Here is a 114,772-nt window from a genome sequence, read left to right as displayed (position 1 = left end):
CGCCGACCTGCCCGGCCCTCCGTGGCGGCGAGGACGGCGCGGGGAGCGCCCGCGAGCGGTTCTGTGCCGCTCGGCGAGCACGGAAGGGGCGTATCCGGTCTCCGGATACGCCCCTTCATTCACGATGCGTGACGTGCGGTGCTACGCGCCCCGCAGCACCGCGCCCGTCCGCTCGGCGGCCAGCGCCACCGCGGCGTCACGGGCGGCCGTGGCCTCGTCGACGGTCAGCGTGCGGTCGGCGGCGCGGAAGCGCAGCGCGTACGCCAGGGACTTGCGGCCCGCACCGATCTGCTCGCCGGTGAAGACGTCGAACAGCCGCAGCGATTCGAGGAGTTCACCCGCGCCCGCGCGCAACGCCCGCTCCACCTCGGCGGCGGGGACGCTCTCCGCGACGATCAGCGCGACGTCCTGGGTCGCCACCGGGAAGGCGGAGATCCGGGGCGCCTGGAGCACGCCGTCGACGGCCTGCTCCAGGACGTCGAGCTCGACCTCCATGGCGCAGGTGCGCTCCGGCAGGTGGAGCTCCTTGATGACGCGCGGGTGCAGCTCGCCGGCGTGCCCGAAGAGGGTCTCCTCGCCGTTCACCGTCACGTACAGCGCGGCGCAGCGGCCCGGGTGCCACGGTGCGTGCTGGTCGCTCCGGACGATCACCTCGACACCGGCCTCGCGGGCGATGGTGCGGGCGGCCTCGATGGAGTCCGCCCAGTCGGCCGGGCGGCCCTTGCCCCACCAGCCGGCCTGCTCGCGGGCGCCCGCGAGGACGGCCGCGGCGCGGCGCGGCTGGCGCGGCAACGTGGCGTCGAGTCCGGCGATCTCCTCGTCGGTGGGACGCCGGTCGACCGGCAGCCGCACGGCCTTCTTCTCGGTGCCACTCGGCCTGAAGACCAGGCCGGTCTCGAAGAGCGCGAGGTCGTGGCTGCCACGGCCGTCGTTGCGTCGCAGTGCCCCGAGCAGGCCCGGCAGCAGCGTGGTGCGCAGCGCCGGCTCCTCGTCGGAGAGCGGGTTGACGAGCTCGACCGTACGGCGACGGCCGTCGTCGGCGTCGATTCCGAGCTGGTCGAGGACCGCGTCACCGATGAACGGGTAGTTCAGCGCCTCGACGTAGCCGGCCCCGGCGAGCGCCCGGCCGACCCTGCGGTGCAGCCGCTGGTGGTCGGTGAGCCCGCGGCCGGAGGGCGGCGTCGGGAGGGTGGACGGGAGGTTCTCGTAGCCTTCGAGCCGGATGACCTCTTCGGCGAGGTCGTTGGGCTCGCCGAGGTCGGGGCGCCAGGACGGCACGGTGACGAGCAGCTCGTCCTGACCGTAGACGTCGCAGCCGACCTCCTGGAGACGCCGTACGACGGTCTCGCGGCCGTAGCCGACACCGGCCACCCGGTCGGGGTGGTCGGCGGGCATCGTGATGGTGCGGGGCGCGGACGGGGCGCAGACCTCGGTGACCCCGGCCTCGGCGGTACCTCCGGCGAGCAGCACCAGGAGGTCGACGGTGCGCTGTGCGGCGGCGGCAGCGGCCTGCGGGTCGGCGCCGCGCTCGAAGCGCTTGGACGCCTCGGAGGACAGCTTGTGGCGGCGCGCGGTCCGGGCGATCGAGATCGGGTCGAAGTGCGCGGCCTCGATGACGACCTCGGTGGTGCTGTGCGCACCGTCCTGGACGTCCGCGATCTCGGTGTTGGCACCGCCCATGACGCCCGCGAGGCCGATCGGCCCGCGGTCGTCGGTGATGACCAGGTCCTCGGCGTCCAGGACGCGGACCGTGCCGTCGAGGGTGGTGAGCTTCTCGCCCTGCTGGGCGCGGCGCACCCCGATCGGCCCGTCGAGGCGGGAGCGGTCGTAGGCGTGCAGCGGCTGGCCGAGCTCCAGCATCACGTAGTTGGTGACGTCGACGGCGAGCGAGATCGGACGCATCCCCGCCTTCTGCAGCCTGCGCTGCAGCCAGATCGGGGAGCGTGCCTCGGGCTGGAGACCGACGACGGTGCGTGCGGTGAACCTGTCGCAGCCGATCGGGTCGGCGATCTTGACCGGGTGGCCGAAGGCGTTCGGCGCGGGCACGTCGAGGAGGGCCGGGTCGCGCAGCGGCAGCCCGTACGCGATGGCGGTCTCGCGGGCGACGCCGCGCATGGAGAGGCAGTAGCCGCGGTCCGGTGTGACGGCGATGTCGAGGACCTCGTCGACCAGCTGGAGCAGCTCGATGGCGTCGCTGCCGACCTCGTGCTCCGGCGGCAGCACGATGATGCCGTGCGTGCCGTCGTCGCCCATGCCGAGCTCGTCGGTGGAGCAGATCATGCCGTGCGAGGTCTTGCCGTACGTCTTGCGCGCGGCGATCGCGAAGTCGCCGGGCAGGACGGCGCCCGGGAGGACCACGACGACCTTGTCGCCGACGGAGAAGTTACGGGCTCCGCAGACGATCTCCTGCGGCTCGCCGGTGCCGTTGGCGTCGCCGACGTCGACCGTGCAGAAGCGGATGGGCTTCTTGAAGCCCTCCAGCTCCTCGATGGTCAGTACCTGTCCGACGACCAGCGGGCCCTTGAGGCCGGCGCCGATCTGCTCGACCCTCTCGACCTCCAGACCCACGGCGACGAGTTTGGCCTGTACGTCACGGCCGGTCTCCGTCGCCGGCAGGTCGACGTACTCCCGCAGCCAGGAAAGCGGGACACGCATCAGATCTCCATCCCGAACGGCCGGGTGAACCGGACGTCACCCTCGACCATGTCTCGCATGTCTTCGACGTTGTGGCGGAACATCAGCATCCGTTCGATGCCGAACCCGAAGGCGAATCCGCTGTACTTCTGGGGGTCGACCCCGCAGGCGATGAGCACCTTGGGGTTGACCATGCCGCAGCCGCCGAGCTCGATCCAGCCCTCGCTGCCACAGGTGCGGCAGGGACGGTCCGGGTTGCCGACGGACGCGCCGCGGCAGACGTAGCAGACCATGTCCATCTCGGCGGACGGCTCGGTGAACGGGAAGAAGTTCGGCCGGAGCCGGGTCTTCATGTCCGGGCCGAAGAGCGCCTGGACCATGTGGTCGAGGGTGCCCTTGAGATCGGCCATGGTGAGGCCCTCGTCGACGGCGAGCAGCTCGATCTGGTGGAAGACCGGGGTGTGCGTCGCGTCGAGCTCGTCGGTGCGGTAGACGCGGCCGGGGCAGACGACGTAGACGGGGGGCTCGCGGTCGAGCAGCGTACGGGCCTGGACCGGCGAGGTGTGCGTGCGCAGCACGACTCCGGACTCGTCGTTGTCGCCGCCGTCGGCGCCGCGGACGAAGAAGGTGTCCTGCATCTGTCGGGCCGGGTGGTCGGGCACGAAGTTCAGCGCGTCGAAGTTGAACCACTCCGCCTCGACCTCGGGGCCCTCCGCGACCTCGTAGCCCATGGCCACGAAGACGTCGGCGACGCGCTCCATGAGGGTCGTCAGCGGGTGGCGGGCTCCGGCCGGGGTGCGGTCGTGGGGCAGCGTGACATCCACCGCCTCCTCGACCAGCACGCGGGCGTCCCGCTCGGCCTCCAGCTCCGCCTGACGGGCGGCGAGCGCCTTGCCCACGGCGCCGCGGGCCTGGCCCACGCGCTTGCCCGCCTCGGCCTTGGCCTGCGGCGGCAGCGCGCCGATCTCCCGGTTGGCGAGCGAGAGGGGCGAGGTACCACCGGTGTGCGCGGTCTTCGCCTGGGCGAGCGCGTCGAGGTCACCGGCGGCGGCGAAGGCGGCGAACGCCTCGTCCCGCATGCGCTCGATCTCTTCCGGTTTCAGTGCCTCGACCTCGACTGGGTCGTACGACTTGTTCGGTGCCGACATCTCTTCCCGTGCTTCCGATTGGCTGATACTGCTCTGAACCGGGGACACCCCGGACCCCGCGGCCCCGCTCGACGGCTGGAGGACGCAAAGGTGCCAAGGGTCGAGTCTACGGGTCACAGGATGTGTAGGAGGCCCGTGGGCTGCTCAGGCCAGGTAGGCCGGCGCGCTCACGGGCAGAATAAATCGGAATTCGGCGCCGCCGCCGGGGCCGCGACCGACCGTGATCGTGCCGCCGTGCGCCTCGACGATGCCCTTGACGATGTAGAGGCCCAGGCCCGTACCGCCGCGCTTGCTCCCCCGCCAGAAGCGGGTGAAGACACGGCCCATCGATTCCTCGGGGATGCCGGGGCCTTCGTCGCTCACGGTGACGGCCGTTCCCTTCTCGTCGCTCTTCGCGGGTGCGGGTGCGACTTCGATGGTGACGGTTCCCTCGCCGTGGCGCACCGCGTTTTCCAGCAGGTTGCCGAGCACCTGGTCGACCTTGTCCGGATCGGCCCAGACCACGGGCAGCGGCTGGCAGGTGCGGACGAGGAAGCGGTCGGGGGTCTGGCCGTTCGCGGTGAGGGTCTGGATGTGGCGTTCGACGGCCGCGGAGAGGTCCACGGGCTGGCGTCGCAGCTCCAGCCTCCCGGAGTCGATCCGGGAGATGTCGAGCAGCTCCGCGATGAGCCGGGTGACACGGCCCGCGTCGGCGTCGACGGTCTCCAGCATCAGGCGCTTCTGGTCGTCGGTGAACCTCTCCCACTTGGCGAGGAGGGTCGCGGTGAAGCCCTTGACGGAGGTCAGCGGCGAGCGCAGCTCGTGGGCGACCGTCGCGATCAGCTCGGCGTGGCTGCGTTCGTTGCGGCGACGGGCCTCGGTGCCGCGCAGCGAGACCACCAGGCGGCGTACGGGACCGGTCGGGTGCTCGCGTACGTACCGTGCGGAGACCAGGACCTCCCGGCCGCCCGGCAGCAGCAGATTGCGCTCGGGCTGGCCGACCCGGGTGGCGAGTCCGCCGTACGGGTCGGTCAGGGCCCACCAGCGGCGGCCCTTGAGGTCCTCCAGCGGCAGCACGCGCTCCAAGGGGCGGCCGAGAGCGGCGGCCCGGGGCACGGCGGTGATCCGGGCGGCGGCGGCATTGAAACAGATGACCCGGCCGGTCTCGTCGGCGACGACCAGACCGTCGGGAAGGTCGTCGGGGTCGACGGCCGCGTCGAAGGGGCCCGCATCCGGGCAGTCGGCCGGGCCGGGGCCCTCGCGGGGGCGCACGACGGCCGTGCGTGTGTCGCGCGGCCTGCTCATGCCGACAGCCATATCCCGTACCCCACCTCTCGAACCGGTGCAGTGGGCCCCCGAGTTCGTCACCCTACTAGTCGTCGGTGACGGAGCGACACCCTGCGGGGGCGCACTGCCGCGGTCCGCCGTCGGGGCGGGGTACGGGGCTCGGCGTCGGTCAGACGGCTGCCTCGACGCAGCCCTCGGCCGGCCGGGTCGCCCGCTCCCGACCCGTGAGCGATCCGGAGGCGAACGATCCGGCGGCCGTGCAGGCCGCGATCACCATCAGGAGCAGGGCCGCGCCCCACGAGGCACCGTTCGCCGCGCCGGTCAGCGAGGTGGCGAGCAGGGGTACGAATCCGGCCACGACGCCCGCGAGGTTGTACGACATCGCCACGGCGCTGTAGCGGAACGCCTCGGGGAACATGCCGGAGACCACGGCGCCGATGGGGGCGTACGGGATGGAGAGCGCCCCGATCCCGAGCCCCACGCCCAGGTAGACCAGTGCGGGCCTGCCGGTGTCGACGAGCCAGAAGGCCGGGAAGGCGACTGCCATCGAGGCGAGGCCGCCGATGGCACAGACCTTCCAGGAGCCGATCCGGTCGGCGATCCGGCCGGCCACGACGAGCACGACGATCTCGACGACCGAGCCGATCAGGGTGGCGTTCAGCATCACGGACTTGTCGATGCCGAGCTCGTCGGTGCCGTACGAGATGATGAACGTGGTCATCAGGAAGAAGCCCCCGACGCCGAGCAGGGCCGCGCCGACGCCGACGATCATGCGGCCCCAGGTGCGGCGGAACGCCTCGATGAGCGGTGCGGGCTTCGGGCCGTTCTTCTCGGCGTCGGCCAGCATCGCGTGGAAGACCGGCGACTCCTCGATCCGCAGTCGCATGTAGAGCGCGAAGCCGAGGAGCGGGAACGCGGCGAGGAACGGCAGACGCCAGCCCCAGGAGTAGAACGCGTCGTCGGGCAGCATCCCGACGAGCGCGAACGCGCCGGAGGAGATCAGGGTGCCGACGGGCGAGCCGAGCTGCGGGATCGAGGAGTAGCTGCCGTGCTTCTCCTTCGGGGTGTGCTCCAGCGTGAGCAGCATGGCGCCGCTCCACTCACCGCCGACCGAGATGCCCTGCAGGAAGCGGAGGAGGGCGAGGAGGACGGGGGCCCAGATGCCGATGGTGGCGTAGCTGGGCAGCAGGCCGATGCAGCCGGTGGTGACGCCCATCATCACCACCGTGATGATCAGGGCGACCTTGCGACCGTACCGGTCACCGATGTGGCCGAAAACGGCCGCGCCGATGGGGCGGGCGACGAAGCCCACGGCGAAGGTGACGAAGGACGCGATGGTGCCCACGGCGGGGTCCAGCTCGGGGAAGAAGAGCCGGTTGAAGACCAGGGCGGCGGCGGTGCCGTAGAGGAAGTAGTCGTACCACTCCAGGGCGGTGCCGGTGAAGGCGGCGATCAGCAGCCGCCGGATGTCCTTGATGTCGGGCGAGCTCACACGTTCTCCTGGGGACGGAGGGCCTGGTGGCCTTGGGGGGACGGGGGAACGGGCTGTGCGGGGGTGCGGGTGGCGGCCTGGGCCGCGAGGCCGTGCGGGTCGTGGACGGGATCGCCGTCGACGACGGTCGCGAGGACCTGGAGCGAGCCGATCCGGTCGGGATCGGTGCGGAGCGGGTTCGCGTCGAGGATCGTGAGGTCGGCGAGGTGTCCGGGGACGAGACGTCCCTTGCGGTCGCCGAAGCCGGTGGCACGGGCGGAACCCTCGGTCCAGGCGCGCAGCGCGTCGAGGACCGGGACGCGCTCGTCGGGCCCGTAGACGGCGCCCGAGCCGGTGCGCCGCTGGACCATGGCCTGGATGGCGGGCAGCGGGGCGCCGGGGGCGACGGGCCGGTCGGAGCTGCCGGGTACCGGCAGGCCGAGGTCGAGCAGCGAGCGCAGCCGATAGGACCAGGCGGTCCGCCGGGCACCGAGCGACTCGGCCATGGCATCGCCGAACGGCGGCAGGAAGTTGTGCTGCGGCACGGGGACCACTCCCAGTTCGGCGAACCGGCCGAGCTGGTCGGGGCGGACCACCCCGGCATGTTCGATGCGGTGATGCACGCCGGGGCGCGGGAGTTCACGCTGGGCGCGGGCGAATGCGTCGAGTGCGAGGTCGACGGCCCGGTCGCCGATGGCGTGGGCGGCGACGGTCCAGCCGGATCGGTGCGCGGCGACGACGATCCCGGTCATGGCGTCGGCGTCGTTCTGGAGGTATCCGGTGGGATTCGCCGCCTCCGCCTCGTTGTGCGGGCAGCCGCAGAAGGGTTCGGTGACGGCGGCGGTGCGGCCGAGCAGGGACCCGTCGAGGAAGATCTTGACCGGTCCGAGGGAGAGCCGGTCGTCGCCGAAGCCGGTGCGCATCCCCAGGTCGAGTCCGAGGTCGATGCCGTCGTCGGCGTGCGAGACCAACGGGTGCAGGACGTCGGAGGCGGCCATCAGCTGGGCACGGGTGTGGAGCCTGCCGGTGTCGCGGGCGAGCTGGTACGCCGCGAGTTCGACGGGGGTGTGGCCGATCCAGCCACCGCCGATGCCCGCCTCGGTGAAGCTGGTGATGCCTTCGGCGAGGTAGTGGCGGGTGGCGGCGCCGACGGCATCGGCGACGGTCTCCACGGGGTACGGGAGCACGTGCCGCTGCACGAGGCGCTGGGCGGTCTCCTCCAGGAGCCCGTCGGGCCGGCCGTCCTCGTCCCGGGAGACGACGCCGCCGTCCGGGTCGGTGAAGCCGTCGGCCAGGATGCCGGCGAGCCGCAGCACCGGGGTGTTGACGACGCAGGCGTGGCCGGACGTGTGTTTCAGCCACACCCGCCGGCCGCCCGCGGCCCGGTCGAGGGCATCGCGGTGCGGGTAGCGCCCGCCGGTCCGGTTGTGGTCGAGGCCGGCGCCGATCACCCAGGCGTCCTGGGGCAGCCCCGCGGCGTGGGCGGCCACGGCGTCGTACACCTCGTCGACGGTCCGCGCCCCGGAGACGTCCAGCTGCGTGAGGGTGAGACCGAACCACGCGGTGTGGCAGTGCGCGTCGTTGAAGCCGGGCACGACAGTGGCGCCGCCCGCGTCGAGGATCCGTACGGCGGGGAGGTGCTCGACCTCCTCGTCGAGCCCGACGACACGGCCGTGCAGGGCGCCGAGGGCGCGGGCGGTGGGCCGGGCGTCGTCGAGGGTCAGGATGTGCGCGTTGCGGACCAGCAGATCGAGTTTCACGGGCGGGGGTCTTTCGGGTTCGAGGCCTTCGGGCTCGGGCGGGTCGGGTGCGCGTCCCCCGGGCCGGGGCCCTTCCGGTCCGGGCCTGCGAGGAACGCGGCTTTCGGGAACGCGTCCTTCGGGGTCACGCGAGATGGTGGAGCTGGGCCAGGGGCACGGCGTCGGCGGCGGGGGTGCCGGTGGGCACGCCGTCGACCAGGACGGGCGCCGGTTCGTGGGGCACCACGACGTGCGGGGTCGCGGTGTTGTGGAGCATGTCGGCGCGGGTGAGGCCGCGGGAGCCGCGGATCGGCGCGTAGGTGAGTCCCTCCGGCAACGCCGCGCGGGCGGCCCGGTCCGCCAGCGCGGCCTCGGCGACGAAGATCCGGGAGAGCCGCGCGGGCGCCTGGCCGAGGGCGCCGAAGTAGGGCCGGTACGTACGGGGCTGGGTCAGCCGGGTCGATCCCGAGCCGGACCCCGTGTTGCCCCAGGCCACGAATCCGGCCTTGATGACCAGCTCCGGCTTCGACCCGAAGTACGCCGGGTGCCAGAGCACCAGGTCCGCGAGGCGCCCCACCTGAGCGGTGCCGACCTCGTGCGCGAGGCCGTGGGCGATCGCCGGGTTGAGGGTGATCTTGGCGAGATAGCGCAGGGCCCGCTCGTTGGCGCGGTGCTCCACGCCGCCCTCGCCGGCCGCCAGGGCCTGGAGATGGGCGAGCTGCCAGGTGCGGCGGACGGTCTCGGCTATGCGGCCCATGCCCATGGAGTCGGAATTGACGATGGAGATCGCACCGAGGTCGTGCAGGGCGTTCTCGGCGGCGATGGCATGGGCACGGATACGGCCCCTGGAGATCTCGATGTCGCTCGCGGAGTGGTGGTTCTGCCGGTGCACGGTCATCGTCATCGGGAAGAGCTCCCCGACGGTGTTCGGGGTGTACGGGACGGTCGGCGTGGTGGAGGACGGCAGGATGTTCGGCTCGGAGAGGATCTCCAGCAGATCGGGGTGCCCCCCGCCACCCTCCACGTGGTACGCGTGCACGGTCCGGCCCCGGGTGGAGCCGATGGTGTCGCGCAGATAGCCGGACTCGTTCATGGAGTCGGTGTGCAGGGCGACCGGCAGATCGGCGGCCTCGGCGGTGTCGAGGCAGTTGTCGATGATGCGCGGGGTGGCCCCGAAGTCCTCATGGATCTTGAAGCCGCCGGCCCCGGCGAGCACGGACTCGTCGAGCAGGGTGCGCGAGCTGGACGAACCGCGGGCCAGGAAGGCGATGTTGAGCGGGGTGCCCTGCCAGGAGCTCATGAGGGTGTGCAGATTGTGGGCCGGATTGCAGCCGATCTCCCAGACCCCGCCGAGACCCATGCCGACGAGCGTGGTGACTCCGGCCGCGAGCGCCGCGGGCGCCACGTCGGGCGAGGAGAGATGGACGTGGCTGTCCACGATGCCGGGGGTGGCGATCAGCCCCTCGCCGGGGACGACCGAGGTGTGCGAGTCGATGGCGTACTCGACCGGCATCACGTCCGGGTTGCCGACGCCGCCGACGGAGACGATCCGGCCGTCCTTGATGCCGATGTCGGTCTTGCGCACGCCGAGAACCGGGTCCATGAGGACGACTCCGGCGACCACCATGTCCAGGGCGGAGTCCCGGTCGGAGCGCGGGGAGGCGAGCAGCCCGTCGCGCACGGTCTTGCCGCAGCCGCCGAGCAGCTCGTCGCCGGGGGTGCCGTCGTCGGCCTCCACCTCGACCCAGAGGGAGGTGTCACCGAGCCGGATGCGGTCACCGGTGGTCGGCCCGTACAGGGCGTTGTACGTACGGCGGTCGATGCTGGTCATGCGCGCGGCTCCTCGGACTGGGCGTGCTGCGGGTGGCGGGAGAGAGGGATCAGCGAGACCTCCCGGGACTCCCCCGGTTCGAAGGCCAGCGCGGTGCCGGCCGCGATGTCCAGCCGCAGCCCCCGGGCCGCTTCCCGGTCCAGCTCCAGGGCCTCGTTCACCTCGTGCAGCGGATAGTGCGAGGAGACGAACACCGTGCGGTCGCCGGTGTTGCGCAGCGTGAGGACGGTGCGTGGGCGCCCCTCGTTGATCCGCACCGGGTCGGGGGCGGTCCTGACGGCGCCCGGCGCGGTGTCCGGGCTCCCGGGACCGATCGGCCGGTCGACGGCGACGAGGGCGGTGCCGCTGGGGAAGAGCGCCTCGACCTGCACGGTGGTGACGATGTCGGCCACGCCGTCCATCACCTCGGCCTCGGTGAGCACGGAGCGGCCCACCTCGATCACCTCGTCCAGACCGAGCCCGTCCCAGGCGGCTTCCAGCACCTCGTCGCAGATCAGGGCGATGGCCTCCGGCGTGTTCAGCCGCCTGCCGCGTGCCCTGCGGCGGCGGGCCAGCTCGGCGACGGTGAACAGCTGGAGACGCTCCTGCTCGCGAGGCGTCAGATGCACTGCCAGGACCTCCCTGAATGCGGCGGGTCCCGGAAGGGGATTCCGGGTTGCCTCAGCTTCGAGGGCAACGAGCACAAATCCAACGTCGAAACATCACCCGTACAGCCCCTTACATTGGTCATATGCACACCCCGGTTTCCGAATTCCCAGCCCCGTCACGTCGGATCGCGGAGCTCGCGGGCCAGTGTCTGGACAACATCGACGGGCTGATCGGCCAGTGGATGGAGATGATCAACCCGGTCCGCAGCGCCTATGCGGACCGGGTGCCGGACGCCGACTTCCGCAGCTCCGCCTGGCAGGCGTTCGAACTGTTGCTGCGGACGGTGGCGCAGCTGCCGGTGCCCGCGCACATCGCGGGGGTGTCGCAGCGCGTGGGTGAGCAGCGGGCCCGTCAGGGTGTCCCGCTGGACTCGCTGCTGGAAGCGGCCCGGCTGGACTTCCGGGTGGTGTGGGCGGCCCTGGTCCAGCGGGCGGACGAGTCCGACATGGCGGAGCTGGTGACGAGCGCGTACCACGTGTGGGAGGCCGTCGAGTCCCATGTCACGGGCATCATGACGGCGTATCAGCGCACGGTTCTGGAGATGGGCCGGCGTCAGGAGGACGAGCGGCGGATGTGGTTCTCCCGGCTGCTGGAGAGCGAGGGCCACAACCCCACCGTGGTACGGAACGCGGCGCTGGCCCTCGGCTTCGACGGCGCGGGCACCTTTCTGTGCGCGGCGGCGCCGGCGGCGGAGGGCTCGGGGCTGCACCTGGCCGCGACGGCGCTGCGCGCGGCGGGTGCTCCGGTGCAGTACCAGGCGGTCGGCGGGGACGCGGTACTGGTGGTGGAGCTGGGCCGGCGCACCACGTGGCAGTCGGTGCTGGTCCGGCTCGCGTCCACGCCGTGCGGTGTCTCGCCGCAGACGAGCGGACTCGCGGCGGTCCCCAGGGCGGCCGTGCTGGCCATCGCGACGGCGCAGATGCTGCCGCCGGGCGCCGGTTCGCCGAGGCTGCTGGAGGACAGCTGGCTGGATGTGCTGGTGCGGCGGGCGGGGGACTTCGGCACGGATCTGGCCGCCGATGTCCTGGGCGGTCTCGACGCTCCCGAGGTGTCCGCCTCGGAGGCGGCACGCCTGCTGGAGACCGTCACCGAGCATCTGCGCGGCAGCGGCTCCATCGCGGACACCGCGGCGGCGCTGTACTGCCACCGCAACACGGTTCAGCACCGCTTCGCCCGCTTCCACGAGCTGACCGGCCGAGACGTCCGCCGCCCCGACGACGCGGCACTGGTCGCGGTGGCCCTGCGAGCCAGGACCGCGGCCGCCGACTGAGGGCTGTCCCGGCAACGGGGGATTGCGTCCCGGGAGGCTGTGGACGGGTGAGGCAGGTACCGGCCGAGGGATCTCGGACGGGCGGGCCGGACGTCCCCTGCGTCCGCCGGACGAGAGGCCCTAGCGGCGCGGGCGCTGGGCGCGTGCGGAGGCGTACAGGCACACGGCCGCCGCCGTCGCCAGATTGAGGCTCTCCGCCTTGCCGTGGATCGGCACCCGCACCACGGCGTCGGCCAGCGCCCGGGTCTCCTCCGGCAGGCCCCAGGCCTCGTTGCCGAAGACCCAGGCGGTCGGCCCGCCCATGGTCCCCGCGTCGAGCTCGTCGTCGAGGTCGTCGTCACCCGCGCCGTCGGCGGCGAGAATCCGGACGCCCGCCTCCCTCAGCCCCCGGACGGCCTGCTCGACCGGGACGCCGACGGCGACCGGCAGATGGAAGAGCGAGCCGACCGAGGCCCGGACGGACTTGGGGTTGTAGAGATCGACCGAGGCGTCCGTGAGCACGACGGCGTCGGCTCCCGCGGCGTCGGCGCAGCGCAGCACCGTACCGGCGTTCCCGGGATCGCGTACGTGGGCGAGGACGGCGACCAGTTTCGGCTTCGCGGCGAGCACGGCCTCGAACGGCGAGTCGAGGAAGTGGCAGACACCGATCAGGCCCTGCGGGGTGACGGTCTGCGACACATCGGCGAGCACGTCCGTGTCCGCCAGGTGCACCCGGGCACCGGCCGCGTGGGCGGCTTCGACGATGTCGGCGTACCGCTCGGCCGCCTCGACGGTGGCGAACAGCTCGATCAGCGTCGCCCGGCCGTCGTTGCCGCGGTGCTCGGCGGCCTCGCGCACGGCCTGCGGCCCCTCGGCGATGAACCTGCGCTCCTTGCCGCGGAAATTGCGCTTGGCCAGCCGCCGGGCGGCGGTGACGCGCGGCGATCGCGGGGAGATCAGTTCGGGGGTGCCCATGGTCGGCGGCGAGCCTCTCTGCGTACGGGGGTGGTGACGGGTACGGAGGTGTCGGACGTACGGAACACGTCCTGCAACGCACCGGACCCGCAGACGACGAGCGCCTGCGGGTCCGGCTCAGAAGCCAAGAAGTGCGACCTGGATCAGGCGGCCTTCGGGGCGTTGACGTCGCTCGGGAGGGCCTTCTGGGCGACCTCGACGAGGGCGGCGAACGCGTTGGCGTCGTTGACCGCGAGCTCGGCCAGGATCTTGCGGTCCACCTCGATGTTGGCGGCCTTCAGACCCTGGATGAGGCGGTTGTACGTCATGCCGTTCTGGCGGGCAGCGGCGTTGATGCGCTGGATCCACAGCTGACGGAAGTCGCCCTTGCGCTTCTTGCGGTCGTTGTAGTTGTAGACGAGGGAGTGGGTGACCTGCTCCTTCGCCTTGCGGTACAGGCGGGAGCGCTGGCCCCGGTAACCGCTGGCCTGCTCGAGGATTGCCCGGCGCTTCTTGTGAGCGTTTACTGCCCGCTTGACGCGTGCCACTTTTTAACTCCTTGTAGCGGGGCCGTGGTTGGACTCACACGGCCCGGAAACGAATTGGTCCCGGTCTGGTCGAGGTCGCCGCCCCCGGATTCACCGGGGGCTTCGGCCTCACTTGCCGAGAAGCTTCTTGACCTTCTTGGCGTCGGCCGGGGCCAGCTCGACCGTGCCGGTCAGCGAGCGGGTCTTCTTGGACGACTTGTGCTCAAGAAGGTGGCGCTTGCCGGCGCGCTCACGGAGCACCTTGCCGGAGCCGGTGATCTTGAAGCGCTTGCTGGCACCGCTGTGCGTCTTGTTCTTCGGCATCGCGCCGTTCTCTCCTCGTCAGTGGCGCCCCTCTCGGTGCGGGCACCGGACAGCAGGGGCGTCAGATCTTGGTGGGGATTCCGGGGGGACCCGGGGCCGCCTGGATGGCGGCCCCCTGAGGTCACGCCTCGGAAGGTGTCTCGGCCGAAGCCTCGGGCTGCGGGGCAGCCCCACCCGCGGCCTCGGCGTCCGGGGTGGATCCCTGACGCCCCGCCTTGCGGGCGGCCTGGGCCTCGCGGGCCTCGGCCATGGCTTCGGTCTTCTTCTTGTGCGGGCCCAGAACCATGATCATGTTCCGGCCGTCCTGCTTCGGGTTGGACTCGATGAAGCCGAGTTCCTCCACGTCCGAAGCGAGACGCTGGAGCAGTCGGAAGCCCAGCTCGGGGCGGGACTGCTCACGACCACGGAACATGATCGTGATCTTGACCTTGTCGCCCTGCTTGAGGAACCGGACGACGTGACCCTTCTTGGTGTCATAGTCGTGCGGGTCGATCTTCGGCCGGAGCTTCATCTCCTTGATGACCGTGTGCGCCTGGTTCTTGCGCGCCTCACGGGCCTTCATGGCCGACTCGTACTTGAACTTCCCGTAGTCCATGAGCTTGCACACGGGCGGACGGGCGGTCGCCGCCACCTCGACCAGGTCGAGGTCGTACTCCTGCGCGAGTTCCAGGGCCTTGGCAAGCGGAACAATCCCGACCTGCTCGCCGCTGGGACCGACAAGTCGCACCTCGGGCACGCGAATCCGGTCGTTGATGCGGGGCTCGGCGCTGATGGATCCTCCTCGGTAGCACCACGCGGCCGCCTGGCGGACAGCCACGTAACGTCTGTTTCGTCAGACCAACCGCACCAGGCCAAGAAAAATGCCCCGGACGGGACACAGGCGGGGCTCCTGGAACAACCGGAACACCGCCGCGGTCAACCGCGGGGCGCATCGGGCGGCTCCATCGTCCGTACGGAACGATGGGCGCCACCTGACCGGTGACCCGCTGTCCGATGAGGACAGCCAGGTGGGAGATCGGAGCCTCCACTTGTGGGCCGGACACATAGCTGTCCAGCCGGTCGTTACACAAGGTTAGCAGCTCCCCGGGGCGGGCGCTAACCGGCTGCCGCTCGCGGCTCCCGCAGACAGGGGGGCGCCGCAGGGGGCCTATCGTATGGCTCATGAGTGACGCGACCCCCACCACCGATTCCCCCGGCTTCGACGACATGGCCCGCGACATCGCGGAGGTGCCCGCGGTCGAGGTGATCGTGACGGTCGCGGTCAATCTGATGAGCGCCGCAGCCGTGAAGCTCGGACTGACCGAGGACGGCGACGAGCACAAGGACCTCGACGAGGCCCGCAAGCTGGTGCACGCGCTGGCCGGCCTGCTGGACGCCAGCACCACCGAGATCAGCTCGTTCCACGCGGCTCCGCTGCGTGACGGCCTGAAGTCCCTGCAGCTCGCGTTCCGCGAGGCCTCGCTCGTTCCCGACGAGCCCGGCCAGGGGCCCGGGGAGAAGTACACGGGTCCCGTCTTCGGCTGAGCCCACCCGCTCCACGACGTTCCACGGCCGTGGCCCCTGCCCGTCCCGGGTCCGGGTCCACGGCCGTCGTCATCCGCCGGGGCCGAAGAATCCTCCGGCAGGAGACCGCCGTCCGTGCGCCGGTCCCGCGTGCATCCGTACACGCGGGACGGACCGGGCGGTCAGCGCGTGAACAGGGCCTCGCCGGGCGCGGCCGCATCGGCCGGGAGCAGCGCCAGGTCCAGGCCGCGCACGAGGCGCGCGCGCAGGACCTCATCGGCCGCCAGCCGTTCCGCGACCCGCCGGGCGGCGTCCGCGGGGTCCGCGTCGGGTGCGAGCACGAGCGCGAGGGTGCCGTCCGCCCGCCCGGGGCCGAGGTGGGCGCGGCGCACCGCGGGTTCCGCGGCGACCGCCCGCCGTACCGCCGAGGTGACCGCGGGGTCGTCCAGCGGATCGGCGCTGGTGCGGCCCTCGGCGAGGGCGAGCAGGGCGGAGCCGGTCAGCTCGAACGCCACCGGACCGGCGAGATCGAGGACGACCGTGTCCGCCTTCTCGTGCGCGGCGGCCTGCAGGGCCTGGTGCAGGGGCACGGCGACGGGACGGGCCTGCGGATCCCAGCGGGCCAGCGAGTCGGTCGAGGTGAAGGCGGGCAGGGCCCGGCGGTCTCCCGCCTGGAGGGTGGGGACGGCCATGTCACTGGTCTTCTCGCGACGCAGCCCGTTCTCGTCCTCCTCCACCTCCCCCAGCACGGCGACGACGGGGACCAGGAGCCGGGTGCCCTTGAGTGCCTCGAGGACCGGGCCGACGAGCTTCCGGTCCTCGGCCCATGCGGCCAGCGCCGCGCTCAGGGCCGGATCGGCCGTGCCGTCGTCGTCGGAGTAACCGGGGTCCGGAATGTTCTTCTGCGCCACAGGGCGAGCGTAGTGCCTGGGGTTTCCTACGCTGTCGACAGGTCGGACCCAGCCGGTTCCCAGGTGCCGTTCCTAGCGTCCGGACCATGTCCCGCATCGGATTCCGCCGTGTCGCCCTGCCCTCGTCCGTGACGGCCACGATCCTGATCGCGGCCGTGGCCGCGGGCGGCATCCGGCAGCTCGGCCGGCCGTCGGAGCACGCGTCCCGCGCCGCGGCCTCCGTATCGTCCGTACCCGCCGCCGGGACCACCTCGGCCCCGGCATCGACGAGTGAGGAGCCGACGGTGGATCTCGACACGGCGCTGGCCGCGGTGGTGGAGCCGCTGCTGGCCGACGCGGGGGAGGCGAAGGTGTCCGTCGCGGTGCTGGACACCGGGAGCGGGGCGCGGGCGGTCTACGGGGACGGGACGTACGACACCGCCAGCATCGTCAAGGTCGACATACTCGCGGCGCTGCTGCTCCGGGCCCAGGACGAGGGGCGCGTGCTCACCTCCGACGAAAGGGATCTCGCGGCCGCCATGATCGAGCGGAGCGACAACACCGCCGCCACCACGTTGCTCCGGGCGATCGGCGGGTCGGAAGCACTCGACGCGGCCAACGCCCGCCTGGGCCTGACCGGGACGACCGCCGCGCACGCATGGGGTCTGACCCGTACCACCGCGGCGGATCAACTGACCCTGCTGAAAGCGGTGTTCGGTACGGAATCGGAACTGAGCGCGGCCTCCCGCGGCTATCTGCGGCGACTGATGGGGCAGGTCGACGCCGACCAGCGATGGGGCGTGTCGGCGGCGGGCAGCGACTGGGCCCTGAAGAACGGCTGGCTGCCCCGGACGACGACCGGGCTGTGGGACATCAACAGCATCGGACAGGTGCGGGCGGACGGCCGCACGTATCTGGTGGCGGTGCTCTCGGGCGGGCAACGGACGAAGGAGACGGGCATCGCGCTCGTCGAGTCGGTGGCGAAAGCGGCGGTGGGTGTGCTCGACGCCGCTCGGTGAGCAGGTGACGGGCGGTCGCCGCGTTCAGCGCCGCACGGTGGCCGGTCTCCCGCCCCTGCCGCGCCACAGCACCACGGCCAGTGCCAGCAGGACCGCCCCGAGACCGCCCGCGGTGGGGGCGAGCCAGCCCGCGGGGCCGCTGTCCCGGCGCCCGGGGGTGGGGCCGCTGCCGAAGTAACGCTTCCGGTATCCGGCCTCGGCGGACTCGGCGCGCAGGCCGGCCGGCCGGAGCGCGGCCCCGGCCCTGATCGCCGCGGCGGGGTCGACCGTGCCGTATCCCCGGGCGTCGTCCCGGCCGGACGCGGGGGCACTGCGGGCCGTGTCCGTGAGCAGGCGCTTGACCTGGGCGGGGGTCAGTCCCGGGTGCGCGGCGCGGACCAGCGCGACCGCGCCCGAGACGAATGCCGCGGCGGCGGAGGTGCCCCACTCCACGTAGTACTGGCGGTCGGGGGCGGCGACGACGATGTCGACCCCGGGGGCGCTGACGGTCGCGTACCAGCGGCGGGTGGAGAACGCGGCATGGGTGCCGTACCGGTCGACGGCGGCGACCGCTATCACACCGGGATAGGCGGCGGGGTACGAGATGTGGTCGCCCTTCTCGCCCCCGTTGCCCGACGAGGCGACGACGACGGCGCCCTTCTTCAGCGCGTACTGGATGGCGGCGTCCTCGCCCGGTTCGGGGTGGGCCGACTCGCTGTCGTCGCCGAGCGAGAGGTTGATGACGTCGGCACCGTGGTCGGCGGCCCAGCGGATGCCGTCGGCAAGGGCCGTGCCCCGGGATTCCCGGGCCTTGGCGCGGGACGGGTCGGAGGCTTCGAGGATCACCCGGACCGGGAGGATCTTCGCCTCCGGCGCGATGCCCAGGACTCCGTCGTCGCGTCCGTCACCATGGCCGTGCCCTGCGATGATCCCCGCCATCGCGGTGCCGTGCCGGGCCCAGGAGCGGTCGCCCCGGCCGGCGCCGAAGCCGATCATGTCCTTGCCGGGCAGCACCTGGCCCGCCAGGTCGGGGAGGCTGCCGTCGACCCCGGTGTCGACGACGGCGACGGTGATTCCCCTGCCCTTGGTGGTCCGCCAGGCCTGATCTGTGTGGAGTGCCTGAAGGCCCCACTGCTGGTCCCGGATGGCATCGGCCCTGGCCGGCACCGCGGGCAGGAGCGCGAACGCGGTGGCGGCACAGACGGCGCCCAGGACCCGGCGGCGTGCGCGGCGGCTCATTCCGGCTTCTCCGTGAGGTCGGTGACGGTCCGGCGCAGGCCGCGCTCGATCCGGTCGGCGATTCCCTTGGCCTCGTGACCGAGTCCGGCCTGGGCGGCGGCCGTGGTGGCGTTCGCGGCCATGGCCCTGGCGGCGGGTTGCGGATCGGGGACCGTGCGGCCGTCGGCGAACCCGGAGACGGCGAACACGACGACGGGGACCTCGGTCAGGACGTGGATGGTCCAGCTGGCGCGCTGCCGGTCGCCGAATCCGGCGGCGACCGTGTCCTCGACGGGGTACGCACGGGGCATCAGATCCGCTCGCCGGTCGAGGTGCTGGTCGGTGAAGCGGGTGCTCAGCGCCCGCATGGCCTCGGTGTCACCCTCGGTGAAGATCACCCCCACCGTGGTGACGCTGCTGCTGGTGGCGTCGGTGTAGGTGGCCCGGAGCATGCGCTCGCACCCGACGGGGGCGAGGGTCCTGGCCAACAGCGGGTCCAGGGCCGGGGCGCAGCCGCCGTCCGGGGCGACGGCGACCCGGGTCCAGACCCGGTCGGCACCGCCCGGCCCCGCTCCGTCACCGGCCAGCGTGCGCGGGAAGAGCGTGTCCACGGGGACGCTGTGCCAGGCCGAGCGGCCCACGGTGTAGGCGCTGTGGGCGGCGGGGTCGGCCGAGGAATCGCTGATCAGCCAGGCGCCGGTGGCCGCGCCGCCGATCAGTCCGAGCCCGAGCACCACACAGGCGGCGGCGGTCGCGGTCCTGAGGGGGTGGCGGGTTCGGATCGGGCGCAGCCGGGTCGTGGTCTCGGCGGGGGTCTCGGGCGGCGGGTGACCGTACGGGTGCTGCCGAGGCTGCTGGTAGGCGTACGGGAGGTGCGCGGGCCCGGTGGGTGGCGCCCCCGCACCCGGGTGCGGGGTGAGGTCCACGGCACCGACGGGCCGCCGACGGGTCGGGGCGGGCGGCTGCCCGGGACGGGGCGGGGCGGCGGGGGGAACGGCGGGTGAGGGGGCCGGGGGCACGGGCCGGAGCCTGGTCGTCGTCTCCACGGGCGGCGGCGGGGGCGTCACCATCGGCCGCGGCCCCTGGGGCGGCATCGGCCGATCCGGCCGTTGCTCCGGCCGCGGTGGCCGAGGCGCCGAGTGCGGTGCCGGAGTGGCCGGGACCACGGGCACCGCCGGACCGGGGTTCGACGTAGGCGCTCCGGGCGGCGGGGTCCCGGGATGCGGCGTCAGGGCAGCGGCGGCCGAGGTGTCGGCAGGAGGCGGCGCCGGGTCCGCGGTCATCGGTGGCGGCGGAGTCGTGGGGCGGGGCGGGACGGGAGCACGTTGCGCCTCGGTACTCATCCGCCCCCCTGATCCTGTTCCGTACCGTGCGCGGATCGACGTCACAGGCAGGCCTGTTGGTTGCCGCGTGCCCGTCACTCTACGGGGTGGGACGGCCCCTGCGGGAGCAGGACGCCGCGGCCTCGGACGATCTGCGCAGATCATCCCCCTACCCAGCGGTACGGACGTCTGGCAAGCTGCGGCCATGACTGCCCGCGCCGCTGACCGGACCCGCTACGACCGGGCCACCGCCCATCTGGACGCCCCGATCGCCATCGTCGATCTGGACGCGTTCGACGCCAACGCCGACGATCTGGTGCGCCGGGCCGCCGGGAAGCCGATCCGGGTGGCGAGCAAATCGGTCCGCTGCCGGGCCCTGCTGGAGCGGGTGCTGGCGCGGCCGGGCTTCGCGGGGATCATGTCGTTCACGCTCGCCGAGTCGCTGTGGCTGGCGCGGGCCGGTTTCGAGGACGTGCTGCTGGCCTATCCGTCGGCCGACCGGGCCGCCTTCGCGGAGCTCGCCGCCGACCCGAAGCTGGCCGCCGCCGTGACGGTGATGGTGGACGACCACGCACAGTTGGAGCTGATCGACGCGGCGCGGGCCGGTGGCCGCGAGGAGATCCGGGTCTGCTTGGAGCTGGACACCTCGCTGCGGCTGCTCGGCGGCCGGGTCAGGATCGGCGCCCTGCGTTCACCGCTGCGCTCCCCCGCCCAACTGGCCGAGCTGGCACGCTCGGTGGCGCGCAGGCCCGGCTTCCGGCTGGTGGGTCTGATGGCGTACGAGGGCCACATCGCCGGGGTCGGCGACTCGGTCGCGGGCCGGCCGCTGCGCTCCCGGGCGATCCGGCTGATGCAGGCCACGGGTCGCAGGGAGCTGGCCGTCCGGCGGGCCGAGGTGGTGCGGGCGGTGCGGGCGGTGGCACCGGACCTGGAGTTCGTGAACGGCGGTGGCACCGGCAGCGTCCAGCACACGGCGGCGGAGCGCGCGGTGACCGAGATCGCGGCCGGCTCCGGGCTCTACGTACCGCGGCTGTTCGACAACTACACGTCGTTCGCGGCACGTCCGGCGGCGCTGTTCGCCCAGCCGGTGGTGCGCCGGCCGGGTGTGGGGGTGGTGACGGTCCTCGGGGGCGGCTATCCGGCGTCGGGGCCCGCGGGGGCGGACCGGCTGCCCGTCCCGTATCTGCCGGAGGGGCTGCGCTACGACGGGCAGGAGGGGCCGGGCGAGGTGCAGACCCCGCTGCTCGGCGCCCCGGCCGACGATCTGCTGATCGGTGACAAGGTGTGGTTCCGGCATGCGAAGGCCGGTGAACTGTGCGAGCGCTTCGACGAGTTGCAGCTGATCGAGGGCGACCGTGTGACGGCGGCCGTGCCGACGTACCGGGGCGAGGGCCGTACGTTCCTCTGAGCCGGGAGCCCGGCCGGGGTCAGGGCGCCGCGGAGCTGCCCACGGCGCCGCTCGTCCGGCCTCGTCGATCGGCCGGATCGCCTCGGTGGGGGCTGTCCGTGGAGAGAGCTGCGGGCCGTCCGGTCCCGCGTCGAAGACGCGCACGACGACCGGCGCTTCGCCGCCGTCGCCCCGCCGGGCAGGACGGCCCCGGTGGCGGCCGCGCCGACGACGACCGGCCCGGCCACGACGAGCACGGCGATCCGCTCCCGTGCCGCCCCACGCCCGTCAGGCCGTCCAGCGTCGCGGCTTGCGGATACCGGCCGGGCGGTGTCGCGCCGCCGATCCCGCGCCCCGGGGTTTTCCCTCGTCGACAGGGGCCCTTGAAGCCCCTGTCGACCTGCTGCGGCCGCTTCGCGCGGAAGGGTCTAGAGGGGTGTGACGTACGCGCCGGAGATACCCCCGTCGACGAGGAAGTCGGTGGCGTTCACGAACGAGGAGTCGTCGCTCGCGAGGAAGGCGACCGCCGCGGCGATCTCCGTCGCCTCGGCGAAGCGGCCGACCGGGATGTGCACCAGCCTGCGGGCTGCGCGTTCCGGATCCTTGGCGAACAGTTCCTGGAGCAGCGGCGTGTTGACCGGTCCCGGGCACAGCGCGTTGACCCGGATGCCCTCGCGGGCGAACTGCACGCCGAGTTCGCGGGACATGGCGAGGACGCCGCCCTTGGACGCGGTGTACGAGATCTGGCTGGTGGCGGCCCCCATGATCGCGACGAAGGACGCGGTGTTGATGATCGACCCGCGGCCCTGGCGGCGCATGTAGGGCAGGGCCGCCTTGCAGCAGAGGTAGACGGAGGTGAGGTTGACCTCCTGGACGCGCTTCCACGCCTCCAGGCCGGTGGTGAGGATGGAGTCGTCGTCGGGCGGGGAGATGCCCGCGTTGTTGAAGGCGATGTCGACGGAGCCGTAGGTGTCGAACGCGGTCCTGAAGAGCGCCTCGACCTGTTCCGGGTCGGTGACGTCCACGCGTACGAAGGTGCCGCCGACCTCCTCGGCCGCGGCCTTGCCCGCGTTCTCGTCGATGTCCCCGCAGACGATGTTCGCACCCTCCGACGCCAGGCGGCGTGCGGTGGCGAGACCGATGCCACTGGCGGCTCCGGTGATGACGGCGGTGCGGCCGACCAGGCGGCGGCAGATGTTCTCGCTGTCGGTGGTGGTCATGCGGGTTCAGGCCTCCGTGCTGAAGAAGACGTTCTTGGTCTCGGTGAATGCGGCGAGCGCGTCGGGGCCGAGTTCGCGGCCGAGTCCGGATTGCCCGTAGCCGCCGAACGGGGTCCAGTAGCGGACGCTGGAGTGGGAGTTGACGGAGAGGTTTCCGGCCCGGACCGCCTGCGAGACGCGCAGCGCCCGGCCCACGTCACGGGTCCAGACCGAGCCGGCCAGGCCGTACTCCGTGGCGTTGGCGAGCCGGACGGCGTCGGCCTCGTCGTCGAAGGGAAGAACGACGGCGACCGGTCCGAAGACCTCTTCGGTGGCGACGGGCGAGTCCGGGCGGGCGTCGGTGAGGACGGTCGGCGGGAACCAGAACCCGGGGCCTTCGGGCGCCTTGCCGCTGAGGGCGGTCGCGTCCTCGGGGACGTAACCGCGGACCCGTTCCAGCTGCGCACGGGAGATCAGCGGGCCCATCTGGGTGCTCTCGTCGAACGGGTCGCCCACGGCGACCGATTCGATCGCGGGAGCCAGGAGTTCCAGGAAGCGGTCGTACGCGGATCGCTGGACCAGGATGCGGGTGCGGGCACAGCAGTCCTGCCCCGCGTTGTCCAGGAACGCCATGGGTGCGGTGGCCGCGGCGGCCTCGATGTCGGCGTCGGCGAAGACGATGTTGGGGCTCTTGCCGCCGAGTTCGAGGGTGAGCCGCTTCACCCGCGCGGCACACTTGGCCATGATCCGCCTGCCCACCCGGGTGGAGCCGGTGAAGACGATCTTGGCGATGCCGGGATGCTCGACCATGGCATCGCCCGTCACGTCGCCCGCGCCCGGCAGCACCTGGAGCAGGTGTTCCGGAAGCCCTGCGTCCAGGGCGATCCCGGCCAGTCGCAGGGCGGTGAGCGGGGTGGTCTCGGCGGGTTTGAGGAGTACGGCGTTGCCTGCGGCGAGGGCCGGGGCGATGCCCCAGGCGGCGATCGGCAGAGGGAAGTTCCACGGTGCGATGACGCCGATGACGCCGAGGGGTTCGAGGAGCGTGATGTCGAGTCCGCCGGGCACCGGGATCTGCCGGCCGGTGAGCCGTTCCACTCCCCCGGCCGCGTAGTCGAGCAGATCACGGACGTTGGCCGCTTCCCAGCGGGCGTTGCCGAGCGTGTGGCCGGCCTCCTGGACCTCCAGTCGGGCCAGTTGCTCGGCCTCGCCGTCGACGGCGAGGGCGAAGCGGCGCAGCAGCCGGGCGCGGTCGGCGGGCGCGAGGGCGGCCCAGGTGCGCTGGGCGGCCGCGGCCCGGACGACCGCCGCGTCGACCTCGGCGACGGTGGTGGACGCGACGGTGGCGAGGAGTTCTTCCGTCGCCGGGTTGAGTACGTGGTGTTCCACCGGGTGGTCGGGTGTGGTCACTCAGTGCCTCACAGGCGTTCGAAGGAGCGGCGGAGCTCCCAGTCGGTCACTGCGGCGTCGAAGGCTTCGAGTTCGACGCGGGCCATGTTGTGGTAGTGCGCGACGACGTCGTCGCCGAAGGCCGCCCCGGCGATCTCGCTCCTCTCCCAGAGTTCGGCGGCCTCGCGCAGCGTGGTGGGAACGTGGTCGTATGCGGCGGTGTAGGCGTTGCTCCCGCACGGCTCGGGGAGTTCGAGTCCCTTCTCGATGCCGTGGATGCCCGCCGCGACCATGCCGGCGACGGCGAGGTACGGGTTGACGTCACCGCCGGGCAGCCGGTTCTCGAAGCGCGCCGAGCGGCCGTGGCCGACGACGCGCAGCGCACAGGTGCGGTTGTCGTGCCCCCAGGCGACGGCGGTCGGGGCGAAGGAGCCCGGCTGGAAGCGTTTGTAGGAGTTGATGTTGGGTGCGTAGAGGAGGGAGAAGTCGCGCAGGGCGGCCAGTTGTCCGGCGAGGAAGTGCCGCATCACCGGGGACATGCCGCCGTCCTCGTCCGCCATGGCGTTGTGCCCGGCCTCGTCGACGGGCTGGAGCGAGAGGTGGATGTGGCAGGAGTTGCCCTCGCGCTCGTTGAACTTGGCCATGAAGGTGAGCGCGACGCCCTCCTGGGCGGCGATCTCCTTGGCGCCGGTCTTGTAGACGGAGTGCTGGTCGCAGGTGACCATGGCCTCGTCGTAGCGGAACACGATCTCGTGCTGGCCGGGGTTGCACTCGCCCTTGGCGGACTCGACGGTCAGACCCGCGGCGGTCATGTCGTTGCGGATGCGGCGCAGCAGCGGCTCGACGCGGCCGGTACCGAGGACGGAGTAGTCGATGTTGTACTGGTTGGCCGGGGTCAGGTCACGGTAGTTGCGGTCCCATGCCTGCTCGTAGGTGTCCTTGAAGACGATGAATTCGAGTTCGGTGCCGACGTGGGCCGTGTAGCCGAGTTCCGCCAGCCGTTCGAGCTGGCGGCCCAGGATCCGCCGGGGCGCGGCGGCCACGGGGGAACCGTCCTCCTGGGCGAGGTCGGCCATGACCATGGCCGTTCCCTCGTTCCAGGGTGCCGGGCGCAGGGTGGAGAGGTCGGCGTGCATGGCGAAGTCGCCGTAGCCGCGGTCCCAGGAGGACATCGCGTATCCGTCGACGGTGTTCATGTCCGTGTCGACGGCGAGCAGGTAGTTGCATCCCTCGGTGCCGTGCTCCACGACCTCGTCGAGGAAGAAACGGGCGGCGAACCGTTTGCCCTGCAACCGTCCCTGCATGTCGGGGAAGGCGAGGACGACAGTGTCGATCTCACCGCTCGCGACGAGGGCGCGCAGCTCCTCGATCCCGAGCGGTGGGGTTCGGTCTGCCACGGGACATTCCTCCTTCGGTCAGCCGGAACGCTTAAGGTATGCGAGAGAACCATTAATTGTGAAGGGAGTACGGGACGTGGCCGAGGAAAGCGAGTTCACCGACCGTCCGATGCCCGTACTGCGGCCCGTCCGGGCGGGGAACGGCTTCGAGGAAGCGCTGGAGCAGATCCTCCAGGTGGTCAGGCTCGGCCTGGTGCCGGGCGGCGGGCGGCTGCCGGCCGAGCGGGAGCTGGCCGAGCTGCTGGGGATCAGCCGGGTCACGCTGCGCGAGGTGCTGAAGGTCCTGCAGGACCAGGGCCTGGTGGAGAGCAGGCGGGGGCGGTACGGCGGGACGTTCGTGCTGCCCCGCACCGGCAGTCCGGGCGAGGACGAACTGCGCCGGAAGGTCGAGTCCGTCGACATCGAGGACGTGCTGCGCTTCCGCGAGGTGCTGGAGGCCGGGGCCGCCGGGCTGTGCGCCGCGCAGGGGCTGACGGACGAGGGCGCGGACCGGCTGCGTGCGGCTCTGACGGCGACTCACGAAGCACCTCTGCCCGAGTACCGCAGGATCGACACCCTGTTCCATCTCACCCTGGCCGAACTCTCCGGCTCCGCAACGCTGACCGCGCAGTACGCGGCCGTCCGGGCCACGCTCAACGACCTGCTCGACTGCATACCGCTGCTGGTGCGGAACCTGGAGCATTCGCAGCATCAGCACGCGAGTCTGGTCGAGGCGGTTCTCGACGGGGACGCGGAGGCGGCGCGTGCGGTGATGCGTGAACACTGTGCGGGCACGGCCGCGTTGCTGCGCGGGTTCCTGGCCTGAGCCGCTACAGACCGCCGGATGCGCCGCCGCCGCAGCTGTACCGACCCTCGGAATCGTAAAGGTATCCTCTGCCACCATTGACACCATCGAACCGAGTCCGCCCGCACAGGCGGCCGACCGGAGGGACCACCCCGTGTCCGAACCTCTCATCGGCGTCTCCACTTATCTGGAGCCCGTGGCGCGCTGGGGTGTCTGGGAGCTGCCCGCCACCCTCCTCCCGGCCGCCTACCCACGCATGGTCCAACGGTCCGGCGGCCTCGCCGCGCTGCTCCCCCCGGACACCCCCGACCGGGCGGCGGCCGCGGTGGCCCGGCTGGACGGTCTCGTGATCGCGGGCGGTGCCGATGTGGAACCGGAACGGTACGGCGCGGAGCGCGACTTCCGGACCGGTCCGCCGGCCCGGGAGCGCGACGCCTGGGAGCTGGCCCTGATCAGGGCCGCACTGGAGTCCGGCACACCGGTGCTCGGCATCTGCCGCGGTATGCAACTGCTCAACGTGGCGCTCGGCGGCACCCTGATCCAGCACCTCGACGGGCACGCCGGCCCACTGGGCGCGACCGGAGTCCTCGGCACCCACGCCGTGACCCCCGTTCGGGACACCCTCTACGCGTCGATCGTGCCCGAGGAGACCGACGTCCCCACCTACCACCACCAGTGCGTGGAGCGGCTCGCACCGGGACTGGTGGCGTCCGCGCACGCGACGGACGGCACGGTCGAGGCGGTCGAGCTGCCGGGAGAGCAGTGGGTGCTCGGGGTCCAGTGGCATCCGGAGATGGGCGACGACCCACGGCTGACGCAGGCACTGGTGACGGCCTCCACGACCCGGCCGGTCCAGGCCCGTACGCCGTTCGCGGACCTCACGCCACCGCGGACGGCGGGAGCCTGAGGGCACGCCGCCCGCGGGCGCCCGCCGTCGGCCCGTCGCCCGGGCCGCTACAGGTCGCGGCCCGTGAGCGACAGCAGATCCCGGGCCGGGCCGGTCGGGCGGTGACCCGAGGGCCATACCGCGCGGAGCTGACGGCGGAGCCGTACTCCGGCGATCGGGATCTTGACCAACCGTCTGGCGGACAGCTCCTCGCCCAGCGCCAGTTCGCTCAGCACGCACGGTCCCGCGCCGCTCTCCGCCGCCCCCTTCACCGCGGTGGTCGAGGAGAGTTCGAGCAGGGGCTGGGCGAGGCCGCCGTGCACGGCCAGGGCGGCGTCGAGGACCTGGCGGGTGCCGGAGCCGTGCTCGCGCAGGATCAGCGGGGTCGCCGCCAGTTCCTGCGGGGTCAGGGCGGTGCGGCGGCGGGCCCACGCGTGCGACGGGGCCACCACGACGACGAGACGGTCGTGGGCGATGACCGTACCGTCGAGCCCTTCCGGCACGGAGAGGCCCTCCACGAAACCGAGGTCGGCCTCACCGACGAGAAGCCGCCCCGCGACCGCCGCCGAATTTCCGGCGAGCAGCGAGACCGCGGTGTCCGGCCGTTCGGCGCGCAGCGCTATCAGCCAGCCGGGCAGCAGGTATTCGGCGATGGTCATCGAGGCGGCGACCCGCAACCGGGAGTCCCGCCGGTCGCGCAGCGCCTGAGCTCCGGCGTCGAACGCCTCGGCCGCCTCGACGATCCTGCGTGCCCAGTCGGTGACCAGCGCGCCCGCGTCGGTGAGCCGGGAGCCGCGCGGTGAACGGTCCAGCAGCGCCAGGCCGAGCTGCCGCTCCATCGACCGGATGCGGCTGCTGGCCGCAGGCTGGGTGACGCCCACGTCCCGTGCCGCGCGCCCCAGACTGCCGTGCCGGGCGACGGCGAGGAGCAGCTCCAGCGCGCCGAGGTCGGGAACCCGGTGCGCGAGCGGAATGTGTTGTTCACCGGACATAAGACCAGCTTATGACCTCATAGAGACGAGATCCCTGGTGGGGGCCGGGCCCGCCCGCCGAAAATCGTGGCATGGCCATCTTTCCGCAGACCCAGCAGCCCCCAGCCACGTATGCGCCCGCTCCACGGCTCCCGCACCTGCGGCACATCGGCCCCAACTGGTACGCGACCGTCATGGGCACCGCCATCGTCGCCAGCGCGGGTGCGACCCTGCCCGTGCACGTCCCGGGGCTCCGGGGTGTCTGCACGGTGGTCTGGGCGCTCGCGACCGTCATGCTCGTCGCCGTGCTCACGGCCCGCACCGGCCACTGGATCGCCCATCGCGACCAGGCCCGTACCCATCTGCTCGACCCGGCCGTCGCGCCCTTCTACGGCTGTCTCGCGATGGCGCTGCTGGCGGTCGGCGGCTCGACGATGGTGGTCGGCCGGGACGTCATCGGACATCCGGCGGCCCTGGCCCTCGATGTCGTGCTGTACACGGCGGGCACGATCGTCGGGCTGGCCTGCGCGGTCGCGATTCCGTATCTGATGGTCGTGCGCCACCGGGTCGAGCCCGGCACCGCGTCGCCGGTGTGGCTGCTGCCGGTGGTCGCCCCGATGGTCTCCGCGGCACTCGGCCCGCTGCTGGTGCCGGAGCTGCCCGCCGGTCAGTGGCGGGAGGCGATGCTGCTCGCCTGCTACGCGATGTTCGGGCTGAGCCTGCTGGCCACGCTGGTGATGCTGCCGCTCGTCTTCGCCCGCCTCGTCCACCAGGGCCCGCTGCCGCTCGCGCTGACGCCCACGCTGTTCCTGGTCCTCGGTCCGCTGGGCCAGTCGACGACCGCGGTCAACCAGCTCGCCGACGTGGCGCCGGGAGCGATCGGGGCCCCCTACGCCTCGGGCCTCGGGGTGTTCGCCGTGCTGTACGGGGTACCGGTGATGGGTTTCGCGCTGCTGTGGCTGGCGCTGGCCGTCGCCCTGGTGGTGCGGGCCGCACGGAACGGCATGACCTTCAGCATGACGTGGTGGGGCTTCACCTTCCCGGTCGGTACGTGTGTCACGGGCGCCACGGCTCTGGCCCGGCACACCGGGCTGACGGCGTTCACCTGGCTGGCCGTCGCGCTGTACGTGCTGCTGGTGACGGCATGGGCGGTGGCCGGGCTCCGGACGCTGCGCGGGCTGTTCAGCGGAGCGCTGCTCGCAGCGCCGAAGGCGCCTGCGCCAGTGACGGCCCGTACCAGGTGAGGAATCGCCCGTCGACGAGTGCGGCGGGCAGTGCGGGGAACGCCTCCGGACCGTCGTCCGCGGTGAAGCGGTACGGCTCGTCGGGCAGGACGACCAGATCGGCACCCGCCGTGTTGAGCGCGTCGAGCGGGATGCGGGGATACCGCTCGGCGTGGTCGGCGTAGACGTTCTCGACACCGAGCCTGGCCAGCAGGTCCCCGGCGAAGGTCTCACGCCCCAGCACCATCCAGGGCCTGCGCCAGACGGGCACGACCGCACGGCGCGGGGCCCGGGGCGTCGGGAGCGCGGCCCAGGCGGCCTCGGCCTCGTCCAGCCAGCGCGGCCTGGTCCGTCCGCAGGCGGTGACCAGGACCCTTTCCAGTTCCTCGAACGCCTGGTCGAGGGTGCGGACCTCGGTGACGAGCACCTCGATCCCGGCGTCCCCGAGCGCCGCGAGATCGCTCGCGCGGTTCTCCTCCTCGTTGGCGACGACGAGATCGGGCCGTAGCGCGACGACGGCGGCCACGTCGGGGTTCTTGGTGCCGCCGATCCGGGCGGCGGTCAGGCCCGGCGGGTGGGTGCACCAGTCGGTGACGCCGACCAGCAGGCCCGGGGCGGTGACGGCGACGGCCTCGGTCAGCGAGGGGACCAGGGAGACGACTCGCACGGTGGCTGCTCCTCCCTCAGCGACGTGGCTCGAAAGTGGCGTCGATGTGCTCGGCGACCGCGACGACCAGCAGCCGCGTACCGGGCATCGTGGCCCGCCAGCGGTGCCGCACCCCGCCGGACAGGAACAGCGTGTCGCCCTCCTCCAGCCGGTGCGCCCGCCCCTCCGCCTCCACCTCCGCGGCGCCCCGCACCACGTACATCACCTCGTCGTTGCGGTGCTGGAACTCGCGTCCGAGGTCGAGTTCGCCGGTGAACTCCAGGGCGCTGAGCTGGTGGCGTCCGCGCACCACCCTGCGCACCCCGTCGCCCTCGCCCGCCCGTACGACGTCGACGGCGCGCGCCGAGTCCGCGGCGGCGCGCAGCCGCGCCGTGGTGGTCTCCAGGGCTTCGGCGACCCGGTCCAGGGACCGGGCGCTGGGCCTGGCCCGCTCGTTCTCGATCTGGCTGAGGAACGGAACGGACAGGCCGCTGCGGCCGGCGACCGCGGCCAGGGTGAGCCCGAGGGATCTGCGCCGTCGGCGGACCGCGGCGCCCACGCGGAGTGCTTCCTTGTCGTCCATGTCCGGCTCCCTCCCGACTGGCCATCCTTCCGGCTTCGGGCACATTGCGCACACGGTTGCGCAAGGTCGGCCGGTTCACGAGCATCCGGACAGCCCGAAGGGGTGGGCCCGCCGACGGCGGCGCCCACCCCTTTCCGGTGCTCCGGGCCCTACTGCGGAGCCATCTTGTCCGCGATGCCCGGGTTCTTCTCCATCCAGGCCTTCACGGCTTCCTCCTCATGGCCCGTGCCGCGCTTCTGGATCTCGTTCTCCAGGCCGGCGAGCTGGTCCTCGCTCAGCTTGAAGTTCTTGAACCACTTCGTCAGCTGCGGGTACTGCTTCGGGAAGTCCTTGCTGGCGATGGTGTGCAGCCGGTCCCCGTCGCCGAAGGCCTTCTCCGGGTCCTTCAGCTTGGTCATGCCGAACTCGTTGTACGCCCAGTGCGGCGTCCAGAGCAGCACCGCGACGGGCTCCTTCTTGGCATACGCGCGCTTCAGCTCGGCGAGCATGCCGGGCGTCGAGGAGTCGACGACCTTGTACTCCTTGTCCAGGCCGTAGGTCGGCAGGACGTTCTTCTTGAGGTTCTCCATCGTGGCGGTGCCCGGTTCGATGCCGATGATCCGGCCCTTGAACTGCGAGGACTTGCCCTTGAGGTCGGCGAGGGACGTGACGTCCTTGACGTAGTCGGGCACCGCGACCTCGATCGACGTCGGGCCGTACCAGGACCCGATGTCGGTCAGCCGGGAGCCGTACTTCTCCCAGTAGTTCTTCTGGGTGTACGGGAGCCAGCCGTCGAACTGCACGTCGACCTGGCCGCGGGACATCGCGGTGTACATCGGACCGACCTCGAACTGCTTGAGGTTGATCTTGTAGCCGCGCTCCTCCAGGACCGCCTTCCACAGGTACGTGGCGGCGATGTCCTCCTCCCAGGGGAACCAGGCCATCTCGACGGCACGGTCGCGCTCGTCCTTGCCGTTCGCGCTCTTGGACGCGCCGGCCTTGGCGACGGGGGTCCACTTGTCGGCGACACCGGGGTTGGCCTTCAGCCAGGTGCGGACGGCCTCCTGCTCCTTGCCGGAGCCGGCCTTCTGGATCTCCGCCTCCAGGCTGGTGAGCTGGTCCTCGCTCATCTTGAAGTTCTTGAGCCAGGTGCCGACCTCGGGGTTGTCGGACGAGAAGCCCTTGCGGGCCAGGGTGTGGATGCCGTCGCCCTTGCCCCAGAGGTTCTTGGGGTCCTTGAGCTTCGTCAGTTCGAACTGGTTGTACGCCCAGTGCGGCGACCACAGCGGAACGACGATCGGTTCCTTCTTGGCGTAGGCGCGCTTCAGCTCGGCCAGCATCGACGGTGTGGAGCCGTCGACGACCTTGTACTCCTTGTCCAGGCCGTAACCCGGCAGGATCTTGTCCTTGAGCAGGCCCATCTCGCCGGCGCTCGGCTCGATGCCCACGATCCGGCCCTTGAACTGCGAGGACTTGCCCTTGAGGTCGTCCAGCGACCGGACGTCCTTCAGGTACGAGGGAACGGCCAGCTCCAGCGAGGTGGGGCCGTACCAGGAGCCCATGTCCTCCAGGCGGTCCTGGTACTTCTTCCAGTAGCTGGCGTGGGTGACCGGGAGCCACGAGTCGGTCTCGAAGTCGATCTGGCCGTTGGCCATACCGGTGTAGAGCGCACCGGCCTCGTACTGCTTGACGTCGACCTGGAAGCCGCGCCGCTCCAGCATCTCCTTCCACAGGAAGGTGGAGGCGATGCCCTCGTCCCACGGGATGTAGCCCATGCTGATCTTCTTGCCCGCACCGATGTCCGAGGCGCCGGCGGCGGTGGCCTTGTCCGAGCGGGAGGAGCCGAAGAGGCCCATGCCGCCCGCGACGAGTGCGAGGACGACGATGCCGACGACCGCGACGACGGGCTGCGGGCGGTGGTTCCAGATCTTCAGCCCGCCGGCCATCGCCTGCGCCTTGGCGAGCGCACGCCGGGCGAGCGGGGAGACCTCGCGGCCGAGCGCGCCGGTCATCCGGTCCAGGTACATCGCCACGATGACGATGGAGATGCCCGCCTCGAAGCCGAGGCCGACATCGACGTTGCCGATGGCGCGGTAGACGGCGCCGCCGAGGCCGCCGCCGCCGACCATGCCGGCGATGACCACCATGGACAGGCCCAGCATGATGACCTGGTTGATGCCGGCCATGAGCGTGGGAAGGGCCAGCGGCAGCTGCACCCGCAGCAGGGTGTTGCGCCGTGTGGTGCCGAACGCCTCGGCCGCCTCGACGAGTTCGGCGTCGACCTGGCGGATGCCGAGTTCGGTCATCCGGACGCCCGGGGGCAGCGAGAAGATGATCGTGGCGATGATGCCGGGCACCACACCCACGCCGAAGAAGATGACGCCGGGGATCAGATAGACCATGGCGGGCATGGTCTGCATGAAGTCCAGGACCGGCCGGATCACCGCGCTGACCGTCTTGGAGCGGGACGCCCAGATGCCCACCGGCACGGCCAGCACCAGCGCGATGATGGTGGCGACGAGGACCAGCGTGAGGGTGTCCATCGCTTCGTCCCACAGCTCGACGGAGTCGATGACGGCGAAGCCGACGAAGGCGAGCACCCCCGCGAGCAGACCGCGCAGCCACCAGGCGATGACGGCGACGATGCCCGCGAAGAGGAGCGGTGCGGGGGCGGACAGGACGGCGGCTATGCCGTCGAACATGCCACTGACGACGGAGCTGATCGCGTCGAACAGCCAGGACAGGTGGGTCTGCAGCCAGTTGACCGCGGAGTCGACCCAGTCACCCAGATGGAGCCTAAACACCGGCCACCTTCTTCGCGGTGGTCGTGACGTCCTCGGGGACCTCGGTGGGGGTCATCGGCTCGCCGAGGACGGCGAGCAGCCGGGCCCGCGGCACGACGCCGACGAGCTTGCCCGCCGCGTCGGTCACGGCGACCGCGACTCCGCTCCGCGAGCAGGGCGTGAAGAGCTCGATGATCGGCGTGGACTCGGTGACGGTGGCCGGGGCCGCCCTGAGAACGTCCTCGGCGGTACGCAGTTCCCCGCCGTCGTCCGCACCGGTGCCCATGACGGTGTGCGGCTCCGCCATGATCGCGCCCGCGGTCAGCACCCGGGTGCGGTCGACGTCCTGGGTGAAGGAGGCGACGTAGTCGTTGGCCGGGGTGACGAGGATGTCCTCGGCGGTGCCGAGCTGGACGATCCTGCCGTCGCGCATCACGGCGATACGGTCCCCGAGGCGCATGGCCTCGTTGAGGTCGTGGGTGATGAAGACGATGGTCTTCTTCAGGCGCTTCTGGAGTTCGAGCAACTGGTCCTGCATGTCACGGCGGATCAGCGGGTCGAGCGCGCTGAAGGACTCGTCCATCAGCAGCAGGTCGGCGTCGGTGGCCAGGGCGCGGGCCAGGCCGACACGCTGCTGCATACCGCCGGACAGCTCGTCGGGCCAGGACTTCTCCCAGCCGGCGAGACCGGTCAGCTCCAGCGCCTCGGCGGCGCGCTTCTCGCGCTCGGCACGCGGCACGCCCTGCACTTCGAGTCCGTACGCGGCGTTCTCCAGCACGCTCCGGTGGGGGAAGAGCGCGAAGTGCTGGAACACCATGCTGATCTTGGAGGACCGGACGTGGCGCAGTTCGGCGGGGCTCAGGGCGGTCAGGTCCTGGCCGTCGAACAGCACGCGTCCGGCTGTGGGGTCCAGAAGTCCGTTGAGCATGCGCAGCAACGTGGACTTCCCGGACCCGGACAGACCCATCACGACGAAGATCTGTCCCGGGTCGACGGTGAACGAGGCGTCGATCACCGCTGCGGTGGTTCCGTCGGCGCGCAGCTCGTCGCGGTCGGCGCCGCTCTCGAGCTTCTGCACAGCTTGATCGGGTCGTCTGCCGAACACTTTGTACAAGTGCTCAGCTTGCAGCCTTGACACATACACCTCGCGCGTTGAACCGAAAAACGGTCCGCCACCCCCTCCGGCAGACCGTGGAGCGGCACGGATTCGGCCCGCATGGCACGTGCATTAGTTGAAATTGCTACGTGATCCGCTCCGATGGCGCGCCTGCCCCCACTTACACGAGCCAAACACAAGAGTGATCCGAGTCACACAGAAATGACCCCCGAGGGACCGCGCCCCTCTTGACCTCGAAGCCCACCGGTGTGCGGGGCGGCCGCTGTCAGCGGGGTGCGGCATCATCGGTGTGTGACGCGACGCCTGATGCTCCTCGACACCGCCTCCCTCTACTACCGCGCCTACTTCGGGGTTCCCGATTCGGTACGCGCTCCGGACGGAACGCCGGTCAACGCCGTGCGCGGACTGCTCGACTTCATCGGGCGCCTGGTCCAGGACCACCGGCCGGGCGAGCTGGTCGCCTGCATGGATGCCGACTGGCGGCCGCACTGGCGGGTGGAGCTGATCCCCTCCTACAAGGCGCACCGGGTGGCGGTGGAGACGGCCGAGGGACTGCCCGACGAGGAGGAGACCCCCGACACCCTGGCCCCGCAGGTGCCGGTCATCGAGGCCGTGCTCGACGCGCTCGGCATCGCCCGCGTCGGTGTCGCCGGCTACGAGGCGGACGACGTGATCGGCACGCTCACCGGCCTGGCCACCGGCCCCGTGGACATCGTCACCGGCGACCGGGACCTCTATCAGCTGGTCGACGACGCCCGCGGGGTGCGGGTCCTCTACCCGTTGAAGGGGGTCGGCTCGCTCCAGCTGACCGACGAGGCCTGGCTGAGGGAGAAGTACGGGGTGGACGGTTCCGGCTACGCCGACCTGGCCCTGCTGCGCGGCGATCCGAGCGACGGACTCCCGGGCGTCCCCGGCATCGGCGAGAAGACGGCGGCGAAGCTGCTGGACGCGTTCGGCGATCTGGACGGGATCATGGCGGCGGTCGACGACCCGGCCGCCAAGCTGACACCCTCGCAGCGCAAGCGGCTCGACGAGGCCCGGGACTATGTGGCCGTCGCGCCGAGGGTGGTCCGCGTCGCCGGTGACGTGCCCCTGCCCGAGTTCGACCCCGCGCTGCCCGCCGAGCCGCGCGATCCCGACGCCCTCGAAGCCCTCGCGAAGCGGTGGGGACTGGGCGGTGCGCTGCAGCGCCTGCGCTCCACACTGCGCGAATGAGGTGCTAGCTTAGGTAAGCCTAAGCAATCGGAACAGGGAGAACCTCGTGGCAGAACGACCGGCGCGGCAGGCACCCGAGGCGCAGGGCGCCCGCGTTGTGCGCACCGAGCGGATCACCCCGCACATGGTGCGTGTCGTGCTCGGCGGCGAAGGTCTCGCCGGTTTCGGGCTCTCCGGGTTCACCGACCATTACGTCAAGCTCTGCTTCGCCCCCGAGGGCGCCGACTACGCACACCCGTTCGACATGGCCCGCATCCGCGAGGAGCAGCCGCGCGAGCTGTGGCCGACCACCCGCACCTACACCGTGCGCTCCTGGGACCCGGTCGCCCGTGAGCTGGCGATCGACTTCGTGGTCCACGGCGACGAGGGTCTCGCCGGGCCCTGGGCGATGCGGGCGGCCCCGGGCGATCAGGTGACCTTCCTGGGCCCCGGCGGGGGCTACGGTCCGGACGCGTCGGCGGACTGGCACCTCCTGGTGGGTGACGAGAGCGCCCTGCCCGCCATCGCCGCGGCCCTGGAGCAGATGCCGGCGGGCGCGGTGGTGCACGCGTTCGTCGAGGTGTCGGACGCGGCGGAGGAGCAGAAGATCGTAACGCCCGGCGGGGTCGAGGTGACCTGGCTGCACCGCGGGGAGCGCCGGGTCGGCGAGGCGCTGACGGCCGCGGTGAAGGAGCTGGAGTTCCCGGCGGGCGACGTCCAGGCGTTCGTCCACGGCGAGGCGGGCTTCGTGAAGGAGATCCGCCGCCATCTGCGCCTGGACCGCCGGATCCCGCTCCCCCAGCTGTCGATCTCCGGCTACTGGCGGCTCGGCCAGAACGACGACGCCTGGCGCTCGGTCAAGCGCGAGTGGAACGCGCAGGTGGAGCGCGAGCAGGAGAACGCGGCCTGACCGACACGCACGCCCGTGCGCCCGGCGCCCCACGTGGTCGAGGTCGGTCCGCGCGACCGGTTCGGCGACGGCCGTTCGCACGGTCGGCCTTCCTCGCGCCACGGGCGGCACCGGGGCCGAGGGCCCGGACCGGGGAGGAGCTCCCGGTCCGGGCCTGCCACGCGTCGCCGCAGCAGCGGTGCCCGTCAGACGGACTTCTGGTAGGAACGGAAGGTGCGGGTCGACAGCCCGACCGCCACTGCCGCGAGTATCAGCAGGGCTCCCCCGCGGCTGAGCACGACATCCCATTCGGGCTCGGCGGTCAGCGCCGAACGGCCGGCGACCATCGCCCAGTTGACCGGATTGAAGTCGGCGATGTGCCGCATCCAGGACGGCATCTGGCTCGGGGCCATGAAGGACGAGGAGAGGAATGTCAGCGGCAACAGCAGAAACGTGTTGATGCCGATGATCGACTCACGCTCGCGGACCAGCATGCCCAGGGTGTTGGAGAGTGCGCCGAAGACCGTACCGAGCAGGATCGACGCCACGACCAGGATCAGCAGCCCGCCCGCGCCACCCGGATAGGTGGCCCCGGCGGCCCGGCCGAGCAACACGATGACGACGGACTGCACGGCGGTGCTGATGCCGTTCTGCACGACGTTGGCGTTCATCAGCGCGCTGCGGCTGACCGGGGTGGTCAGGAAGCGGTTGAGCGTGCCCCGCTCGATCTCCTCCAGGGTGCCCATGCCGGCCCACATGCTGGATCCGAGAGCACTCATCACCACGATGCCCGGGATCAGGTAGTCCAGATAGGACGTGGTGCCGAAGCCGCCCAGTTCGACGACCTTCCTGAAGAGGTTGCCGAACAGGAACAGCCAGATCACCGGCTGGACCAGGGAGATCGCCAGGAAGATCGGCTGCCGGACGATCGCCATGAGCTGGCGTTGCGTCATGTACCACGTCTGCGCGAGGACCTGACTGTTCATCGGACTCCTCCCGCGGGGGTGAGGGCAGGGGCCTGCCGGGCGTCCGCGGCCTCGGCCTCGGAGAAACGGCGTCCGGCGTAGCGCAGATAGACGTCGTCGAGGGAGGGGCGGGCCACGGTGGCGGCGGCGACCGCAGCACCGGCCCGCTCCAGGGCGGCAAGCAGGACGGGGACCGCCGCGGCACCGTCCTCGGCACGGACGCTCACGCGGCGGCCGTCGACCAGCACCTCGTACACCCCGGGCAGTCCGGTGAGCGCGGCGCTGATCACCCTCGCGTCGCCGTCCGCACGCAGTTCCAGGTGGACGGCATCACCCCGGAGTTCACCCTTGAGGTCGTCGGGGGCTCCCTCGACGACGACCCGGCCGCGGTCGACGATCGCGATGCGTTCGGCGAGCCGGTCGGCCTCCTCCAGATAGTGCGTCGTGAGGACGATGGTCAGCCCCTCGTCGCCGGCCAGCCGGGAGATCTCGTCCCACATGGCCGTGCGGGCCTCGGGGTCGAGTCCGGTGGTGGGTTCGTCGAGAAAGAGCACCTCGGGTCGGTGGACCAGGCCGAGCGCCACGTCGAGGCGTCGCTGCATTCCGCCGGAATACCCCTTGACCTGGCGATTCGCCGCGTCGGCGAGAGCGAAGCGGTCCAGCAGCTCATCGGCGCGGCGCTGTACGGCGGCGCCCCGCATTCCGTAGAGCCTGCCCTGGAGCAGGAGGTTCTCGCGGCCGGTGGCGACCGGGTCGGCGCCGGACTTCTGGGCGACGACGCCGATCGCGCGGCGGACCCGGTCGGGGTGGCGCAGCACGTCGTGTCCGGCGACGCTCGCGGTGCCCGAGTCGGGGCGGGCCAGGGTGGTGAGGATCTTGACGGTGGTGGACTTCCCGGCGCCGTTGGGGCCGAGGAGTCCGAAGACCGTGCCGGCATCGACGTCGAGGTCCATGCCGGCCAGCGCGGTGACGTCGCCGGGATAGGTTTTGATCAGGTGTCGCGCCGCGACTGCGGGCGCACGGGTGCTCATGACAGAGCTCTCCTGTGGTCAGCGGGGTGCTCGGGTGCACCGAGCACTCGGGCATGCCGAGCCGATCCGCGTGAAGAGCGCCGGGCTATCCTGGGTGTGCCGCACCTCGATCGCCCGGCTCGCCTTCACGGCGTGGCCGGTCCGGGGTTCGAGACCCCGGCGGTCGCTGCTCCAACAGCCTCCACCGGGGTCCTTCTCTTTCTTCGGTCCTGTGTCAGGCCTTCCGCTCCGGGTCCAGGACGATTTCCTGCTCGTCCAGGTCCTGCCATTTCTGCGGGACTTCACCGGTTTCGTGGAAGGACTTCCACTCGTCGATGCCATCGATCGTGCCCTCGGTGAGTTCCGTGTGGAAGTTCTTGATCCACTCCAGCTGGGCGTCGATCATGTGGAGCTGGTACTCGGTCTCGACGACGAAGACGCGGGGCAGCTTCTCCCCCAGTTGACCGAGCACTCCCCGGAGCGCCGCGGCATGGACCGCAAGCGCCGCCTCCCGGGTCTCCATCAGCTCCGCCACGTCCTCCGGCGGCAGCACCGGAAGAAGTGAGAGCGCCGTCTCGAAGACCGGATACTCGGCGGCCGGCACGGCGAGCAGATCGGAGAGCCAGTCGAGCATCTCCGCCCGCCCGGCCTCGGTGATCCCGTAGAGCGTGCGCTCGGGGCGGTTGCCCTGTCGCTGGACGCCCGCGACCTCGACGTATCCGTGTTTCTCCAGGTTCTGGACGACGGTGTACAGCGAGCCGAAATTGATCTTGACGCTGTGTTCCTTGCCGCGTCGGCGCAGCGTCTGGGCGATCTCGTACGGATGCATGGAGCGCTCGGAGAGCAGCACCATGACCGTGAGCGCCAGTGGATTGCTGAGCTTGCGCCGCCTGGCCACCCGACCCTCACCATCCTTCACCTCGTCATCGAATACTCGTGAGCGAACATATCGCGTTCACTCGAACGCGTCAACCGCGATGTATCGCGAAATGGACGGGGCGTGGAAGGATTTCGCGCACCGACCAATCCGCGCCGCCGTCGGCTCCGGATCACCCGGAGAGCAGACGCGCAATCAGGGAGGAAACCCGCGTGAAAGAAGCCGTGCACATCGGCGGGGCACCTCCGGCGGGGCCCGATCTCCAGGAGCTTCTGGGGATGGTCGCCCGAGGTGACCAGGACGCCTTCGCCGAGGTGTACGCCACGGTCAGCGGGCCGGTCCTCGGACTGGTGCGGAGCGTGCTGCGCGACCCCGCCCAGTCGGAGGAGGTCGCGCAGGAGGTGCTGGTCGAGGTGTGGCGCACGGCCCCTCGGTTCCGGGCCGCCCGCGGGAGCGCGATGAACTGGGTGCTGACACTGGCGCACCGCCGGGCCGTGGACCGGGTTCGCTCGGCCGAGGCATCGGCGGCCCGCGAGCACAGGGCCGCGCTGCTGGACCGTACGCCGGCCTTCGACGAGGTCACCGAGCAGGTCGAGGGCCGACTGGAGCGCGAGCAGGTCCGCTGCTGCATGCGGGCCCTCTCGGAACTGCAACGGCAGTCCGTGACCCTCGCCTACTACCGGGGGCTGACGTATCGCGAGGTGTCGGAGTTGCTCTGCGTACCGCTCGGGACGGTCAAGACACGCCTGCGCGACGGACTGATCCGGCTGCGCGACTGCCTCGGGGTGAGCACATGAGCAACGCCGAACCGCACACGCTGACGGGGGCGTACGCCCTGCACGCGCTGCCGGACCCCGAGCGCGACGGGTTCGAACGGCATCTCGCCGACTGCCGTCCCTGCGCCGTCGAGGTGCGCGAGCTGTCCGGGACCGCTGTTCGGCTCGGGCTCGCGGTGGCCGGGGTCCCACCTCGCGACCTGCGCGAACGGGTGCTGCGGGAGATCGCGACCGTACGGCAGGAGTCGCCGTCGGACACCCGGCGGTCGCGCACCGGGAGCAGTACGAACCGGACGGGGCGGTGGCCCGGGTTCGCCCTCGCCGCATGTCTGGCGGCCGCCGGATTCGGCGGGATCGCCGTGTGGCAGCATCAGGAGGCCCGCACCGCCCGGCAGGACGCCCGCACCGCACAGCGGCAGAACGAGCAGCTGACCCAGGTCCTGGCAGCACCGGACGCCCGTACCGGGACCCGCACGCTCGGGGGCGGGGCGAGGGGCACCGTGGTCGTCTCCGAGAAGGAGAACCACGCCGTCCTCCTGGCGTCGGGCATGCCGGAACCACCCGACGACAAGGTGTACCAGCTGTGGTTCGACGACGCCGGCACGATGCGCCCCGCCGGCCTCATGAAGGCGGCGAACACCTCGACGACGCAGTACGCGACGCTGCTGGACGGCCCGGTCGACCGGGCCTCCGGCATAGGCATCACCGTGGAGCCGGCCGGTGGGTCCACTCGACCGACATCCGCGCCGGTGGCCCTGCTGATCTTCCCGACCGCCCGACCCGCCCTTCGCTGAGAGGTGCTCGACCATGACCGTCTCGGTGGCACTGTTCACCTCGGATCTACGGCTGCACGACAACCCCGTACTGCATGCCGCGCTGCGCGACGCGGACCGTGTCGTCCCCCTCTTCGTGCGGGACGCGGGCATTCGCCGGACCGCCTTCGACGCACCGAACCGGCGGGCGTTCCTCGCCGACTGCCTGGCCGATCTCGACGCGGAGCTGCGCCGGCGCGGCGGCCGGCTGATCGTCCGCGACGCGGAGGCCGTGGCCGGCGTCGTCGACGTGGTCACGGAGACCGGCGCGCGCAGTGTGCACGTCGCGGGCGGCGTGAGCGGGTACGCGATGCGGCGTGAGGAGCGTCTGCGCGCGGCTCTGACCGACGTCGGCTGCACGCTGCACGTCCATGACGCGGTGGTCACCGCGCTCCCGCCGGGCCGGGTGGTCCCGGCGGGCCGTGATCACTACGCGGTGTTCACCCCGTACTTCCGCCGTTGGGAGGCGGAGGGGGTGCGGGGCGCACTGGCCGCCCCGCCCACGGTGCGGCTGCCCGACGGCATGAGGTCCGAGCCGTTGCCGGAACGGGCCGCAGTGGCCGGGGTCTCCCCCGGGCTCGCCAGGGGCGGTGAGAGGGCCGGACGTCGGCTGCTGTCCTCCTGGCTGAACGGCCCCGTGACCGACTACGAGAGCGGCCACGACGATCTGGCCGGCGACGCGACCTCCAGGCTCTCCCCCCATCTCCACTTCGGCACTCTCTCGGCGGTGGAAGTGATCGACCGGGCGCGGCAGCGGGGCGGGCCGGGCGCCGACGCGTTCGTGCGGCAGCTGGCGTGGCGGGACTTCCATCACCAGGTGCTCGCCGCCCGGCCGGAGGCCGCCCGGGACGACTACCGTCCACGGCAGGACCGTTGGCGGTCCGACGTGGACGAGATCGAGGCCTGGCGCACGGGACGCACCGGCTACCCGGTGGTCGACGCGGCGATGCGGCAACTGGCGCACGAGGGCTGGATGCACAACCGGGGGCGCATGCTGGTGGCGAGCTTCCTCACCAAGACGCTGTACGTGGACTGGCGGGTCGGCGCCCGGCACTTCCTGGACCTGCTGGTCGACGGGGACCTGGCGAACAACCAGCTCAACTGGCAGTGGATGGCCGGTACCGGCACCGACACCCGCCCCAACCGGATCCTGAACCCGGTGGTCCAGGGGAAGCGGTTCGATCCGCGCGGGGCCTATGTGCGCCGGTGGGTGCCGGAGCTCGCCGAGCTGACGGACGGCGAGATCCATGAGCCGTGGAAACTGACCGGTCCGCGCCGGTCCGCGATCGACTACCCGGATCCGCTCATCGACCTGGCGGAGGCCCGGGCCCGGTTCGAACGGGCGCGGGGCCTGGACTGACGGGGCGGCAGGTCGGTGGTCCGTCACAGGCGCCCGCCGGATCGGCCGGATGGAACTCACACCCGTTCGGGTGATGGACCAATCCGCCCGGCTTCCGGCGACGAATCCCGGTCGTGAGTGGAGACCGAGACGATGCGCAGCAGGCCGGGGTCGCACGGTTGGGGCGGTCCCGCCGGGCACCCGCGGCTCTCGCCGCGCTCAGCGGTCTGATCGCCGGGTTCTGCGCGCTGGCCGTCGCCGAACTGGTCGCAGCCGTCGTACGTCCCGAGGCAGGACCGGTCACGGCGGTGGGCGGTGCGGTGATCGACCGCACTCCCCCGGCCGTGAAGGACTTCGCGGTGAGGAACTTCGGCACCGACGACAAGCTGGTGCTCCAGCTCGGCATTCTGGTTCTCCTGGCGCTGTTCGCCGCGGGAATCGGGATGCTGGCGCTGCGGCACCGGCGGCTCGGTTCCGCTGCCGTCCTGGTCTTCGGTCTGGTCGGGGCGGTGTCGGCGGTGGGACGTCCGGAAGGCGCACCGGCCGACGCCCTGCCGTCGGTGGTGGGTGCCCTGGTGGCTGCGGGAGTACTGCATCTCCTGGTCGGACGGCTCGAACCGGTTCCGCGTCCCTCTCCCGCGGCTGGGGAGAGGGACGCGGAACCGCGAGGCACCTTCGACCGGCGCGGCTTCGTGGTCGCGGCGACCGCGGCGGCGGCGGCCTCGGCGGGCGCGGGACTCCTGGGTCGGCGGCTCACGTCATCCGTCCAGGCCGGGGCCGCCGCCTCACGTCACGACCTGGTCCTCCCGGTGCCCGATTCCGCCGCTCCGGCCGTCCCGCCGGGCGCCGATCTCGGCATCCGGGGGCTGAGCTCCTTCATCACCCCGAACAAGGACTTCTACCGGGTGGACACGGCTCTGGTCGTACCCCGGCTCGACGCCGGCCAATGGCGTCTGAAGATCCACGGAACGGGTGTCGCGCGGCCGTTGGAGATCGGCTTCCAGGATGTGCTGCGCCGCGAGATCATCGAGCGGGACATCACGCTCGCGTGCGTGTCCAACGAAGTCGGCGGACCCTTGGTCGGCAACGCCCGGTGGATCGGTGTACGGCTGGCCGATCTGTTGCGCGAGGCCGGCGTGCGCCCCCCGTCGCAGGGCGGTCCGGCCGACCAGATCGTCGCGCGTTCCGTCGACGGCATGACGATCGGCACACCGGTCGAGACGGTCATGGACGGGCGCGACGCGATGCTCGCCCTCGGCATGAACGGCGAGCCGTTGCCCTTCGAACACGGCTTTCCGGTCCGGATGATCGTTCCCGGCCTCTACGGATACGTGTCGGCCTGCAAATGGATCAAGGACATCGAACTCACCACGTTCGCCGCCTACGACGCCTACTGGGTCGAACGGTCCTGGTCGCAGCAGGCGCCGATCAAGACCGAGTCACGGATCGACACCCCCCGCCCGTTCGCCTCCCCGAAGGCCGGCGTCGTGCCGGTGGCCGGGGTCGCCTGGGCCCAGCACCGGGGCATCTCCCGGGTCGAGGTCCGGGTGGACGGCGGGGACTGGCACACGGCCCGGCTGGCCGCCGCGGACAGCCGTGACACCTGGCGTCAGTGGGTGTGGGAGTGGCCCGCCACCTCCGGTCGGCACACCCTGGAGGTCCGCGCCACCGACGGGACCGGCGCCACCCAGACCGGCGAGCGCGTCGGCACCGTGCCCGATGGTGCGACCGGCTGGCACTCCGTGGTGGTCGACGTGCCCTGAGCCGGGGCACGCGCCGACGGACCGGTCGCCCCTCGCAGCACCGTTCACCCGCCCCCGGAACGGTCGCTCCACGCAATCCGTCGGTCACCGACGATCCACGGGAGACCGCCGGGAGGGCCCTTCACGCCCGCCGCGCCGCAGGAGCGCTGGTCGCACTGCCGCCGGCCCCGACGGCCCGGTCCGGCGACCGCGAGGAATCCGTACGCTGGCCGGATGGAGCATCCAGGTGCGGTCGACCGGCGGGATCGGGCGGTGGGCGCCGTCGTCGGGTCCGCGGTGGGGGACGCGCTGGGCGCGCCCTTCGAGTTCGGCCCCGCGGGCGTGTACACGACCCGCTTCCCCGACGGCGCCGGCGCCATGTGCGGAGGCGGCGGCTGGGATCCGGGCGAGGCCACGGACGACACCCAGATGGCCGTTCTGGCCGCCGAGTCCCTGCTGGAACGGGGCGGCCTCGACCTCCCCGACATGTTCGACCGGTTCCGCCGATGGGCGGCGGGTGAGCCGAAGGACATCGGCCTGCAGACCGAGTCCGTCCTGACGAGCGGTGATCCGTGGGACATCGCGGCAGCGTTGCACTTCCAGACCGGCGGGCGGGCGGCGGGCAACGGTTCGCTGATGCGGGCCGCCGCACCGGCGGTGTACTTCGCGCGGGCGGGCCGGGTGGCGACGATGGACGCCGCCCGCCGGATCGCCGCGCTGACACATGGCGACCGGGCCGCCTGGGAGGGCACCGCCGTGCTGCACGAGCTGATCCGGGTGGCGCTGGACGGCGGCGATCCGCTCGCCGCCGTGCCGGGTGCCCTGGACCTCGTGCACGAGGATCACCATGAGCGCTGGGCCGCCGTCCTCGCGCCCGGCTGGCACCCCGACGCCGCGACGGAGTTCAACGGTGCGGTGTGGCCGTGTCTGGGCACCGCGCTGTGGGCGCTGCGCACGACACGTGGATTCGAGAACGCCCTGGCGGCGGCGGTCGATGTCGGTGGCGACACGGACACGGTCGCGGCGGTGACCGGTGGGCTGGCGGGGGCGGTGTACGGCTTCGCCGCGATTCCGGTGCGCTGGACCGGCCCCCTGCATGTACCGCTTCCGGGACACGGGGACCGCGTGCTGCGGACCGCCGATCTGGCGACCCTCGCCCGACGGCTGGACGCGGGCCCGCCCGTTGCGGATTCGACGGTCATCCGCACACCGTGAATCTACACATAAGGGTGAGATAAGCGCAGAATGGACATGCAGGCCACTCGGCGCACGGAACGGAAGTCGGGTCTGCACGAGCGAAGGAGACGAACCCCATGTCGAACCTCTCGCACACCGGCCGTGACATGGCCAGTCACCCCGATGTTTCCGAAATGCGCGACCGCTACGCCCGAATGCTCGGCGGCCGTGACGTGGCCCTCGTGGACGCACCGGTGTTCCTCATCGGTCTGTACTGCGCCATCTCGCCCTGGGTGCTCCACTTCACGGCAACTCAGCCCACGCTCGTGGCGCACAACCTGATCATGGGCATCGCGATCGCGGCTCTGGGCCTCGGGTTCACCGTCATGCCGGAGCGGATGTATGGCCTGAGCTGGGCCATCTGCGCGATCGGTGCCTGGATGATCATCTCGACGTGGGTCGTCGGCAGCGGTCCGAGCCTCGGCGTCATCCTCAACAACGTCATCATCGGCGGGCTGACCGTGCTGCTGGGTCTGGTCTGCGTGGGCGCTTCGATGAAGAGCGGCAGGAAGACGGTCTGACACGAGGCGTCCCGGCCGGTCCGCGTGCAGCGGACCGGCCGTCGACGGCCGGGAACGGCGACGCCGGTCCGCTGCCCGGGTCCGTGGGTGGTCAGGCCTGCCGGAACGGGAGGTAGTCCACGTCGTACCCGAAGTACCGCGGCCCGGCGAGGGCCAGACCGCCCGGGGTGGTCCAGCGCGGGTCGCAGGGGGCCGCGAGGACGCTGACACGCAGGCCGTAGCGCAGGCCCTCCGTCGTCACCGGGTCACCGGTGTCGGTGTCCAGCACGCAGATGAGGTCGGGCGTGGTGGCGACCGTCTCGCCGTCGCGGGTGGCGAGCAGGTGCTCGTTCTGGAAACCGAGTTCCAGGACCCGGCCCGCATCGTCGCCGATGCCCTCGATCCGGGCGCCACCACGGGCGAAACCGCCCTGGGTGCGGCGGCTGACGTCGACGACCTTGCCGGTCAGCAGATGGGTTCCGAAGAGCATGGCACGGGCCGCGCCCACCGGGTCGGCGTGTGCCGCACGCGCCTCGCGGACGGCCGCGCCGAGACGTTCGGCGAGCGTCATCGTGGCGGGGACGAGTCCGTCGGCGAGCTGGTCCCCCCGCATCACGGTGTCGGCGCTGGAGATCTGACAGCCGAGCTCCACGCAGACGGCTCGGGCGATGCGCTCGGCGGCGTGGTTGGAGACGGCGTCGACGATGATGCTGTTGCCCTTGTCGTCGGCGAGCGCCATCGGCGTGTTGGCCACTCCGATCAGGCCGGGCAGCACCATCTGCGCCTCGGGAAACGCGCGGCCCATGGCGTCGCCGTCGACCAGCGGCAGCCCCGCCTCGGCGGCGCAGGCGATGGGCAGCATGGAGTTGACGCCGCCGACCTCGATCGGGGCGATGTGGGTGGCGGGGCGGCCGATGTGCTTCTCCAGGGCCCGCAGCGCCGCGACTTCCTCGCCGCCGGCCGGGACGCGTTCCAGCAGCACCGTCGGCGCACCCATGCCCGAGACGGGTACGACGGTCGCATCGGCCGGCACCTCGTCGAAGGAGACGAGCCGGACCGGGCCATGGGCACGGATGGCCTCCCGGGCCAGCAGCTTGCCGATGTACGGGTCGCCGCCCCCGCCGGTACCGAGGATGCCCGCGCCGCGCGCGATGTCGTCCAGGTTGTCGAGGTTGATCTCACGCATGTGACGCTGCTCCATGGGTGTCGCGCGCCCCGGCCGGGGCGTGGGTGCTGCCGATGCCGTTCAGGTCGAGGTCCCCGACCGCCTTGACCCGGATACGGGTCGCGCCGCCCGGCAGATAGGCGAGCGGCACCTCCTCCACGTCGACGATGCGGACCGTGCCGGGCCTGGCGCCCGCGCTCTCGGCCCGCGCCACGGCCTCCTCGCGGGCCTCGGCGAGTACGGAGTCCCGACGCCCCTCGGGGACCTGGAAGACCCGGTCCACCTCTCCGCCGACCTGGGCGATGGCGGCGCCCACGGCGTTGGCGACGCCGAAGTGGCCGGGGCGGCGCACGTCGTCGAAGCCGGGCAGCGACGACGGCACCAGTACGCTGCCGCCGCCCACCGCGACGACCGGCAGCGGGCCCGCCGATGTGCGCATCCGGTCGACGGTCTCGGCCAGCCGCTCGGCGATCCGGTCGAGGGCGCGCGCGGTGAACTCACGGTCCAGGTGGGCGACCCGGGAGCAGTCGCCGATGTCGGCGCGGCCCGCCGCGACCGCGAGATCGGTCGCGGTCAGGGTGCTGCCGCCGAAGACCAGCGCCTCCTCGGTGAGCCGGAAGCCGACCGATCGGGGGCCCGTCTCGCCGTCGGCCGCCACCAGGGATCCGCCGCCGATGCCGAGCGAGAGCACGTCGGGGATACGGAAGTTGGTGCGGATGCCCGCGGCCTCGCTCTCGCCCGCCGCCTCGCGCGGGAAGCCGCCGGCCAGTATGCCGACGTCCGCCGTCGTACCGCCGACGTCCACGACCGCGCAGTCGCCGAGACCGGAGAGGAACGCGGCGCCGCGCATCGAGTTGGTGGGCCCGGAGGCGAAGGTCGCCACCGGGTAGGCACGGGCGAAGTCCACGTCCATCAGGGTGCCGTCGTTCTGCGACAGGAAGAACGGGGCGGTCAGCGAGACCTCGGCGAGCGACTTGGCGAAGGACTCCACGATCGCGGTCGCCAGGTCCCGCAGGGCCGCGTTGATGATCGTGGCGTTCTCCCGGGCCAGCAGCCCGACCCTGCCCAGTTCGTGCGAGAGCGAGAAGTGGACGCCGGGTCCCAGCTCCGCGCCGAGGATCTCGGCGGCCCGGCGCTCGTCGTCCTCGGCGACCGGAGAGAACACGGACGAGACGGCCACCGAGGTCAGTCCGCGCGCGGCGATGTCGGCGGCGGTGCGCTTCAGTTCCTCCGGGTCGAGCGGCGACAACGGCCGTCCGTCGAACTCCCGTCCCCCGTGGCAGAGGTAGCCGTGTCCACCGACGGCCGCCCGCTGGCGCTCGGGCCAGTCGGTCATCGGCGGCAGAGCGGCCGTCGCGGGCAGGCCGAGGCGTACGGCGGCGACGGGTGCGAGCCGGGCGCCCTCGATCAGGGCGTTGAGGAAGTGGGTGGTGCCGATCATGACGGCGTCGACGGAGTCCATCGGCGGGTCGAGTGCCCGGATCGCCGCGGTGACGCCGGAGGTGATGTCGGAGGTGGTGGGCGTCTTCGCGGTCGCGATGATCCGGTCGTCGTCCCCCAGGAGGGCGGCGTCGGTGTTGGTGCCTCCGACGTCGATTCCGATGCGCATGGTGTGTCCGTCTTTCGTAGGGGGGTGGGGTTTCGGGCGGGGCGTACGGGTCAGGCGCCGGCCTTCGACGACCAGGCCGTGCCCGCTTCCGCCTCGATCGCCGCGGCAGGGTGTGCGGGCTGGTCGAAGGGCAGTTCCCGGGCGCCGCGCACCAGGCCGAGCTTGCCGAGGACGACATAGCCGAGCCCGGCCAGCAGCAGGGAGTCCAGTGCCGGGATCCCCCACCACTGGTAGTGGTCCCCGAGCCAGCCGAACAGGGATGCGGCGGCCCACAGGACGATCGTGGCCGGAACCCAGCCGGGTTCCGTCTCGGGGAGCCGGCCGAGGGAGCGGGACGCGTCGAGCTGCGGGCGCCACTTCTTCACCACGAAGTACTCGGCGACCATGATCCCGGCGACCGGCGGGGTGAGGACGCCGAGCAGCGTCAGGAAGTCGGTGAAGCGGTCGAGGATTCCGGCCGCGGCGGCGAGGCTGCCGAGCACACCGATCGTGACGGTCGTACCGACCCGGTTCAGCCGGACCTTGAAGAGCGCCTCGACGGCGCCGATCAGGCCGAGCGACGAGGAGTACAGATTCCAGTTGTTGATCTTCACGGTGGCGGAGACCAGGACGATGACGCCGATGACGCCGGAGGAGGACGTGATGATGGCGATCAGGTCGGAGGACTTCACCGCGTAGGCGAGCAGCACCCCGCCGAGGCCCAGGACGTACTCGCCGAGGCTGATGCCCACGACGGTCTGCTTGACGACATCGCCGGTGTTGCGGTTGAAGCGGGTCATGTCGGGGGTGGTGACGGCACCGACGATGTACGAGCCGGCGACTATCGTCGCGCCGGTGGCGATGGACATGTGGGCGCCGAACGGCGCGGACGCCACCAGATCGCCGACGTCGTGCCGGGAGAACTCGACCATCATCGCCCAGCCCGCGAGGCCCAGGAAGGCGGGGACGGTGACGAACGCGGTCCAGCCCATGGCGCGGAAGCCGCGCAGCACGAGCGCGGTGACCCCCAGTCCGCAGATCAGGCACCACGCCCAGACGGGCAGCGCGGGGACGATGGAGTGCAGCCCGGCCGCGAACACGGCGGTCTGCACTCCGAACCAGCCGAACAGGCTGACCGCGATGACGAGTCCGATGAGGGTGGAGCCGTAACGTCCGAAGCCGGTCCAGCGGACCAGCATCGAGGTGGACAGTCCCTCCCGCATACCGGCGATGCCGACGAAGATGCAGACGATCTCAAGGATCACCGAGCCGAGCGTGAACGCCCAGAACGCGCCCCAGAAGGAGAGCCCGGCGCCGAGCGCGGCGCCCAGCAGGAACTGGGTCAGGTCGGAGAGCTGGCCGAAGCGCTGCACGGCGACGTTGAACCAGGAGTAGCGGGCCGCGCGCGGCACTCGCTCCAGCGGGTAATCGTCGTCCGCCTGCGACTCCTGTCGCTCCGGCTGTCGGCGCACGGATGGCTGTGGTTGCACATCGAACTGCTGGGTCATGGGGACGGTCCTCGGGTGGGCGGGGCGGGCAGGAGGGCGCAGCAGCACGGCACCGGGCTGCTCCGAAGGGGAGAAATCGGGGGTGGGGAGCGGGGTTCAGAGCGGGAGTGGCGGTCCAGCGGCTCGTGCGCGAAGGAGCACCGCACCCGGCAGATAGGGCACCGGCAGGTCCGGTTCCGCATGGGTGTGCACGCGCCGGGGATCGGCCCCGGCCCGTACGGCGCCGGCTCGGGCCAGGTCCCGCACCTCGTCGCGTACGGCGTCGAGGCGGCGGCCCGGTCCCCGGCGGACGATGCGGTCGTACTGCCCGCCGACCGGGCTGGCCGCCGCGCCGAACGCCCCGGCGACGCCGCCGTGTTCGGGCCGTACGACGTCGAATCCGGTCAGGACGCGGCCGGGCACGCCGTCCGCGCCGCCGCCGACCAGGATCAGCGGGAGCAGTCCGGCCGCGGGGCGCATCCGGTCAGCCGCCTCGGCCAGTTCGCGGTGTGCGCCGGCGCCCACGGTGATCAGGTCGGGGAAGCGCAGGGCGACCGGGACGCCGCCGATGCGCTCGCCGGGACCGGCTTCCTGCGGGTAGCCGCCGGTCAGGGCGCCGACCCGGGCTCGGAGTTCACCGATGTCCGCGACCACGGCGTCGCGGAGTCCGGCCAGGAGCCCGGCGCCTCGGATGGTGCAGGCCGGGCCGCTGCCCAGGCTGAGTCCGGGCTGGCGGCGCAGATACTCCAGGCTCATCAGCGTGCCGTCGCTGCGGGTGACGAGGACGGCGGCGCCGGGGGCGAGGCCGAGGCCGGGCAGGGTGGCGGTCAGTTCGTCGGCGACCCGCGCCACGAGCACGGACAGCGCCGCGTCGAGGACCGTGGCGTTCTCGCGGGCCAGCAGGTCGAGGGTGCCGACGTCGCTGGAGAGCAGAACGGTCGTGTCCGGGCCCGTCTCGGCGCGCAGGATCTCCGCCGCCTCCCGCTCCTGGCTGCCGTCGACGGGCGAGAACACGGCGGTGACGGCGAAGGCCTCGGCCCGGCCCGCGAGCGCGGCGCCGAACCGGGCGACGGCGTCCCGGTCGAGCGGTGTGGTGTCACGCGGTGCGAGGCCCCCGCCGCCCGCGACGTTCGCGGTGCCCGCGCACACGGCGTCGCGCAGCGCCTCGGGCCAGCCGAACAACGGCCGCACGGCGTCGGCGGCGGCGCCCCCGACGCGCAGCACTCCGACCCGGGCCAGTCCGTCCCGCTCCCGCACCGCGCGGGCGGCGACCCGCAGACCCACCGCGAGCTGGGTGGCCCGGCGGCGCGGCTCGGCGGGCAGCGCACCGACGGCGGCGGCGAGCGACCCGACGGCGTCACCGGGGATCGAGGGCACCTTGACGGCCCGTACGGCCCGGTCGCCGTCGAGGAGGACGGCATCGGTGTTGGTGGGTCCGACATCCACTCCGAGGATCACGGGGTGCCTCCCCGCGACGGGCGGCCGTCGGTGCTCGAAGAACCGTCCCGCACACGTCCACGGGGTCCCGGGGAACCGTCGGCTCCTCCGTCGGCTCCTCCGTCGGCTCCGATTCCTGCGAGGCCGAAGGCGGACGGGCCCGCCAGACGCAGGCCGTTCGGCGTGTACCAGGCCGGGGCGGAGGGCATCGTGACGAGATGGACGCGCAGACCGTAGCGGACCTCCTCGACCGGGACGGCCCAACCCGTCCGCACGTCGACCAGGGCGATCACGTCCGGCACGACGGCGAGCGGTGTGCCGTCCTCCAGGGCCGCGACGAATTCGCTGCGGGCCTCGACGAGCACCAGCCGTCCCGCGTCGGGGCCCGCGCCCTCCAGCAGGACGCCCGTCGCGTCGTCGCCGTCGGCGGTCTCGGTGGCGTATCTGCGGACCGAGGAGACCTTGCCGGTGAGCAGCGGTGCGGGTCCCTCACCGCGGCCGAGGACGAGCGCGCGCGTGACCGATCCGGCGACGGCGTACCGGGCCGCCTGCCCGGCGGTGAGGGGGTAGTCGGTGGAGGCGGCACGCCCGCCGAAGGCGACGACGGCGGCGCGGGCGAACTGTTCGAGGTGCGCGCCGTCCACCTCGTCGATGACGACGGTGTGGCCGTGTTCGTCGGCGAGAACGGCCGGCCCCGGGCGCAGCCCGGCGAGCTCCAGGACGTTCTGGTCCATGCGGGGAAAGGCGCGCCCCATCGAGTCGGCGTCGAGCAGCGGCAGACCCAGCCGGGCCGCCCAGGCGACGGCCACACAGCCGTTGAGGCCCCCGATCTCGCTGCTCATCACCGCGGCCACCGGTGCACCGTGCAGCGCCTCGAAGCGGGCCCGCAGGCGTGCGGGTTCGTCGCTGCCGCCGATCCGCTCGGCGGCGACCGCGGGCGACCCCACCAGCCCGACGGGCATGACGAGCGCGTCCGCGGGCAGCGCGGCCGGGTCGACGACCGGCACCGGACCGCACTCCTCGATCGCCTGTCCGGCGACAGGAAGGGTCACGTCGGCGGGTCCGCCGCCCCCTGATCCCAGGACGGCACAGCCCCGCGCGAAGTCGGCGAGTGCTCCGGCGTCCACGTTCATGAATCCAGCGTAGGGAGACGGAACGCGCCCCGAATGGGCCGAGGGCCCATGATTGAACGGGCCGATGTGCTTGCGGCACACTCGACGCATGCCGCGCATTCTGGAACTCCTCTCCTCTCCCGGACTCGACGAGGTCCGCCCGCTGGTGGGTCCGCTCGACGCGATGGAGGTCACGGGGGTGCGTCTGGAGCAGCGCCCGGACCGGCTCGCCGCCATGCCGACCGGGACGATCGCCGTGCTGCTGACGCCGGTGCCGGGACATCTGCTGGACGTGGCGGTGCGGGACGCGGCGGCGGCCGGGGCCGCCGCGCTGGTCCTGACCGGCCTGACGGAGACACCCCACGGGCTGCCCGCCGAGGTGACGGCCACGGCACGGGCGCTCGCCGAGCGGGGCCGCGTCGCGGTGCTGTACGCGGAGGGGGATCTCGCCGCGCTCGTGGTCGCCGTGGAACGGGCGGTGGCCGGTTCCGCGGCCGACGCGCTGGCCCGGGTCGCCGCCGCGGCGCGGGAGGTGACGACGGTCGCGGGCGACCCGGACCGGGTGGCCGCGGCGGCGGCCCGCGCCCTCGGCGTACCGGTGGAGCTGCGGACAGCGGGTCCGGGCGAGGAGGGTGCCGCCGCCGCGGGCCCCGACGGCGAGATCCGGCTCGCGGCCCCGGCCCGCCCCGGTCACGCGGGAGCGGCGGTGCGGTCCGTGCTCGCGCTGGCGGCTCTCGCCGCGGCGGGCGGCGGCCACGGCGACGTCCCCGTGCGTTCCCGTGGCCGGCTGCTGGCCGAGCTGCTCGTGGCGCCGCAGGACCAGGCCGCCCGGCTGGCCGCGCGGGGCCGGGCGCTCGCGCTGCCGGTGGACGGCTGGCACATCGCCCTGCGGGTGGAGGCGGGCGGTCTCGACGCGACGGACCGGCCGAGGACCCTGGACGCGGTGATGTCCCAGGCGCTGACCCTGCTGCGGACCTGGGACCGCCCGATGCCGCTTCCCGGCGCTCCCGCGTCCCCGCCCACGGACACCGTTCAGTGGAACGCCGCCCTGGTCGACGACGCCCTCGTCCTGCTGAGCACCTGGCCCGCCGACCCGGGGACGGACGGGCGGCATGCCACTCTGGCCCGTGCCCGACGCGTGGTGGACCGGCTGGCGGGACTGCGCCCGGAGGCCGGGCTGAGATGCGGTGTGGGCTCACCGCACCGGGGCCCCCTGGGGATCCGTACCACCGCTCGTGAGGCCCGCGCGGTCGTACCGCGCGGCGCGGGACCCATGGTGGCCGCGCATGACGCGGTGGGCCTCGACCGGATGCTGCTGGAGTGGTACGCCTCGGACACGGCGCGCGAGGCGGTGGCCGAACTCCTCGCCCCGGTACTGGCGTTGGGTCCGGAGCGTGCCGAGCCACTGCTGCGCACGCTCCAGGGGTACCTGGACCACAACAACTCTCCCGCCCGCGCGGCACAGGCCCTGCATCTGCACCGGAACGCGGTGGGCGCCCGCATCCGCAGGATCGTCCAGCTCACGGGCGCCGATCTGAACGAGCCGGATGTCCGCCTCGCGCTCCAACTGGCCTGTCGCGCGGGCCTGTCCACGCGCCCCGCCGAACCGTCCGCACCACCGGCCGCCGGGCCCTGACTCCCGCGAGGCCCCGAACGCCGACGGGCGTGGCAGGGGCCGTCGATGCCAGAAACGGTTGACGCGGCACCAACACGCCTGTTCCACTGGGCAGATGCGCCCTCAGCTGCGGCTGGTCACCCGTGACCACATCGACTTCGGTCGAGTGTGGTCCGCCTCGTGTTGTTCCTGACAGCTCCGACGTCAGCACTTCACACGACCGGTTTCCCGCAGCACGAGATGAGGCTTTGCCATGCCCGTCGAGTTTCTCGGCATCGCAGCAACCAACGAAGGTTCCGAGGTGACCCCCCGCTCCGGGGCGTCCTTCGACAAGAAGTACACGCGCGAACTGGCCCGCGCGCACGAGGACCACGGCTGGGACCGGGTCCTGTTCGCCTACGGGTCCGGCTCCCCGGACCCGTCCCCGGCCGCGGCCTACGTCGCGGCGCACACCGAGACGCTCCAGATCCTGGTCGCGCACCGCCCCAACGTCTCGTACCCGACCTTCGCGGCCAAGACCTTCGCGACCCTGGACCGGATCAGCGACGGCCGCCTCGCCGTGCACTTCATCACCGGCGGCAACGACCACGAGCAGCAGCGCGAGGGCGACTTCCTCACCAAGGACGAGCGGTACGCGCGCACCCGTGAGGCCATCCGGATCATCAAGAAGGCATGGACCTCGCACGAACCCTTCGACCACGAGGGCACGCACTACCGCTTCAACGACTTCGTGAGCGACACCTTCCCCGTGCAGCAGCCCCGTCCGCGCGTCTCGTTCGGGGGTTCCTCACCGGCGGCGTACGCGGCCGGGGGCGCCGAAGCCGACATCTACTGCCTGTGGGGCGAGCCACTGGCCCGGACCGCGGAGCAGATCGCTTCGGTGAAGGCGGCGGCGCAGGCGGCGGGCCGTACGGACACACCGAGGATCCAGGTCGCCTTCCGGCCGATCATCGCTCCGACCGAGGAACTCGCCTGGGAGAAGGCCCACCGGACGCTGGCACGGATCAAGGCCCGCAGGGCCGCTGCGCCGGCGAGCCGCCGCCACCCGCTGAACAACCCGGAGAACGCCGGCTCCCGACGGCTCCTGGCGGTGGCCGCCGAAGGGGAGCGCCACGACCGGGCGCTGTGGACGCCGACCGCGGCGGAAACAGGCGGGGCCGGCAATTCGACGGCCCTGGTGGGCACCCCGGAGACGGTCGCGCAGGCGCTGCTCGACTACTACGACCTGGGCGTGGAGATCCTGTCCGCCCGTGGCTACGACCTGCTGGACGACGCGATCGACTTCGGGCGGCATGTCATCCCGATCGTCCGTGAGGAAGTGGCGAAGCGCGACGCGGCCCGTACCGCCGCGTAGTACCGGCGGTGCCGGGCGGCCCGGTGAAGTCCGTCCCCGCCCGGCACCTCCCGGCCCCTGCTCGCCCCGGGGGACGGACAGGACCGCCGCAGGTTCACCCCCGCGTCCGGCTCCGCCCGCAACACCGCGCCCTCACCCCACGGAGCTGTAGGCCACGACCCCCCGCAACACCGCGTCCACCGCCTTGCGCGCACTCCGCGCCACGGAACTCCCCTCCCGCGGGGCCGCGGCCGCGATCTGCCCCAGCACGTCGATCACCTGCTTGCACCACCGCACGAAGTCCCCGGCCGGCATGTCCGCCTCGCCCAGCACCTCGTCCAGCGTCCGTCCCGACGCCCACATGTGGACGGCCCAGGCGAACCCCAGATCGGGTTCGCGCTGCCCGACCCCCTCGGCCTGATTGATCTTGAAGTCCTCCTCCAGGGCGTCGAGCCGACCCCAGATCCGGACCATCTCGCCCAACGCCGTTCTCGCGGGCCCGGACGGCAGCTTGGGCGCCACCGCGTCATCGGCCTGCCGCGCCTCGTACACCAACGCAGAGACGCACGCCGCGAGTTCGGCGGGGTTCAGGCCCTCCCACACCCCGGCCCGCAGGCACTCGCTCGCCAGCAGGTCCAGCTCGCCGTAGAGCCGCGCGAGCCGCTGCCCGTGCTCGGTGACCTCATTGCCGCGCAGGTAGTCGAGCTCGGTGAGCAGCGCGACGATCCGGTCGAAGGTGCGGGCGATCGTGTTCGTCCGCCCTTCGATCCGCCGCTCCAGCTGCCTGGTGTCGCGCTGCAGCCGGTGGTAGCGCTCGGCCCATCGCGCATGGTCCTCGCGCTCGTCGCAGCCGTGACAGGGGTGTGCGCGCAACTCCGCCCGGTAGCGGGCGATCTCACGGTCGTCGGCCGCGACGGAGCGCCCCTTGCGGTGCCGCTCGGGCGCTATGTGCCCGGCCTTGGTCCGCAGCGCGGAGGCGAGATCACGGCGTGACTGCGGTGAGCGCGGATTGAACGACTTCGGCACCCGCATCCGCTCCAGGGCCGTCACCGGAACGGGGAAGTCGATCGAGGCGAGCCGCTTGACCTGACGCTCCGCGGTCAGCACCAACGGCCGCGGTCCGTCGTGGTATTCGAGCCCGCGGTGCCCGTGCCCGTTGGTGCGTCCCGCGGAGAGCCCCGGGTCGAGGACCAGCGCCAGTCCGGCGAACTTTCCGGTGGGCACGTGGATGACGTCGCCGGGCTTGAGCTTCTCCAGGGAGGCCGCGGCGGCGGCCCGCCGCTGCGACGCGCCCTGCTTGGCGAGCTCGTTCTCCCGCTCCTTGAGGTCGCGGCGCAGTCGCGCGTACTCCTCGAAGTCACCGAGGTGGCAGGTCATGCCCTCCCGGTACCCCTCCAGCCCCTCTTCGTTCCGCTGGACCTGCCGGGAGATCCCGACCACCGACCGGTCGGCCTGGAACTGCGCGAAGGAGGTCTCCAGCAGCTCGCGCGAGCGGTGCCGCCCGAACTGATGCACCAGATTGACGGCCATGTTGTACGAGGGCCGGAAGCTGGAGCGCAGCGGGTACGTGCGCGTGCCCGCGAGTCCGGCCAGGGCCCCGGGGTCCATGCCGCGCTGCCAGAGCACCACCGCATGGCCTTCGACGTCGATGCCGCGCCGGCCGGCCCGGCCGGTCAGCTGCGTGTACTCGCCGGGAGTGATGTCGGCGTGCTGCTCGCCGTTCCACTTGACGAGCTTCTCCAGGACGACCGAACGCGCGGGCATGTTGATGCCGAGGGCGAGGGTCTCCGTCGCGAAGACGGCCTTGACGAGACCTCGTACGAACAGCTCCTCGACGACTTCCTTGAAGGTGGGCAGCATGCCCGCATGGTGAGCGGCGATGCCCCGCTCCAGCCCTTCGAGCCATTCGTAGTAGCCCAGGACGTGGAGGTCCTCGCCGGGGATGGACGCGGTCCGCTCCTCGACTATCTCTCGGACCAGGCGGCGCTTGTCCTCGTCGTTGAGCCGCAGTCCGGCGTGCAGGCACTGCTGCACGGCGGCCTCGCAGCCGGCCCGGCTGAAGATGAAGGTGATGGCGGGGAGCAGCCCCTCGGCGTCCAGCCGGTCGATGACCTCGGGCCTGGCCGGGGTCCAGATCCGGCTGCGCTGGCGCCGCTCGCGCTCACGGTCGGCCTCACGGACCATCTTGCCGCGTCGGCGTTCACGCGGGTTGTATCCCCGCTGGTTCTCCATCCGGACGAGCCGCACGAGGTCGGGGTTGACCTCACGGCGCCCCGTGCCCCGGCCGCCGTGATCGGTCTCCTCCTCGAAGAGGTCGTACATCCGGCGGCCCGCGAGCACGTGCTGCCAGAGCGGCACGGGGCGGTGCTCGGAGACGATGACCTGGGTGTCACCGCGGACCGTGTCGAGCCAGTCGCCGAACTCCTCGGCATTGGACACGGTCGCCGACAGCGACACCAGGGTCACGGAGTCCGGGAGGTGGATGATCACTTCCTCCCAGACGGCGCCCCGGAACCGGTCGGAGAGGTAGTGCACCTCGTCCATCACCACATAGCCGAGCCCGCGCAGCGCCTGCGAACCCGCGTACAGCATGTTCCGCAGCACCTCGGTGGTCATCACGACCACGGGGGCATCGCCGTTGACGCTGTTGTCCCCGGTCAGCAGACCGACCTTGTCGGGCCCGTAGCGCTTGACCAGATCGGTGAACTTCTGGTTGGACAGGGCCTTGATGGGGGTGGTGTAGAAACACTTGCGGCCCTGTTCGAGGGCGAGGTGCACCGCGAATTCGCCGACGATCGTCTTGCCCGAGCCGGTGGGGGCGGCGACGAGCACCCCCTTGCCGGCCTCCAACGCCTCGCAGGCCTCGATCTGGTAGGGGTCCAGATCGAACTCGTACAGCTCGCGGAAGGGCGCGAGTGCGGTGGCCAGCTCGGCGGCGCGGATCCGAGAAGCCTGGTATCGCTCAGCTGGTGAGAGGTCCTCTGTCATCTTGCTTACGAGCCTACCCGCCGCCTCCGACAGTGACGCGATCTTTAAATTCCGGGGGCGGACCCCGGTGCGAGCACCCGCACCGCGCCCGGCACACAGGTCGCGGTCAGCGGCAGTGCCCCGAGCGGTTCACCGTCCGCGTACGCGGTGACACCGGCCGCCGCCAGCTCGATCGAGGAGACCCGGTGCACGGTGACCTCGGGGTGGTCGAGGTGCGTGCCCTTGTAGACGCGGGGGAAGACCTTGAGCAGGGTGGTGCGGCTGCAGTCCCCGACCACGGTCACGTCGAAGAGCCCGTCGTCCATGACGGCCCCGGCGCAGATCCGCATGCCGCCGCCGTACGTGGTCCCGTTGCCGACGGCGACGAGTGCGGCCTCGATCTCCCGGACCGGACCGCCGTCCAGCCTGATGCGGTACGGAATGGGCTTGAACGCGGCGAGTTCGGCGAGGATCGCGAGGTCGTACTTGAACCGTCCGCCGACCCAGCGCATCCGGTTGCCCCGGTCGTTGACCCGGGAGTCGAAGCCGGAGGCGAGCACGGAGCCGAACCACCGCTCACCGACCCTGCCGAGGTCGACCTCGCGGACGGCACCGCCCTTGAGCGCCTCCGCGGCCAGCCGTCCGGCAGCGGCCGGATCCCGTATCGGCATCCCGAGCGCGCGGGCGAAGTCGTTCCCGGTCCCCACGGCGACGACCCCGAGCGGCGTCGTCGTCCCGGCAACGGCCTGCAGGGCGAGGGACATCATGCCGTCCCCGCCCACGGCTATCAGTGCTCCGGTCCCGCCGGCGACGGCCTCACGGGCCCGTCGCAGCGCGTCGTCGGCGTCCTCGCCGAGAACCGTGCGCACGGAGAATCCGGCGTCCCGCAACGCGGAAGCGGCCGGCTGCGCGGCACGCGCGCCCCGGCCGCTTCCTGCGGTGGGATTGACGAAGAGGGTGATCTCGCTGGTCACCCGGGGACCCTACAAGGTCAGGTGATGTCGTCGTAACCGTTGACCCGGTCGTGGTTCGAGTTCGCCTGGTCGGGCAATGAACGGCCGGACGAGACCGGTTCGATCTCACCGATGTCCTCGGGGGTGAGGTCCAGCTCCGACGCCTCGTCGTCGGCGGGCCCCGACGCCGCGCGCTCTGCCTTGCGTCGGTCGTTGAGCAGCGAGATCGCCGTGGCGACGAAGTAGAGCAACCAGATCGGTCCGGCGAGCATCAGCATGGTCATCGGGTCGGTGCTGGGCGTGGCCACCGCGGCGAAGACCGTGATGCCCATGATCATGCCCCGCCACCAGCCGAGCATCCGCTTGCCGGTGATGATCCCGCCGAAGTTCAGCATGACGAGCAGCAGCGGCAGCTCGAAGGAGAGCCCGAAGACCACCACCATGCGCGTGATCAGATCGAGCAGTTCATCCAGCGGCAACTGGTTGTCGACGCCGCCCGGCGAGAAGTCCAGGAGCACCCGCGCCATCGTGGGCAGGGTCTTGTACGCGAAGAATCCGCCGGCGAGGAAGAGCGGGAAGCCCGCGCCGACGAAAGCGAGCGAATACTTCTTCTCGTGCTTGTGCAGTCCCGGCGCGACGAACGCCCACAGCTGGTAGAGCCAGACAGGCGAGGCAAGGACGATGCCTGCCATCAAGGAGACCTTGAGGGCGAGGGTGAACGGGGTGAGGAGGCCGTTCAGGACGATACGGGCACACGTACCGTCCTCCTTCTTGGCGAGCTCGGCGAAGCTGGACTCGCAACCGACCGACTTCAGCACCGGGTCGGTGAAGAACTCGATGATGTCCTTGTAGAAGAACGCGGCCACGATCGTGACGACGACGATCCCGAGCAGTCCCTTGGCCAAGCGGTTACGCAGCTCACGCAGGTGCTCCACCAGGGGCATGCGGCCCTCTGGGTCCGTCTCCTGCTTGCGGGCAGACTTGAGCAACCCACGTCCTCATCTCGTGCAGCAGGCCCTTGCCGATCAGAGCGCCTGCGTCGGCCCGTTTCTTGTCAGCGCTTGGTGGAGTCGGTCGGCTCTGCGACCGGACGCGAGCTGGTCACGTCACCCGGCGCCGCCTTGATGGTGCGCGGGGCCGCCTGGTCCTGGGCGGTGTCGTTCGCCGGCTCGGCCGGGGTGGCCGACGGGCTGCCCTCGGACTTCATGGCCTTGGCCTCGCTCTTGAGGATGCGGGCCGACTTGCCGAGCGAGCGAGCCATGTCAGGAAGCTTCTTCGCGCCGAACAGCAGAACAATGACGACGAGGATCAGGATGATCTCGGGAGCGCCGAGCCTTCCGAACATATGCGTGTACCTTCTCACCGAGGCAGCAGGGGTGGGGCGGACCGAACGTCGGACGGCGTCCGATCGTCGTACTGTCAGCGATCGTATCCCGCAGGAGTAAACGCAGGGCAATACCCATGCATCCTTGCGATTACGGCCCATGCCTCGCTCTCAGGGCCGCGTTCAGCAGCGTACCCCCCGAACCCGGGAAACAGGAGGTCGCGCCCGCACCGATCCATCGGCCCAGCTCACGGCCTCACACGAACGTGGGGTCGGTGGATCCGGGTGCGTTCGCCGGCACGCGAGCCCGGCAGCATCCGAAGGGGAGACTCCGGGGCTGTCCGTGCCCCCTGGCGGGCGCCAAGGGCACGGACAGCCCTCAGCGCAGCGATTCACCCGTGGCGGCAAGATCCGTCGCGGCCCGCTCGAGGTCCTCGGCCGCCCGGTTGATGCGCTGGGTGGTCCGGGTCACCTGACGCCCCAGGCGCTGGGCCTCGACGAAGACCTTGACGGCCAGCACCCCGAGGACGGCGATCCCGAGAAACCCCAGGGCGATGGCGAGCATGGGCCAGAACATGCGCAGAGCCTCAATGTGTCTAGGTGTCCGAAGTTCCGAGGCCGACCGGTGCGCCGGTCGGCCTAAAGGCTGGTGTGGAGACGCAACGTCCGTACTCCGCCGACGGTGAGGAGTTCGACGATCCGTTCCCCGGCGGGCTTGCGGACGGCCGTGCCGCACGCCGGGCAGGTGAACGAGTAGAACGTCGTCCGGCGGCTGGCACCCACGGCGAGGCGGATGGCACCGGCGGACAGTTCAAACCGTTCGCGACAATCCGGGCATGAGGCCTTGAATCGCACAGATTCGGGCACCACCACGGTCGGGACGCCTGACACCACAGGCATATTGCTCATATCTCCCTCAGGTATCCGCTCAGGCCGGGTCGTCATAGGCGGCGAGCGCCGCACGGGCCGCTCCCCGCGCACTCTGTGCCAGTTCCGGCGGGGAGACGATGCGGCCCTCTCCGCCGAGCCGCAGCGCGAGTCTGCGCAGCGAGGCCGGGTCGGGGGTGCGCAGAGTGATCCGCAGCCCTCCGTCGGACAGTTCCTGGGCGCTGTCGTGCGGATAGTACTCGGCGACCCACCGCCCGCCGGGCCCCACCTCGACCACGACCTCCGGGTCCTCGGCCGCCGGCTGGACGAGTCCTTCGGACAGATCCCGCAGTTCCAGCTCGGGCGGTGCGGCCGGCTCGTCCAGCAGCCGGATCTCGGCCACCCGGTCGAGCCGGAACGTACGCCGGTCCTCCGAGGACCGGCACCAGGCCTCCATGTACGTGTGCCCCACGGCGAACAGCCGGATCGGGTCCACCTCGCGCTCGGTGAGTTCGTCGCGCGCGGGCGAGTAGTAGCGCAGCCAGAGCCGGCGCCGCTCGGAGATCGCCCGGTCGACGTCGGCGAAGACACCGCCCTCGGACTCGAAGGTGACCGAGAGCCGTGAGCTCGCCGCTCCGACCTCGCCGGCGGCGGTCTCCAGCTTCGCGGTGGCCCGCAGCAGCGCCTGCCGGTCGCTCTCGCGCAGCCCCGGCAGCGTGGCCACGGCGCGGGCGGCGACCAGGAGCGCCGTCGCCTCGTCGGCCGCGAGCCGCAGCGGCTCCGCGACGTCGTCCGGGTTGTGCCACCAGATCCGGTCGCCGTCGGTGTCGATGTCCAGCAGGTCCCCGCCGCGGAAGCTCGTCCCGCACATGGGCAGCACATCGAGGTCCGAGATCAGTTCGTCCTCGCTGATCCCGAAGGCGCGGGCGACGTCCTGGACGTGGGCACCGGGGCGCTCGCGCAGATAGGTCACCAGGGAGAGCATCCGGCGGGTCTGGTCGATCGCGTTCGTGGCCATGATCGGGCCCCCTCAGTCCTTGGCCACGGCGCGCAGCCGGTCCACCACATCGGCCCGCAGATCAGCGGGTTCCCGTACGACGACGTCCGGACCGAACTCGACGAGCCAGGCGTCCAGACCGTGCCCGTACGGAATCTCCAACTCGTCCCACCCGTCCCCGAGTTCCCGGACCGATACGGCGCGCGAGCGCAGCGGGTATCCGGCACCGGTCCGCAGCCTGATCAGCGCGGTCCGGGTCGCCGTCTCCCCCGCCCAGCTCTCCACCGTCTCGCGGACGGTCACGACGTCGGGCACCTCGGCGACGAAGGTGCCGGCCCGGGAGCGGACCCGGCCGGTGATCCGGGAGAGGCGGAAGACCCGTTCGGCGCCGCGGTCCCGGTCCCAGCCGGCCAGGTACCAGTGGCCGCGCCAGCACTCCAGCGTCCACGGCTCGACCTGGCGCTGTTCGGGCCGGGCGGCGTTGGCCTTGCGGTAGTCGAAGGTCACCGGGCGGCGGTTCCGGCAGGCCAGCATCAACGGCTCGAACGCGGCCTCGTGAACGGGGATGCGGGGTTCGAGGGCGCTGTGCACCTCGTAGGCGTCCTCGGCCTCCGGCATGCCCGCGGCCCGCAGCTTCTGCAGCGCACCGCTGGCGGCACCGGCCAGCCGCGCCTGCTGCCAGACCTTGGCGGCCAGTCCCAGCGCGGCGGCCTCCTCGGCGTCCAGCGTGATCGGGGGCAGCCGGTTGCTGTCGCGGCGGGCGAGATAGCCCGTGTCGCCGTCCAGGCTCTCCACGGTCTCGATGACCAGACCGAGCTCGCGCAGGTCGTCCTTGTCGCGCTCGAACATCCGGTTGAAGGCGTCGTCGGAACCCGCTTCCAGATAGGCCTCGATGGAGCCGCGCAGTTCGCGCTTGCTCAGCGGGCGCCGGGTCCCCAGCAGGCACAGGGCCAGGTTCATCAGCCGCTCGGCCTTGGCAATCGCCATCGACGCCCTTTCTGTTTTGCTCTACGACCGTCGACCGTACCGCTACGCGGTGTCCGGGCAAAAGCGAGGGCCCGTGCCTTGCGGCACGGGCCCTGGCTGCGTATGGCCGCGGATCAGACGGCGACCAGGTCGCAGACGAAGATCAGCGTCTCGCCGGGGGCGATACGGCCGCCACCGGCGCCGCGGTCGCCGTACGCGAGGTGCGCGGGGATGGTCAGCTGGCGGCGGCCACCGACCTTCATGCCCTGCACGCCCTTGTCCCAGCCGGAGATGACCTGGCCGGCACCGAGCTGGAACTGCAGCGGGGCGCCGCGGTTCCAGGACGCGTCGAACTCCTCGCCGGTGGAGAAGGCCACGCCCACGTAGTGGACGGAGACGGTGGCGCCCGCCTCGGCCACCGCGCCGTCGCCTTCCCAGATGTCCTTGATCTCCAGGTCGGCCGGCGGCTCGCCACCCGGGAAGTCGATCTCGGGCTTCTCGATGCTCACTGACTTGCTCCTCTTAATGATGAACTGGGCAACCGGGACAGTCTTACATCTTCGCCAGGATGTCCACGGCGAAGACCAGCGTGGACTTCGCCGGAATGGTCTGCTGGGCCTTGTCGCCGAAACCCTGGTCCGGCGGAATGACGAGGAGCACCCGGCTGCCGATCTTCTTGCCGACGAGCCCGTTCTTGAGCCCCTTGAGGGTGACCTGGGCGAGCGGGAAGGTCTGTGTCTTGCCGGTGGCGTAGGTGCTGTCGAACGTCTTGCCGTCCTTCCACAGCAGACCCACGTAGTTCACGACGACGCTGTCGGTGTCCTTCACGACGTCGCCCTTGGACTCCAGGATGTAATTGGAGACGAGCTTCGTCGGCGGGGCGGTCTTGGTGGGGATGGTGACCTTCGGGGCCTTGCCGTCCGTGTTGGTGCCGACCTTCGGCAGGTCGGCATTGTCCTGGGCCACCTCGGTGCCCTTGGCGGACGCCGGGATCTGTGTCGCCTTCAGAATGTCGACGACGAACACGAGCGTGGCGTTCGGCTTGATGTCGCCCTGGCCCTGCGCCCCGTAGCCGAGGTCCGGCGGAATGACCAGCTCGACCCGGCTGCCGACCTTCTGGCCGACGAGGCCCTTGTCCCAGCCCTGGATGACCATGCCGGCGCCGAGGGTCAGATCGAACGGCTGCTTGCGGTCGAAGCTGTTGTCGAACGGCTTGTCGGAGTCCCAGGCCTGCCCGAGGTAGTTGACCTGGATCGCGTCGCCGTTCTTGAGCGTGGCCCCGTCACCCTGGCTGACGACTCTGGTCTTCAGCTCCTTGGGCGGGTTTCCGGTCCCTTTGGACAGCGTGGGCTTCTCGCCGAACTTCGCGCCCGCGGTGATGGCGGGGAACCCGTTCTCGGACGCGGCGGAAGCAGAAGCGGAAGCTGAAGCGGAGCCCTTCTCGTTGCCACAGGCCGCTGCCAGCAGCAACAGGGGGACGACGAGAAGGCCGGCAAGTCGGCGCACTTGTTCCTCAGATCTCAGACGGCACGTTTGGTTGAGTCCCCGACACTCTAGGGCGTACGCAGGGCCCCGTACGAGGAACGCACGGGGCCCGCGTCGCGCCGCAGGCCGAGGTCGACCTGTCACCGGCTCACATACCCGCGATCAGCTTCTCCACCCGGTCGTCCACCGAACGGAACGGGTCCTTGCACAACACCGTGCGCTGCGCCTGGTCGTTGAGCTTGAGATGGACCCAGTCGACGGTGAAGTCCCGCCGCTGCTCCTGGGCCCGGCGGATGAAGTCCCCGCGCAGCCGCGCCCTGGTCGTCTGCGGGGGCACGGACTTCCCCTCGAAGATCTTCAGGTCGTTGCAGACGCGAGCGGCCTGTCCCTTGCGCTCCAACAGGTAGTACAGCCCGCGACGACGATGGATGTCGTGGTAGGCGAGGTCTATCTGGGCGACCCGCGGATGCGACATGGTCATGTTGTGCTTGGCCCGGTACCGCTCGATGAGCTTGTACTTCATGACCCAGTCGATCTCGGTCTCGATCCGGTCGAGATCCTCGGCCTCGATCGCGTCGAGCGTACGGCCCCACAGCTCCAGGACCCGCGCGACGGTGCCGGTACGGATGCCGCGCCGGTCGACGAAGTCGACGGCCTTCTCGTAGTACTCGCGCTGCACCTCGATGGCGGACGCCTCACGGCCACTGGCCAGACGCACCTTGCGCTGCCCCGTGGTGTCGTGGCTGACCTCCCGGATCGCCCGGATCGGGTTCTCCAGCGTCAGATCCCGCATCACGGTGCCCGCCTCGATCATCCGGAGCACCAGGTCCGTCGCCCCGACCTTGAGCAGCATGGTCGTCTCGGACATGTTGGAGTCACCGACGATGACGTGGAGGCGGCGGTACCGCTCCGCGTCCGCGTGCGGTTCGTCGCGCGTGTTGATGATCGGGCGGGAACGCGTCGTGGCGGAGCTGACGCCCTCCCAGATGTGCTCGGCACGCTGACTGACGCAGTAGACGGCGCCCCGCGGTGTCTGCAGCACCTTGCCCGCGCCGCAGATCAGCTGCCTCGTGACGAGGAAGGGAATGAGGATGTCCGCGAGCCGGGAGAATTCCCCGTGCCGCGCCACGAGATAGTTCTCGTGGCAGCCGTAGGAGTTTCCCGCCGAGTCGGTGTTGTTCTTGAAGAGATAGACGTCGCCCGCGATTCCCTCCTCGTGCAGGCGGCGTTCGGCATCGACGAGCAGGCCTTCGAGAATGCGCTCGCCGGCCTTGTCGTGCGTGACCAATTCGGTCAGGTTGTCGCATTCGGGGGTTGCATATTCCGGATGCGATCCCACGTCGAGGTAGAGGCGGGCGCCGTTCCGCAGAAAGACGTTGCTGCTGCGGCCCCATGACACAACACGGCGGAAGAGGTAGCGCGCCACTTCATCAGGGGACAGTCGGCGCTGTCCCCTGAACGTGCACGTGACGCCGTACTCGTTCTCCAGCCCGAAAATGCGGCGGTCCATGACTGAACATTACGCCTGATGGCCTGAGCTGAAACCGGGTTCGACAGCACCGTTTCGATCATTTTCCGATCCCTGTGCGGCAACAGACGTATGTCCGGGAACTGCGAGGAACCTTCCCGTGGCCAGCAGAACCACCAGTGCCGCCACCCCACCGGCCCCCGCGACGGCGAAACTCCACGTCGTGCCGCCCAGTTCGACGGCCGGGCCCGCCACGGCCGTTCCCGCCGCCGCGCCCACCCCGAACGTCGTCACCAGCCACGAGAACGCCTCGGTCACCGTGCCCCGCGGAGCGTGCCGGTCGACCACGATGAACGAGCAGGCGATCGCAGGCGCCAGAAAGACTCCGGAGACCGCCGCCAGGACGGTCATGGCGACCACTCCGGGGGTCAGCGTCAGCGGCAGATAGCCCAGTGCCAGCAGCGCGACGATGACCCGCAGCCGGCGTTCCGGCGCCCCGGCCCACCGGCGTGCCCCGTACACCGCACCACCGATCAGCGCACCCAGTCCGAGCGCGGCCATCAGCCAGCCGTACACCGACTCCCGACCGTGGTCGTCGGCGTACGCCACCCCGGCCACGGTGATGGAACCGAGCGCGAGCCCGACGAAGAAGAACGAGCCGAGCAGCGCCAGCAGCCCCGGCGAGCGCAGCGCGCCCAGCCAGTGCGCCTCGCGGGGCGCGGAACGCCAGGTGCGCGAGGGTTCGGAGAGGACGACCGAGAGCGCCCCCAGGACGCCGATCACGTTGATGACGAGCAGAGCGGCGGCGGGTGACCAGAAGGAGACGAGCACCGTCACCAGCAGCGGACCCACGGTGAACATGACCTCCTGGGCGACGGCGTCCATCGCGTACGCCCGGTGCACCCGGTCCTCGCTGCCGAGGACGGACGGCCACAAGGCCCGCAGACCGCCCTCCAGCGGCGGGGTGAACACGCCGGCCACCATCACCGCGCCGTAGGCCAGGGGCAGCGATTCCAGGCCCACCAGGGCCAGCACGATCATGCCGAGCGCCGACGCCAGGGAGGCCGGGAGCTGGACGCGCGGCTGGCCGTACAGGTCCACCGCGCGGCCCAGCAGCGGCTGCCCGACCGCGGTGGCGAGCCCGTACACGGCCGCGAGCGCGCCTGCGAGCGTGTAGCTGCCGCCCTCGGCACGGGTGAACAGCACGATCGCGACCGGCGCGGTGCCGTTCGGCAGCCGCCCCACCAGGGTCCCCGCCAGCAGCCGGGCGGCATGCCGCGCCCGGAGGATGTCCAGATATCCCGCGGCCATGTCCCGCCCTCTCCTTCGGGCACGCACCGGCACCCCTGGGGTTTTACGTATAACGTCGAGGTCCATACGTACCATGTGCCCAGTCCGCAGGTCCACCGCACGGCGCCTGCCCCGATCGGCCCGGAGGCCCGAGTGACCAGCGCACCACAGCCCGCCCCGGCCCGGCCCACCAGCCGCGACGTCGCGCGGGCCGCAGGCGTCTCGCAGGCCACCGTCTCCCTCGTGCTCGGCGACAAATGGCGTGGAAGAGTCTCCGAGGCGACTGCCGAACGCGTACGGGGCGCCGCCCTCGGCCTCGGCTACCAGCCCAATCTCGCCGCCCGCAATCTCCGGCTCGGCCGCACCAGGACCGCACTCCTGGTCGTCCCCGCGCTCACCAACGAGTTCTTCGCGCGCGTCTACACCGGCGCCGCCGCGGTCGCCGCCGAGCACGGCTTCGGGGTCGTCCTCTACCCGTCCCCCGAGGGCACCGGGCCGGCCAGGGACCCCTTCGCCTCGGCGCGTGCCTCCCTCGACGGGGTGATCGCCTCGTCCATGGCCGCGGGCGCGCTCGACGCGCTGCGCGGCGCCGGTCTGCCACTGGTCATGCTCGACAGCGACCCGGCCGACACCGGGGTCGCGGCCCGGGTCAACCTGGACATCGCCGACGGCATGCGGCAGACGGTGGACCATCTGCTCGCGCTCGGCCACCGCCGCTTCGTCCACCTCGCGTCGGCGGTCGATTCCTGGACCTTCGCCGTCCGGGCCCGCGCCCTCCACGACGCCCTGGCGGCAGCCCAGGGCACCTGTGTGCGGACCGTGGCGGCGGCACTCGACGTCCACGCGGGCCGGGAGGCGACGGAGCGGGCACTCGCCGCCCCCGGTCCCTGGCCCACGGCCATCGTCTGTGACGACGACATCCTCGCCGCGGGCGCCTGCAAGGCCGCTCGCAGGCTCGGACTCCGCGTCCCCGACGACCTCTCCGTCACCGGCTTCGACGATCTGGCCCTGGCCACGGCCGTCGAACCGGAGCTCACCACCGTGCGGCTGCCCGCCGAGCAGGTCGGCGAACGGGGCATGGCGGCCCTGCTGGCGGTCCTGGACGGCCGCCCCGCAGAGCCCGGCAGCCTGCCGGTGCGCCTGGTGGCCCGTGGCTCCTCCGCGCCCCCACCGGCGGACGGCCCGCGCTCATGACGGTGCCCCGGCCCGCCGGGCAAGGGCGGAACGGGGCACCGGCGCAGTGCTCGACTACTCCTCGGAGGACTCCACGTCCCCACCGGAATCGGTGGACTTGGTGACATCCGTCGTGCCCGCGGAGGACTCCGTCCCGGAGGACTCGGCCCCCTCGTCGTCCTCGATGTCCGAGGGCGCGTCCGTCGGTGCGGAGCCGCCGTCCGCCTCCAGCAACCGTGCCAGCTGGCGGCCGACGATCCGCTTGAACTTGCGCTGCTGCGGCCTCGTACGGTCCAGGACCGCGACCTCCAGCCGCTCCGCGGGGATCTCCCGCTCACTGCCGTTGGGATCGCGGGACAGGGCCTGCACCGCCAGCTTGAGCGCCTCGGCGAGCGTCATCCCGTCCCGGTGCCGCTGGTCCAGGAAGGTGCTGATCTGCTCGGCGTTCCCACCGACCGCGACCGAGCCGTGCTCGTCGACGATCGAGCCGTCGTGCGGCAGCCGGTAGATCTGGTCGCCCTCGGGTTCGACCCCCACCTCGGCGACCACCAGCTCCACCTCGTACGGCTTCTCGGCCGCGCTGGAGAAGATGGTGCCCAGCGTCTGCGCGTAGACGTTGGCCAGCCCACGGGCCGTCACGTCGTCTCGGTCGTAGGTGTATCCGCGCAGATCCGCGTAGCGCACACCGCCGATGCGGAGGTTCTCGTACTCGTTGTACTTCCCGGCGGCGGCGAAACCGATCCGGTCGTAGATCTCGCTGAACTTGTGCAACGCGCGGGACGGGTTCTCGCCGACGAACACAATGCCGTCGGCGTACTGCAGCACAACCAGACTGCGACCGCGGGCGATGCCCTTCCGGGCGTATTCCGCCCGGTCGGCCATGGCCTGCTGGGGTGAGACATAGAACGGCGTCGACACCGGTTATCCGTCCCTTTCTGTCAGTGACTGGAGCATCGGAGAAGCAGCGGAACGGCGGTCAGAGCAGCGCGGCGCGCGGGCCGTCGGGCTGTTCCATCCGGTGCTCCAGGATCGAGCGGGCGATCTGGGACGACTCCGCCTCCTCCAGCCTCCGGAAGCCTTCGTCGGTGATGACGGTGACGATCGGGTAGATCCGCCGGGCCACATCGGGGCCGCCGGTCGCCGAATCGTCGTCCGCGGCGTCGTACAGAGCCTGCACGACCAGGGTGAGCGCCTGCTGCTCCGTCAGGTCCTCGCGGTAGAGCTTCTTCATCGACCCGCGGGCGAAGACCGACCCGGAGCCGGTGGCCGCGTACCCGTGCTCCTCGGAACGGCCGCCGGTGACGTCGTACGAGAAGATCCGGCCCTTCTCGCGGTCGAGGTCAAAACCGGCGAAGAGCGGCACGACGGCGAGGCCCTGCATGGCCATCCCCAGATTGCTGCGGATCATCGTGGAGAGCCGGTTGGCCTTGCCCTCCAGGGAGAGCTGGGCGCCCTCGACCTTCTCGAAGTGCTCCAGCTCCAGCTGGAAGAGCTTGACCATCTCCACGGCCAGCCCGGCCGTGCCGGCGATGCCGACCGCCGAGTACTCGTCGGCCGGGAAGACCTTCTCGATGTCACGCTGCGCGATCACATTGCCCATGGTCGCTCGCCGGTCCCCGGCGAGGACCACTCCGCCGGGGAACGTCGCCGCGACGATGGTCGTCCCGTGCGGCGCCTCGATCGCCCCCTGCAGGGGCGGCAGGGTGCGGTTGCCCGGGAGCATCCCGGGAGCATGGCCGGACAGGAAATCCATGAACGAAGAGGATCCCGGCGTCAGGAAGGCAGCTGGTAGACGCCCGGTGCTACGAGTGTTGGCTTCCACGCGTTTCCCTCCAGGTAAGCGACGGCCCTGCGCAGGGTGTCAGGAGCGTCTCCCGACGTACCGATGGCCGAATTGCAGTCGATGCGGTTACGCCACGGACCCTACCCGTCCCGTGGCGGTGATCCACATGAACTGCGGGGGCGGCTCCGCACGGCCTGCGGCCCCGCCCGTGCCCGCGCGGTACGGGCCGACCTCGCCCGTACCGCACGCACGTTCCACTCCCCCAGTAGTTCACGTTCGTGAACTACTGTCCACCCTTTTGAACGAAGGAACGCACGAAGTCCTCCGCGTTCTCTTCGAGTACGTCGTCGATCTCGTCCAGAACCGAGTCGACATCGTCGCTCAGCTTCTCCTGGCGCTCCTTGAGGTCGTCGGACGCCTGCGCGTCCTGCGCCTGCTCCTCGACCTCCTCGGTGGAGCGCGTCGCCTTCTGCTGTCCGCCGCCGGTGTCCTTGGTCGCCATCTAGCTCACCCCGCTCGGTTCGAAGCACTTGATCAGACCCTACCCACGGGGTCCGACATTGGCCCGGTACTTGTCCAGACGTCCGGGGGTCATCCCGATGATTCCCCGATCGCGGCCGTTTCAGCCTCCCGACAGCACCTGGACCAGCTCTTCCGCCGTGCGGCAGCGGTCCAGGAGCTCCTTGACGTGGTTACGGGTGCCGCGGAGCGGTTCCAGGGTGGGCACCCGTTGCAGCGAGTCATGACCCGGCAGATCGAAGATGACCGAGTCCCAGGACGCCGCGGCCACGTCGTCTGCGTACTGGTCCAGGCAGCGGCCCCGGAAATAGGCCCTGGTGTCCTCCGGAGGGGCCGTACGGGCCTTCTCGACGTCGTCCTCGTCCAGCAGGCGCTTCATCTTCCCGCGAGCCGCCAGACGGTTGTACAGACCCTTCTCGGCCCTCACGTCGGCGTACTGGAGATCGACCAGGTGCAGACGCGCCGCGTCCCAGTCCAGGCTGTCCCGGCGGCGGTAGCCCTCCATGAGCTCCCGCTTGGCGATCCAGTCGAGCTCGCCGGACAGGCTCATGGGATCGTTCTCCAGCCGGTTGAGGGTGTCCTCCCAGCGGATCAGGACGTCCTTGGTCTGCTCGTCGGCGTCCGCCCCGTACCGTTCCTCGACGTATTTGCGGCCCAGCTCGAAGTACTCCATCTGGAGCTGCACCGCGGTGAGGGTACGGCCGCTGCGCAGCGTGATCAGGTGCTTCAGCGTCGGGTCGTGGGAGACGTGGTGCAGGGTGCGCACCGGCTGGTCGACCGCGAGATCGACGTTGATGAAACCGTCCTCGATCATGGAGAGGACCAGTGCCGTGGTGCCGAGCTTGAGATAGGTGGAGATCTCCGAGAGGTTCGCGTCGCCGATGATCACATGGAGCCGACGGTACTTCTCGGCGTCGGAGTGCGGTTCGTCACGGGTGTTGATGATGGGGCGCTTGAGGGTGGTCTCCAGACCGACCTCGACCTCGAAGTAGTCGGCGCGCTGGCTGATCTGGAAGCCGTGCTCATGGCCGTCCTGGCCGATTCCCACGCGTCCGGCCCCGGTGACCACCTGGCGGGAGACGAAGAACGGGGTCAGATGGCGCACGATGTCGGAGAAGGGGGTTTCCCGCTTCATCAGGTAGTTCTCGTGCGTGCCGTACGAGGCGCCCTTGTTGTCGGTGTTGTTCTTGTAGAGGTGGATCGGCTGGGCGCCGGGAAGCTGAGCGGCGCGGTCGGCCGCCTCGGCCATGATCCTCTCGCCGGCCTTGTCCCAGAGGACCGCGTCGCGCGGATTGGTGACTTCCGGGGAGCTGTACTCGGGGTGCGCGTGGTCGACGTAGAGGCGGGCCCCATTGGTGAGGATGACATTGGCGAGGCCGATGTCCTCGTCGGTGAGCTGGCTGGAGTCCGCGGTCTCACGGGCGAGGTCGAAACCTCGCGCGTCCCGCAGCGGGTTCTCCTCCTCGAAGTCCCAGCGGGCGCGGCGCGCCCGGTGCATCGCCGCTGCGTAGGCGTTGACGATCTGGGACGAGGTGAGCATGGCATTGGCGTTGGGGTGGCCGGGGACGGAGATCCCGTACTCCGTCTCGATGCCCATTACTCGCCGTACGGTCATGCGGCCCTCCTTGCCCGGCGGCGCCCTCTCGAGGGGGCGGCGCTCAAGTACCGCTGCTTGTCCGGTGCGTGTGCGGTGCCCGTCCCCGCACTGCGCGACCGGGCGGTACGCAAGAGCCTAGAGCGACTCTGCGGTGGTGGGGAGATCAATTACGTCATTGCTGCGGTGTCGCGCGAGCTGTCCGGAAAGCAACCGGCTGCGGATGCCCGGCCGGGCATCCGCAGCCGGTCGGCGCTCTACAGGTACTGCCCGGTATTCGCCACCGTGTCGATGGACCGACCGGTGTCCGCGCCCTGCTTTCCGGTGACGAGCGTACGGATGAAGACGATCCGCTCGCCCTTCTTTCCGGAGATCCGGGCCCAGTCGTCCGGGTTCGTGGTGTTCGGCAGGTCCTCGTTCTCCTTGAACTCGTCCACGCAGGCCTGGAGGAGATGGGAGACGCGAAGGCCCTTCTGGCCCTGGTCGAGGAAGGCCTTGATGGCCATCTTCTTGGCCCGGTCGACGATGTTCTGGATCATCGCGCCGGAGTTGAAGTCCTTGAAGTAGAGGACTTCCTTGTCACCGTTGGCGTACGTGACCTCGAGGAAGCGGTTCTCCTCGGACTCGGTGTACATCCGCTCGACGACGGACTGGATCATGGCGTGCGCGGCGGCTTCCTTGGAGCCGGTGTGCTCCGCGAGGTCGTCCGCGTGCAGGGGCAGCGAAGGCGTGAGGTACTTCGCGAAGATGTCCTTCGCGGCCTCCGCGTCGGGGCGCTCGATCTTGATCTTCACATCGAGGCGGCCGGGGCGCAGGATCGCGGGGTCGATCATGTCCTCGCGGTTGGAGGCGCCGATGACGATGACGTTCTCCAGGCCCTCGACACCGTCGATCTCGGCGAGCAGCTGGGGAACGATGGTGTTCTCCACGTCCGAGCTGACGCCGGATCCCCGGGTGCGGAAGAGCGACTCCATCTCGTCGAAGAAGACGATGACGGGGGTGCCCTCGCCCGCCTTCTCACGGGCGCGCTGGAAGACCAGGCGGATGTGCCGCTCGGTCTCGCCGACGTACTTGTTGAGAAGTTCCGGGCCCTTGATGTTGAGGAAGTAGCTCTTGCCCGCCGGCTGGCCGGTGACCTCGGCGACCTTCTTGGCAAGGGAGTTGGCCACCGCCTTGGCGATGAGCGTCTTGCCGCAGCCGGGAGGGCCGTAGAGCAGGATGCCCTTCGGCGGCCGCAGTTCGTGTTCCTTGAAGAGGTCGGGGTGGAGATAGGGGAGCTCGACCGCGTCCCGGATCAGCTCGATCTGGTCGCCCAGACCGCCGATCTTGTCGTAGTCGATGTCCGGTACCTCTTCGAGGACGAGCTCCTCGACCTCGCTCTTGGGGACCACTTCGTAGACGTAGCCGGACCTGGGTTCGAGCAGCAGGGCGTCGCCGGGGCGGATGGTGATGTCCAGCAGCGGCTCGGCGAGCCGCACCACCCGTTCCTCGTCGGTGTGCCCGATGACCAGGGCCCGCTCGCCGTCCTCGAGGATCTCCTTGAGGGTGACGATGTCCCCGGCCCGCTCGAATTCCATGGCGTCGACCACATTGAGCGCTTCGTTGAGCATGACTTCCTGGCCGCGCCGGAGGTCGTCGAGCTCGACACTGGGGCTGACATTCACCCGGAGCTTGCGACCCCCGGTGAAGATGTCGCAGGTGCCGTCCTCATTGCCCTGCAGGAACACACCGAATCCGGCCGGCGGCTGTGCGAGCCGGTCGACTTCTTCCTTGAGGGCCACGATCTGGTCGCGGGCCTCGCGGAGTGTGTTGGCGAGCCGCTCGTTCTGCGCGGACACGCCCGCCAGGTTGGTCTGCAACTCGACGATCCGCTCTTCGAGAATCCTCGTATGGCGCGGAGAGTCGGCGAGCTTACGTCGCAGGACGGCGATTTCCTGCTCAAGATAGGCGACCTGGCCGGCTGGGTCTTCGGACCCCCGCCCGGGCCGGATGCCGCGGTTGATGTCGTCGTCGTGGGCTGCCACGGTCCTCACCTCCTCCAAGGGGAGCTGGACGCTTCCTGACCCTACCTGGGTGGGTGATGATTGAAACCCCTAGATCACAAAGACTGCGGGGCGTGTCCGATCTTCACCCTTGCGTTCCCCCTCGTGTCAGGGGAATACCCACCCTTCAACATCGGAAAGCGGCCGGTTGTATCGTCGAACCGGTCAACACCCGTCAGGGCTGGCTTCTTTTGGTTCGGATACGCAGGGAACGGCAGGAGAAATGACCGTGCAGCAGGACGCTCCCACCGGCAGCGACACGCAGGATCTGGAGGTCTGGATCGATCAGGACCTCTGCACGGGAGACGGTATCTGCGTGCAATACGCACCGGAGGTGTTCGAGCTGGACATCGACGGTCTGGCGTATGTGAAGAGCGGTGACGACGAACTCCTGCAGGACAAGGGTGCGACGACCCCGGTGCCGCTGCCGCTCCTCCAGGACGTCGTCGATTCGGCCAAGGAGTGCCCGGGAGACTGCATCCATGTACGGCGCGTCTCGGACAAGGTCGAGGTCTACGGCCCCGAGGCCGCGTGACCCCGCGGTTCCGGCCGACGGAGCACGCGCGGTGACCCCTCAGGCACCCTCGGAGGCGGGCGCGGTGGCGCGGACGAAGGCGCCGCCCCGCCACTGCCAGGTGACCTTCTCCTGCCGGTCGGGACAGCATCGCGGCACATCGGCCGAGGAGTAGCCGAACAGGGTGGCGGAGATGATCCCGTCACGCACCGCGACGTCGCCGACGCTCAGCTTCTCGGTGGGGTCCACCAGGGTCGCCACGACCCGGGGTGCGGCCCCGCTTTCTCCTGTGAGGACGTAGACGCCACTGGGCGGGGTACCGGATCCCGCCGCGCAGTGGACCACGGCGACCGTCTCGGGACGGCCGTCGCCGTCCAGGTCGCCGGGCCGCTGTTGGGCCACCGTGTTCCCCAGCCCCCCGCACTCCAGCGGGTAGGTCGCCCGCTCCGGATCGGGCGCGGCGACGGGCGCTGTGCCGTGCTGCGTGGTGGTGCGATGCGGGGTCGAGGCGGAGGCCGCGGGGTCGGGCTGGAGCATGCCGGCGGCCGCGATGACGGCGGCCATGGCTGTCGCGGTGGCGAGCCAGTGCAGCGGCTTGGTGTCGGTGTGCGCGAGGTCCGGGAGCTCGGAGGTCTGCACGCGGGATGTCTCCTGTGGTTCCTGTGGTTCGAGGATCTGGGTGGGCGCTGCTGCCGGTGGGAGGTCCGCGGTGGCGCGGGGTGGCCAGCATCGTGCCACACCACGCGGAACAGTGGAACGTCGGGGTCGGCCCGGGCGTGTGTCCCGTACGGGCAACGGAAGGGCGCCGCCGCCGAGTTCCCGGGTCGGTCCGGGAACTCGGCGGCGGCGCCGGTACGTTGTGCGGCTCAGCCGCGGGAGGAGCCGCTCTGGCTGCCGGGACCGTCGTAGTCCTCGCCGTAGGCACCCTTGGCGGGGCGGCGGCGGCGCAGCGGGGGCTCGACCCCGTCGGCCAGGCGGCGGGCGGTGACGAGGAAGCCCGTGTGGCCGATCATGCGGTGGTCCGGGCGGACGGCCAGGCCCTCGACGTGCCAGTTGCGGATCATCGATTCCCAGGGCTGCGGCTCGGCGAAGCAGCCGATCTCGCGGATGGACTCGACGGTCCGCGCGAGCTGGGTGGTGGTCGCGACGTACGCGCACAGGATGCCACCGGGCACGAGCGCCTTGGAGACGGCCTCCAGGCACTCCCAGGGGGCGAGCATGTCGAGGACGACCCGGTCGACGTCGGTGTCGGAGAGGTTGTCCTGGAGGTCGCCGACGGTGAGCTGCCAGGCGGGGTGCGGTTCGCCGAAGTAGCGTTCCACGTTCTGCTGGGCGATCTCGGCGAAGTCCTCGCGGCGCTCGTAGGAGTGCAGCATGCCCTGGTCGCCGACGGCGCGCAGCAGGAAGGTGGAGAGCGAGCCGGAACCGACACCGGCCTCCACGACGCGGGCGCCGGGGAAGATGTCGGCGAAGGCCAGGATCTGCCCCGCGTCCTTGGGGTAGACCACGGCGGCGCCGCGGGGCATGGACAGGACGTAGTCGGGGAGCAGGGGGCGCAGCGCGAGGTAGGCGACGTTTCCCGTGGTTCGGACAACACTGCCCTCGGGGGCACCGATCAGCTCGTCGTGCGGGAAGGAACCCTTGTGGGTGTGGAAGTTCTTCCCGGCTTCGAGCGTGAAGGTGTAGTGGCGTCCCTTGGGATCGGTGAGCTGGACCTGGTCCCCGACCTTGAAGGGCCCGCGTCGGCGGGCGGCACCGGTCGGTTCAGACATGTGACCAGCCTACCGGTGATTCCCCGCGCCCCGACCGCGAGCCCGGACCGGGCCGCACGGTCAGGCGGCGGGCCTGGCCAGGGCCGCGACGAACGCCCGCTCGACGTCGGCGGTGGACAGCACGCCGTAGATCTCGCCGGTCTCCTCGAGGACGAGGTATTCGGTGGCGGGGCTGGCCTTGAGCCGGTCGAGCAGCGCTTCGCCGGACAGCTCGGCGGAGATCTTCATGCCGTCGGTGAGGTCCTGGGCGAGGCCGCTGACGGCGACCCAGGGGCGGCGGTGCTCGGGGATGGAGACGATGGCGGTTTCCCGGACGACGGCTTTGGGTTCGCCGAGTCCGTCGACGACGACGAGGGCGCGGGCACCCGCTTCGTTGGCGCGTCGCAGGGCCTCGGAGAGCGGGGTGTCGGCCTCCACCGGGACGGCGCGCCGGGTGAGGGTGCGGGCGCGCAGCTCGGGAAGGTGCTCGCGCAGGCGTGCCATGCGCAGGCTGTTGCCCGCTCCGGTCCAGATGATGGCGGCGAGGATGGCGGCGAGCAGCGCGTCGGTGACCGTGTCCATGCCGCTGACGTCACGGGGGTTGTTCCCGAAGTAGCCGGTGCGGGTGAGCAGCGGGAGGCCGATGAGGGTGACGACGGCGAGGGCGCGGCCGACCCAGGCGGCCGCGACGGTGCCGCTCATCGGGCGGCCGGTGATCTTCCAGACGACGGCGCGGAGCATGCGTCCGCCGTCGAGGGGGAGGCCGGGGAGGAGATTGAAGGCGGCCACCAGGAGGTTGGAGATCATGAGCCCGGCGAGGAGGACTCCGGGCACGGTGCCGGGCGCGACGAACGTCATCCCGACGTAGAAGAGCCCGGCGAGCACCAGGGAGAGCAGAGGACCGACGAAGGCGAGCAGGAATTCGCGGCCCGGGGTCTCGGACTCCTTCTCGATCTCGGAGACGCCGCCGAAGAACTGGAGCTGGATGCGCCGCACCGGCAGCTTGTAGTGCAGCGCGACGACCGTGTGCGCGAGTTCGTGGACGAGCACGGAGGCGTAGAAGGCGATCGCGAAGAAGAGGGAGACCAGGTAGCGCGCGCCTCCGAGCTCGGGCAGCACCCGTTCGAGCTGACCGCCGAAGACCCAGGTGATCAGTGCGGCGACGATGAACCAACTGGGCGCGACGTACACGGGCACACCGAAGGGACGGCCCATGAGAAGGCCGCCTCCGGGCTCTTCGGGGCGCCGCGGTCCGCCCTTGTCGGGGCCTGCGCCGGGAGCCGTTCCCCCTGCGCCGGGCTGCGGCCGCCCGCTGTCGCCGCTCTCGTCCACGAGGTCCCTTCGGTCGGTGCCCTGCGGCACGGTCGTTCAGTGTTCGGGAGTGTGTGCTCGATGGTATGCCGCCGAGTGTCGGTGGCGGGCCGTAGGGTCTTCGACATGACCTCCCTGCCGCGGCCCGCTCAGCCGCCCACGTCCCTGTCGCCGTCGCGGGCCGGTGATTTCATGCAGTGTCCCCTGCTGTACCGCTTCCGGGTCATCGACAGACTGCCCGAGAAGCCCAGCGAAGCAGCTACCCGGGGCACGCTGGTGCATGCGGTGCTGGAGCGGCTCTTCGACAATCCGGCCGCCGAGCGCACGGCCGGCCGGGCCACGGCGCTGATCCCCGCCCAGTGGGACCGGCTGCTGGAGTCGAAGCCGGAGCTGTCCGAGCTGTTCTCGGAGGACGCCGGGGGCGAGCGTCTGGCTCGCTGGCTCGCGGAGGCGGAGAGCCTGGTGGAGCGGTGGTTCTCGTTGGAGGACCCGACGCGGCTGGAACCCGCCGAGCGCGAGCTGTTCGTCGAGACGGAGCTGGAGTCGGGGCTGCGGCTGCGCGGGGTGATCGACCGGATCGACGTGGCGCCCACGGGCGAGGTCCGCATCGTCGACTACAAGACGGGGAAGGCCCCGCGCCCGGAGTACGCGGAGAGCGCGCTCTTCCAGATGAAGTTCTACGCGCTGGTGATCTGGCGGCTGAAGGGCGTGGTGCCGCGCCGCCTCCAGCTCGTCTATCTCGGCAGCGGCGACATCCTGACGTACGACCCGGTCGTGGCGGACCTGGAGCGGGTGGAGCGGAAGCTGCTGGCGCTCTGGGACGCGATCCGGCTGGCGACCGAGACGGGTGAGTGGCGCCCCCGGCCGACGAAGCTCTGCGGCTGGTGCGACCACCAGGCGGTCTGTCCGGAATTCGGCGGTACTCCCCCGGTCTATCCGTTGCCGGTACGCCCGGCGGAGTCGGAGCAGGACGTGCAGGGCAGAATGGATCCGGTCCGTACTGAGGCCGGCCGGCCTGTGGCCCCCGAAGGACCTTGAGGAGACCTTGTGGCTATCCGCGTCCTACTGGTCGATGACCAACCGCTGTTGCGCACCGGCTTCCGGATGATCCTTGAGGCGGAAGGTGATCTCGCGGTGGTGGGCGAGGCCGGTGACGGTCTCCAGGCTCTCGACCAGGTGCGTGCGCTGCAGCCCGATGTGGTGCTGATGGACATCCGCATGCCGCGGATGGACGGCGTCGAGGCGACGCGTCAGATCACCGGTCCCGGTCGGGACGGTCCGGCGAAGGTCCTGGTGCTGACCACGTTCGATCTCGACGAGTACGTGGTGGAGGCGCTGCGCGCGGGCGCCAGCGGCTTCCTGCTGAAGGACGCCCCCGCCAATGAGCTGGTGCAGGCGATCCGTGTGGTCGCGGCGGGTGAGGCGATGCTGGCGCCGAGCATCACCCGCAGGCTGCTCGACAAGTATGCGGACCATCTGCCGTCCGGCGAGGAGCCGGTGCCCGACACCCTGCACACGTTGACGGACCGTGAGGTCGAGGTGCTGAAGCTGGTGGCACGCGGACTGTCGAACGCGGAGATCGCCGCGGACCTGTTCGTCAGTGAGACGACGGTCAAGACACATGTCGGCCATGTGCTGACCAAGCTCGGCCTGCGCGACCGGGTGCAGGCGGCGGTGTACGCCTACGAGAGCGGTCTGGTGCGCCCCGGCGCCCAGTGAGCGGCCCGAGGACGGCCCCGGAAGCGGTCCGGGGCACGCGGAAGACGCCCCGGCCGGGTTCGGCCGGGGCGTCTTCCGTGCTCAGGAGGTTCGGGCGCTGCCGCCGCCCAACTCCCAGAGCTGGAGGTCTGCGGAAGAGTTGACCGCCCATTCGACGCCGGTGAGGTCCTCGCGGGACGCGACGTACTGCTTGCCCTGCCAGATCGGCAGCACGGGGACGTCGTCGGCGACGATGTCCTGGATCTGCTCGAAGGTCTTGGCCGAGGCACTGCGGTCGGCCTCGCGGCGCGACTGCGGAATGAGCGTCTTCTGGGCGAGTGCCGACCTGTAGGGCGAGTTGAGGAAGTTGTTCTTGTCGAGGAACGGCGCCACGTAGTTGTCGGGGTCCGGGAAGTCGGGGAACCAGCCCATGCCGTACACGGCGTAGTCGCCGCGCACCTGTGCGGGGCGGTACTTCTCCCAGGGGGCGCTCCGGACGGTGACGTCGAACAGGCCGGAGCCGTTGAACTGCTTCTTCAGGGTTTCGAACTCGGCGGCGTTGCCGGCGCCGGCACGGTCGGACGGGTAGTGGAGGGTGAGCTTCACAGGGGTGTCGACGCCTGCGTCCTTCAGGATCGCCGCGGCCTTGGTGGTGCTGGGTTCGCTGTACTTGTTGTAGAACGAGTTGGCGTGCGCGGTGACACCGGACGGGATCAGCGAGTACAGCGGCTCGGCCGTGGTGCCGTACACCTTGCTCGCGATCTCGCCGCGGTCGACGATCTGAGCCATGGCCTGGCGGACGGCCTTGTTCTTCACGGCCGGGTCGTCGGTGTTGAAGCCCAGGAAATGGATGGCGAGTCCGGGTATCTCGGTGAGCTTGATGCCGTCCTGGGGCTTTTCGAGCAGCCGCTGGGACTGCTCGGGCGACATGGTGCGGGTCATCATGTCGATCTTCTTGTCGTCGAGCGCCTTGCCCATGGCCGTCGAATCGGGGAAGACATCCAGCTCGACCTTCTCGTTCCGCACCTTCAGATCCCCCTTGTAGTGGGGGTTCCTGGTGAAGAGCACCTTGACGACCTGGTTGTGCTCGATTTCCGGCTTCATGGTGTACGGACCGGATCCGTCCACCTGGAATCCGGTACGCGCGGACTTCGCCGCGTACTTGTTCCGCGGCACGATCCCGGCCACCGGGGTGGCGAGCTTGTAGGGGAACGTCGCGTCCGGGGTGCGGAGATGGAAGACGACCTCCCGCTCGCCCTGCGTCTCGACCGTGTCGATGTTGGCGAGCAGGGCGACGGGCCCGTTGGGAGCGTTGATGCGGATCACGCGGTCGATGGAGTACTTCACGTCATCGGCGGTGACGGCCCTGCCGTCGGCGAACTTCAGACCGCTGCGCAGCTTGCAGCGGTAGCTCTCGTTCTGCGTGTCCGTGAAGGTGCAGCTCTGCGCCGCCTCCGGGACCGGCTCGCCACCGCCGCGCGGCACGTGCGTCAGGGTCTGCACGGTCTGCCGGAGCACGTTCCACACCCCCGCCTCGTAGCCGATGGCGGGGTCGAGCGGCGCGGGGTTGTCCTTGGAGGCGACGAACTGGTCCGTGGTGCCGACAACGACGGCGGCCCTGCCGTCGTCCCCGTCGCCCGACGCGCCGCAGGCGGCGAGTACGGGCGCGAGCAGGCCGACGACGGCCGGCAGCACCAGAGTCTTGCGGTTCATCTTGGACGCTCTCCCTCATCCCGGCAGTGAGACAGCGACATTAGTGCGCGCCGTCGGCAATGCCGGACCAGAGCTGCCCGGATGTGTAATCGGACGGTGATGGGAATAGCGGCGAGCCGTTTTCCCTCGCCGGGACCGTTTCACACAGGCCCCCACCAACCGGGACATTTCGACACCACGAAACGGACACCCGGGCGGATCTTGAAAAGCCCTCGGCTGGGATCCGGGTGACAAAGCTCACGCCCGAGTCCCTTTTCTCGCCCGTGCCACATACCCGGCTTACGCACTGACGTACGACAGAAAACGCACCATTCGACGCCGAGAGTTTTTCGGTTCATTCACAGAAATACTCTCGGTGCGCGGATCACTGCATTCCCGTTACCAGGCCCCGGAGAAATGCGAGATCGACTTCTTCCAGCGACCGTACGACGACCCGGCCGGACGCGGGGGCGATCGGTGCGACGGACGGGACGGCGACCACCCGGCAGCCCGCGGCCTCCGCGGCCGCGACGCCGGTGGCCGTGTCCTCGATGACCGCACAGCGCTCGGGCTCCGCCCCGAAGCCGGACGCGGCGGTGAGGTAGGGCTCCGGGTGCGGCTTGGTACGGGAGACCTCGTCGCCCGCGACGGTGAGGGAGAAGTGGTGGTGTCCCACCGAGTCCAGCACGCGGTCGATGATCCGCCGGTGCGAGGCGGAGACGAGAGCGGTGGGGATCTCGTGCCTGGCCAGTTCGGCGAGCAGTCGTGCCGCGCCCGGCATCAGCGGCACACCGCGGCCGATGCGCTCCTCGAAGCGGTCGTTGAGCAGCACGGTGAGTTCGGCGAGGGTGATGTCCGCACCGGTGACGTCCATGAGGTAGCCGGCACTGCGGGTCATCGGCCCGCCGACCACCACGTCCCGCCATGCCTCGTCGAGCTGGTGCCCGAGCTCGGCGAAGACCTCCACCTCGGCGTCCCACCAGAATCCCTCGGTATCGACGAGGGTGCCGTCCATGTCGAGCAGGACGGCCTGCAGCGCGGCGCCTTCGGCCGTGCGGGTCATGGACGCGGGAACCGTGCTGGTCATCCGGCACACCTTCCGTAAGGGACGAGAAGGCCGGCCGTCTTTTCCCGTGGGAAGGACGACCGGCCTGCACTGGACCGACAAGTGTACGACTTGACCTGCTACGGCGCGTTGAACGTGGTCTTACCGCGCGTTGAAGTACTTCGCCTCGGGGTGGTGGATGACGATCGCGTCGGTGGACTGCTCCGGGTGGAGCTGGAACTCCTCCGAGAGATGCACCCCGATCCGCTCGGGCCCGAGCAGCTCGGCGATCTTCGCCCGGTCCTCCAGCTCGGGGCAGGCGCCGTAGCCGAGGGAGAAGCGCGCTCCGCGGTACTTCAGCGCGAACATGTCCTCGACATCGGCCGGGTCCTCGCCGCCGAAGCCCAGCTCGGAGCGGACCCGGGCGTGCCAGTACTCGGCCAGCGCCTCGGCCAGCTGCACGGACAGGCCGTGCAGCTCCAGGTAGTCGCGATAGGAGTTGGCCTCGAAGAGCTTGGCGGTCTCGCCACCGATCTTCGAGCCGACGGTGACGACCTGGAGGCCGATCACATCCGTCTCCCCGGACTCCTCGGGGCGGAAGAAGTCCGCCAGGCAGAGGCGTCGGCCGCGGCGCTGGCGCGGGAAGGTGAAGCGGGTGCGCTCGGAGCCGTCCTCGTGGAGCAGGATCAGATCGTCGCCCTTGGAGACGCAGGGGAAGTAGCCGTACACGACGGCGGCTTCCAGCAGGTTCTCGGTGTGGAGCTTGTCGAGCCAGCCGCGCAGATGCGGGCGGCCCTCGGTCTCGACCAGCTCCTCGTACGTCGGTCCGTCACCGGCGCGGGACTGCTTGAGGCCCCACTGGCCCTTGAAGAGCGCGCCCTCGTCCAGCCAGGACGCGTACTCCTTGAGCTGGATGCCCTTGACGACCCGGGTGCCCCAGAACGGGGGCTCGGGGACCGGGTTGTCGACGGCGACGTCGGAGCGGACGCCCTCCTCGGGCTCCTCCACCTCCAGCACCGCCGTGTCGCGCCTGGGTACGCGGCGCTGCTTGAGTTCGGGCAGGGTGGCGCCCGGGACACCGCGCTTGACCGCGACCAGGGCGTCCATCAGGCGCAGCCCCTCGAACGCGTCGCGGGCGTAGCGGACCTCGCCCTCGTAGATCTCGTGGAGGTCCTGCTCGACGTAGGCGCGGGTGAGCGCGGCGCCGCCGAGGATCACGGGGTATTCGGCGGCCAGCTTGCGCTGGTTCAGCTCCTCCAGGTTCTCCTTCATGATCACGGTGGACTTCACCAGGAGACCGGACATGCCGATGACGTCCGCACGGTGCTCCTGGGCGGCGTCCAGGATCGCGGAGACCGGCTGCTTGATGCCGAGATTGACCACGTTGAAGCCGTTGTTGGACAGGATGATGTCGACGAGGTTCTTGCCGATGTCGTGCACGTCGCCACGGACCGTGGCCAGCACGATCGTGCCCTTGCCCTCGGCGTCGGACTTCTCCATGTGCGGCTCCAGATAGGCCACCGCGGTCTTCATGACCTCGGCGGACTGGAGCACGAACGGCAGCTGCATCTGACCGGAGCCGAAGAGTTCACCGACGACCTTCATGCCCTCCAGGAGGGTGTCGTTGACGATGTCGAGGGCGGGGCGGGTCTGCAGAGCCTCGTCGAGGTCGGTCTCCAGGCCGTTCTTCTCGCCGTCGATGATGCGGCGCTGGAGGCGCTCGTCGAGCGGCAGGGCGAGGAGTTCCTCGGCCTTGCCGGCCTTCATCGACTTCGTGCTGACGCCCTCGAACAGCTCCATGAGCTTCTGCAGCGGGTCGTAGCCCTCGGCGCGGCGGTCGTAGATCAGGTCGAGGGCGACCTTGACCTGCTCCTCGTCCAGCCGGGCGATCGGCAGGATCTTGGAGGCGTGCACGATCGCCGAGTCCAGGCCGGCCTTGACGCACTCGTCCAGGAAGACCGAGTTCAGCACGACCCGGGCGGCCGGGTTGAGACCGAAGGAGATGTTGGACAGGCCGAGTGTGGTCTGGACGTCGGGGTGGCGCTTCTTCAGCTCGCGGATGGCCCCGATGGTGGCGATGCCGTCGCCCCGGGACTCCTCCTGGCCGGTGCAGATCGTGAACGTCAGGGTGTCGATGAGGATGTCCGACTCGCGGATGCCCCAGTTGCCGGTCAGGTCCTCGATCAGCCGCTCGGCGACGGCGACCTTGTGCTCGACGGTACGGGCCTGTCCCTCCTCGTCGATGGTCAGCGCGATCAGTGCGGCGCCGTGCTCGACCGCCAGCGCGGTGACCTTGGCGAACCGCGACTCGGGGCCGTCCCCGTCCTCGTAGTTGACGGAGTTGAGGACGGCCCGGCCGCCGAGCTTCTCCAGGCCGGCGCGCAGGACCGGCACCTCGGTGGAGTCCAGCACGATCGGGAGGGTGGAGGCGGTGGCGAAACGTCCGGCCAGCTCCTCCATGTCGGCGACGCCGTCCCGGCCGACGTAGTCCACGCAGAGGTCGAGCATGTGCGCGCCCTCGCGGATCTGGTCGCGCGCCATCTCGACGCAGTCGTCCCAGCGGGCCTCCAGCATCGCCTCGCGGAACTTCTTCGATCCGTTGGCGTTCGTACGCTCACCGATCGCCAGGTAGGAGGTGTCCTGGCGGAACGGGACGGTCTGGTACAGGGAGGCGGCGCCCGGCTCGGGACGGGGCGCGCGGGAGGTGAGCGCGGAGCCTCGGACACGCTCGACGAGCTGCCGCAGGTGCTCGGGGGTCGTGCCGCAGCAGCCGCCGACCAGCGAGAGGCCGTACTCCTGGACGAACGTCTCCTGGGCGTCGGCGAGCCCCTCGGGACCGAGCGGGAAATGCGCCCCGTCCTTGGTGAGCACCGGCAGTCCGGCATTCGGCATGCAGAGCAGCGGGATACGGGAGTGGCGCGTGAGGTAGCGCAGGTGCTCGCTCATCTCGGCGGGGCCGGTCGAGCAGTTCAGACCGATCATGTCGACGCCGAGCGGTTCCAGCGCGGTCAGCGCGGCCCCGATCTCGGAGCCGAGCAGCATGGTTCCGGTGGTCTCGAACGCCAGCGAACACAGCACCAGGAGGTCGCTGCCCATCGCCTCCAGGGCGCGTCGCGCGCCCAGTACGGCGGCCTTGGTCTGCAGCAGGTCCTGCGTCGTCTCGATGATGAGCGCGTCCGCCCCGCCGGCGATCAGCCCCTCGGCGTTCTGCTGGAAGCCGTCCCGCAGCACGGTGTAGGGGGCGTGCCCCAGCGTGGGCAGCTTCGTACCCGGGCCCATGGAGCCGAGCACCCAGCGCTGCTGTCCGGTGGACGCGGTGAACGCGTCGGCGGCCTCGCGGGCGATGCGCGCGCCCGACTCGGAGAGCTCGTGGATCCGCTCGGCGATGTCGTACTCGCCCAGGGCCGAGGCGTTGGCCCCGAAGGTGTTCGTCTCGACGCAGTCCACGCCGACGGCGAAGTACTCCTCGTGCACGGAGCGCACGATGTCGGGGCGGGTGATGTTCAGGATCTCGTTGCAGCCTTCGAGGTTCTGGAAGTCCTCGAGGGTGGGGTCCTGCGCCTGGAGCATGGTGCCCATGGCGCCGTCGGCCACCACCACCCGGGTGGCGAGTGCCTCACGGAGGGCTTCGGCTCGGTTCCGGCTGTCGGCGGAAGGGGTCGGCAACGAGGCCATGGATTTGCTCCCTGGGATGCGACGGCTGTCGGCTTTGCGGCTTCGGTGGAAGGCGCACCAGGCCAGCCTAGCCGGGCGGCGCCCGGGGCCGTCACTCCGTCCCACGGAACGGACGGCATGCTGTGCGGGGGGATGTCCGAATCGAGTGGTGCCCGCGGTTTTCCTGTGTGATCGAGCACGGGTCGGCATCGACCGATAGTGTTCAGCATTGTCGAACCGAGGTGGAGGAGTACGGCGCGATGGCCAAGAACATCCAGTCGCTGGAACGGGCGGCGGCGATGCTGCGCCTGCTGGCAGGCGGCGAGCGTCGGCTGGGGCTGTCCGACATCGCCTCCTCACTGGGCCTGGCCAAGGGCACCGCACACGGCATCCTGCGCACGCTCCAGCACGAGGGCTTCGTCGAGCAGGACACGGTGTCCGGCCGTTACCAACTGGGCGCCGAACTGCTGCGGCTGGGCAACAGCTACCTGGACGTCCACGAGCTGCGGGCCCGCGCGCTCGTCTGGACGGACGACCTGGCCCGCTCCAGCGGCGAGAGCACCCACCTCGGAGTCCTGCACCAGCAGGGCGTACTCATCGTCCACCACGTCTTCCGGCCCGACGACAGTCGGCAGGTCCTGGAGGTCGGGGCCATGCAGCCACTGCACTCCACGGCCCTGGGCAAGGTGCTCGCGGCGTACGACCCGGTCGCGCACACCGAGGCCCTGGAGGCCGAGCGGCAGCCCTTCACCCCGCACACCGTCACCGACGCGGAGGAGTTCGAGGCGATGCTCGACCTGATCCGGGCGCGCGGCTGGGCGGCCGACGTGGAGGAGACCTGGGAGGGCGTGGCCGCGGTGGCCGCCCCGATCCACGACCGGCGGCGGATGCCGGTCGGCGCGGTCGCCGTGACCGGGGCGGTGGAGCGGGTCTGCGCGGACGGGAAGCTGCGCCCCGAGCTGATCGCCGCGGTGCGCGACTGCGCCCGCGCCGTCTCCAGGGACCTGGGCGCCCGACCCTTCTGACCGCCGCGTCCGGCGGTAACGATCGAGTTATAGGCCACACAACCCTTGACGCCTGATTCACCTGGGAGAAACACTGCCGTTCACCGGTCGGCATTGTCGAACAGCTAACGGAAAATCGCGTTAGGGTGTGACAGCGCCAAGGGCCGGAAAACGCCCTCACGTGAGGGCGCGGACCACCGGAGGGACCCGGGGTTCGGCTTCCCTGGACGAAGGACAAAGGAGTCGCGGGTGTCCAGCTCCGACATCTTCATCGGCGAGACCATAGGTACCGCCGTACTCATCCTGCTCGGCGGTGGTGTCTGTGCCGCCGTCACTCTCAAGCGCTCCAAGGCCCAGAACGCCGGCTGGCTCGCCATCACCTTCGGGTGGGGTTTCGCCGTGCTGACCGGCGCGTACCTGGCCGGTGGCGTTTCCGGCGCGCATCTCAACCCGGCGGTCACGATCGGTCTCGCGATCGAAGGCGGCACCAAGTGGAGCGACGTACCGCTGTACCTCGGCTCCCAGCTGCTCGGCGCGATGATCGGCGCGGTGCTGGTCTGGCTGACGTACTACGGACAGTTCCGGGCACATCTCACGGATCCGGAGATCAAGGGCGCCCAGTCGGGTGAAGAAGCCATGGTCGACCAGTCCTCCGCCCCGAAGGCGGGCCCGGTCCTGGGCGTCTTCTCCACCGGTCCCGAGATCCGCAACGCCGTGCAGAACCTCGCCACCGAGGTCATCGCCACCGTCGTGCTCGTCCTGGCGATCCTCACCCAGGGCCTCAACAACGACGGAAACGGCCTCGGCACGCTCGGCGCCATGGTCACCGCTCTCGTCGTCGTCGGTATCGGTCTCTCGCTCGGCGGCCCGACCGGTTACGCGATCAACCCGGTTCGCGACCTCGGTCCGCGTATCGTGCACGCGCTGCTGCCGCTGCCGAACAAGGGCGGTTCCGACTGGGGCTACGCCTGGATCCCGGTCGTCGGACCGCTCATCGGCGGCGCGATCGCGGGCGGGCTCTACAACGTCGCCTTCGCCTGAGCCGTGACGCACAGAGCCGTGACCCTCCAGACCACACAGACTTCCGGGAGCACACCGTGACCGACGCACACACCACCGGCCCCTTCATCGCGGCCATCGACCAGGGCACCACCTCCAGCCGCTGCATCGTCTTCGACAAGGACGGCCGGATCGTCTCCGTCGACCAGAAGGAGCACGAACAGATCTTCCCCAAGCCGGGCTGGGTCGAACACAACGCGACCGAGATCTGGGAGAACGTCCAGGAGGTCGTCGCCGGCGCCATCGTCAAGGCGGGCATCACCGCCGCCGACGTGAAGGCGATCGGCATCACCAACCAGCGTGAGACCACGCTGCTCTGGGACAAGAACACCGGGGAGCCCGTCCACAACGCCCTGGTCTGGCAGGACACCCGCACCGACGCGCTCTGCAAGGAGCTCGGCCGCAACGTGGGCCAGGACCGCTTCCGCCGCGAGACCGGTCTGCCGCTCGCCTCGTACTTCGCGGGCCCCAAGGTCCGCTGGCTGCTGGACAACGTCGAGGGCCTGCGCGAGCGCGCCGAGCGCGGCGACATCCTCTTCGGCACCATGGACTCCTGGGTCATCTGGAACCTGACCGGTGGCACCGACGGCGGCGTCCATGTCACCGATGTCACCAACGCCTCGCGCACCCTCCTGATGAACCTGCACTCGATGGCCTGGGACGACAAGATCCTCGCGTCCATGGAGATCCCGGCGGCCGTGCTGCCCGAGATCCGCTCCTCCGCCGAGGTGTACGGCGCCGCCAAGGGCGGTGTCCTGGCCGGTGTCCCGGTCGCCTCCGCGCTCGGCGACCAGCAGGCGGCCCTCTTCGGTCAGACCTGCTTCTCCGAGGGCGAGGCCAAGTCCACGTACGGCACCGGCACCTTCATGCTCATGAACACCGGTGAGACGCCCGTCAACTCGTACAACGGACTGCTGACGACCGTCGGGTACCGGATCGGCGACCAGAAGCCGGTCTACGCGCTGGAAGGGTCCATCGCCGTCACCGGCTCGCTGGTGCAGTGGATGCGCGACCAGATGGGCCTGATCAATTCAGCGGCCGAGATCGAGACGCTGGCCTCCTCGGTCGAGGACAACGGCGGCGCGTACTTCGTGCCCGCGTTCTCCGGTCTGTTCGCCCCCTACTGGCGCTCCGACGCCCGCGGCGTCATCGCCGGTCTGACCAGGTACGTCACCAAGGCGCACATCGCCCGTGCCGTCCTGGAGGCCACCGCCTGGCAGACCCGCGAGATCACCGACGCCATGACGAAGGACTCCGGTGTCGAGCTCGCCGCCCTCAAGGTCGACGGCGGCATGACCTCCAACAACTTGCTGATGCAGACGCTCGCCGACTTCCTGGACGCACCCGTGGTGCGGCCCATGGTCGCCGAGACGACCTGTCTCGGCGCCGCCTACGCCGCCGGTCTGGCCGTCGGCTTCTGGCCGGACACCGACGCGCTGCGCGCCAACTGGCGCCGGGCCGCCGAGTGGACACCCCGCATGGCCGCGGACACCCGCGACCGCGAGTACAAGAGCTGGCTCAAGGCCGTGGAACGGACCATGGGCTGGCTCGAAGACGAGGAGTAATCACCATGACCACCCTGCAGAGCGTCCCGGCACTCGGGACACACCCGGCCTCCGGCTCCCTTCCGAGCCGTGCCGAGACTCGGGAGCAGCTGTCCAAGGCGGCGTACGACCTCCTGGTGATCGGTGGCGGCATCCTGGGCATCTCCACCGCCTGGCACGCCGCGCAGTCCGGGCTGCGGGTGGCCCTGGTGGACGCCGGCGACTTCGCCGGCGCCACTTCCTCCGCCTCCTCCAAGCTACTCCACGGCGGTCTGCGCTACCTGCAGACCGGTGCGGTGAAGCTGGTCGCGGAGAACCACTTCGAGCGCCGTGCGGTGTCCCGTCAGGTGGCTCCCCATCTGGCCAACCCGCTCACCTTCTACCTGCCGGTCTACAAGGGCGGACCGCACGGCGCGGCCAAGCTCGGCGCGGGTGTGTTCGCGTACTCGGCCCTCTCCGCGTTCGGTGACGGGGTCGGGCACGTGATCAGCCCTGCGAAGGCGCGGCGCGATGTGCCGGAGCTGCGCACGGACGGTCTGAAGGCCGTCGCGGTGTACGGCGACGACCAGATGAACGATGCCCGGATGGCGCTGATGACGGTCCGCGCGGCCGTCGAAGCGGGCGCGGTCGTCCTCAACCACGCGGCGGTGACCGGGCTGCGCTTCACCAAGGGCAGGGTGACGGGCGCCGAGCTGGAGGACCGCACGGACGGCACGGAGTTCGGCGTCGACGCCCGGCTCGTACTGAACGCCACCGGCCCGTGGGTGGACCACCTGCGCGCGATGGAGGACCCGAACGCGGCGCCCTCGATCCGGCTGTCCAAGGGCGCGCACCTGGTGCTGAAGCGCACCAGCCCGTGGAAGGCCGCGCTGGCCACCCCGATCGACAAGTACCGCATCACGTTCGCCCTGCCCTGGGAGGACATGCTGCTGCTCGGCACGACGGACGAGGAGTACGAGGGCGATCCCGCCGACGTCGCGGTCACCGAGAAGGACACCGCGCAGATCCTGGACGAGGCCGCCTTCTCCGTCAGGGACCAGCAGTTGTCGCGCGATCTGATCACCTACTCCTTCGCGGGCCTGCGGGTGCTGCCGGGCGGTCCCGGCGACACGTCCAAGGCCAAGCGCGAGACGGTCGTGACGGAGGGGCGCGGCGGCATGCTGTCGGTCGCGGGCGGCAAGTGGACGACCTTCCGCCACATCGGCCGTACGGTGATGAACAAACTGGCCGCGCTCCCCGGGCACCCCCTGGCGGACGACATGGAGCCGATCTCGCAACTGCCGAAGAAGCTCCCGCTGCCCGGCATCGCCAACCCGAACGCGGTGGCGCACCGGCTGCTGATCGACGGCGGTACGCCGGGCCCGCGGATGGCGGCCGACACGGCGCGGCACCTCGCCACGCACTACGGCTCGCTCTCGTTCGACATCGCACGGCTGGCGAACGAGAACCCGGCGCTGGCCGAACGCATCCACCCGGACGCGCCGGAGATCTGGGCGCAGGTCGCCTACGCGCGCGACCACGAGTGGGCCGAGACGGCGGACGACGTGCTGCGCCGCCGCACGACGCTGACGATCCGGGGCCTGGCGACGGACGAGATCCGGGCCGGTGTCGAGACCATGCTCGGCGACCGGGACTGACGGGGCCGGGACGGATCGGACGGGGCGGCTGCCACGGCGGCGCCGCCCCGTCCGTGCGTCCGGGACACACGGGGCCCGGTGGACGCGCCATACGGTTGCCATACGGGTGCAATACGACGCGGGGACAGTTGAACCATGAAGCTTTCCGTGCTTTCCCTCATCGGTCATGCCCCGCACCCGCTGACCGGTCACCGTCCCTCCCCCGCCGAGCGTTTCGAGGAGGTGATCGAGACCGGGGTCGTCGCGGAGCGGCTCGGCTTCGACGCGTACGCGATCGGCGAGCGGCACGCCGGCCCGTTCCTCTCGTCGAGCCCGAGCGTGGTGCTCGGCGCACTGGCGGCCCGTACGTCCGTCATCCGCCTCCTGACCGGTGTCACGGTCGTCGCGATCCTCGATCCGGTCCGGGTGGCGGAGGACTTCGCGACGCTCGACCAGATTTCCGGGGGCCGTGTCGAACTGGTCGTCGGGAAGGGCGCGGAGGCGGGTCACTTCGACCTGTTCGGGCTCGACGAGGAGCGGCAGTGGGACCTCCAGAAGGAGAAGTACGAGCTGCTGCGGAGGCTCTGGACCGAGGAGGGTGTCGACTGGGAGGGCGAGTTCCGGCCCGCACTGAAGAACACGACCACCCTGCCCCGCCCGTACGCCGGGGCGCCTCGGATCTGGCACGGCTCGGCCACCAGCCTCAACTCCCCCGAACTCGCCGCGCTCCACGGCGATCCGCTGTTCACCGCCAATGCCGTCCAGCCCCGTGCGGCCTATGCCCGGCTGGTCGACCACTACCGGGAGCGTTTCGAGGCGTACGGACACGATCCGGCCCGCGCGCATGTGGCGGCGGGGTCGGGCGGGCTGCTGATCGCCGACGGTTCGCAACAGGCGGTGGAGCGCTACAAGGAGCTGTACGAGGCGAAGGTGAAGCAGTCCTCCCGGCCGCATCTGGAGGGCCGGGCCGGCTACAACACGCCGTTCCGGACCATCGAGGAGGCCATCACGGACGGGCCCCAGTTGATCGGCAGCCCGCAGCAGATCATCGACAAGATCCTCGGCTGGCACGAGGTGTACCGACACGACCTCCAGTCGATCACCGTGGACGGCTTCGGGCTGAGCCACCCCGAACAGCTCGAGACGCTGCAGCGGTTCGCCGAGGACATCGCTCCGGTGGTACGGCGCGAGGCGCCGTCGGCACTCTGGGACTGACCGGTCGGCGCACGCCCGGGACCACCTGCGGCAGACCTGGCTCATGCGGCTCTCCCGACCCGCATAATGAGAGGAGACATCGGATGTCTGATTCCAGTCCGGATCCAGGAGGACCGTCATGGCTGTCACCGACGAGGCGATCGAGAAGATCAAGGGAATGATCGTCTCGGGTGCGCTACGACCCGGCGACCGACTCCCCAAGGAGAGCGAGCTCGCGGCGGAGCTGGGGCTCTCCCGCAACTCCCTCCGGGAGGCGGTGCGCGCCCTGTCGCTGATCCGCATCCTCGATGTGCGGCAGGGCGACGGCACGTATGTGACCAGCCTCGACCCGCAGCTGCTGCTGGAGGCGCTGAGCTTCGTGGTGGACTTCCACCGCGACGACACGGTGCTCGAATTCCTCGCGGTCCGCCGGATCCTGGAACCGGCCGCGACGGCGATGGCGGCCACCCGGATCAGCGAGGCCCAACTGGACGTGCTCAGCTCCCAGTTGGACGCCCTCGGCGCGCAGCCATCGGTGGAGGAGCTGGTCGCCTGCGATCTGGAGTTCCACCGCGGCATCGTGCAGTCGTCCGGGAATTCGGTGCTCTGCTCGCTGCTCGACGGGCTCTCGGGGCCGACGACGCGGGCGCGGGTCTGGCGCGGCCTGACCCAGGAGGACGCGGTGAGCCGCACGCTCCACGAGCACCGGGCGATCGTCTCGGCGCTGCGGGACCGGGACGCGGAGGCGGCACGGGCCTGGGCGACGGTGCATGTGGCGAGCGTGGAGCAGTGGCTGCGGTCGACGCTGTAGCGCGGTCACGGGGAAGGGGCGGAGGGGATGTTCCCCGTCCGCCCCTTCCCCGTTGCCGGCGCTCCGCCCCGGGCCGCGCGCCTCGCCCGCCGACGGCGGGACCCGACCCGTTCAGTCCTGCTTCTCTCCGCTCGCGAAGCGGGAGATGACCAGGGCGACGATGATGATCGCGCCGTTGAGGAACTGGTTCCAGAGCGCCGGGACACCGCCGAGGGTCATCACATTGACCACCAGCTGGAGCGTCAGTACACCGGTCAGCGCGCCGAACAGCGTGCCGCGACCGCCCTTGAGGCTGATGCCGCCGATCACCGCCGCGGCGAACACCTGGAAGATCCAGCCGTTGCCCTGGGTCGCGGCGACCGATCCGTAGTGGCCGGTGTAGAGGATGCCCGCGAAGGCCGCCAGCAGACCGCCGACGGCGAGCACGATCCAGGTGACCCGGTCCACCCGGATGCCCGCCGCGCGCGCGGCCTCCGGGTTGCCGCCGATGGCGTACAGCGAGCGGCCGTGCCGCAGCCAGGCCAGCGCGGCGCCGCCGACGGCGAACAGGGCCAGGCAGATCCAGACGGCGGCCGGTGCGCCGAGCCACTCGCTCTTGCCGAGGTAGCGGAAGGACTCCGGGACGTCGGTGATGGACTTGCCCTCGGTGATGCCGATGTGGAGGCCGCGCAGCATGGTGAGCATGCCGAGCGTGGCGATGAAGCCGTTCACCCGCAGCTTCAGCATCAGGAAGCCGTTGACCGCCCCGATGGCGAGGCCCACCAGAAGACAGAGCGGGATCGCCGACCAGGTGGGCAGCAGGCCCAGGCCCGCGAAGCGGCCGCCCTCGGCGGGCAGGACCAGCCACATCGCGACGACCGGCGCGATGCCGATCGTCGACTCCAGCGACAGGTCCATCCGTCCGCAGATCAGGATCAGCGCCTGGCCCAGGACCAGCAGACTGAGCTCGGAGGACTGCTGGACGACGCTGATCAGGTTCTCGGAGGTCAGGAACACCGGCGAGACGATGAACCCGATCACCATCAGCACCAGGATCACCGGTACCAGGGAGAAGTCGCTCCACCGGATCAGCTTCAGCCGGTCCAGCGGGCTCTCGCCCGCCAGGGGGCCCTTCAGCCCTCCGTCGGTGCCGTCGGCCGCCGCGGGCCGTACCGTGCCGGTCATTCCCTTTCCCCCACACCTTCCATGGCGGCGACGAGTTCCCCGTCGGTCCACCCGCTTGCGAACGTGGCGACCACGCGCCCGTGGAACAGGGCGAGCACCCGGTCGCAGACCCGCAGATCGTCCAGCTCGTCCGAGATGATCACTGCGGCGTTGCCCTCGTCGGCCACCCGCCGTACGACTCCGAGCAGCGAGTCCTTGGACTTGATGTCCACACCCGCGGTGGGGCGGACCGCCACCAGCACGCTGGGCTTGCGGGCCAGCGCCCGGGCGACCACCACCTTCTGCTGGTTGCCGCCGGAGAGCCCGGAGACGGGCTGCTCGGGCCCCTGTGTCTTGATGTCCAGCGAGGCGATCATCGACCGTGCGAACTCCCTCGTGCGGGAGGGCAGTACGGTCCCCCAGGGGCCGAGCTGGTCGGTGACCGTGAGGGTGGCGTTCTCGGCGACGCTGCGGTCCAGTACGAGGCCCTGGTCGTGCCGGTCCTCGGGGATGTAGCCGATGCCGGCGTCCAGCGCGTGCGGCACGCTGCCCGAGCGCACCGTCCTGCCGTGCACCCGGACCGTGCCGCCGCCCGCCTTGCGCATGCCCGCCAGCGCCTCGCCCAGGGCCGTGTTGCCGCTGGCCGCGGAGCCGGCCAGGCCGAGCACCTCACCGGGACGGACCTCCAGGTCCAGAGGCTCGAACTGGCCCTGAAGGGTGAGCCCTTCGGTACGCAGGACGGGTGCGGCCGACTCGTCCACCGCCGTGCCACCGGTGCCCGCGTGCCAGGCGGTGGCGCCGCCGGACTGCTCGCCGGTCATCGCCGCCACCAGTTCCGCCTTGGCGATGTCGGCGACCGGGGCGGTCAGCACATGGCGGGCGTCGCGGTAGACGGTGACCGCCGTGCACAGTTCGTACACCTCCTGCAGATGGTGGGAGATGAAGAGGAACGCCACTCCCTGGCTCTGCAGCTCCTTGAGCTTGTCGAAGAGCCGCCCGATGCCGCGGGCATCGAGCTGGGCGGTCGGCTCGTCCAGGATGATCAGCCGGGCGCCGAAGGACAGCGCCCGCGCGATCTCGACGAACTGCCGCTGCTCCACGGCGAGATCGCGCGCCCGGGTGCCGGGGTCGACCTGGACACCGTAGTCGGCCAGCAGCCGCTCCGCGCGCCTGCGGAGCCTCCCCCAGCTGATCCAGCGGGAGTTGTCGTCGAATCGGTTGAGGAAGAGGTTCTCGGCCACGGTCAGGTCGGGGACGACCATGGACTTCTGGTAGACGCACGCGACCTTCGACTGCCAGGCCGTGGTGTCCCCGAAGGCGGGCGCGGGCTCCCCGCCGAACGTGACCGTGCCCGCGTCCGCCTTGTGGAGCCCGGTCAGGACGCTGACCAGCGTCGACTTGCCCGCGCCGTTGCGGCCGACGAGGGCGTGGGACTCACCGGGCCGTACGGTGAGCCGGACCCCGTCGAGCGCCACGGTGGGCCCGAAGCGTTTGACAACGCCTTCCGCCTGTACGGCAGGTGGTGGTGCCTGGTCCATGGCTAGCTCTTCTTCTCCAGCTGGTTGGCCCACAGCTTCGGGTCGTCGACGTTGTCCTTGGTCACCAGCGGCGCCGGAAGCTGGTCCTCCAGGCCGTTCGGAATCTTGATGATGTTCGAGTCGTGGTCGGTCGGGCCCACCTTGAAGGTCTTCCCGTCCAGTGCCGCCTTGGCGTAGTACAGCGCGTACTTCGCGTACAGGTCGGCGGGCTGGGAGATCGTGGCGTCGATCTTCCCGGCCTTGATGGCGTCGAACTCCTCCGGAATGCCGTCGTTGGAGATGATCGTGATGTGGCCCGGCGTACCGGCCGGCTTCAGCAGCTTCTTCTGCTCCAGGAGCGCGAGGGTGGGCTGCAGGAAGACCCCGCCGGCCTGCATGTAGATGCCGTTGATGTCGGGGTTGGCGGCCAGGGTGGCCTGGAGCTTGGCGGAGGCGACGTCGCCCTTCCAGTCGGTGGCCAGCTCGAAGACCTTGATGCCGGGGAAGTCCTTGTCCATGCAGGCCTTGAACGCCTCGGACCGGTCCCGGCCATTGATCGAGGAGAGGTCGCCCTGGAACTCGACGACCTTGCCCTTGCCCTTCAGCTGCTCGCCGAGGTACTTGCAGGCGTTGGCCCCGTACGCCTTGTTGTCGGCCCGCACCACCATGTAGATGTCGCCCTTGTCGGGGCGGGTGTCGACGCTGACGACCGGGATCTTCTTCTCGTTCAGTGTGTTGAGCGACTCGGCGATCGCGCCGGTGTCCTGGGGCGCCATCACGACGGCCTTGGCGCCCTGGTCGGTGAAGGTCTGGACGTTGGCGACCAGCTTGCCGATGTCGTTCTGCGAGTTGGTCAGCGGCAGCGCCTTGACCTCGCCGGCCTTCACCCCCTTCTCCACGTAGTTCTGGTACGAGTTCCAGAAGTCGCTGTCGCTGCGCGGCAGGTCGATCCCGACCTTTCCGCCGCCCGCGCCGTCGGCGGTGGACTCGCGGTTGCAGCCCGCGAGGGCAGTGACGGCCAGCAGTACGGCGCAGGCCGCCGCACTCGTCGTACGCACTCTCATTGGTGTCCCGTCCTTCGTGGAGTACCGGCTCGGAGCTCTGTGGGCAAAGCGGCGGTGCGTGGTGCGCGGGGGCGGGGCCCGGTGATGCGGCTCGGGCCCGTCCGGCGGATCAGGGCCGGACAGGCCCGGGACCGGGCGCCCCCGATCAGCTCTGGGCGGGGCGCAGGCGCAGTCCCTGCATGCCGCCGTCGACGGCCAGTGCCGTGCCGGTGACCGAGGCGGCGGCGGGACTGGCGAGATAGACGATCGCGGCGGCCACCTCGTCGGCGGAGACCAGCCGTCCCAGCGGCTGGCGTGCGTCGAGCGCCGCGCGCTCGGCGGCCGGGTCGTCGGCCTGGCCCAGCAGCCGCCCGATCCACGGAGTGTCCGCCGTGCCCGGGTTGACGCAGTTGACCCGGATGCCCTCGCGGACGTGGTCGGCGGCCATCGCGAGGGTCAGCGAGAGGACCGCGCCCTTGCTCGCGCTGTACAGGGCGCGCTGCGGCAGCCCGGCGGTCGCGGCGATCGAGCACGTCTGAGTGATCGAGACGGCGCCGGGGCGGTCGGCCACCGCCCTCCTCAGATGGGGCATGGCGTGCCGGGCGGTGCGGACCATGCCGAGGACGTTGATGTCCAGGACCCGGGTCCACTCCTCGTCGGCGTTGTCCTCGACCGTGCCGATGGAACCGATGCCCGCGTTGGACACGAGTGTGTGCAGACCGCCGAGTTCGGCGGCGGCCCGGTCGACCGCCTCGCGCACGGCGTCGTCGTCGGTGACGTCCGCCGTGACGGCCAGCACGCCCTCGGGCGCGCCCGAGGTCTCCCGGTCGAGTACGGCCACCCGCGCGCCACGCGCCAGCAGCATGGTCGCGACGGCGGCGCCGATGCCGGAGGCACCGCCCGTCACCAGGGCGTTCATTCCCTCGAAGTCGCTTGTGCCGGTCATCGGGCAGCCTCCTCGGTGGTGCGGCGGGCCTGCCATACGGGGCCCTCCGGATAGCGGTGTGCGGCGATCGACTCGGGGAGCATCCGGGCGGAGAAGCCCGGGGAACTCGGGGCGGCGTAACGGCCGGACTCGATCACGGTGGGGTCGGCGAAGTGTTCGTGGAGATGGTCGACGTACTCGATCACACGGTTCTCCCAACTTCCTGAGACCGCCACATAGTCGAACATCGAGAGGTGCTGGACCAGCTCGCACAGCCCGACACCGCCCGCGTGCGGACAGACCGGCACGCCGTACTTCGCGGCGAGCAGCAGGATCGCCAGGTTCTCGTTGACGCCGGCGACACGTGCCGCGTCGATCTGGACGAAGTCGACGGCCCCGGCCTGCAGCAGTTGCTTGAACACGACCCGGTTGGCGACGTGTTCGCCGGTGGCGACCTTGACCGGCTGCCCGGCACGGACGGCGGCGTGGCCGAGGACGTCGTCGGGGCTGGTCGGCTCCTCGATCCAGTGCGGCTCGTACGGTGCGAGCGCGGTCATCCACTCCACCGCGTCGGCCACGTCCCAGCGCTGGTTGGCGTCGACCGCGATCCGGACGTCGGGCCCGACGGCCTCGCGCGCCAGGGCGAGCCTGCGGACGTCGTCGCCGAGATCGCCGCCGACCTTCAGCTTGATCTGGGTGAAGCCGTCGGCGACGGCCTCCTTCGCCAGCCTGACCAGCTTCTCGTCGGTGTATCCCAGCCAGCCGGGGGAGGTGGTGTACGCCGGGTAGCCCTCGGCGCGCAGCCGCTCGGCCCGCTCGGCGCGGCCCGGTTCGGCGGCGCGCAGGATCGCGAGGGCCTCGTCGGGGGTGAGCGCGTCGGTGAGGTAGCGGAAGTCGACGAGGGAGACGAGTTCCTCGGGCGTCATCTCGGCCAGGAACTGCCAGACGGGCCGGCCCGCCTGCTTCGCCGCGAGGTCCCAGGCCGCGTTGACGACCGCGCCGGCCGCCATGTGCATCACGCCCTTCTCGGGGCCGAGCCAGCGCAGTTGGGAGTCGTGGGTGAGTTCACGGTGCAGCGCCGCGAGGTCGGCCGCGGTGCGCGGCGCCGGACGTCCGACCACGTACGGCCGCAGCGCCTCGATGGCGGCGGCCATCACCTCGTTGCCGCGCCCGATGGTGAAGCAGAAGCCATGCCCCTCGAAGACCGCGCCGTCGTGCAGGGGGTCGGTACGCAGTACGACGTAGGCGGCCGAATAGTCGGGATCGGGGTTCATGGCGTCCGAGCCGTCCAGTTGTTCCGAGGTCGGAAAACGGATGTCGTGGACCTCGAAATCCGTGACGGTCTGACTCATGTGCGCCCCCAGGGGAATAACATCGGACCTCTGTTCTGGTCATCCGATGTATAGCGCCCTGAAGGCCTCAACGTCCAGGGCCGGTACGAAATTGACCGAACACAGCTCGGATGTATCCAGTGACCATGCCCTGATTCGACCGGTGATGCACCCTCGTGGGGCAGGTTCACCCGGCTGTGCGCAGGGGCTGCGGCGGGAGTGGCCGGAAGCCGTAAGGTTGGTTCGTACGCAAGGGAACTTCGGAAGGAGGCCTGGGTGATCGAGCTCGAGGGGGTTCCCGAGCTGATCGACCCGGTCATGGTGGCCGCGTTCGAGGGATGGAACGACGCGGGTGACGCCGCATCCACGGCGGTCGCGCACCTGGACCGGGAGTGGAAGGGCGAGGTCTTCGCGGCACTGGACGCCGAGGACTACTACGACTTCCAGGTCAACCGGCCGACGGTCTGGCTGGACGGCGGGGTACGCAAGATCACCTGGCCGACCACCCGCCTCTCCGTGGTCCGTATCGGCGGGGAGACGCCCCGCGACCTCGTCCTGGTCCGCGGTATCGAGCCGTCCATGCGCTGGCGCTCGTTCTGCAACGAGCTCCTGGGCTTCGCCCATGAACTGGGCGTGGAGATGGTGGTGATCCTGGGCGCGCTGCTGGGCGACACCCCGCACACCCGCCCGGTACCGGTCAGCGGGGTGACCTCCGACCCGGATCTGGCGCGGACCATGGACCTGGAGGAGACCAGGTACGAGGGTCCGACGGGCATCGTCGGCATCCTCCAGGAGGCCTGCACGCACGCGGGTGTGCCCGCGGTGAGCCTGTGGGCGGCGGTGCCGCACTACGTGTCGCAGCCGCCCAACCCGAAGGCGACGCTCGCACTGCTGAACCGCCTGGAGGACCTCGTCGGTCTGCGCATCCCGCTGGGTGAGCTGCCGGAGGACGCCCGCGCCTGGCAGCTCGGTGTCGACCAACTCGCCGCCGAGGACAGCGAAGTGGCGGAATACGTACAGACACTGGAGGAGGCCCGGGACACCGCGGAGCTTCCCGAGGCGAGCGGCGAGGCCATCGCCCGGGAGTTCGAGCGCTATCTGCGCCGCAGGGACGTCGGCCCGGGGCAGTCGCCCGGCGGGCACGCGACGGAGAGCGGGGACGCCTCGTATCTGCGCGACACCTCCAGCGGTCGCACCCGCCCGCCCAAGCCGGTCCGGCCCGATGCCGACGGCGCCCCCGGTCCCGGGGGACCGTCCACGAGCGGGCCCGGCCGACGCCGGGCGGCCGGCAAGGAGAACGAGGACGGCGAGGACCCGCAGGATTCGTCGGAGGACTCCTCGGAGGACTGACGGGACCGAGGGAGCGCCGGGCGGACGTACGCCCGGCGCTCCTGTGCGGTGCGGGTCGTTCGGCGGTGCCGGGCCGTTCAGGAACAGGTGAACCGCGCTGCGGCCCAGTCCCCGTGGTCACCGGTCTTGGACCCGTTGGTGTCCGTGACCTTCAGGTGCACATGGCGTGCGCCGTCGAGCTTCACCTCGACCGGTACGGTCGCCGACGCCCCCGTCACCTTCGGCGAGGTCCACAGGACCTTGCCGTCCGCCTCGACGGAGAACGCCACTTCGCCGTAGCCGTTGATCTCGTCGTCGATCCCCACGTCCGCGGTGAAGGCGGTGCAGCGCCCGCCGAGGTAGACCTCGATGTCGGAGTCGGCGTGGGTGCCGATGCCCTTCTCGTACGTCTTGCCCGCGAGGGTCAGCGGGTGTCCGTCGGCCGCGCCCGACTCGCCGTTGCTGCGGTCCCGCTCGGCGGGGCCGTAGCCGTTGACGGCCTTCAGCCACACCAGATCGCTCGCCCAGGCATCCCCGGTGGGCGGCGGCGGCATCACTCCGGCCGCGAACCGCTGGACGGCGGTGCGGGATTCGCCGGCCGCCCGGTATCGGGCGAGTGCGGTGAGCCGCGCCTCCCCCGCCGTGGCGTCCTTCGCCGGGGTGACCGACACCTCGACCCGCCGGGTGGTGCCCGCCGGGATCCGGTCCACGGTCGCGGGCCGCGCGACCTGCCAGCCCTCGGGGACGTCCAGGGTGACCGCGGCGTCCGTCACATCGGCGTCGCCCGCGGTGACATCGACGGCGACGGTGCCCTCGGTCCCGGCACCGATCTCCTGCCCGGCCGGTCCGGAGACGACGGCCGTGGTCGCCGCGTTCCGCCCGCCGACCGCGCTCGTCCCCTGGAGCTCCACGGAGAACTTCTTGTCGGTGGAGATCGGCAGGGTCTTGATCTTCACGACACCGCCGCGGTCGTCCTGGTCGTACCACCAGCCCTGCTTCGCCGCCTTGTACGCGGCCGCCGAAGCCAGGCGGGGCAGCTTGCCGTCGACCTGGACCGCGCTCGGCGCGGAGCCGGTGTGCACACTGAACTCGTACGGACGGCTGCGCTGCTTGCCGGTGAACTGCCCCTTGCTCGCGCCGATCCGCACGATGACGTCGCCGGCGCCCCGGAGCGGCGCCTTCACCTCGGCGGTCTGCGTGGCGTACTTGCCGTCGCGGTGCTGCCGGGTGACGCCGTCGTCCTCGTACAGCGTGAAGGACGACGTGCCCTGCGGGTAGATGTCCCAGGCGAGCGGCGAGTCGGCGGTGCGGTCCTGGTACGAGCGGATGCCCGGCCACATCGGCACACTGGCACCGCCCTTGACGAACAGCGGCAGGGTGTCGAGCGGGGCGCTGTAGTGGTCGAGGGTGGTCGGCCCCTCGTAGGTGCGACCGGTCCAGTAGTCGGTCCAGGTGCCCTTCGGCAGATAGATGCCGTTGCGCTCGGTGCTGTCCTGGTAGACCGGCGCGACGAGGAAGTCCTCGCCGGACATGAACTCGTACTTCGCCGCGTCCGTCGCCGCCCTCGGGTCGTCCGGGTATTCGAGGACCAGGGGCCGGACCATGCCGACGCCGGTCTTCGTCGCCTCGTGCGCGTAGGAGTACTGGTAGGGCAGCAGCGACTCCTTGAGCTTGAGGTAGTCGCGGTTGATGGAGGTGTACGGCTCCCCGTACCGGAAGGGCTGCTTGTCGCTGGCCGCCCAGCCGTCCATGGTCATCGTGGTGCCGAGGAACATCTTCCACTGGAGATCACGGGTGTACGTCTTGGCGCTGCCGCCGAAGATGCCGTCGACGTCACCGGTGGTGTAGGCGAGGCCGGACATCGTGGCGCCCGCGTAGGTCGGGATCTGCCAGCGGATGTAGTCCCAGGTGCCGTACTGGTCGCCGGACCACTGGACGCCGCAGCGCTGCGCGCCCGACCAGCTCTCCGGGGCGTAGGTGAAGCCGCGGGCGTCGCTGTTGTCCTCGATGCCCTTGTACGCGTCCTTGCAGCCGTCGAGCGCGAACTTGTAGCCCTCGCCGATCCAGGCGACATCGAGCTTCGCGACCCGCTGGCCCGCCTTGACCTGGTCGGCGATCTTCGCGATGCCGTCCTGGGTCCACAGACCGAGCTGCATGCCGCGGTCCTGGAGGCCCTTGGCGGTCTCGCCGAGGTCCTCGTAGCCGCAGCCGTAGCCGTCGTTGACGAGCATCCAGCCGTTCGGCATGTCGTGCTCGACGTACCCGTCGGCGACCTTCAGGGAGTCCAGGGTGCGGCGCTCACCGCGGTTGGCGTTGTGGAGGTAGCAGTCCGCGTCGCCGATCTCCATGCCGTACACGGGCGGCAGGAACGGCTTGCCGGTGAGCTTCGTGTACCGGCCTATGACGTCCTTGGCGCTGTCGCCCGCGAAGTAGTAGGCGTCGAAACGCTTCTCCTTCGCCGTGGTCGTCACCGGGTCGGTGAAGGCGTACGTGTTCGGCGCGTAGGTGTTGCGGAAGACGCCGTACCCCGCCGAGGAGAGGTAGAACGGCACCGAGTTGGGGTGGCCGCCGTCGTCCCAGTTGTAGTCGACGCCGACCTCGACGGTCCGGTCGCGGTGCGAGGTGTTGCCACGCCCGTTCTGCATCCCGGCGCCGTAGAACTGCTCGTCGGCGCCGCGGGCCAGGGTCTGGGTGGTCTGCTTCCCGTCCCAGCTCAGTCCCTTGGCCTCGGACCAGACCCGGGTGCCGTCCGCGCGGTACAGGGCGAAGCGCAGGGGTGACTTGTAGGCGCGCAGGGTGACACTGCCGGTGGAGAGTTCGTAGCGGTCGCCCCGCTCCTTCCACCGGGTGCGCGGCGGGGTGCCCTGCGGCAGGACGATGTCGTCACCGGTCGGGTCGGAGAACGTGCCGTCCGGCGCGAGTTCGATCCGGAAGGTCTCGGCGGAGACGAAGCTGACCCGGGCCTCGGCCGTGCCGGCCCTCAGGCGGTAGACGGGACCGTCGGCGGAGAATCCGGTGAGGTCGCCGACCGTCGTGGTGTCCGGTTCGGCGGCGCCGGCCTGGGCGGCACCGGGCCCCGCGAAGACGGCGAGCAGCCCCAGCAAGGCTGCAACTGCCGCCGTTCTGATGCTCGTTGATGATTGCATAGAGCGCTTTTAGCGCAGCATCGAGCACTTGACCATGGACAAAACGGAACCGGCCCTGAACTTCGTCGAGAAGTCCAAGGCCGGCTCGGCGGATGACGGTCAGCGGAATGTCACCGCGCGCGGCATTACAGTGCGACGCCCAGCAACGCGTCGACGGTGCGTGAGACGAGGCCGGGTGCGCCCTCGTCCGTGCCGCCCCGGGCGTTCTGACGCTCGGCCCAGCGGTCCACGGCGGCCAGGGCGGCCGGCGCGTCCAGGTCGTCGGCGAGGGCCTCGCGGACCTCCTCGACAAGGGCCTCGGCGGGCAGTCCGTCGGGCCGGGAGACGGCGGATCGCCACCGCCCGAGCCGCTCGACGGCATCGGCGAGCACCTGGTCGGTCCACTCCCAGTCGGACCGGTAGTGGTGCGACAGCAGGGCGAGGCGGATCGCCGCCGGGTCCACGCCGGCACGGCGCAGCTTCGAGACGAAGACCAGGTTGCCCCTGGACTTGGACATCTTCTCGCCGTCCAGGGCGACCATTCCGGCGTGCACATACGCTTGGGCGAACGGGTGCTCGCCGGTCAGCACCTGGGCGTGGGAGGCGCCCATCTCGTGGTGCGGGAAGGCCAGGTCGGACCCGCCGCCCTGGACGTCGAAGCCCATGCCGAGGTGGTCCAGGGCGATGGCGACGCACTCGATGTGCCAGCCGGGCCGACCGGGGCCGAGCGAGGCCCCGTCCCAGCTCGGCTCGCCCTCACGGGCGGCCATCCAGAGCATCGGGTCGAGCGGGTTCTTCTTGCCGGGGCGCTCCGGATCGCCACCGCGCTCGGCGGAGAGCAACCGCATCGCCTCGGCGTCGAGGTTGGAGACCCCGCCGAAGTGCGGGTCGGTCTCGACGGAGAAGTACACGTCCCCGTCGAGTTCGTAGGCGGCGCCGGCGTCCCGGAGCCGTTCGACGAGCGGGACGATGCCCGGTATCGCCTCCACGGCACCGATGTAGTGCTTCGGCGGGAGCATGCGCAGGGCGGTCATGTCCTCGCGGAACAGGGCCGTCTCGCGCTCCGCGAGCTCGGTCCAGTCCTCACCGTCGCGCACGGCCCGCTCCAGCAGGGGGTCGTCCACGTCCGTCACGTTCTGGACGTAGTGAACCTGCCGCTTGGTGTCGAGCCACACGCGCTGAACGAGGTCGAACGCGTTGTAGGTCGCCGCATGACCCATGTGGGTCGCGTCGTACGGCGTGATGCCGCAGACGTAGATGCGGGCGACGGGACCGGGGTCAAGGGTGATCCGTCCGCCGGTCGCGGTGTCGTGGATCCGAAGGTCGCGGCCCTTGCCAGGCAGGGCGGGGACCTCAGAAGCGGGCCAGGCATGCATGCCACGAGCGTAACCGGATGCATGTTCCGGATACGAACCGGATACCGGAACCTGGCCGAAGAGGCGGTCTTGCGCTTCGTGGCTTCATCTGCGTCGGGCACGGCAGCTCCGCCCCGCACCACCGCCTCGTCCGCACCTCGACCGGCCCGCCGTCCTCACACCGGCGGCCAGGGGATCGACGGCCATGCACCGCTCGGCTCCGGATGTCTCCCCGACACCCTCAGCCCCTCCACCCGCTCCCGCAACGCCTCGATCTCGACGGCGGTGATCAGCTCGCCCAGCCGGGTGACGAGCGAGGTCCCCGGCTCCAGCTCCGCGCCGAGCCGCTCCACGACGGCGACGGCCTCGGCCGTCAACGGCTCCCCCGCCCACCCCCACAGCAACGTGCGCAGCTTGTCCTCGGTGTTGAAGGTCACACCGTGGTCGATGCCGTAGAGCCGTCCGCCGGGCCCGGGCAGCAGATGGCCGCCCTTGCGGTCACCGTTGTTGATGACGGCGTCGAGGACCGCCAGCCGCCGCAGCCGCGGATCGTCCGCGTGCACCAGCAGAGCCGTTCTTCCCTCCCCGGTCTCGGCGAGGGCGACGGCCTTCCAGCCCTCCCCCGGCTCCTCGTCCTCGACGAGCGCGAGGAGCGGGGGCTCCCCGGCCTCGTCCGGCCCGTCGTCCCGCGGGGCCGCTTCGATCCACAGCTGGCACATCCCCTGGCCGTACGGCCCGTCCCGCAGCACGGTGGGCGGTATGAGCCCCCAGCCGGTCGCCTCGGAGATCTCGTACGCGGCCATCTCGCGCTGGGCGAGCGTGCCGTCCGGGAAGTCCCACAGGGGCTGTTCGCCCGCCACGGGCTTGTAGACGCAGGTCACTTCCTCGCCCTCGTGGGCGACCGTGCAGTAGAGCACCGCGTTGGACGCCCCGCGGACCTGACCGCGCACGGTGAGCCGCCCCTCGGCGAGCACCGTGAGCACGGTGGCCGGCTCGGTGTCGGTCAGGCTCCGCGACGGTACCCGTTCTGGCGCGGGCATACGTGTCCTTCCGGGTCGAGCGGCAGGCTGCACAGCGGGCACGGCGGACGCCCGGCGTTCACGACGTCCAGGGCGCGCTTGGCGAAGGCACGGGCCTGGGCACCACTGAGGCGGACCCGGAGCATCGGCGGACCGTTCTCCTCGTCCTGCAGCAGCCGCTCCTCGGCCTCCGCGAGATCCTCGTCGGAGTCCACGTCCAACTCGACCAGAGCCTGCGCCTCGACGATCATGCGCTGTTCCTCGCCGTCCCAGGCGAGCGCCATCGTGCCGACCCGGAACTCCTCCTCGACCGGCACGTCGAGAGGGGCGGTGTCGGTGACGTCCATGGGTGCCACGGCGGGCACCGGAGAGTTTCCGCCGGTCCGCCGCACCACCTCGTCGAGCAGTTCGTCGATGCGCTCGGCGAGCGCGGCGACCTGAGTCTTCTCCAGGGCCACGCTGGTGACGCGTCCGCCTGAGGAGGCCTGCAGGAAGAACGTACGACGTCCAGGCAACCCGACCGTACCGGCCACGAAGCGGTCCGGGGGGTCGTAGAGGAACACCTGACGGGACACGTCCTGTCTCCCTTGAAAATTGACGGCAGATGAGGGGCGGCCGGGGTCCGGGGGATTGCCCCGGGGAAGGCGCCCACGGCGCGTCCACCCTACTGCGCGGAGCGATCACGGCGCCCCAGCGCCGCCCCCGACCGCCGCGTCCGCATCGCTCTCCGCCGCCGGACGCCGTCCCGGCTCCGTCCCGGCGGTGCTCTCACGCGGCGCCAGCGGGGCGAGATCCCCCGTGTCGCCGAGCCGCAGCAGGAAGGGCCGCAGCCTGGTGTAGCGGATCGCGGTGACCGAACAGGGGTCGGCGTGGATCCGCTGGAAGAGGTCGAGATGCATGCCGAGCGCGTCGGCGACGAGGGCCTTGATGATGTCGCCGTGCGAGCACATCACATAGACGGCGTCGTCACCGTACTCGGACTCGATCCGCGCGTTCCAGTCCCGTACGGCGTCCACGGCACGCGCCTGCATGGCGCGCATGGACTCGCCGCCGGGGAACGCCGCGGCCGACGGGTGCTGCTGCACGACGCTCATCAGCGGTTCGTCGGTCAGCTCCGCCAGCTTGCGTCCCGACCATGTGCCGTAGTCGCACTCGCTGATCCGCTCCTCGGTGTGCAGCACCAGCTCCGGCCGGGCGTCCAGGAGCGGCCTCAGGGTCTCCCGGCAGCGCTGCAGGGGGCTGCTGACGGCGGCGGCGAGGGGCAGCGCGGCCAGCCGCCCGGGGAGCGCCGCGGCCTGTGCGGCTCCGCGCTCGTCGAGCGCGACACCCGGTGTGCGGCCCGCGAGCACCCCGGCCGTGTTGGCGGTGGAGCGTCCATGACGTACGAGGATCAGGGTGGGCATACGGGCCAGCGTAGGCCGCCGTCGCCGGTGAGGTGCGCAGGGGACCGGAGCAGGGAAGAATGCCCGCCGTGATTGTGGACTGTGCGATCTACCGGGACGGGCGCCGTACCGAAGGCCCCGCCGACCTCTCCGAAGCTCTCGCGGAGGCACGGGCGACCGGTGACGCCTTCTTGTGGATCGGCCTGTACGAGCCGACGGAGAAGGAGGTCGAACGCGTCAGCAGCGAGTTCGGGCTCCATCCGCTGGCCGTGGAGGACGCCCTGAGCGCGCACCAGCGGCCCAAGCTGGAGGTGTACGACGACTCGCTCTTCGCGGTCATCAAACCGGTGGTGTACGAGCACCTGAGCGACACGGTCACCACCGACGAGCTGATGGCCTTCATCGGCGATTCGTTCGTCGTGACGGTCCGCCACGGGGAGGGCGCGCCGCTCGCCGCGGTGCGCCGCCGTCTGGAGGCGGAGCCGGAGGTGCTCAAGCACGGGCCGACCGCGGTGCTGTACGCGATCAGCGACGCCGTCGTCGACCACTACATCGACGTGGCCGGCGAGCTCCAGGTCGACCTGGAGGAACTGGAGACCGAGGTGTTCGCTCCCACCGCCACCGTGGACACCAAGAACACCGCGTCCCGCATCTACACGTTCAAGCGGCAGATCATGGAGTTCCGCAGGGCCGCCGGGCCGCTGAGTGCCCCGATGGCCCGGCTGGCGAGCGCCGAGGTGCCGTTCGTCCACGAGCACTCGCAGCCCTTCTTCCGCGACGTGAGCGACCATCTGACGCGCGCCAACGAGTACGTGGACGGGCTGGACCGGCTGCTCTCGGACATCCTCTCGGCGCATCTGGCCCAGGTGGGCGTGCGACAGAACGACGACATGCGCAAGATCTCGGCGTGGGCGGCGATGGCCGCCGTACCGACGATGGTGGCGGGCATCTACGGCATGAACTTCCACCACATGCCGGAGCTCGGCTGGGTGTGGGCCTATCCGGCGGTGATCCTGCTGATGGTCCTGGTGGTCCTCGGCCTGTACCGGCAGTTCAAGCGCCGCGGCTGGCTCTGACGGAGGCCGGGCGCGGCACCCGGGCCGCATCCCTGCGGGCGGCACGGCGGCGGGGCACCGTACGCGCGGCCCGGGAAGGCCCGGTGCGACGGATCAGGCGAACTCGTGGGCCTGTGCCGCGGGACCGCCCAGCGCGTCGCGCCGCTCGGGCGGCTCCAGACTCACCATGCGCCGCCATCCCACGAGCCGTTCGTACGCGTAGACCCCGTGGATCCCGGCGGCAAGCACCGCCGCCTTGGTCCGCGGCCAGTGCAGGATGCGGCCCATGTGATCCATCACGGCGAGGCTGACGTCGCGGTACACCCGGATCTCCGCGAGCGCGCACTCGCGGAGGATGCGCTGGATCGTACGGCCGTGCCCGAAGCGGGCGAAGCGGAGCAACTCCTCATGGCAGTACGCCAGGTGGTTGTCCTCGTCGTTCGAGATCATCTTCACTGCCCGGCCGACGTCGGGGTGGTCGGCGAAGTACTTGCGCAACAGCGTCATCTGCTCGGAGGCGCGCTGTTCGGTGACCCGGCTGTGCGCGAGGTAGGTGATGATGTCGCGCTCGGAGAGCGGTTCCCGGCGCCCCAGCTGCTCATGGGCGAGGCCGATGCCGTGCTTCTCCAGCAGCATCGTGTAGTCGGTCTCGCGCGGAACCTCGACCGGCTGCAGTCCGCGCCTCCTCAGCAGCGCGTGGAAGATCCGGCCGTGCTTGTCCTCGTCGGCGCCGTGCCGTGCGATCTTGGGGGCCAGGGCCCGCTGGCTCTCGGGCACGAGCTCCGCGATCCGGCCGTTCTCCCAGCCGCCCTGGGACTCCCCGCTGGCCGCGATGGAACAGAACAGCCGGAACGACTCGTCCTCGTCGAGAATCTCCTGGAACAGGCTCCTTGCCGAGAGCATCGCTGCCACCTCCGTACCGGCGTCACACCATGCGCCAGTCAAATGCGGCGCGCCCACCCAGGCAACAGGAACGCCCCCCGGCTACGCCGGACGGGGCCGCTCCGGCCCGCCGCGTACGGCGTCGCCTCGGCCCGCCGCGCACCATTCGGCGTAACCCCGGGCGCCCGAACGCGTTGTTCCGCGTGACGGCCGTGGCGGGGAGGGCCCCGAGCCCCCACCACGGCCGCGGCGCCGCCCGGAGCCCCGGGCCCGGACGTCCGGCGCTACGCGAGACCGGAACGCTCCAGCGCGTCCGTCCCGGCCCGCAGGGCCGCGATCCGCTCGTCGAGCGTGAAGCCGGCCGGAGCCAGGGTCAGTGTCGTGACGCCCGCCGCGGCATACGCCTGCATGCGCTCGGCGATCCGCTCGACCGGACCGAGCAGCGTGGTCTGGTCGATCAGCCGGTGCGGCACGGCGGCGGCGGCACCGTTCTTGTCGCCGGACAGGTACTTGTCCTGGATCTCGGCGGCTTCCTTCTCGTACCCCATGCGCTGCGCGAGCTGATTGTAGAAGTTCTGCTTGCGGCTGCCCATGCCGCCCACGTACAGCGCGGTGTACGGGCGGAACATGTCCGCGAGACCGTTGACGTCGTCACCGACGGCGAGCGGCAGCGTCGGGCAGACGTCGAAGCCCTCCAGGGTCCGGCCGGCCTTCTCCCGGCCCGCCCGCAGGTACTTCACGGCGGTGTCCTCGAGGTGCTCCGCGGAGGGGAAGATCAGCAGCGCGCCGTCGGCGATCTCGCCGGTCTGCTCCAGGTTCTTCGGGCCGATCGCCGCGATGTAGAGCGGGATGTGTTCGCGCTGCGGGTGGACGGTGAGCTTGATGGGCTTGCCCGGACCGTCCGGCAGCGGGAGCGTCCAGTGCTGTCCCTCGTACGACAGCCGCTCGCGGGACATCGCCTTGCGGACGATCTCGACGTACTCCCGGGTGCGGGCCAGCGGCTTGTCGAACTTGACGCCGTACCAGCCCTCGGAGACCTGCGGTCCCGACACGCCGAGGCCGAGCCGGAACCGGCCGCCGGAGAGCGAGTCGAGGGTGGCGGCGGTCATCGCGGTCATGGCGGGCTGACGGGCCGGGATCTGCATGATCGCGGAGCCGACGTCGATGGATTCGGTCTGGGCGGCGACCCAGGAGAGCACGGTCGGCGCGTCGGATCCGTACGCCTCGGCCGCCCAGCAGACGTCGTATCCGAGGCGGTCCGCCTCCTGGGCGACGGCGAGGTTGTCGCCGTCCATCCCCGCGCCCCAGTAACCGAGATTGATGCCGAGCCGCATAACCGCTCCCCTTACTGATCAGTAACGCCCCTGAGCTCCGGACTCTAGCGCGCGGCGACGTGATCCGGCAGGGGCGACTTGGTGCCGGGTTGTCCACAGGCTTCCGCCGAGTGGGGCTCTGGCCAGTAATCTCAGCGCCCATGGAGCAGAGGCATCTCGGCCGCACCGGCCTTCGAGTGTCCCGGATCGGGCTCGGCACCCTCACCTGGGGCCGGGACACCGACGAGCACGACGCCGCCGAACAGCTGAAGGCCTTCTGGGAGGCGGGCGGCACACTGGTCGACACGGCGGACGTGTACGGCGGCGGGGAGGCCGAATACCTGCTCGGGCGGCTCACCGAGGGCCTGGTGCCCCGGCACGATCTGGTCATCGCCACGAAAGCGGGCAGCGTGGCCGACCCGTACCGGCGGTTCAACAGCTCGCGCGGGCATCTGCTGGCCGCGCTGGACGCCTCCCTGGAACGGCTCGGCACGGACCACGTGGACCTGTGGCAGATCCACGCCTTCGATCCGGTGACCCCGCTGGAGGAGACCCTTCAGGCGGTGGATCTGGCGGTGTCCACCGGACGCGCCAGGTACGCGGGCGTGTCGAACTTCTGCGGCTGGCAGCTCGCCAAGGCGGCGACGTGGCAGCTCGCCTCGCCCGGGGTGCGCACCCGGCTGGCGAGCACGCAGATGGAGTACTCGTTGTTGCAGCGGGGCGTGGAACGCGAGGTCCTGCCGGCCGCGCTCGATCTGGGAGTGGGGCTGCTGCCCTCCTCCCCGCTGGGCAGAGGGGTCCTGACCGGCAAGTACCGGACGGGCACTCCGGCGGACTCGCGCGGCGCCTCGGAACTGCTGGCTCCGTTCGTCGAGCCGTATCTCGACGGCCCGGCGAGCCGCATCGTGGACGCGGTGGCGACCGCCGCCGACGGCCTGGCCACGACGGCGCTCCAGGTGGCTCTCGCCTGGGTGCGGGACCGGCCCGGAGTGGTGGCCCCGATCGTCGGCGCCCGCAACGCGCAGCAGCTCACGGAGGCGTTGTCAGTGGAGGCGCTTAGTCTTCCTGACGAGATCTGCCAGGCGCTCGACGATGTGTCGGCGCCCGTGCACCGCTATCCCGACCAGGACTGGAGCACGCTGTGACTGCGCTTCCCCGGGGGGAAACCCCCGGCTCCCCGGCCGCCGACGACGCCGATGTCGCGGTCCCCTCCGCCGCCGCGCCCGCACCGTCCGCGCAGGACGAGGGTCACGAGGCGGACGAGGGGTCGCCCACGGCCGACGACGGTGCCGCCGAGGAGACGGACGGCGGCGCCGGCACAGGATCCGGGGCCGACGAGGCGGCGGGCGCGGACGCCGAGTCCGACGCGGCGGCCGCCGAGACCGAAGGCGCTTCGGAGGACACCGTCCGGACGACCGCGGCCGACGGTGCCGCGGAAGGGGCCGCCGACGCCCCCGCACCGCTCTCCGAGGCCGAGGCCGAGCTGGCCGCCCAGCGGGAGCTCCGGGAGCGGATCGAGAAGCGCAAGGCCGAGAAGAGCGGCCCCATCGCCGCCGGTGCGAAGCTGAGTGGCCAGGCGGCCGATCTGCTCGCGGCCGTGCGTGCCGTGGAGAGCGGCGAGAAGTCCGCTGCCGCGTTCTTCGACTCGCCCGCACCCGCCGCTCCCCGCCGGGCCGCCCCCGCACCCGCGCCGGCCCGCCCCCGCACACCCGAGCGGGCCCCGGCCCCGCGGGGCGCCTCGCCGGAGGCCGTGGCCGCCGCATCCGCCGTGCTGGCCGAGGGCGGGGCTCCCGAAGCGCTGGCGGGCCCGGCGGCCGAGGCGCTCGGCGAGCAGGCGGGCGACGCTCTGCGCGAGGATCCCTGGCGGCTTCTGGCCGTGCCGGGTGTCAGGCCCGAGCAGGCCGACGGTTTCGCCCGCGCCCTGCTGGGCTCCGCGTGCGGTCCGGACGACGAGCGGCGGACCGCCGCCCTGGTCGGCTGGCTGCTGGAGCGGGCCGCGCTCCAGGGCCATACGGCGCTCGACACGACAGCGGTTCGTGCCGCCCTCGCCGAGCGCTCGGTGACCGACCCCGGGGCGGCCGTCCGGCACGCGGTCGCCGAGGGCGTCGTCCTGGTGTTCCAGGAGGGCGAGGACGACGAGGACGTCCAGGATTCCGAAGCACCCGCGGGCCCCGGCGAGGAGGCCGAGGAAGGCGCGCGGGAGCCGGTACGGGTGCTGCTGGGTCTCGATCGGTACGCGCTCGCCGAGGAGAGCCTCGCCGACGGTCTGGCCCGCCTCGTCAACGCCTGCGAGAAGGACGCCGACTGGACGGAGGCGGCTTCGGCCGCGGCCTCCCCGTCGGCGGCCGAGCTGATCCGTGCGGTCGCGGCCCACGGACTGGTGGCACACACCGGCGGCGAGGCCGCCAGGGCCGAGCCCGCCGCGCTGCTCGCCGCGGCACACGGCCTCGGACTGCGCGCCCTGGGCACTGTGCACAGCGTCGACGGCAGACACCGGCTGGCCGAGGCGGCCGGCGATCCGGCGGCGGCCGTCACCCTCGCCGGACTGCTCTCCGGCGCGGAGGGCCCCGGCCGGGACGAGGAGGGTGCGATCGCCGTCGATCTGCTCGTCGTGCTGGACGCCCCGCAGCTGGACGTCGAGACCGCCGCCATTCTCGTGGAGTCGCTGGCCGACGGCACCCGGCTGGTCCTCAGTGGCGACCCGGGCGTACTGGGCTCGGCCGGTGCGGGACGGGTGTTCGCGGATGTGCTGGCGGCTCGCGCCTGCCCGCAGATCGTCTCCCGCACGCCGGATCCGGGACCGATCGGCGAGCTGGTCTCCGGCATCGGCATCGGTGAGCTGAACCAGGTCGAGGCGCCGGGCAAGGAAGTGGTGATCGTCCCCGTGCGCGACGCGGGCGAGGCGGTGCACCGCACGGTGCAGCTGGTCGCCGACTCGGTGCCGCGCGCCATCGGCGTGTCGTCGGCCGACACTCAGGTGATCACCGTCGGCCACGGCGGTTCGGCGGGCACCCGGGCGTTGAACGCGGCGCTGAAGCAACGGCTCAACCCCGGTCCGGGGCGGTTCGGCGGCTTCGACCCCGGCGACCGCGTCGTCCACGTCCCGACGCCGGGCAGGACCGTGCCCGGGGTGGTCGTCTCGGCCGACGCCGAGGGCCTGCACCTGGACTGCGCGGGCACGAGGACCGTCGTGCCCCAGGGGCGGGTGGAGGCGTCCGTACGTCACGGCTGGGCCCTCAGCGCCCACCAGGCGGCCGCGATGCGCTGGCCCGCGGTGGTCGTCGTGCTGCCGGGCGACGCCGCGCAGGGTCTCAGCCGCTCCTGGGTGTACACCGCCTTCAGCCGTGCGGAGCGGCATCTTTCCGTCGTGCACGGGGTGGATCAGGCGCTCCAGCGCGCGGTCGCCCAGTCACCGGCCCAGGACCGCACGACGCGGCTGCGCACCCTGCTGGAGGCATCGGCCCGATGACCGGGCCGGGCATCGTCCCGCACCGCCGGACGGTCCCCGCGACCGTCCGGCGAACGGCTCAGGAGCCGTCCACCACCAGGCCCGTCGGCTTCTCGTCCGACTCGTCCTCGTCGAAGACGGCGCTGACGTCGAAGCGACAGACCACCAGCTGGGGATCGGCGTCGTCGAACGGTGTGCCGAGCCACTCCCCCGCCTCGGGAAGCTCCTCCGCGGCCGTGACCCAGAGCGTGGAGTCGCCCTCCTCCAGACCGAATTCCGTGTGCCGGGAAGCGATCTCGTCCGGTTCGTACTCACCGAAGAGCACCCCGAGCGCCGCGTGGACGCTGGAGCCGACGACCGCGGCGCTTCCGTGCGCTCGGTCGTCCGGATCGAGGTCGGCGATCCGCTGGGCCTGCGCGAGCAGGCGCGGCGGCTCCGCCACCG

97 protein-coding genes and 1 pseudogene (1 of these 98 cut by a window edge) are annotated in these 114,772 nt (G+C 71.1%); 31 read left to right on the top strand and 67 right to left on the bottom strand.

From position 1 onward, the window contains the following. Positions 1 to 141 precede the first annotated feature (141 nt). From pheT to ureA, 7 genes are all read right to left on the bottom strand, one after another. Positions 142 to 2,655 (bottom strand): phenylalanine--tRNA ligase subunit beta, encoded by a 2,514-nt coding sequence (gene pheT, locus ACIRP2_RS25980; RefSeq protein ID WP_404254183.1) that lies wholly within the window; start codon positions 2,653 to 2,655, stop codon positions 142 to 144. Continuing rightward, complete coding sequence (gene pheS / locus ACIRP2_RS25975) at positions 2,655 to 3,782, bottom strand: phenylalanine--tRNA ligase subunit alpha (RefSeq protein ID WP_404254181.1); 1,128 nt, start codon at positions 3,780 to 3,782, stop codon at positions 2,655 to 2,657. Before pheS ends, pheT begins: the two co-directional genes overlap by 1 nt. A 144-nt stretch (positions 3,783 to 3,926) precedes the next feature. Further along, positions 3,927 to 5,078, bottom strand: a complete 1,152-nt coding sequence (locus ACIRP2_RS25970; protein WP_404254179.1) for an ATP-binding protein — start codon at positions 5,076 to 5,078, stop codon at positions 3,927 to 3,929. 139 nt (positions 5,079 to 5,217) lie between these two features. Further along, on the bottom strand, positions 5,218 to 6,540 hold the full coding sequence (locus ACIRP2_RS25965) for an MFS transporter (protein WP_404254177.1): 1,323 nt from the start codon (positions 6,538 to 6,540) through the stop codon (positions 5,218 to 5,220). Further along, positions 6,537 to 8,279 carry an amidohydrolase gene (locus tag ACIRP2_RS25960; RefSeq protein ID WP_404254175.1) on the bottom strand — a complete coding sequence of 581 codons (1,743 nt, stop codon included), beginning with the start codon at positions 8,277 to 8,279 and terminating at the stop codon, positions 6,537 to 6,539. Before ACIRP2_RS25960 ends, ACIRP2_RS25965 begins: the two co-directional genes overlap by 4 nt. Before the next feature lie 124 nt (positions 8,280 to 8,403). Beyond that, positions 8,404 to 10,089, bottom strand: a complete 1,686-nt coding sequence (locus tag ACIRP2_RS25955; RefSeq protein ID WP_404254173.1) for an urease subunit alpha — start codon at positions 10,087 to 10,089, stop codon at positions 8,404 to 8,406. Next, complete coding sequence (gene ureA, locus ACIRP2_RS25950; protein WP_404254171.1) at positions 10,086 to 10,697, bottom strand: urease subunit gamma; 612 nt, start codon at positions 10,695 to 10,697, stop codon at positions 10,086 to 10,088. The genes ACIRP2_RS25955 and ureA overlap by 4 nt, the downstream gene beginning before the upstream one ends. A gap of 122 nt (positions 10,698 to 10,819) precedes the next feature. Between ureA and ACIRP2_RS25945 the strand changes: the two genes are divergently transcribed. Continuing rightward, positions 10,820 to 12,007, top strand: coding sequence for a PucR family transcriptional regulator (locus tag ACIRP2_RS25945; protein WP_404254169.1), 1,188 nt, complete (start codon positions 10,820 to 10,822; stop codon positions 12,005 to 12,007). A gap of 120 nt (positions 12,008 to 12,127) precedes the next feature. Here ACIRP2_RS25945 and ACIRP2_RS25940 read toward each other — a convergent pair whose 3' ends face one another. The 4 genes from ACIRP2_RS25940 to infC all read right to left on the bottom strand — a co-directional run bounded on the left by ACIRP2_RS25940 (position 12,128) and on the right by infC (position 14,608). Next, complete coding sequence (locus ACIRP2_RS25940) at positions 12,128 to 12,961, bottom strand: TrmH family RNA methyltransferase (RefSeq protein WP_404254167.1); 834 nt, start codon at positions 12,959 to 12,961, stop codon at positions 12,128 to 12,130. A gap of 143 nt (positions 12,962 to 13,104) precedes the next feature. Then, positions 13,105 to 13,488, bottom strand: coding sequence for a 50S ribosomal protein L20 (gene rplT / locus ACIRP2_RS25935; RefSeq protein ID WP_018103794.1), 384 nt, complete (start codon positions 13,486 to 13,488; stop codon positions 13,105 to 13,107). Between the two features lie 108 nt (positions 13,489 to 13,596). Then, positions 13,597 to 13,791, bottom strand: a complete 195-nt coding sequence (rpmI, locus tag ACIRP2_RS25930; protein ID WP_114243588.1) for a 50S ribosomal protein L35 — start codon at positions 13,789 to 13,791, stop codon at positions 13,597 to 13,599. A 121-nt stretch (positions 13,792 to 13,912) separates the two neighbouring features. After that, positions 13,913 to 14,608, bottom strand: coding sequence for a translation initiation factor IF-3 (gene infC / locus ACIRP2_RS25925; RefSeq protein WP_404254164.1), 696 nt, complete (start codon positions 14,606 to 14,608; stop codon positions 13,913 to 13,915). 344 nt (positions 14,609 to 14,952) lie between these two features. Between infC and ACIRP2_RS25920 the strand changes: the two genes are divergently transcribed. Then, positions 14,953 to 15,315, top strand: a complete 363-nt coding sequence (locus tag ACIRP2_RS25920) for a DUF1844 domain-containing protein (RefSeq protein WP_093896122.1) — start codon at positions 14,953 to 14,955, stop codon at positions 15,313 to 15,315. Between the two features lie 161 nt (positions 15,316 to 15,476). On the opposite strand, the gene ACIRP2_RS25915 is transcribed toward ACIRP2_RS25920, so the two are convergent. Then, positions 15,477 to 16,205, bottom strand: coding sequence for an SseB family protein (locus ACIRP2_RS25915; protein WP_404254162.1), 729 nt, complete (start codon positions 16,203 to 16,205; stop codon positions 15,477 to 15,479). Between the two features lie 86 nt (positions 16,206 to 16,291). Between ACIRP2_RS25915 and ACIRP2_RS25910 the strand changes: the two genes are divergently transcribed. Continuing rightward, the gene (locus tag ACIRP2_RS25910) at positions 16,292 to 17,203 is read left to right on the top strand and encodes a serine hydrolase (RefSeq protein ID WP_404254160.1); all 912 of its coding nucleotides are present in this window, start codon (positions 16,292 to 16,294) and stop codon (positions 17,201 to 17,203) included. Between the two features lie 24 nt (positions 17,204 to 17,227). Here the strand turns inward: ACIRP2_RS25910 and mycP are convergent, their stop codons facing one another. Together mycP and ACIRP2_RS25900 are read right to left on the bottom strand one after the other, a co-directional pair. Then, complete coding sequence (mycP, locus tag ACIRP2_RS25905; RefSeq protein ID WP_404254158.1) at positions 17,228 to 18,421, bottom strand: type VII secretion-associated serine protease mycosin; 1,194 nt, start codon at positions 18,419 to 18,421, stop codon at positions 17,228 to 17,230. Then, positions 18,418 to 19,326 carry a hypothetical protein gene (locus ACIRP2_RS25900; RefSeq protein ID WP_404254156.1) on the bottom strand — a complete coding sequence of 303 codons (909 nt, stop codon included), beginning with the start codon at positions 19,324 to 19,326 and terminating at the stop codon, positions 18,418 to 18,420. The genes mycP and ACIRP2_RS25900 overlap by 4 nt, the downstream gene beginning before the upstream one ends. A 601-nt stretch (positions 19,327 to 19,927) precedes the next feature. On the opposite strand from ACIRP2_RS25900, the gene ACIRP2_RS25895 reads away from it, so the two are divergent. Then, positions 19,928 to 21,130, top strand: a complete 1,203-nt coding sequence (locus tag ACIRP2_RS25895) for an amino acid deaminase/aldolase (RefSeq protein WP_404254154.1) — start codon at positions 19,928 to 19,930, stop codon at positions 21,128 to 21,130. 407 nt (positions 21,131 to 21,537) lie between these two features. Here ACIRP2_RS25895 and ACIRP2_RS25890 read toward each other — a convergent pair whose 3' ends face one another. Genes ACIRP2_RS25890 through ACIRP2_RS25880 form a run of 3 tightly spaced genes read right to left on the bottom strand, consistent with a single transcriptional unit; the run spans position 21,538 to position 25,091 of the window. Beyond that, entirely contained in the window at positions 21,538 to 22,329 is a 792-nt protein-coding gene (locus tag ACIRP2_RS25890) for a 3-oxoacyl-ACP reductase (RefSeq protein WP_404254152.1), read from the bottom strand. 6 nt (positions 22,330 to 22,335) lie between these two features. Next, positions 22,336 to 23,715: an aldehyde dehydrogenase family protein gene (locus ACIRP2_RS25885; protein WP_404254150.1), complete on the bottom strand. Its 1,380-nt coding sequence runs from the start codon at positions 23,713 to 23,715 to the stop codon at positions 22,336 to 22,338. Positions 23,716 to 23,723: 8 nt separating this feature from the next. Then, positions 23,724 to 25,091, bottom strand: a complete 1,368-nt coding sequence (locus ACIRP2_RS25880) for a glutamine synthetase family protein (protein WP_404254148.1) — start codon at positions 25,089 to 25,091, stop codon at positions 23,724 to 23,726. A 109-nt stretch (positions 25,092 to 25,200) separates the two neighbouring features. Between ACIRP2_RS25880 and ACIRP2_RS25875 the strand changes: the two genes are divergently transcribed. Both ACIRP2_RS25875 and ACIRP2_RS25870 read left to right on the top strand, forming a co-directional pair. Next, on the top strand, positions 25,201 to 25,896 hold the full coding sequence (locus ACIRP2_RS25875; RefSeq protein ID WP_404254448.1) for a FadR/GntR family transcriptional regulator: 696 nt from the start codon (positions 25,201 to 25,203) through the stop codon (positions 25,894 to 25,896). Between the two features lie 133 nt (positions 25,897 to 26,029). Then, positions 26,030 to 26,782, top strand: coding sequence for a gamma-glutamyl-gamma-aminobutyrate hydrolase family protein (locus ACIRP2_RS25870; protein ID WP_404254146.1), 753 nt, complete (start codon positions 26,030 to 26,032; stop codon positions 26,780 to 26,782). Between the two features lie 47 nt (positions 26,783 to 26,829). On the opposite strand, the gene ACIRP2_RS25865 is transcribed toward ACIRP2_RS25870, so the two are convergent. Further along, entirely contained in the window at positions 26,830 to 27,753 is a 924-nt protein-coding gene (locus ACIRP2_RS25865) for a LysR family transcriptional regulator (protein WP_404254144.1), read from the bottom strand. Positions 27,754 to 27,824: 71 nt separating this feature from the next. Here ACIRP2_RS25865 and ACIRP2_RS25860 point away from each other — a divergent pair, with 71 nt between their 5' ends. Next, a complete protein-coding gene (locus ACIRP2_RS25860) occupies positions 27,825 to 28,976 on the top strand; it encodes a TDT family transporter (protein ID WP_404254142.1) in 1,152 nt (383 codons plus the stop codon). Here the strand turns inward: ACIRP2_RS25860 and ACIRP2_RS25855 are convergent. The 4 genes from ACIRP2_RS25855 to ACIRP2_RS25840 form a co-directional block, all read right to left on the bottom strand. Beyond that, the gene (locus ACIRP2_RS25855; RefSeq protein WP_404254140.1) at positions 28,915 to 29,622 is read right to left on the bottom strand and encodes a helical backbone metal receptor; all 708 of its coding nucleotides are present in this window, start codon (positions 29,620 to 29,622) and stop codon (positions 28,915 to 28,917) included. The two genes, ACIRP2_RS25860 and ACIRP2_RS25855, sit on opposite strands and share 62 nt — an antisense overlap. 16 nt (positions 29,623 to 29,638) lie before the next feature. Beyond that, complete coding sequence (locus ACIRP2_RS25850) at positions 29,639 to 30,184, bottom strand: helix-turn-helix domain-containing protein (protein WP_404254138.1); 546 nt, start codon at positions 30,182 to 30,184, stop codon at positions 29,639 to 29,641. A gap of 149 nt (positions 30,185 to 30,333) precedes the next feature. Continuing rightward, complete coding sequence (locus tag ACIRP2_RS25845) at positions 30,334 to 32,967, bottom strand: ABC transporter permease/substrate binding protein (protein ID WP_404254136.1); 2,634 nt, start codon at positions 32,965 to 32,967, stop codon at positions 30,334 to 30,336. Then, on the bottom strand, positions 32,960 to 34,024 hold the full coding sequence (locus ACIRP2_RS25840) for a glycine betaine/L-proline ABC transporter ATP-binding protein (RefSeq protein ID WP_404254134.1): 1,065 nt from the start codon (positions 34,022 to 34,024) through the stop codon (positions 32,960 to 32,962). Before ACIRP2_RS25840 ends, ACIRP2_RS25845 begins: the two co-directional genes overlap by 8 nt. Positions 34,025 to 34,369: 345 nt before the next feature. Here ACIRP2_RS25840 and ACIRP2_RS25835 point away from each other — a divergent pair, with 345 nt between their 5' ends. Both ACIRP2_RS25835 and ACIRP2_RS25830 read left to right on the top strand, forming a co-directional pair. Beyond that, positions 34,370 to 35,278 (top strand): 5'-3' exonuclease H3TH domain-containing protein, encoded by a 909-nt coding sequence (locus ACIRP2_RS25835; RefSeq protein WP_404254446.1) that lies wholly within the window; start codon positions 34,370 to 34,372, stop codon positions 35,276 to 35,278. A 46-nt stretch (positions 35,279 to 35,324) separates the two neighbouring features. Next, positions 35,325 to 36,167 carry a siderophore-interacting protein gene (locus ACIRP2_RS25830; protein WP_404254132.1) on the top strand — a complete coding sequence of 281 codons (843 nt, stop codon included), beginning with the start codon at positions 35,325 to 35,327 and terminating at the stop codon, positions 36,165 to 36,167. 185 nt (positions 36,168 to 36,352) lie between these two features. On the opposite strand, the gene ACIRP2_RS25825 is transcribed toward ACIRP2_RS25830, so the two are convergent. The 3 genes from ACIRP2_RS25825 to ACIRP2_RS25815 form a co-directional block, all read right to left on the bottom strand. After that, positions 36,353 to 37,132 carry an ABC transporter permease gene (locus tag ACIRP2_RS25825; protein ID WP_404254130.1) on the bottom strand — a complete coding sequence of 260 codons (780 nt, stop codon included), beginning with the start codon at positions 37,130 to 37,132 and terminating at the stop codon, positions 36,353 to 36,355. Next, positions 37,129 to 38,142, bottom strand: a complete 1,014-nt coding sequence (locus ACIRP2_RS25820) for an ATP-binding cassette domain-containing protein (RefSeq protein WP_404254128.1) — start codon at positions 38,140 to 38,142, stop codon at positions 37,129 to 37,131. Before ACIRP2_RS25820 ends, ACIRP2_RS25825 begins: the two co-directional genes overlap by 4 nt. Positions 38,143 to 38,356: 214 nt before the next feature. After that, the gene (locus tag ACIRP2_RS25815; protein WP_404254442.1) at positions 38,357 to 39,019 is read right to left on the bottom strand and encodes a PadR family transcriptional regulator; all 663 of its coding nucleotides are present in this window, start codon (positions 39,017 to 39,019) and stop codon (positions 38,357 to 38,359) included. A gap of 191 nt (positions 39,020 to 39,210) precedes the next feature. On the opposite strand from ACIRP2_RS25815, the gene ACIRP2_RS25810 reads away from it, so the two are divergent. The 6 genes from ACIRP2_RS25810 (at position 39,211) to ACIRP2_RS25785 (ending at position 45,424) form a co-directional block, all read left to right on the top strand. Further along, positions 39,211 to 39,795, top strand: a complete 585-nt coding sequence (locus ACIRP2_RS25810) for a sigma-70 family RNA polymerase sigma factor (protein WP_404254126.1) — start codon at positions 39,211 to 39,213, stop codon at positions 39,793 to 39,795. Next, entirely contained in the window at positions 39,792 to 40,568 is a 777-nt protein-coding gene (locus ACIRP2_RS25805; RefSeq protein ID WP_404254124.1) for an anti-sigma factor domain-containing protein, read from the top strand. The genes ACIRP2_RS25810 and ACIRP2_RS25805 overlap by 4 nt, the downstream gene beginning before the upstream one ends. A gap of 13 nt (positions 40,569 to 40,581) precedes the next feature. Beyond that, complete coding sequence (locus ACIRP2_RS25800) at positions 40,582 to 41,946, top strand: cryptochrome/photolyase family protein (protein WP_404254122.1); 1,365 nt, start codon at positions 40,582 to 40,584, stop codon at positions 41,944 to 41,946. Between the two features lie 158 nt (positions 41,947 to 42,104). Beyond that, positions 42,105 to 43,688: a molybdopterin-dependent oxidoreductase gene (locus ACIRP2_RS25795; RefSeq protein WP_404254440.1), complete on the top strand. Its 1,584-nt coding sequence runs from the start codon at positions 42,105 to 42,107 to the stop codon at positions 43,686 to 43,688. A gap of 213 nt (positions 43,689 to 43,901) precedes the next feature. After that, positions 43,902 to 44,882 (top strand): ADP-ribosylglycohydrolase family protein, encoded by a 981-nt coding sequence (locus ACIRP2_RS25790; RefSeq protein WP_404254120.1) that lies wholly within the window; start codon positions 43,902 to 43,904, stop codon positions 44,880 to 44,882. A gap of 98 nt (positions 44,883 to 44,980) precedes the next feature. Further along, positions 44,981 to 45,424 carry an SPW repeat protein gene (locus ACIRP2_RS25785; RefSeq protein WP_404254118.1) on the top strand — a complete coding sequence of 148 codons (444 nt, stop codon included), beginning with the start codon at positions 44,981 to 44,983 and terminating at the stop codon, positions 45,422 to 45,424. A 91-nt stretch (positions 45,425 to 45,515) separates the two neighbouring features. On the opposite strand, the gene ACIRP2_RS25780 is transcribed toward ACIRP2_RS25785, so the two are convergent. The 5 genes from ACIRP2_RS25780 to ACIRP2_RS25760 form a co-directional block, all read right to left on the bottom strand. Then, positions 45,516 to 46,589, bottom strand: a complete 1,074-nt coding sequence (locus ACIRP2_RS25780) for a DUF917 domain-containing protein (protein ID WP_404254116.1) — start codon at positions 46,587 to 46,589, stop codon at positions 45,516 to 45,518. Beyond that, positions 46,582 to 48,177, bottom strand: a complete 1,596-nt coding sequence (locus tag ACIRP2_RS25775; protein ID WP_404254114.1) for a hydantoinase/oxoprolinase N-terminal domain-containing protein — start codon at positions 48,175 to 48,177, stop codon at positions 46,582 to 46,584. Before ACIRP2_RS25775 ends, ACIRP2_RS25780 begins: the two co-directional genes overlap by 8 nt. Before the next feature lie 50 nt (positions 48,178 to 48,227). Then, positions 48,228 to 49,664: a purine-cytosine permease family protein gene (locus tag ACIRP2_RS25770; RefSeq protein ID WP_404254112.1), complete on the bottom strand. Its 1,437-nt coding sequence runs from the start codon at positions 49,662 to 49,664 to the stop codon at positions 48,228 to 48,230. A gap of 96 nt (positions 49,665 to 49,760) precedes the next feature. Next, positions 49,761 to 51,101 carry a hydantoinase/oxoprolinase N-terminal domain-containing protein gene (locus ACIRP2_RS25765; protein ID WP_404254110.1) on the bottom strand — a complete coding sequence of 447 codons (1,341 nt, stop codon included), beginning with the start codon at positions 51,099 to 51,101 and terminating at the stop codon, positions 49,761 to 49,763. Next, positions 51,098 to 52,213 carry a DUF917 domain-containing protein gene (locus ACIRP2_RS25760; RefSeq protein WP_404254108.1) on the bottom strand — a complete coding sequence of 372 codons (1,116 nt, stop codon included), beginning with the start codon at positions 52,211 to 52,213 and terminating at the stop codon, positions 51,098 to 51,100. Before ACIRP2_RS25760 ends, ACIRP2_RS25765 begins: the two co-directional genes overlap by 4 nt. A gap of 88 nt (positions 52,214 to 52,301) precedes the next feature. Here ACIRP2_RS25760 and ACIRP2_RS25755 point away from each other — a divergent pair, with 88 nt between their 5' ends. Together ACIRP2_RS25755 and ACIRP2_RS25750 are read left to right on the top strand one after the other, a co-directional pair. After that, entirely contained in the window at positions 52,302 to 53,828 is a 1,527-nt protein-coding gene (locus tag ACIRP2_RS25755; protein ID WP_404254106.1) for a PucR family transcriptional regulator, read from the top strand. A 232-nt stretch (positions 53,829 to 54,060) separates the two neighbouring features. After that, positions 54,061 to 55,161 carry an LLM class flavin-dependent oxidoreductase gene (locus ACIRP2_RS25750; protein WP_404254104.1) on the top strand — a complete coding sequence of 367 codons (1,101 nt, stop codon included), beginning with the start codon at positions 54,061 to 54,063 and terminating at the stop codon, positions 55,159 to 55,161. Between the two features lie 132 nt (positions 55,162 to 55,293). Here the strand turns inward: ACIRP2_RS25750 and ACIRP2_RS25745 are convergent, their stop codons facing one another. From ACIRP2_RS25745 to ACIRP2_RS25690, 12 genes are all read right to left on the bottom strand, one after another. Then, positions 55,294 to 58,128 (bottom strand): DEAD/DEAH box helicase, encoded by a 2,835-nt coding sequence (locus tag ACIRP2_RS25745; protein WP_404254102.1) that lies wholly within the window; start codon positions 58,126 to 58,128, stop codon positions 55,294 to 55,296. Between the two features lie 44 nt (positions 58,129 to 58,172). Further along, the gene (locus tag ACIRP2_RS25740; RefSeq protein WP_404254100.1) at positions 58,173 to 59,081 is read right to left on the bottom strand and encodes a diacylglycerol kinase; all 909 of its coding nucleotides are present in this window, start codon (positions 59,079 to 59,081) and stop codon (positions 58,173 to 58,175) included. A 17-nt stretch (positions 59,082 to 59,098) separates the two neighbouring features. Then, positions 59,099 to 60,049, bottom strand: a complete 951-nt coding sequence (gene tatC, locus ACIRP2_RS25735; protein ID WP_404254098.1) for a twin-arginine translocase subunit TatC — start codon at positions 60,047 to 60,049, stop codon at positions 59,099 to 59,101. A gap of 65 nt (positions 60,050 to 60,114) precedes the next feature. Beyond that, on the bottom strand, positions 60,115 to 60,405 hold the full coding sequence (tatA, locus tag ACIRP2_RS25730) for a Sec-independent protein translocase subunit TatA (RefSeq protein ID WP_351079211.1): 291 nt from the start codon (positions 60,403 to 60,405) through the stop codon (positions 60,115 to 60,117). Between the two features lie 358 nt (positions 60,406 to 60,763). After that, positions 60,764 to 60,961: a hypothetical protein gene (locus ACIRP2_RS25725; RefSeq protein WP_351079209.1), complete on the bottom strand. Its 198-nt coding sequence runs from the start codon at positions 60,959 to 60,961 to the stop codon at positions 60,764 to 60,766. 62 nt (positions 60,962 to 61,023) lie between these two features. Next, complete coding sequence (locus ACIRP2_RS25720; protein WP_404254095.1) at positions 61,024 to 61,284, bottom strand: hypothetical protein; 261 nt, start codon at positions 61,282 to 61,284, stop codon at positions 61,024 to 61,026. A 28-nt stretch (positions 61,285 to 61,312) separates the two neighbouring features. Next, positions 61,313 to 62,269, bottom strand: a complete 957-nt coding sequence (locus tag ACIRP2_RS25715; protein ID WP_404254093.1) for a helix-turn-helix transcriptional regulator — start codon at positions 62,267 to 62,269, stop codon at positions 61,313 to 61,315. Positions 62,270 to 62,281: 12 nt separating this feature from the next. Beyond that, a complete protein-coding gene (locus ACIRP2_RS25710; RefSeq protein WP_404254091.1) occupies positions 62,282 to 63,235 on the bottom strand; it encodes a helix-turn-helix transcriptional regulator in 954 nt (317 codons plus the stop codon). A gap of 113 nt (positions 63,236 to 63,348) precedes the next feature. Then, positions 63,349 to 63,723 (bottom strand): FKBP-type peptidyl-prolyl cis-trans isomerase, encoded by a 375-nt coding sequence (locus ACIRP2_RS25705; protein ID WP_351079199.1) that lies wholly within the window; start codon positions 63,721 to 63,723, stop codon positions 63,349 to 63,351. A 43-nt stretch (positions 63,724 to 63,766) separates the two neighbouring features. Then, on the bottom strand, positions 63,767 to 64,720 hold the full coding sequence (locus ACIRP2_RS25700) for an FKBP-type peptidyl-prolyl cis-trans isomerase (protein ID WP_404254088.1): 954 nt from the start codon (positions 64,718 to 64,720) through the stop codon (positions 63,767 to 63,769). Positions 64,721 to 64,847: 127 nt separating this feature from the next. Then, positions 64,848 to 66,209: a Pup--protein ligase gene (gene pafA, locus ACIRP2_RS25695; protein ID WP_351079195.1), complete on the bottom strand. Its 1,362-nt coding sequence runs from the start codon at positions 66,207 to 66,209 to the stop codon at positions 64,848 to 64,850. Positions 66,210 to 66,218: 9 nt separating this feature from the next. Then, the gene (locus tag ACIRP2_RS25690) at positions 66,219 to 67,478 is read right to left on the bottom strand and encodes an MFS transporter (protein WP_404254086.1); all 1,260 of its coding nucleotides are present in this window, start codon (positions 67,476 to 67,478) and stop codon (positions 66,219 to 66,221) included. Between the two features lie 132 nt (positions 67,479 to 67,610). Between ACIRP2_RS25690 and ACIRP2_RS25685 the strand changes: the two genes are divergently transcribed. Continuing rightward, positions 67,611 to 68,651, top strand: a complete 1,041-nt coding sequence (locus tag ACIRP2_RS25685) for a LacI family DNA-binding transcriptional regulator (protein ID WP_404254084.1) — start codon at positions 67,611 to 67,613, stop codon at positions 68,649 to 68,651. 54 nt (positions 68,652 to 68,705) lie between these two features. On the opposite strand, the gene prcA is transcribed toward ACIRP2_RS25685, so the two are convergent. The 6 genes and pseudogenes from prcA to arc all read right to left on the bottom strand — a co-directional run bounded on the left by prcA (position 68,706) and on the right by arc (position 74,550). Continuing rightward, positions 68,706 to 69,548, bottom strand: a complete 843-nt coding sequence (gene prcA / locus ACIRP2_RS25680; protein WP_404254082.1) for a proteasome subunit alpha — start codon at positions 69,546 to 69,548, stop codon at positions 68,706 to 68,708. Between the two features lie 58 nt (positions 69,549 to 69,606). Continuing rightward, the gene (prcB, locus tag ACIRP2_RS25675) at positions 69,607 to 70,452 is read right to left on the bottom strand and encodes a proteasome subunit beta (RefSeq protein WP_404254080.1); all 846 of its coding nucleotides are present in this window, start codon (positions 70,450 to 70,452) and stop codon (positions 69,607 to 69,609) included. Beyond that, positions 70,404 to 70,603 (bottom strand): annotated as a pseudogene (locus ACIRP2_RS25670) (endonuclease domain-containing protein); the annotation flags it as partial. The gene prcB and the pseudogene ACIRP2_RS25670, both read right to left, overlap by 49 nt. Before the next feature lie 93 nt (positions 70,604 to 70,696). Then, positions 70,697 to 70,915, bottom strand: a complete 219-nt coding sequence (locus ACIRP2_RS25665) for a ubiquitin-like protein Pup (protein WP_108011740.1) — start codon at positions 70,913 to 70,915, stop codon at positions 70,697 to 70,699. A 120-nt stretch (positions 70,916 to 71,035) separates the two neighbouring features. Beyond that, complete coding sequence (dop, locus tag ACIRP2_RS25660; RefSeq protein ID WP_404254078.1) at positions 71,036 to 72,547, bottom strand: depupylase/deamidase Dop; 1,512 nt, start codon at positions 72,545 to 72,547, stop codon at positions 71,036 to 71,038. Positions 72,548 to 72,783: 236 nt separating this feature from the next. Continuing rightward, positions 72,784 to 74,550, bottom strand: coding sequence for a proteasome ATPase (arc, locus tag ACIRP2_RS25655; protein ID WP_351087150.1), 1,767 nt, complete (start codon positions 74,548 to 74,550; stop codon positions 72,784 to 72,786). A gap of 241 nt (positions 74,551 to 74,791) precedes the next feature. On the opposite strand from arc, the gene ACIRP2_RS25650 reads away from it, so the two are divergent. Further along, the gene (locus ACIRP2_RS25650; RefSeq protein ID WP_404254076.1) at positions 74,792 to 75,103 is read left to right on the top strand and encodes a ferredoxin; all 312 of its coding nucleotides are present in this window, start codon (positions 74,792 to 74,794) and stop codon (positions 75,101 to 75,103) included. 39 nt (positions 75,104 to 75,142) lie between these two features. On the opposite strand, the gene ACIRP2_RS25645 is transcribed toward ACIRP2_RS25650, so the two are convergent. The 3 genes from ACIRP2_RS25645 to ACIRP2_RS25635 form a co-directional block, all read right to left on the bottom strand. Next, a complete protein-coding gene (locus ACIRP2_RS25645; RefSeq protein ID WP_404254074.1) occupies positions 75,143 to 75,721 on the bottom strand; it encodes a hypothetical protein in 579 nt (192 codons plus the stop codon). Positions 75,722 to 75,948: 227 nt separating this feature from the next. Next, positions 75,949 to 76,854, bottom strand: coding sequence for a tRNA (adenine-N1)-methyltransferase (locus ACIRP2_RS25640; protein ID WP_404254072.1), 906 nt, complete (start codon positions 76,852 to 76,854; stop codon positions 75,949 to 75,951). Between the two features lie 60 nt (positions 76,855 to 76,914). Further along, positions 76,915 to 78,165 (bottom strand): site-2 protease family protein, encoded by a 1,251-nt coding sequence (locus ACIRP2_RS25635; RefSeq protein WP_404254438.1) that lies wholly within the window; start codon positions 78,163 to 78,165, stop codon positions 76,915 to 76,917. Positions 78,166 to 78,336: 171 nt separating this feature from the next. Here ACIRP2_RS25635 and ACIRP2_RS25630 point away from each other — a divergent pair, with 171 nt between their 5' ends. Together ACIRP2_RS25630 and ACIRP2_RS25625 are read left to right on the top strand one after the other, a co-directional pair. Beyond that, complete coding sequence (locus ACIRP2_RS25630) at positions 78,337 to 79,182, top strand: RecB family exonuclease (RefSeq protein ID WP_404254436.1); 846 nt, start codon at positions 78,337 to 78,339, stop codon at positions 79,180 to 79,182. Positions 79,183 to 79,191: 9 nt separating this feature from the next. After that, complete coding sequence (locus ACIRP2_RS25625; protein WP_093541287.1) at positions 79,192 to 79,863, top strand: response regulator transcription factor; 672 nt, start codon at positions 79,192 to 79,194, stop codon at positions 79,861 to 79,863. Positions 79,864 to 79,944: 81 nt separating this feature from the next. Here ACIRP2_RS25625 and ACIRP2_RS25620 read toward each other — a convergent pair whose 3' ends face one another. The 3 genes from ACIRP2_RS25620 to metH all read right to left on the bottom strand — a co-directional run bounded on the left by ACIRP2_RS25620 (position 79,945) and on the right by metH (position 86,254). Continuing rightward, positions 79,945 to 81,555 (bottom strand): ABC transporter substrate-binding protein, encoded by a 1,611-nt coding sequence (locus ACIRP2_RS25620; protein ID WP_404254069.1) that lies wholly within the window; start codon positions 81,553 to 81,555, stop codon positions 79,945 to 79,947. Between the two features lie 364 nt (positions 81,556 to 81,919). Next, complete coding sequence (locus ACIRP2_RS25615) at positions 81,920 to 82,621, bottom strand: HAD family phosphatase (protein ID WP_351086584.1); 702 nt, start codon at positions 82,619 to 82,621, stop codon at positions 81,920 to 81,922. Positions 82,622 to 82,741: 120 nt separating this feature from the next. Beyond that, positions 82,742 to 86,254: a methionine synthase gene (metH, locus tag ACIRP2_RS25610; protein ID WP_404254067.1), complete on the bottom strand. Its 3,513-nt coding sequence runs from the start codon at positions 86,252 to 86,254 to the stop codon at positions 82,742 to 82,744. Between the two features lie 239 nt (positions 86,255 to 86,493). On the opposite strand from metH, the gene ACIRP2_RS25605 reads away from it, so the two are divergent. The 6 genes from ACIRP2_RS25605 to ACIRP2_RS25580 all read left to right on the top strand — a co-directional run bounded on the left by ACIRP2_RS25605 (position 86,494) and on the right by ACIRP2_RS25580 (position 93,461). Next, positions 86,494 to 87,258 (top strand): IclR family transcriptional regulator, encoded by a 765-nt coding sequence (locus ACIRP2_RS25605; RefSeq protein WP_404254065.1) that lies wholly within the window; start codon positions 86,494 to 86,496, stop codon positions 87,256 to 87,258. Between the two features lie 228 nt (positions 87,259 to 87,486). Next, positions 87,487 to 88,278, top strand: a complete 792-nt coding sequence (locus ACIRP2_RS25600) for an MIP/aquaporin family protein (RefSeq protein WP_404254063.1) — start codon at positions 87,487 to 87,489, stop codon at positions 88,276 to 88,278. Positions 88,279 to 88,334: 56 nt separating this feature from the next. After that, entirely contained in the window at positions 88,335 to 89,861 is a 1,527-nt protein-coding gene (gene glpK / locus ACIRP2_RS25595) for a glycerol kinase GlpK (RefSeq protein ID WP_404254061.1), read from the top strand. Positions 89,862 to 89,866: 5 nt separating this feature from the next. After that, entirely contained in the window at positions 89,867 to 91,477 is a 1,611-nt protein-coding gene (locus ACIRP2_RS25590) for an FAD-dependent oxidoreductase (RefSeq protein WP_404254059.1), read from the top strand. 135 nt (positions 91,478 to 91,612) lie between these two features. Continuing rightward, on the top strand, positions 91,613 to 92,671 hold the full coding sequence (locus ACIRP2_RS25585; RefSeq protein ID WP_404254057.1) for an LLM class flavin-dependent oxidoreductase: 1,059 nt from the start codon (positions 91,613 to 91,615) through the stop codon (positions 92,669 to 92,671). 118 nt (positions 92,672 to 92,789) lie between these two features. Next, positions 92,790 to 93,461 carry a FadR/GntR family transcriptional regulator gene (locus ACIRP2_RS25580; RefSeq protein ID WP_037700470.1) on the top strand — a complete coding sequence of 224 codons (672 nt, stop codon included), beginning with the start codon at positions 92,790 to 92,792 and terminating at the stop codon, positions 93,459 to 93,461. 111 nt (positions 93,462 to 93,572) lie between these two features. Here the strand turns inward: ACIRP2_RS25580 and ACIRP2_RS25575 are convergent, their stop codons facing one another. The 5 genes from ACIRP2_RS25575 to ACIRP2_RS25555 form a co-directional block, all read right to left on the bottom strand. Then, positions 93,573 to 94,625, bottom strand: coding sequence for an ABC transporter permease (locus tag ACIRP2_RS25575; RefSeq protein ID WP_404254055.1), 1,053 nt, complete (start codon positions 94,623 to 94,625; stop codon positions 93,573 to 93,575). Beyond that, positions 94,622 to 96,142: a sugar ABC transporter ATP-binding protein gene (locus tag ACIRP2_RS25570; protein ID WP_404254053.1), complete on the bottom strand. Its 1,521-nt coding sequence runs from the start codon at positions 96,140 to 96,142 to the stop codon at positions 94,622 to 94,624. Before ACIRP2_RS25570 ends, ACIRP2_RS25575 begins: the two co-directional genes overlap by 4 nt. A gap of 2 nt (positions 96,143 to 96,144) precedes the next feature. Beyond that, positions 96,145 to 97,185: a sugar ABC transporter substrate-binding protein gene (locus ACIRP2_RS25565; RefSeq protein ID WP_404254051.1), complete on the bottom strand. Its 1,041-nt coding sequence runs from the start codon at positions 97,183 to 97,185 to the stop codon at positions 96,145 to 96,147. Positions 97,186 to 97,330: 145 nt separating this feature from the next. Continuing rightward, a complete protein-coding gene (locus ACIRP2_RS25560) occupies positions 97,331 to 98,110 on the bottom strand; it encodes an SDR family NAD(P)-dependent oxidoreductase (RefSeq protein ID WP_404254049.1) in 780 nt (259 codons plus the stop codon). Beyond that, positions 98,107 to 99,441 (bottom strand): L-fuconate dehydratase, encoded by a 1,335-nt coding sequence (locus tag ACIRP2_RS25555; RefSeq protein WP_404254047.1) that lies wholly within the window; start codon positions 99,439 to 99,441, stop codon positions 98,107 to 98,109. Before ACIRP2_RS25555 ends, ACIRP2_RS25560 begins: the two co-directional genes overlap by 4 nt. Before the next feature lie 255 nt (positions 99,442 to 99,696). Between ACIRP2_RS25555 and ACIRP2_RS25550 the strand changes: the two genes are divergently transcribed. Then, positions 99,697 to 100,770, top strand: coding sequence for a PAC2 family protein (locus ACIRP2_RS25550; protein WP_404254045.1), 1,074 nt, complete (start codon positions 99,697 to 99,699; stop codon positions 100,768 to 100,770). Between the two features lie 77 nt (positions 100,771 to 100,847). On the opposite strand, the gene ACIRP2_RS25545 is transcribed toward ACIRP2_RS25550, so the two are convergent. The 5 genes from ACIRP2_RS25545 to ACIRP2_RS25525 form a co-directional block, all read right to left on the bottom strand. Continuing rightward, complete coding sequence (locus ACIRP2_RS25545) at positions 100,848 to 103,895, bottom strand: NPCBM/NEW2 domain-containing protein (protein WP_404254043.1); 3,048 nt, start codon at positions 103,893 to 103,895, stop codon at positions 100,848 to 100,850. A 125-nt stretch (positions 103,896 to 104,020) separates the two neighbouring features. Next, complete coding sequence (gene mshC / locus ACIRP2_RS25540) at positions 104,021 to 105,250, bottom strand: cysteine--1-D-myo-inosityl 2-amino-2-deoxy-alpha-D-glucopyranoside ligase (RefSeq protein WP_404254041.1); 1,230 nt, start codon at positions 105,248 to 105,250, stop codon at positions 104,021 to 104,023. A gap of 155 nt (positions 105,251 to 105,405) precedes the next feature. Continuing rightward, complete coding sequence (locus ACIRP2_RS25535; RefSeq protein ID WP_404254039.1) at positions 105,406 to 106,269, bottom strand: SCO1664 family protein; 864 nt, start codon at positions 106,267 to 106,269, stop codon at positions 105,406 to 105,408. Next, on the bottom strand, positions 106,233 to 106,823 hold the full coding sequence (locus tag ACIRP2_RS25530; RefSeq protein WP_072484378.1) for a DUF3090 domain-containing protein: 591 nt from the start codon (positions 106,821 to 106,823) through the stop codon (positions 106,233 to 106,235). The genes ACIRP2_RS25535 and ACIRP2_RS25530 overlap by 37 nt, the downstream gene beginning before the upstream one ends. A gap of 105 nt (positions 106,824 to 106,928) precedes the next feature. Beyond that, positions 106,929 to 107,651, bottom strand: a complete 723-nt coding sequence (locus ACIRP2_RS25525; RefSeq protein ID WP_404254037.1) for a histidine phosphatase family protein — start codon at positions 107,649 to 107,651, stop codon at positions 106,929 to 106,931. Positions 107,652 to 107,710: 59 nt separating this feature from the next. Here ACIRP2_RS25525 and corA point away from each other — a divergent pair, with 59 nt between their 5' ends. After that, the gene (gene corA, locus ACIRP2_RS25520) at positions 107,711 to 108,706 is read left to right on the top strand and encodes a magnesium/cobalt transporter CorA (protein WP_404254035.1); all 996 of its coding nucleotides are present in this window, start codon (positions 107,711 to 107,713) and stop codon (positions 108,704 to 108,706) included. Positions 108,707 to 108,799: 93 nt separating this feature from the next. Here the strand turns inward: corA and ACIRP2_RS25515 are convergent, their stop codons facing one another. Beyond that, positions 108,800 to 109,588, bottom strand: a complete 789-nt coding sequence (locus tag ACIRP2_RS25515; RefSeq protein WP_404254033.1) for a ferritin-like domain-containing protein — start codon at positions 109,586 to 109,588, stop codon at positions 108,800 to 108,802. A gap of 263 nt (positions 109,589 to 109,851) precedes the next feature. After that, positions 109,852 to 110,901, bottom strand: coding sequence for an LLM class F420-dependent oxidoreductase (locus tag ACIRP2_RS25510; protein WP_404254031.1), 1,050 nt, complete (start codon positions 110,899 to 110,901; stop codon positions 109,852 to 109,854). A gap of 140 nt (positions 110,902 to 111,041) precedes the next feature. On the opposite strand from ACIRP2_RS25510, the gene ACIRP2_RS25505 reads away from it, so the two are divergent. Further along, entirely contained in the window at positions 111,042 to 112,025 is a 984-nt protein-coding gene (locus tag ACIRP2_RS25505; protein ID WP_404254029.1) for an aldo/keto reductase, read from the top strand. Next, positions 112,022 to 114,349 carry a helix-hairpin-helix domain-containing protein gene (locus ACIRP2_RS25500; RefSeq protein ID WP_404254027.1) on the top strand — a complete coding sequence of 776 codons (2,328 nt, stop codon included), beginning with the start codon at positions 112,022 to 112,024 and terminating at the stop codon, positions 114,347 to 114,349. Before ACIRP2_RS25505 ends, ACIRP2_RS25500 begins: the two co-directional genes overlap by 4 nt. 58 nt (positions 114,350 to 114,407) lie before the next feature. Here ACIRP2_RS25500 and ACIRP2_RS25495 read toward each other — a convergent pair whose 3' ends face one another. Next, on the bottom strand, positions 114,408 to 114,772 hold the 3' portion of the coding sequence (locus ACIRP2_RS25495) for a hypothetical protein (protein ID WP_404254025.1). It continues 295 nt past the right edge of the window; only the last 365 of its 660 coding nucleotides appear in the window; its start codon lies beyond the right edge, outside the window; the stop codon is at positions 114,408 to 114,410.

It is taken from the genome of Streptomyces sp. NPDC101194 (assembly GCF_044767885.1).
Taxonomy (GTDB): Bacteria; Actinomycetota; Actinomycetes; order Streptomycetales; family Streptomycetaceae; genus Streptomyces.
Note: the sequence above shows the minus strand (reverse complement) of the source record. Positions and strands in the feature narration are given on the sequence as shown.

Excerpts from the sequence above, each read along its gene's own strand:
- pheT (WP_404254183.1), bottom strand. The coding sequence starts at position 2,655 with ATGCGTGTCCCGCTTTCCTGGCTGCGGGAGTACGTCGACCTGCCGGCG.
- pheS (WP_404254181.1), bottom strand. The coding sequence starts at position 3,782 with ATGTCGGCACCGAACAAGTCGTACGACCCAGTCGAGGTCGAGGCACTG.
- ACIRP2_RS25970 (WP_404254179.1), bottom strand. The coding sequence starts at position 5,078 with ATGGCTGTCGGCATGAGCAGGCCGCGCGACACACGCACGGCCGTCGTG.
- ACIRP2_RS25955 (WP_404254173.1), bottom strand. The coding sequence starts at position 10,089 with ATGACCAGCATCGACCGCCGTACGTACAACGCCCTGTACGGGCCGACC.
- ACIRP2_RS25945 (WP_404254169.1), top strand. The coding sequence starts at position 10,820 with ATGCACACCCCGGTTTCCGAATTCCCAGCCCCGTCACGTCGGATCGCG.
- ACIRP2_RS25940 (WP_404254167.1), bottom strand. The coding sequence starts at position 12,961 with ATGGGCACCCCCGAACTGATCTCCCCGCGATCGCCGCGCGTCACCGCC.
- rpmI (WP_114243588.1), bottom strand. The coding sequence starts at position 13,791 with ATGCCGAAGAACAAGACGCACAGCGGTGCCAGCAAGCGCTTCAAGATC.
- ACIRP2_RS25920 (WP_093896122.1), top strand. The coding sequence starts at position 14,953 with ATGAGTGACGCGACCCCCACCACCGATTCCCCCGGCTTCGACGACATG.
- ACIRP2_RS25910 (WP_404254160.1), top strand. The coding sequence starts at position 16,292 with ATGTCCCGCATCGGATTCCGCCGTGTCGCCCTGCCCTCGTCCGTGACG.
- mycP (WP_404254158.1), bottom strand. The coding sequence starts at position 18,421 with ATGAGCCGCCGCGCACGCCGCCGGGTCCTGGGCGCCGTCTGTGCCGCC.
- ACIRP2_RS25895 (WP_404254154.1), top strand. The coding sequence starts at position 19,928 with ATGACTGCCCGCGCCGCTGACCGGACCCGCTACGACCGGGCCACCGCC.
- ACIRP2_RS25890 (WP_404254152.1), bottom strand. The coding sequence starts at position 22,329 with ATGACCACCACCGACAGCGAGAACATCTGCCGCCGCCTGGTCGGCCGC.
- ACIRP2_RS25875 (WP_404254448.1), top strand. The coding sequence starts at position 25,201 with ATGCCCGTACTGCGGCCCGTCCGGGCGGGGAACGGCTTCGAGGAAGCG.
- ACIRP2_RS25865 (WP_404254144.1), bottom strand. The coding sequence starts at position 27,753 with ATGTCCGGTGAACAACACATTCCGCTCGCGCACCGGGTTCCCGACCTC.
- ACIRP2_RS25860 (WP_404254142.1), top strand. The coding sequence starts at position 27,825 with ATGGCCATCTTTCCGCAGACCCAGCAGCCCCCAGCCACGTATGCGCCC.
- ACIRP2_RS25850 (WP_404254138.1), bottom strand. The coding sequence starts at position 30,184 with ATGGACGACAAGGAAGCACTCCGCGTGGGCGCCGCGGTCCGCCGACGG.
- ACIRP2_RS25835 (WP_404254446.1), top strand. The coding sequence starts at position 34,370 with ATGCTCCTCGACACCGCCTCCCTCTACTACCGCGCCTACTTCGGGGTT.
- ACIRP2_RS25825 (WP_404254130.1), bottom strand. The coding sequence starts at position 37,132 with ATGAACAGTCAGGTCCTCGCGCAGACGTGGTACATGACGCAACGCCAG.
- ACIRP2_RS25820 (WP_404254128.1), bottom strand. The coding sequence starts at position 38,142 with ATGAGCACCCGTGCGCCCGCAGTCGCGGCGCGACACCTGATCAAAACC.
- ACIRP2_RS25805 (WP_404254124.1), top strand. The coding sequence starts at position 39,792 with ATGAGCAACGCCGAACCGCACACGCTGACGGGGGCGTACGCCCTGCAC.
- ACIRP2_RS25800 (WP_404254122.1), top strand. The coding sequence starts at position 40,582 with ATGACCGTCTCGGTGGCACTGTTCACCTCGGATCTACGGCTGCACGAC.
- ACIRP2_RS25790 (WP_404254120.1), top strand. The coding sequence starts at position 43,902 with ATGGAGCATCCAGGTGCGGTCGACCGGCGGGATCGGGCGGTGGGCGCC.
- ACIRP2_RS25785 (WP_404254118.1), top strand. The coding sequence starts at position 44,981 with ATGTCGAACCTCTCGCACACCGGCCGTGACATGGCCAGTCACCCCGAT.
- ACIRP2_RS25780 (WP_404254116.1), bottom strand. The coding sequence starts at position 46,589 with ATGCGTGAGATCAACCTCGACAACCTGGACGACATCGCGCGCGGCGCG.
- ACIRP2_RS25775 (WP_404254114.1), bottom strand. The coding sequence starts at position 48,177 with ATGCGCATCGGAATCGACGTCGGAGGCACCAACACCGACGCCGCCCTC.
- ACIRP2_RS25770 (WP_404254112.1), bottom strand. The coding sequence starts at position 49,664 with ATGACCCAGCAGTTCGATGTGCAACCACAGCCATCCGTGCGCCGACAG.
- ACIRP2_RS25760 (WP_404254108.1), bottom strand. The coding sequence starts at position 52,213 with ATGAACGTGGACGCCGGAGCACTCGCCGACTTCGCGCGGGGCTGTGCC.
- ACIRP2_RS25755 (WP_404254106.1), top strand. The coding sequence starts at position 52,302 with ATGCCGCGCATTCTGGAACTCCTCTCCTCTCCCGGACTCGACGAGGTC.
- ACIRP2_RS25750 (WP_404254104.1), top strand. The coding sequence starts at position 54,061 with ATGCCCGTCGAGTTTCTCGGCATCGCAGCAACCAACGAAGGTTCCGAG.
- ACIRP2_RS25745 (WP_404254102.1), bottom strand. The coding sequence starts at position 58,128 with ATGACAGAGGACCTCTCACCAGCTGAGCGATACCAGGCTTCTCGGATC.
- tatA (WP_351079211.1), bottom strand. The coding sequence starts at position 60,405 with ATGTTCGGAAGGCTCGGCGCTCCCGAGATCATCCTGATCCTCGTCGTC.
- ACIRP2_RS25725 (WP_351079209.1), bottom strand. The coding sequence starts at position 60,961 with ATGTTCTGGCCCATGCTCGCCATCGCCCTGGGGTTTCTCGGGATCGCC.
- ACIRP2_RS25720 (WP_404254095.1), bottom strand. The coding sequence starts at position 61,284 with ATGCCTGTGGTGTCAGGCGTCCCGACCGTGGTGGTGCCCGAATCTGTG.
- ACIRP2_RS25715 (WP_404254093.1), bottom strand. The coding sequence starts at position 62,269 with ATGGCCACGAACGCGATCGACCAGACCCGCCGGATGCTCTCCCTGGTG.
- ACIRP2_RS25710 (WP_404254091.1), bottom strand. The coding sequence starts at position 63,235 with ATGGCGATTGCCAAGGCCGAGCGGCTGATGAACCTGGCCCTGTGCCTG.
- pafA (WP_351079195.1), bottom strand. The coding sequence starts at position 66,209 with ATGGACCGCCGCATTTTCGGGCTGGAGAACGAGTACGGCGTCACGTGC.
- ACIRP2_RS25690 (WP_404254086.1), bottom strand. The coding sequence starts at position 67,478 with ATGGCCGCGGGATATCTGGACATCCTCCGGGCGCGGCATGCCGCCCGG.
- ACIRP2_RS25665 (WP_108011740.1), bottom strand. The coding sequence starts at position 70,915 with ATGGCGACCAAGGACACCGGCGGCGGACAGCAGAAGGCGACGCGCTCC.
- dop (WP_404254078.1), bottom strand. The coding sequence starts at position 72,547 with ATGACCGTACGGCGAGTAATGGGCATCGAGACGGAGTACGGGATCTCC.
- ACIRP2_RS25650 (WP_404254076.1), top strand. The coding sequence starts at position 74,792 with ATGACCGTGCAGCAGGACGCTCCCACCGGCAGCGACACGCAGGATCTG.
- ACIRP2_RS25640 (WP_404254072.1), bottom strand. The coding sequence starts at position 76,854 with ATGTCTGAACCGACCGGTGCCGCCCGCCGACGCGGGCCCTTCAAGGTC.
- ACIRP2_RS25630 (WP_404254436.1), top strand. The coding sequence starts at position 78,337 with ATGCAGTGTCCCCTGCTGTACCGCTTCCGGGTCATCGACAGACTGCCC.
- ACIRP2_RS25620 (WP_404254069.1), bottom strand. The coding sequence starts at position 81,555 with ATGAACCGCAAGACTCTGGTGCTGCCGGCCGTCGTCGGCCTGCTCGCG.
- ACIRP2_RS25615 (WP_351086584.1), bottom strand. The coding sequence starts at position 82,621 with ATGACCAGCACGGTTCCCGCGTCCATGACCCGCACGGCCGAAGGCGCC.
- metH (WP_404254067.1), bottom strand. The coding sequence starts at position 86,254 with ATGGCCTCGTTGCCGACCCCTTCCGCCGACAGCCGGAACCGAGCCGAA.
- ACIRP2_RS25605 (WP_404254065.1), top strand. The coding sequence starts at position 86,494 with ATGGCCAAGAACATCCAGTCGCTGGAACGGGCGGCGGCGATGCTGCGC.
- ACIRP2_RS25590 (WP_404254059.1), top strand. The coding sequence starts at position 89,867 with ATGACCACCCTGCAGAGCGTCCCGGCACTCGGGACACACCCGGCCTCC.
- ACIRP2_RS25585 (WP_404254057.1), top strand. The coding sequence starts at position 91,613 with ATGAAGCTTTCCGTGCTTTCCCTCATCGGTCATGCCCCGCACCCGCTG.
- ACIRP2_RS25580 (WP_037700470.1), top strand. The coding sequence starts at position 92,790 with ATGGCTGTCACCGACGAGGCGATCGAGAAGATCAAGGGAATGATCGTC.
- ACIRP2_RS25575 (WP_404254055.1), bottom strand. The coding sequence starts at position 94,625 with ATGACCGGCACGGTACGGCCCGCGGCGGCCGACGGCACCGACGGAGGG.
- ACIRP2_RS25570 (WP_404254053.1), bottom strand. The coding sequence starts at position 96,142 with ATGGACCAGGCACCACCACCTGCCGTACAGGCGGAAGGCGTTGTCAAA.
- ACIRP2_RS25565 (WP_404254051.1), bottom strand. The coding sequence starts at position 97,185 with ATGAGAGTGCGTACGACGAGTGCGGCGGCCTGCGCCGTACTGCTGGCC.
- ACIRP2_RS25560 (WP_404254049.1), bottom strand. The coding sequence starts at position 98,110 with ATGACCGGCACAAGCGACTTCGAGGGAATGAACGCCCTGGTGACGGGC.
- ACIRP2_RS25555 (WP_404254047.1), bottom strand. The coding sequence starts at position 99,441 with ATGAGTCAGACCGTCACGGATTTCGAGGTCCACGACATCCGTTTTCCG.
- ACIRP2_RS25545 (WP_404254043.1), bottom strand. The coding sequence starts at position 103,895 with ATGCAATCATCAACGAGCATCAGAACGGCGGCAGTTGCAGCCTTGCTG.
- mshC (WP_404254041.1), bottom strand. The coding sequence starts at position 105,250 with ATGCATGCCTGGCCCGCTTCTGAGGTCCCCGCCCTGCCTGGCAAGGGC.
- ACIRP2_RS25535 (WP_404254039.1), bottom strand. The coding sequence starts at position 106,269 with ATGCCCGCGCCAGAACGGGTACCGTCGCGGAGCCTGACCGACACCGAG.
- ACIRP2_RS25525 (WP_404254037.1), bottom strand. The coding sequence starts at position 107,651 with ATGCCCACCCTGATCCTCGTACGTCATGGACGCTCCACCGCCAACACG.
- corA (WP_404254035.1), top strand. The coding sequence starts at position 107,711 with ATGCCCGCCGTGATTGTGGACTGTGCGATCTACCGGGACGGGCGCCGT.
- ACIRP2_RS25515 (WP_404254033.1), bottom strand. The coding sequence starts at position 109,588 with ATGCTCTCGGCAAGGAGCCTGTTCCAGGAGATTCTCGACGAGGACGAG.
- ACIRP2_RS25510 (WP_404254031.1), bottom strand. The coding sequence starts at position 110,901 with ATGCGGCTCGGCATCAATCTCGGTTACTGGGGCGCGGGGATGGACGGC.
- ACIRP2_RS25505 (WP_404254029.1), top strand. The coding sequence starts at position 111,042 with ATGGAGCAGAGGCATCTCGGCCGCACCGGCCTTCGAGTGTCCCGGATC.